General features: G+C 69.7%; 104 protein-coding genes and 14 pseudogenes (1 of these 118 only partly in view). 54 read left to right on the plus strand and 64 right to left on the minus strand.

All coding sequences use genetic code 11. The features are described from left to right. The coding region (locus AV521_RS31830; RefSeq protein ID WP_179023529.1) for a universal stress protein at positions 1 to 165 on the plus strand (165 nt) is incomplete at its 5' end. A gap of 74 nt (positions 166 to 239) precedes the next feature. Here AV521_RS31830 and AV521_RS31835 read toward each other — a convergent pair. The 4 genes and pseudogenes from AV521_RS31835 to AV521_RS31850 form a co-directional block, all read right to left on the minus strand. Beyond that, on the minus strand, positions 240 to 686 hold the full coding sequence (locus AV521_RS31835; RefSeq protein WP_076093273.1) for an OsmC family protein: 447 nt from the start codon (positions 684 to 686) through the stop codon (positions 240 to 242). After that, positions 686 to 1,867 (minus strand): site-2 protease family protein, encoded by a 1,182-nt coding sequence (locus tag AV521_RS31840; RefSeq protein WP_076093275.1) that lies wholly within the window; start codon positions 1,865 to 1,867, stop codon positions 686 to 688. The genes AV521_RS31835 and AV521_RS31840 overlap by 1 nt, the downstream gene beginning before the upstream one ends. 247 nt (positions 1,868 to 2,114) lie before the next feature. Beyond that, positions 2,115 to 2,606: a pyridoxamine 5'-phosphate oxidase family protein gene (locus AV521_RS31845; protein ID WP_076093276.1), complete on the minus strand. Its 492-nt coding sequence runs from the start codon at positions 2,604 to 2,606 to the stop codon at positions 2,115 to 2,117. Between the two features lie 56 nt (positions 2,607 to 2,662). Next, positions 2,663 to 3,184, minus strand: a pseudogene (locus AV521_RS31850) (PEP/pyruvate-binding domain-containing protein); the annotation flags it as partial. A 382-nt stretch (positions 3,185 to 3,566) separates the two neighbouring features. Here AV521_RS31850 and AV521_RS31855 point away from each other — a divergent pair. Together AV521_RS31855 and AV521_RS31860 are read left to right on the plus strand one after the other, a co-directional pair. Continuing rightward, positions 3,567 to 4,277, plus strand: a complete 711-nt coding sequence (locus tag AV521_RS31855) for a CBS domain-containing protein (RefSeq protein WP_076093521.1) — start codon at positions 3,567 to 3,569, stop codon at positions 4,275 to 4,277. Between the two features lie 36 nt (positions 4,278 to 4,313). Then, entirely contained in the window at positions 4,314 to 4,904 is a 591-nt protein-coding gene (locus tag AV521_RS31860) for a hypothetical protein (protein WP_076093523.1), read from the plus strand. A gap of 743 nt (positions 4,905 to 5,647) precedes the next feature. Here the strand turns inward: AV521_RS31860 and AV521_RS31865 are convergent. From AV521_RS31865 to AV521_RS31895, 7 genes are all read right to left on the minus strand, one after another. Further along, positions 5,648 to 6,982 (minus strand): Dyp-type peroxidase, encoded by a 1,335-nt coding sequence (locus AV521_RS31865; protein WP_076093278.1) that lies wholly within the window; start codon positions 6,980 to 6,982, stop codon positions 5,648 to 5,650. Between the two features lie 28 nt (positions 6,983 to 7,010). Beyond that, the gene (locus tag AV521_RS31870) at positions 7,011 to 7,949 is read right to left on the minus strand and encodes a hypothetical protein (RefSeq protein WP_256725748.1); all 939 of its coding nucleotides are present in this window, start codon (positions 7,947 to 7,949) and stop codon (positions 7,011 to 7,013) included. A 103-nt stretch (positions 7,950 to 8,052) separates the two neighbouring features. Further along, positions 8,053 to 8,682 (minus strand): hypothetical protein, encoded by a 630-nt coding sequence (locus AV521_RS31875; protein ID WP_256725749.1) that lies wholly within the window; start codon positions 8,680 to 8,682, stop codon positions 8,053 to 8,055. A 28-nt stretch (positions 8,683 to 8,710) separates the two neighbouring features. Next, complete coding sequence (locus AV521_RS31880; protein WP_076093283.1) at positions 8,711 to 9,229, minus strand: hypothetical protein; 519 nt, start codon at positions 9,227 to 9,229, stop codon at positions 8,711 to 8,713. Between the two features lie 240 nt (positions 9,230 to 9,469). Beyond that, positions 9,470 to 10,153 carry a CBS domain-containing protein gene (locus tag AV521_RS31885; protein WP_371917085.1) on the minus strand — a complete coding sequence of 228 codons (684 nt, stop codon included), beginning with the start codon at positions 10,151 to 10,153 and terminating at the stop codon, positions 9,470 to 9,472. Further along, positions 10,150 to 10,608, minus strand: coding sequence for a Crp/Fnr family transcriptional regulator (locus AV521_RS31890; protein WP_076093525.1), 459 nt, complete (start codon positions 10,606 to 10,608; stop codon positions 10,150 to 10,152). Before AV521_RS31890 ends, AV521_RS31885 begins: the two co-directional genes overlap by 4 nt. A 238-nt stretch (positions 10,609 to 10,846) precedes the next feature. Beyond that, on the minus strand, positions 10,847 to 11,116 hold the full coding sequence (locus tag AV521_RS31895) for a hypothetical protein (protein WP_076093285.1): 270 nt from the start codon (positions 11,114 to 11,116) through the stop codon (positions 10,847 to 10,849). Between the two features lie 150 nt (positions 11,117 to 11,266). Here AV521_RS31895 and AV521_RS31900 point away from each other — a divergent pair, with 150 nt between their 5' ends. After that, positions 11,267 to 11,761 (plus strand): HPP family protein, encoded by a 495-nt coding sequence (locus AV521_RS31900; protein ID WP_143658685.1) that lies wholly within the window; start codon positions 11,267 to 11,269, stop codon positions 11,759 to 11,761. A gap of 140 nt (positions 11,762 to 11,901) precedes the next feature. Continuing rightward, a complete protein-coding gene (locus AV521_RS31905; RefSeq protein WP_076093289.1) occupies positions 11,902 to 12,099 on the plus strand; it encodes a hypothetical protein in 198 nt (65 codons plus the stop codon). A gap of 42 nt (positions 12,100 to 12,141) precedes the next feature. Here AV521_RS31905 and AV521_RS31910 read toward each other — a convergent pair whose 3' ends face one another. Then, complete coding sequence (locus AV521_RS31910) at positions 12,142 to 12,681, minus strand: GNAT family N-acetyltransferase (protein ID WP_076093291.1); 540 nt, start codon at positions 12,679 to 12,681, stop codon at positions 12,142 to 12,144. 189 nt (positions 12,682 to 12,870) lie between these two features. Beyond that, the gene (locus AV521_RS31915; protein ID WP_076093293.1) at positions 12,871 to 13,431 is read right to left on the minus strand and encodes a GNAT family N-acetyltransferase; all 561 of its coding nucleotides are present in this window, start codon (positions 13,429 to 13,431) and stop codon (positions 12,871 to 12,873) included. A gap of 137 nt (positions 13,432 to 13,568) precedes the next feature. On the opposite strand from AV521_RS31915, the pseudogene AV521_RS46870 reads away from it, so the two are divergent. After that, positions 13,569 to 14,065 (plus strand): annotated as a pseudogene (locus AV521_RS46870) (transposase); the annotation flags it as partial. Between the two features lie 299 nt (positions 14,066 to 14,364). Here the strand turns inward: AV521_RS46870 and AV521_RS31925 are convergent. From AV521_RS31925 to cynR, 14 genes and pseudogenes are all read right to left on the minus strand, one after another. Then, positions 14,365 to 14,865 carry a hypothetical protein gene (locus tag AV521_RS31925; RefSeq protein ID WP_218639384.1) on the minus strand — a complete coding sequence of 167 codons (501 nt, stop codon included), beginning with the start codon at positions 14,863 to 14,865 and terminating at the stop codon, positions 14,365 to 14,367. Positions 14,866 to 15,002: 137 nt separating this feature from the next. Next, positions 15,003 to 15,272 carry an SHOCT domain-containing protein gene (locus tag AV521_RS31930; RefSeq protein WP_218639385.1) on the minus strand — a complete coding sequence of 90 codons (270 nt, stop codon included), beginning with the start codon at positions 15,270 to 15,272 and terminating at the stop codon, positions 15,003 to 15,005. A 220-nt stretch (positions 15,273 to 15,492) separates the two neighbouring features. Further along, a pseudogene (locus AV521_RS51310) lies at positions 15,493 to 16,009 on the minus strand (heavy metal translocating P-type ATPase); the annotation flags it as partial. Between the two features lie 425 nt (positions 16,010 to 16,434). Then, positions 16,435 to 16,674, minus strand: a complete 240-nt coding sequence (locus AV521_RS31940; protein WP_076093301.1) for a hypothetical protein — start codon at positions 16,672 to 16,674, stop codon at positions 16,435 to 16,437. Positions 16,675 to 16,895: 221 nt separating this feature from the next. After that, positions 16,896 to 17,627, minus strand: a complete 732-nt coding sequence (locus AV521_RS31945; protein ID WP_076093303.1) for an MgtC/SapB family protein — start codon at positions 17,625 to 17,627, stop codon at positions 16,896 to 16,898. 56 nt (positions 17,628 to 17,683) lie between these two features. Beyond that, a complete protein-coding gene (locus AV521_RS31950) occupies positions 17,684 to 18,052 on the minus strand; it encodes a VOC family protein (protein ID WP_076093305.1) in 369 nt (122 codons plus the stop codon). Positions 18,053 to 18,163: 111 nt separating this feature from the next. Beyond that, entirely contained in the window at positions 18,164 to 19,795 is a 1,632-nt protein-coding gene (locus tag AV521_RS31955) for an NRAMP family divalent metal transporter (RefSeq protein WP_076093307.1), read from the minus strand. Between the two features lie 532 nt (positions 19,796 to 20,327). Beyond that, complete coding sequence (locus tag AV521_RS31960; protein WP_256725750.1) at positions 20,328 to 21,761, minus strand: LCP family protein; 1,434 nt, start codon at positions 21,759 to 21,761, stop codon at positions 20,328 to 20,330. Between the two features lie 55 nt (positions 21,762 to 21,816). Next, positions 21,817 to 22,362 carry a hypothetical protein gene (locus AV521_RS31965; protein WP_076093311.1) on the minus strand — a complete coding sequence of 182 codons (546 nt, stop codon included), beginning with the start codon at positions 22,360 to 22,362 and terminating at the stop codon, positions 21,817 to 21,819. Between the two features lie 246 nt (positions 22,363 to 22,608). Beyond that, positions 22,609 to 23,007 (minus strand): VOC family protein, encoded by a 399-nt coding sequence (locus tag AV521_RS31970; protein WP_076093313.1) that lies wholly within the window; start codon positions 23,005 to 23,007, stop codon positions 22,609 to 22,611. 29 nt (positions 23,008 to 23,036) lie between these two features. Further along, positions 23,037 to 23,300, minus strand: coding sequence for a hypothetical protein (locus tag AV521_RS31975; RefSeq protein WP_076093316.1), 264 nt, complete (start codon positions 23,298 to 23,300; stop codon positions 23,037 to 23,039). Positions 23,301 to 23,411: 111 nt separating this feature from the next. Then, positions 23,412 to 23,681 carry a hypothetical protein gene (locus AV521_RS31980; protein WP_076093318.1) on the minus strand — a complete coding sequence of 90 codons (270 nt, stop codon included), beginning with the start codon at positions 23,679 to 23,681 and terminating at the stop codon, positions 23,412 to 23,414. A 1,086-nt stretch (positions 23,682 to 24,767) separates the two neighbouring features. Beyond that, a complete protein-coding gene (locus AV521_RS31985; RefSeq protein ID WP_076093319.1) occupies positions 24,768 to 24,977 on the minus strand; it encodes a cold-shock protein in 210 nt (69 codons plus the stop codon). A gap of 399 nt (positions 24,978 to 25,376) precedes the next feature. Then, positions 25,377 to 26,285: a transcriptional regulator CynR gene (gene cynR, locus AV521_RS31990; protein ID WP_076093321.1), complete on the minus strand. Its 909-nt coding sequence runs from the start codon at positions 26,283 to 26,285 to the stop codon at positions 25,377 to 25,379. A 126-nt stretch (positions 26,286 to 26,411) separates the two neighbouring features. On the opposite strand from cynR, the gene AV521_RS31995 reads away from it, so the two are divergent. From AV521_RS31995 to acs, 4 genes are all read left to right on the plus strand, one after another. Further along, positions 26,412 to 27,017: a carbonic anhydrase gene (locus AV521_RS31995; RefSeq protein WP_076093323.1), complete on the plus strand. Its 606-nt coding sequence runs from the start codon at positions 26,412 to 26,414 to the stop codon at positions 27,015 to 27,017. 139 nt (positions 27,018 to 27,156) lie between these two features. After that, complete coding sequence (cynS, locus tag AV521_RS32000) at positions 27,157 to 27,627, plus strand: cyanase (RefSeq protein ID WP_076093325.1); 471 nt, start codon at positions 27,157 to 27,159, stop codon at positions 27,625 to 27,627. A 265-nt stretch (positions 27,628 to 27,892) separates the two neighbouring features. After that, positions 27,893 to 28,186 carry a hypothetical protein gene (locus AV521_RS32005; protein ID WP_143658686.1) on the plus strand — a complete coding sequence of 98 codons (294 nt, stop codon included), beginning with the start codon at positions 27,893 to 27,895 and terminating at the stop codon, positions 28,184 to 28,186. Between the two features lie 36 nt (positions 28,187 to 28,222). Next, on the plus strand, positions 28,223 to 30,313 hold the full coding sequence (gene acs, locus AV521_RS32010; RefSeq protein ID WP_076093329.1) for an acetate--CoA ligase: 2,091 nt from the start codon (positions 28,223 to 28,225) through the stop codon (positions 30,311 to 30,313). A gap of 13 nt (positions 30,314 to 30,326) precedes the next feature. Here acs and AV521_RS52340 read toward each other — a convergent pair whose 3' ends face one another. Then, on the minus strand, positions 30,327 to 30,467 hold the full coding sequence (locus tag AV521_RS52340; RefSeq protein ID WP_305965201.1) for a hypothetical protein: 141 nt from the start codon (positions 30,465 to 30,467) through the stop codon (positions 30,327 to 30,329). A gap of 398 nt (positions 30,468 to 30,865) precedes the next feature. Here AV521_RS52340 and AV521_RS32020 point away from each other — a divergent pair, with 398 nt between their 5' ends. Together AV521_RS32020 and AV521_RS32025 are read left to right on the plus strand one after the other, a co-directional pair. Beyond that, positions 30,866 to 32,080 (plus strand): cytochrome P450, encoded by a 1,215-nt coding sequence (locus tag AV521_RS32020; protein ID WP_076093333.1) that lies wholly within the window; start codon positions 30,866 to 30,868, stop codon positions 32,078 to 32,080. 631 nt (positions 32,081 to 32,711) lie between these two features. Next, positions 32,712 to 33,236: a transglycosylase SLT domain-containing protein gene (locus tag AV521_RS32025; protein ID WP_076093335.1), complete on the plus strand. Its 525-nt coding sequence runs from the start codon at positions 32,712 to 32,714 to the stop codon at positions 33,234 to 33,236. Between the two features lie 178 nt (positions 33,237 to 33,414). On the opposite strand, the gene AV521_RS32030 is transcribed toward AV521_RS32025, so the two are convergent. Then, positions 33,415 to 34,509: a DUF1152 domain-containing protein gene (locus tag AV521_RS32030; protein ID WP_076093337.1), complete on the minus strand. Its 1,095-nt coding sequence runs from the start codon at positions 34,507 to 34,509 to the stop codon at positions 33,415 to 33,417. Continuing rightward, on the minus strand, positions 34,506 to 35,939 hold the full coding sequence (locus tag AV521_RS32035) for a coproporphyrinogen-III oxidase family protein (RefSeq protein ID WP_076093338.1): 1,434 nt from the start codon (positions 35,937 to 35,939) through the stop codon (positions 34,506 to 34,508). Before AV521_RS32035 ends, AV521_RS32030 begins: the two co-directional genes overlap by 4 nt. Positions 35,940 to 36,231: 292 nt before the next feature. Between AV521_RS32035 and AV521_RS32040 the strand changes: the two genes are divergently transcribed. From AV521_RS32040 to AV521_RS32055, 4 genes are read left to right on the plus strand one after another with little or no spacing between them, the layout of a single operon-like run. Next, positions 36,232 to 37,464, plus strand: coding sequence for an ATP-grasp domain-containing protein (locus tag AV521_RS32040; RefSeq protein WP_076093340.1), 1,233 nt, complete (start codon positions 36,232 to 36,234; stop codon positions 37,462 to 37,464). 1 nt (position 37,465) lies between these two features. Further along, positions 37,466 to 38,716 carry an acetyl-CoA carboxylase biotin carboxylase subunit family protein gene (locus tag AV521_RS32045; protein WP_076093342.1) on the plus strand — a complete coding sequence of 417 codons (1,251 nt, stop codon included), beginning with the start codon at positions 37,466 to 37,468 and terminating at the stop codon, positions 38,714 to 38,716. After that, a complete protein-coding gene (locus AV521_RS32050; protein WP_256725751.1) occupies positions 38,713 to 40,032 on the plus strand; it encodes an MFS transporter in 1,320 nt (439 codons plus the stop codon). The genes AV521_RS32045 and AV521_RS32050 overlap by 4 nt, the downstream gene beginning before the upstream one ends. Then, positions 40,029 to 41,060 carry a GNAT family N-acetyltransferase gene (locus AV521_RS32055; RefSeq protein WP_076093344.1) on the plus strand — a complete coding sequence of 344 codons (1,032 nt, stop codon included), beginning with the start codon at positions 40,029 to 40,031 and terminating at the stop codon, positions 41,058 to 41,060. The genes AV521_RS32050 and AV521_RS32055 overlap by 4 nt, the downstream gene beginning before the upstream one ends. Before the next feature lie 399 nt (positions 41,061 to 41,459). Here AV521_RS32055 and AV521_RS32060 read toward each other — a convergent pair whose 3' ends face one another. Further along, positions 41,460 to 42,887 (minus strand): alkaline phosphatase family protein, encoded by a 1,428-nt coding sequence (locus AV521_RS32060; protein ID WP_076093346.1) that lies wholly within the window; start codon positions 42,885 to 42,887, stop codon positions 41,460 to 41,462. A 376-nt stretch (positions 42,888 to 43,263) separates the two neighbouring features. Further along, positions 43,264 to 44,832, minus strand: a complete 1,569-nt coding sequence (locus AV521_RS32065; RefSeq protein WP_076093348.1) for a metallophosphoesterase family protein — start codon at positions 44,830 to 44,832, stop codon at positions 43,264 to 43,266. A gap of 509 nt (positions 44,833 to 45,341) precedes the next feature. Between AV521_RS32065 and AV521_RS32070 the strand changes: the two genes are divergently transcribed. Together AV521_RS32070 and AV521_RS32075 are read left to right on the plus strand one after the other, a co-directional pair. Continuing rightward, entirely contained in the window at positions 45,342 to 46,421 is a 1,080-nt protein-coding gene (locus tag AV521_RS32070) for a S1 family peptidase (RefSeq protein WP_076093350.1), read from the plus strand. A 264-nt stretch (positions 46,422 to 46,685) separates the two neighbouring features. Next, positions 46,686 to 47,180 carry a GNAT family N-acetyltransferase gene (locus AV521_RS32075; RefSeq protein WP_076093534.1) on the plus strand — a complete coding sequence of 165 codons (495 nt, stop codon included), beginning with the start codon at positions 46,686 to 46,688 and terminating at the stop codon, positions 47,178 to 47,180. Between the two features lie 22 nt (positions 47,181 to 47,202). On the opposite strand, the pseudogene AV521_RS46880 reads toward AV521_RS32075, so the two are convergent. Together AV521_RS46880 and AV521_RS32100 are read right to left on the minus strand one after the other, a co-directional pair. Further along, a pseudogene (locus AV521_RS46880) lies at positions 47,203 to 47,692 on the minus strand (isocitrate/isopropylmalate family dehydrogenase); the annotation flags it as partial. A 563-nt stretch (positions 47,693 to 48,255) separates the two neighbouring features. Then, positions 48,256 to 49,224 carry an NADPH:quinone oxidoreductase family protein gene (locus AV521_RS32100; RefSeq protein ID WP_076093351.1) on the minus strand — a complete coding sequence of 323 codons (969 nt, stop codon included), beginning with the start codon at positions 49,222 to 49,224 and terminating at the stop codon, positions 48,256 to 48,258. A gap of 30 nt (positions 49,225 to 49,254) precedes the next feature. On the opposite strand from AV521_RS32100, the gene AV521_RS32105 reads away from it, so the two are divergent. Then, positions 49,255 to 49,575: a sulfurtransferase TusA family protein gene (locus AV521_RS32105; RefSeq protein WP_256725752.1), complete on the plus strand. Its 321-nt coding sequence runs from the start codon at positions 49,255 to 49,257 to the stop codon at positions 49,573 to 49,575. Between the two features lie 16 nt (positions 49,576 to 49,591). On the opposite strand, the gene AV521_RS32110 is transcribed toward AV521_RS32105, so the two are convergent. Then, positions 49,592 to 49,897 (minus strand): helix-turn-helix domain-containing protein, encoded by a 306-nt coding sequence (locus AV521_RS32110; protein ID WP_179023531.1) that lies wholly within the window; start codon positions 49,895 to 49,897, stop codon positions 49,592 to 49,594. A gap of 240 nt (positions 49,898 to 50,137) precedes the next feature. On the opposite strand from AV521_RS32110, the gene AV521_RS32115 reads away from it, so the two are divergent. The 4 genes and pseudogenes from AV521_RS32115 to AV521_RS50140 form a co-directional block, all read left to right on the plus strand. Further along, positions 50,138 to 50,659 (plus strand): carboxymuconolactone decarboxylase family protein, encoded by a 522-nt coding sequence (locus AV521_RS32115; RefSeq protein ID WP_256725753.1) that lies wholly within the window; start codon positions 50,138 to 50,140, stop codon positions 50,657 to 50,659. A 433-nt stretch (positions 50,660 to 51,092) separates the two neighbouring features. Next, on the plus strand, positions 51,093 to 51,596 hold the full coding sequence (locus AV521_RS51320) for a PhzF family phenazine biosynthesis protein (RefSeq protein ID WP_076093356.1): 504 nt from the start codon (positions 51,093 to 51,095) through the stop codon (positions 51,594 to 51,596). Positions 51,597 to 51,654: 58 nt separating this feature from the next. After that, positions 51,655 to 52,653 carry a nitronate monooxygenase family protein gene (locus AV521_RS32125; protein WP_076093358.1) on the plus strand — a complete coding sequence of 333 codons (999 nt, stop codon included), beginning with the start codon at positions 51,655 to 51,657 and terminating at the stop codon, positions 52,651 to 52,653. Beyond that, positions 52,646 to 52,921 (plus strand): annotated as a pseudogene (locus AV521_RS50140) (transposase); the annotation flags it as partial. The gene AV521_RS32125 and the pseudogene AV521_RS50140, both read left to right, overlap by 8 nt. Before the next feature lie 64 nt (positions 52,922 to 52,985). On the opposite strand, the gene AV521_RS32135 reads toward AV521_RS50140, so the two are convergent. Next, positions 52,986 to 53,543: a pyridoxamine 5'-phosphate oxidase family protein gene (locus AV521_RS32135; protein ID WP_076093360.1), complete on the minus strand. Its 558-nt coding sequence runs from the start codon at positions 53,541 to 53,543 to the stop codon at positions 52,986 to 52,988. A gap of 613 nt (positions 53,544 to 54,156) precedes the next feature. Then, the gene (locus AV521_RS32145) at positions 54,157 to 54,651 is read right to left on the minus strand and encodes a PaaI family thioesterase (protein ID WP_076093363.1); all 495 of its coding nucleotides are present in this window, start codon (positions 54,649 to 54,651) and stop codon (positions 54,157 to 54,159) included. A 91-nt stretch (positions 54,652 to 54,742) separates the two neighbouring features. Here AV521_RS32145 and AV521_RS32150 point away from each other — a divergent pair, with 91 nt between their 5' ends. From AV521_RS32150 to AV521_RS52860, 3 genes are all read left to right on the plus strand, one after another. After that, on the plus strand, positions 54,743 to 55,210 hold the full coding sequence (locus AV521_RS32150) for a helix-turn-helix domain-containing protein (protein ID WP_076093365.1): 468 nt from the start codon (positions 54,743 to 54,745) through the stop codon (positions 55,208 to 55,210). Positions 55,211 to 55,365: 155 nt separating this feature from the next. After that, positions 55,366 to 55,824, plus strand: coding sequence for a cytochrome P450 (locus tag AV521_RS32155; RefSeq protein WP_076093367.1), 459 nt, complete (start codon positions 55,366 to 55,368; stop codon positions 55,822 to 55,824). Positions 55,825 to 56,110: 286 nt separating this feature from the next. Then, the gene (locus AV521_RS52860; RefSeq protein WP_076093369.1) at positions 56,111 to 56,422 is read left to right on the plus strand and encodes a trans-aconitate 2-methyltransferase; all 312 of its coding nucleotides are present in this window, start codon (positions 56,111 to 56,113) and stop codon (positions 56,420 to 56,422) included. A 5-nt stretch (positions 56,423 to 56,427) separates the two neighbouring features. Here the strand turns inward: AV521_RS52860 and AV521_RS51325 are convergent. After that, a pseudogene (locus tag AV521_RS51325) lies at positions 56,428 to 56,808 on the minus strand (FAD-dependent oxidoreductase); the annotation flags it as partial. 42 nt (positions 56,809 to 56,850) lie between these two features. Here AV521_RS51325 and AV521_RS32170 point away from each other — a divergent pair. The 5 genes and pseudogenes from AV521_RS32170 to AV521_RS48785 all read left to right on the plus strand — a co-directional run bounded on the left by AV521_RS32170 (position 56,851) and on the right by AV521_RS48785 (position 61,642). Next, positions 56,851 to 57,351 carry a TetR/AcrR family transcriptional regulator gene (locus AV521_RS32170; RefSeq protein ID WP_179023533.1) on the plus strand — a complete coding sequence of 167 codons (501 nt, stop codon included), beginning with the start codon at positions 56,851 to 56,853 and terminating at the stop codon, positions 57,349 to 57,351. Positions 57,352 to 57,548: 197 nt separating this feature from the next. Next, positions 57,549 to 58,982: a protein kinase gene (locus AV521_RS32175; protein WP_179023535.1), complete on the plus strand. Its 1,434-nt coding sequence runs from the start codon at positions 57,549 to 57,551 to the stop codon at positions 58,980 to 58,982. An 844-nt stretch (positions 58,983 to 59,826) separates the two neighbouring features. After that, positions 59,827 to 61,116, plus strand: a complete 1,290-nt coding sequence (locus AV521_RS32180) for a phosphatase PAP2 family protein (protein WP_076093376.1) — start codon at positions 59,827 to 59,829, stop codon at positions 61,114 to 61,116. Between the two features lie 26 nt (positions 61,117 to 61,142). After that, positions 61,143 to 61,205 (plus strand): annotated as a pseudogene (locus AV521_RS51330) (hypothetical protein); the annotation flags it as partial. 65 nt (positions 61,206 to 61,270) lie between these two features. Beyond that, positions 61,271 to 61,642 carry a DUF6461 domain-containing protein gene (locus AV521_RS48785; protein WP_143658688.1) on the plus strand — a complete coding sequence of 124 codons (372 nt, stop codon included), beginning with the start codon at positions 61,271 to 61,273 and terminating at the stop codon, positions 61,640 to 61,642. On the opposite strand, the gene AV521_RS32190 is transcribed toward AV521_RS48785, so the two are convergent. After that, a complete protein-coding gene (locus AV521_RS32190; protein ID WP_076093380.1) occupies positions 61,617 to 62,225 on the minus strand; it encodes a TetR/AcrR family transcriptional regulator in 609 nt (202 codons plus the stop codon). The two genes, AV521_RS48785 and AV521_RS32190, sit on opposite strands and share 26 nt — an antisense overlap. Before the next feature lie 46 nt (positions 62,226 to 62,271). Between AV521_RS32190 and AV521_RS32195 the strand changes: the two genes are divergently transcribed. After that, positions 62,272 to 62,736 (plus strand): SRPBCC family protein, encoded by a 465-nt coding sequence (locus tag AV521_RS32195; protein WP_076093382.1) that lies wholly within the window; start codon positions 62,272 to 62,274, stop codon positions 62,734 to 62,736. 695 nt (positions 62,737 to 63,431) lie between these two features. Here the strand turns inward: AV521_RS32195 and AV521_RS32205 are convergent. Next, positions 63,432 to 64,877, minus strand: a complete 1,446-nt coding sequence (locus tag AV521_RS32205) for a DHA2 family efflux MFS transporter permease subunit (protein ID WP_076093386.1) — start codon at positions 64,875 to 64,877, stop codon at positions 63,432 to 63,434. A 24-nt stretch (positions 64,878 to 64,901) separates the two neighbouring features. Between AV521_RS32205 and AV521_RS32210 the strand changes: the two genes are divergently transcribed. Beyond that, entirely contained in the window at positions 64,902 to 65,378 is a 477-nt protein-coding gene (locus AV521_RS32210; RefSeq protein ID WP_079249503.1) for a MerR family transcriptional regulator, read from the plus strand. On the opposite strand, the gene AV521_RS48790 is transcribed toward AV521_RS32210, so the two are convergent. Beyond that, the gene (locus AV521_RS48790; RefSeq protein ID WP_143658689.1) at positions 65,365 to 65,553 is read right to left on the minus strand and encodes a hypothetical protein; all 189 of its coding nucleotides are present in this window, start codon (positions 65,551 to 65,553) and stop codon (positions 65,365 to 65,367) included. The two genes, AV521_RS32210 and AV521_RS48790, sit on opposite strands and share 14 nt — an antisense overlap. Before the next feature lie 314 nt (positions 65,554 to 65,867). Here AV521_RS48790 and AV521_RS32215 point away from each other — a divergent pair, with 314 nt between their 5' ends. Then, complete coding sequence (locus AV521_RS32215; protein WP_256725755.1) at positions 65,868 to 66,485, plus strand: triacylglycerol lipase; 618 nt, start codon at positions 65,868 to 65,870, stop codon at positions 66,483 to 66,485. A gap of 187 nt (positions 66,486 to 66,672) precedes the next feature. Here the strand turns inward: AV521_RS32215 and AV521_RS32220 are convergent, their stop codons facing one another. From AV521_RS32220 to AV521_RS32240, 5 genes are read right to left on the minus strand one after another with little or no spacing between them, the layout of a single operon-like run. Further along, positions 66,673 to 69,177 (minus strand): acyl-CoA reductase, encoded by a 2,505-nt coding sequence (locus tag AV521_RS32220; RefSeq protein WP_256725756.1) that lies wholly within the window; start codon positions 69,175 to 69,177, stop codon positions 66,673 to 66,675. Next, on the minus strand, positions 69,174 to 70,340 hold the full coding sequence (locus tag AV521_RS32225; RefSeq protein ID WP_076093388.1) for an acyl-protein synthase: 1,167 nt from the start codon (positions 70,338 to 70,340) through the stop codon (positions 69,174 to 69,176). Before AV521_RS32225 ends, AV521_RS32220 begins: the two co-directional genes overlap by 4 nt. Beyond that, positions 70,337 to 71,470: a GNAT family N-acetyltransferase gene (locus AV521_RS32230; RefSeq protein WP_076093390.1), complete on the minus strand. Its 1,134-nt coding sequence runs from the start codon at positions 71,468 to 71,470 to the stop codon at positions 70,337 to 70,339. Before AV521_RS32230 ends, AV521_RS32225 begins: the two co-directional genes overlap by 4 nt. Continuing rightward, a complete protein-coding gene (locus AV521_RS32235) occupies positions 71,467 to 72,738 on the minus strand; it encodes an MFS transporter (protein ID WP_256725757.1) in 1,272 nt (423 codons plus the stop codon). The genes AV521_RS32230 and AV521_RS32235 overlap by 4 nt, the downstream gene beginning before the upstream one ends. Next, positions 72,735 to 73,997 carry a phenylacetate--CoA ligase family protein gene (locus AV521_RS32240; protein WP_076093542.1) on the minus strand — a complete coding sequence of 421 codons (1,263 nt, stop codon included), beginning with the start codon at positions 73,995 to 73,997 and terminating at the stop codon, positions 72,735 to 72,737. The genes AV521_RS32235 and AV521_RS32240 overlap by 4 nt, the downstream gene beginning before the upstream one ends. 567 nt (positions 73,998 to 74,564) lie before the next feature. Here AV521_RS32240 and AV521_RS32245 point away from each other — a divergent pair. The 5 genes and pseudogenes from AV521_RS32245 (at position 74,565) to AV521_RS32265 (ending at position 78,936) form a co-directional block, all read left to right on the plus strand. Next, a complete protein-coding gene (locus tag AV521_RS32245) occupies positions 74,565 to 76,202 on the plus strand; it encodes a sigma-70 family RNA polymerase sigma factor (protein ID WP_076093391.1) in 1,638 nt (545 codons plus the stop codon). A 375-nt stretch (positions 76,203 to 76,577) separates the two neighbouring features. Continuing rightward, positions 76,578 to 76,757, plus strand: a complete 180-nt coding sequence (locus tag AV521_RS32250; RefSeq protein WP_076093393.1) for a hypothetical protein — start codon at positions 76,578 to 76,580, stop codon at positions 76,755 to 76,757. 217 nt (positions 76,758 to 76,974) lie between these two features. Then, entirely contained in the window at positions 76,975 to 77,328 is a 354-nt protein-coding gene (locus AV521_RS32255) for an antibiotic biosynthesis monooxygenase (RefSeq protein ID WP_076093395.1), read from the plus strand. Between the two features lie 86 nt (positions 77,329 to 77,414). After that, positions 77,415 to 78,324: pseudogene (locus tag AV521_RS32260) on the plus strand (transposase); the annotation flags it as partial. A 315-nt stretch (positions 78,325 to 78,639) separates the two neighbouring features. Then, positions 78,640 to 78,936, plus strand: coding sequence for an alpha/beta fold hydrolase (locus tag AV521_RS32265; RefSeq protein WP_076093397.1), 297 nt, complete (start codon positions 78,640 to 78,642; stop codon positions 78,934 to 78,936). A gap of 104 nt (positions 78,937 to 79,040) precedes the next feature. On the opposite strand, the gene AV521_RS32270 is transcribed toward AV521_RS32265, so the two are convergent. Beyond that, complete coding sequence (locus AV521_RS32270; RefSeq protein WP_076093398.1) at positions 79,041 to 79,496, minus strand: DUF6294 family protein; 456 nt, start codon at positions 79,494 to 79,496, stop codon at positions 79,041 to 79,043. Next, the gene (locus AV521_RS32275) at positions 79,496 to 79,780 is read right to left on the minus strand and encodes a hypothetical protein (RefSeq protein WP_143658690.1); all 285 of its coding nucleotides are present in this window, start codon (positions 79,778 to 79,780) and stop codon (positions 79,496 to 79,498) included. The genes AV521_RS32270 and AV521_RS32275 overlap by 1 nt, the downstream gene beginning before the upstream one ends. 487 nt (positions 79,781 to 80,267) lie before the next feature. On the opposite strand from AV521_RS32275, the gene AV521_RS32280 reads away from it, so the two are divergent. Then, entirely contained in the window at positions 80,268 to 82,376 is a 2,109-nt protein-coding gene (locus tag AV521_RS32280) for a glycoside hydrolase family 31 protein (RefSeq protein ID WP_076093402.1), read from the plus strand. 138 nt (positions 82,377 to 82,514) lie between these two features. Next, positions 82,515 to 85,625: an alpha-N-acetylglucosaminidase gene (locus AV521_RS32285; RefSeq protein WP_076093403.1), complete on the plus strand. Its 3,111-nt coding sequence runs from the start codon at positions 82,515 to 82,517 to the stop codon at positions 85,623 to 85,625. Here AV521_RS32285 and AV521_RS32290 read toward each other — a convergent pair. After that, positions 85,609 to 85,866, minus strand: coding sequence for a hypothetical protein (locus tag AV521_RS32290; RefSeq protein ID WP_076093405.1), 258 nt, complete (start codon positions 85,864 to 85,866; stop codon positions 85,609 to 85,611). The two genes, AV521_RS32285 and AV521_RS32290, sit on opposite strands and share 17 nt — an antisense overlap. A 605-nt stretch (positions 85,867 to 86,471) precedes the next feature. Here AV521_RS32290 and AV521_RS32295 point away from each other — a divergent pair. After that, a complete protein-coding gene (locus AV521_RS32295; RefSeq protein ID WP_076093407.1) occupies positions 86,472 to 87,326 on the plus strand; it encodes an alpha/beta fold hydrolase in 855 nt (284 codons plus the stop codon). A gap of 125 nt (positions 87,327 to 87,451) precedes the next feature. On the opposite strand, the gene AV521_RS32300 is transcribed toward AV521_RS32295, so the two are convergent. The 5 genes and pseudogenes from AV521_RS32300 to AV521_RS52350 form a co-directional block, all read right to left on the minus strand. After that, positions 87,452 to 88,354 carry an NADP-dependent oxidoreductase gene (locus AV521_RS32300; RefSeq protein WP_076093544.1) on the minus strand — a complete coding sequence of 301 codons (903 nt, stop codon included), beginning with the start codon at positions 88,352 to 88,354 and terminating at the stop codon, positions 87,452 to 87,454. A 140-nt stretch (positions 88,355 to 88,494) separates the two neighbouring features. Beyond that, positions 88,495 to 89,730, minus strand: a complete 1,236-nt coding sequence (locus tag AV521_RS32305; RefSeq protein WP_076093409.1) for a glycosyltransferase — start codon at positions 89,728 to 89,730, stop codon at positions 88,495 to 88,497. A 223-nt stretch (positions 89,731 to 89,953) separates the two neighbouring features. Beyond that, a complete protein-coding gene (gene lpdA / locus AV521_RS32310; RefSeq protein ID WP_076093411.1) occupies positions 89,954 to 91,357 on the minus strand; it encodes a dihydrolipoyl dehydrogenase in 1,404 nt (467 codons plus the stop codon). Between the two features lie 271 nt (positions 91,358 to 91,628). Then, positions 91,629 to 91,739 (minus strand): annotated as a pseudogene (locus AV521_RS52345) (short-chain dehydrogenase); the annotation flags it as partial. A 2-nt stretch (positions 91,740 to 91,741) separates the two neighbouring features. Further along, a complete protein-coding gene (locus AV521_RS52350; protein WP_305965202.1) occupies positions 91,742 to 92,020 on the minus strand; it encodes an SDR family NAD(P)-dependent oxidoreductase in 279 nt (92 codons plus the stop codon). A gap of 302 nt (positions 92,021 to 92,322) precedes the next feature. On the opposite strand from AV521_RS52350, the pseudogene AV521_RS48030 reads away from it, so the two are divergent. Next, a pseudogene (locus AV521_RS48030) lies at positions 92,323 to 92,448 on the plus strand (IS5/IS1182 family transposase); the annotation flags it as partial. Between the two features lie 365 nt (positions 92,449 to 92,813). Here AV521_RS48030 and AV521_RS32320 read toward each other — a convergent pair. Further along, positions 92,814 to 93,662, minus strand: coding sequence for a LysR family transcriptional regulator (locus AV521_RS32320; RefSeq protein WP_076093412.1), 849 nt, complete (start codon positions 93,660 to 93,662; stop codon positions 92,814 to 92,816). A gap of 104 nt (positions 93,663 to 93,766) precedes the next feature. Between AV521_RS32320 and AV521_RS32325 the strand changes: the two genes are divergently transcribed. Then, positions 93,767 to 94,492, plus strand: a complete 726-nt coding sequence (locus AV521_RS32325; protein ID WP_076093414.1) for an SDR family oxidoreductase — start codon at positions 93,767 to 93,769, stop codon at positions 94,490 to 94,492. Positions 94,493 to 95,607: 1,115 nt separating this feature from the next. Further along, positions 95,608 to 96,579 carry a GNAT family N-acetyltransferase gene (locus AV521_RS32330; RefSeq protein WP_076093416.1) on the plus strand — a complete coding sequence of 324 codons (972 nt, stop codon included), beginning with the start codon at positions 95,608 to 95,610 and terminating at the stop codon, positions 96,577 to 96,579. Positions 96,580 to 97,926: 1,347 nt separating this feature from the next. On the opposite strand, the pseudogene AV521_RS52865 reads toward AV521_RS32330, so the two are convergent. Next, positions 97,927 to 98,053, minus strand: a pseudogene (locus tag AV521_RS52865) (IS5/IS1182 family transposase); the annotation flags it as partial. Positions 98,054 to 98,328: 275 nt separating this feature from the next. Between AV521_RS52865 and AV521_RS48800 the strand changes: the two are divergent. Next, the gene (locus AV521_RS48800) at positions 98,329 to 98,568 is read left to right on the plus strand and encodes a hypothetical protein (protein WP_143658692.1); all 240 of its coding nucleotides are present in this window, start codon (positions 98,329 to 98,331) and stop codon (positions 98,566 to 98,568) included. Positions 98,569 to 99,058: 490 nt separating this feature from the next. Here AV521_RS48800 and AV521_RS32340 read toward each other — a convergent pair whose 3' ends face one another. Next, positions 99,059 to 99,571, minus strand: coding sequence for a hypothetical protein (locus tag AV521_RS32340; RefSeq protein WP_143658693.1), 513 nt, complete (start codon positions 99,569 to 99,571; stop codon positions 99,059 to 99,061). A gap of 74 nt (positions 99,572 to 99,645) precedes the next feature. On the opposite strand from AV521_RS32340, the pseudogene AV521_RS51340 reads away from it, so the two are divergent. The 5 genes and pseudogenes from AV521_RS51340 to AV521_RS46910 all read left to right on the plus strand — a co-directional run. Continuing rightward, a pseudogene (locus AV521_RS51340) lies at positions 99,646 to 100,066 on the plus strand (transposase); the annotation flags it as partial. Between the two features lie 312 nt (positions 100,067 to 100,378). Beyond that, positions 100,379 to 101,119, plus strand: coding sequence for a class I SAM-dependent methyltransferase (locus tag AV521_RS32350; protein WP_076093424.1), 741 nt, complete (start codon positions 100,379 to 100,381; stop codon positions 101,117 to 101,119). A 1,048-nt stretch (positions 101,120 to 102,167) separates the two neighbouring features. Next, complete coding sequence (locus tag AV521_RS32355) at positions 102,168 to 103,184, plus strand: alpha/beta fold hydrolase (RefSeq protein WP_076093426.1); 1,017 nt, start codon at positions 102,168 to 102,170, stop codon at positions 103,182 to 103,184. A gap of 53 nt (positions 103,185 to 103,237) precedes the next feature. Continuing rightward, positions 103,238 to 103,510 (plus strand): annotated as a pseudogene (locus tag AV521_RS52870) (helix-turn-helix domain-containing protein); the annotation flags it as partial. A gap of 603 nt (positions 103,511 to 104,113) precedes the next feature. Further along, positions 104,114 to 104,848, plus strand: a pseudogene (locus AV521_RS46910) (YceI family protein). Positions 104,849 to 104,922: 74 nt separating this feature from the next. Here the strand turns inward: AV521_RS46910 and AV521_RS32370 are convergent. From AV521_RS32370 to AV521_RS32380, 4 genes are all read right to left on the minus strand, one after another. Then, positions 104,923 to 107,253 (minus strand): MFS transporter, encoded by a 2,331-nt coding sequence (locus tag AV521_RS32370; RefSeq protein WP_076093428.1) that lies wholly within the window; start codon positions 107,251 to 107,253, stop codon positions 104,923 to 104,925. Between the two features lie 41 nt (positions 107,254 to 107,294). Beyond that, positions 107,295 to 107,726, minus strand: a complete 432-nt coding sequence (locus tag AV521_RS32375; RefSeq protein ID WP_076093430.1) for a hypothetical protein — start codon at positions 107,724 to 107,726, stop codon at positions 107,295 to 107,297. A gap of 272 nt (positions 107,727 to 107,998) precedes the next feature. Then, complete coding sequence (locus AV521_RS51345) at positions 107,999 to 108,130, minus strand: hypothetical protein (protein ID WP_256725766.1); 132 nt, start codon at positions 108,128 to 108,130, stop codon at positions 107,999 to 108,001. Positions 108,131 to 108,496: 366 nt separating this feature from the next. Then, positions 108,497 to 108,895 carry a metalloregulator ArsR/SmtB family transcription factor gene (locus AV521_RS32380; RefSeq protein WP_076093431.1) on the minus strand — a complete coding sequence of 133 codons (399 nt, stop codon included), beginning with the start codon at positions 108,893 to 108,895 and terminating at the stop codon, positions 108,497 to 108,499. 152 nt (positions 108,896 to 109,047) lie between these two features. Between AV521_RS32380 and AV521_RS32385 the strand changes: the two genes are divergently transcribed. Both AV521_RS32385 and AV521_RS32390 read left to right on the plus strand, forming a co-directional pair. Further along, complete coding sequence (locus AV521_RS32385) at positions 109,048 to 111,024, plus strand: heavy metal translocating P-type ATPase (RefSeq protein ID WP_076093433.1); 1,977 nt, start codon at positions 109,048 to 109,050, stop codon at positions 111,022 to 111,024. Continuing rightward, positions 111,021 to 111,422, plus strand: a complete 402-nt coding sequence (locus AV521_RS32390) for a hypothetical protein (RefSeq protein WP_076093547.1) — start codon at positions 111,021 to 111,023, stop codon at positions 111,420 to 111,422. Before AV521_RS32385 ends, AV521_RS32390 begins: the two co-directional genes overlap by 4 nt. Positions 111,423 to 111,563: 141 nt before the next feature. Here the strand turns inward: AV521_RS32390 and AV521_RS32395 are convergent, their stop codons facing one another. The 3 genes from AV521_RS32395 to AV521_RS32405 are packed head-to-tail and all read right to left on the minus strand — an operon-like array spanning position 111,564 to position 112,982. Continuing rightward, positions 111,564 to 112,106, minus strand: a complete 543-nt coding sequence (locus tag AV521_RS32395; protein WP_076093435.1) for a GNAT family N-acetyltransferase — start codon at positions 112,104 to 112,106, stop codon at positions 111,564 to 111,566. A 43-nt stretch (positions 112,107 to 112,149) separates the two neighbouring features. Continuing rightward, entirely contained in the window at positions 112,150 to 112,593 is a 444-nt protein-coding gene (locus tag AV521_RS32400) for an RNHCP domain-containing protein (RefSeq protein ID WP_076093549.1), read from the minus strand. A 23-nt stretch (positions 112,594 to 112,616) separates the two neighbouring features. Further along, positions 112,617 to 112,982, minus strand: a complete 366-nt coding sequence (locus tag AV521_RS32405) for an RNHCP domain-containing protein (protein ID WP_076093437.1) — start codon at positions 112,980 to 112,982, stop codon at positions 112,617 to 112,619. Positions 112,983 to 113,332: 350 nt separating this feature from the next. On the opposite strand from AV521_RS32405, the gene AV521_RS32410 reads away from it, so the two are divergent. Further along, positions 113,333 to 113,409, plus strand: partial view of an AbrB family transcriptional regulator gene (locus tag AV521_RS32410; RefSeq protein WP_076093439.1) — the start only. It continues 310 nt past the right edge of the window; the window shows 77 of its 387 coding nt (coding positions 1-77); it begins with the start codon at positions 113,333 to 113,335; its stop codon lies beyond the right edge, outside the window.

Genomic DNA, 113,409 nt, shown 5'->3' on the forward strand with positions numbered 1-113,409 from the left:
GGCCGTGCCCGCGACGTCCTGATCGCCGCGTCCTACGAGGCCGACCTGCTCGTCGTCGGCGCCCGGCGTCGGCACGGTCACTTCGGGCTCCAGCTCGGCCGTGTCGCCCACGGCGTACTGCATCACGCGGCGTGCCCGGTGGCCGTCGTACCCGAGCATTCCTGATGACCCGCATGACCTGAGCGGACCATGATCCAGCGCGGTGCCGAACGGTGCCCGTGCTCGACCCGGAGAGACAGTCAGCCGAACTCGACCACGACCTGCGGTGTGTGCCGCAGTGTGTTGTGGACCGTGCAGTGGTCGATCACGGCACGCAGCGCCTCGCGGCGCGCCTCGCTCAGCTCCGGCGGCGCCGTGACGTGCAGGCGCACGGAGCCCACGCGGGCCGGCCGGTCGTCGGCCATCGTGAACTCGGCTGTCACGCCGAGGCGTTCGGCGTCGAGCTGGTGCCGTTCCAGGAAGCGCGCCGCGTAGTGGGCGACGCATGTGGCGAGGGAGACGACGAACAGTTCGACGGGTGTGGGGCCGAGGTCGTCGCCACCCGCTTCGAGCGGCTGATCGGTGACGAGGGTGTGGCCGCGCATCGTCACCCGGAAGGCTTGGCGCCCGAAGTAGTTCACCTCCACACGACCAGGCGGCAGCGGCAGGGGAGCGGGCGGGACGGCGGGCAGGGTCGTGTTGGTCATCACGTCTCCTTCGAAAGCTCCGGACGGTGCTCGGGCGGCCCGTCGGGACCGGGACGCGTGGCGGTGGTGGGCCAGGCCAGGGCGCGGGTGATGTCGGCGACGGTGAGGATGCCGACGAGTCGGCCGCGGTCGAGGACCAGGGCGCGACGTGTGGGGCTTTCCTCCAGACGAGGAAGCAGGTCGAGCACGGGCTCCTCAGGAGTGGCTGTGACGACCTCGCCGAGTGGGCGCATCACCTCGTGGACCGTCGTGTGCGCACGGGCCTGCGCTGGTGTCGCGTCCACGCGCCGCACGGTGAGCAGGCCGACGACCGAACCGTCTGCCGCCAGGACCGGGAACGCCGAGTGCCGGTACGGGCCGAAGGGCCCTTCGGCCAGGAAGTCGGTGAGCGTCGCCGTCGCCTGGACGGTGACCGGGTCCGGTGTCATGACGGGACCTACGGGGACGCCGTCCAGCAGGCCCCGGATCTGCGCCTGCCGGGCCTCGGCGGTGGCCGCCGTGATGAGGAACCAGCCGATCAGTGCGGGCCACAGGCCGGCGAGGTCACCGGCGAACAGCACGTCCGCGAACCCGGACAGCACCATGAACCAGCCCAGCACCCGGCCCGCCGCCGTCGCGCCCCGAGTGGCCCGCAGCCGGTCACCGGTGCGGTGCCACAGATACGCCCGTAGCAGCCGGCCACCGTCCAGCGGGGCGGCGGGCAGCGCGTTGAACACGGCGAGCAGGACGTTGATCGCGGCCAGCCAGGTGACCGCCTCGACCACCAGCCCCGACGTGTGCAGCGCGTTCAGTCCCACAGCGATGCCGCCCAGCGCGGCACCGGCCAGCAGACTCGTCAGCGGACCCACACCGGCGATCCGGAATTCGGCGGCCGGAGACGGAGCTTCATCCCGCAGCCGGGCGGCACCGCCCAGCATCCACAGCGTGATGCCCTCCACCTGGACGCCGTTGCGCCGCGCGACCACGGCGTGCGCCAGTTCGTGAGCGAGCAGCGAGACGAGAAACACGACAGCGGTCAGTACGGCGAGCGCCCAGTACGCGAAGGCGGAGTGACCCGGGTGGGCGGCGGGGAACCGGCCGTGCGCCAGCGCGACAGTGACAAGGCTGATGATCACCAGCACGCTCCAGTGCAGGCCGATCCGGACACCGGCGATCCGGCCGAGGGACAGTGTCTCGTCCATGAACCTCGCCTCACCTTCCGGCTTTCGCTGAGCGGTCTCGCATGACACGGAGCAGGTCCGCGGCACCTTCAGCGTGCGGCGGTAACCGTCCGGGCTGGAGGGGCCGGTCGGCTCTCGTCGGGGACAGGTCGGCCCCGGCACGGCCCGACACGGCTGAGTAGGCCGGGCGGGACCCTTCTCACCCGGATCGTTGTCGAGCCGGCGAGAGCGACTGAGCCGGTGTGGGGCGAGGTGAGCCCGCACCGCCTCAGCCGCGCCCCCGTCCCGTCTGCTGGTCGTGCTCCCGTGCCTCACCCGCCTGCGTGAGCATGTGGATGAGCATCACACCCGTGACCAGTTCGGGATGGATACGGACCGCTTGGTCCAGTCCCTGCTGCGGTGCCCAGGGGCGCAGCAGGGACCGCACCCGGGCCAGTTCGTGGGGATCGGTGACGAGGCGGGCGTACCCCGTGACCACCACGCTCCAGCCGAGGTGCGTGTCGGGGTCGATGGCGTCGGCCTCATAGGCGACCACCACGCCGGTGCCGTCGCCCTCCTGCGCCGGGGAAGCCAGGGCCGCGCCCTCGCGGGTGCGGATGACGATGTCACCGCCGTCCATCACATGGGCGACCGGGCGGACGGTGGGCAGCGCCTGCAGGGTGAAGACGATCCTGCCCAGTGACACGCTGCTCAGCAGCCGCAGGGCCTCGGCCCGGTCGAGCTCGATGCGGTGGGGTGTCGGCTTGCTGTCACGCATCATGGCTGGCTTCTTCATGGGTGTCTGGCTGCTGTCCCCGCCGACCTCGGTCGGCCGAAGTCGGACACGTCCAGGTGCAGGTCGTCCGGTGCCTCGCGGGCCTCTTTGAACAGGGTCGTAGCTTCGTCGAACAGGGCCAGGTCGACGCCCATCACCGTGCTGCCGTACATCTGGACCAGTCGGCGGTAGGAGTCCCAGGCGAACCGGTCGCTGCCGGAGACCTTGGCGAGGCCGAGCACGCAGGCGTCGTTCAGCCCGATGTCCAGGACCGTCTCCATCATGCCGGGCATGGAGAACCGCGCTCCGGAGCGTACGGAGATCAGCAGCGGGTCGTCGGACTGGCCGAGCAGCCGCCCGGCGGCTCTCTCCAGCGCCGACAGATGCCGGGACACCTGCGCGGACATGCCCTCCGGCTCCTCACCGGTGGCCAGGAAGGCGCGGCACGCCTCGGTGGTGACGGTGAACCCGGGCGGCACCGGCAGGCCCAGCCGGGTCATCTCGGCCAGATTCGCGCCCTTGCCACCGAGCAGGTCGGCCAGGTCCTGGTCCCCGTCCTGGACGTCGTACACATAACGGACCATGGCGGCACTCCTCGACAGTGCGGTCTCCGTACGACTCCAGCGTCGGCCGGGACCGGACAGCGGGGGAGGTGCCCACGGTCCCCCGTACTGGGCCGATCGGCCCGTGCCGGGGCGGTCGCGGCGGCTCGACGGTCGGCGCAGTGGGTTGTGCAACACGGCCGATCGGGCGGATCAGCTCGGCGGGTTCCTGGGAAGGCAGGAGTCCGCAGAGCGGCGGCACGGTGCTGGACTGACACGCCCCGCCGTCCCGAAGCCGGCGTTTCCCCAAGGAGCTCGGGCCGACGGGGGTATCGGCTCGGGCCCATTCGGCCCATGACTCGGGCAGTCCGAGGCCGCAGCCTGAAGGTGTCCGATGACGGCGGTCGAGCCCTTGGAGGGCGCCATGAACGGCACTCCGACGGTTGTGAACGACGTAATGGCCCACCGGGTCGTCGCCCTGCGCACCGGTGCGGTCTTCAAGGACATCGTGCAGGCCATGCAGGAATGGCGGGTCAGCGCACTGCCCGTGCTGGACGACGCCGGAGTGGTGGTAGGCGTGGTGTCCGAGGCCGATCTGCTGGCCAAGGAGGAGTTCGGCGACGGAGACATCGGGCGCTACGGGCAGTCGGCATACCTCGCGGACGTGCGCAAGGCGGACGCGGTGACCGCGGGCGAGCTCATGACCGCCCCGGCCGTCACCGTGCGGCCTGACGCCACTCTCGCTCACGCCGCGCGCATCATGGCCCGCAGCCGGGTCAAACGGCTGCCGGTCGTCGGCCACGACGGCACCCTGAAGGGCATCGTCAGCCGCTCCGACCTGCTGAAGGTCTTCCTGCGGGACGACGAGGACATCGCGGATGAGGTGCGGCGCGAGATCGTCGTACGGCTCTTCGGCACGCACGCGGACGCGATCCGGGTCGACGTGCAGGACGGAGTCGTCTCGCTCGCCGGGCGGGTCCGCGAGACCGTCCTGATCACGCTGGCGGCCCGGCTCGCCCGGGCGGTGCCGGGCGTCGTCGACGTGAAATGCGCACTGACCGGCCCGCCGCGCCACCCGGACCTCGACCCCGACCTCCCGGACGTCCCGGACACCGGCCGGGCCCGCACGGCCTGAGGCAGATCCGCCGGCGCAGGACAGGCGGTGGCGACGATGGCTCCGACACCTTCCACGACGGTCACCCCGGTGAGGCTGTGGCACTGGCGGCCCAACCCGCTGCGGCGGCACAGCGACGTCGTCGAGGGCTGGATCGTGCTTGCCATCTGGACACTCGCGGTTCTCGCCGGAGTTGTCGCGGGTGTGCTGGCGGCGCAGGCCGTCGACCGGCCGACCCGGGTGCACGCGGTGTCCGCCGTACTCACCGACGACGCGGCGCGGACCCCGGTCGGCACGGGTGGATACGACGACGGTCGGGTGTGGGCCGCCGTCCGCTGGACGGACGCGGACGGCTCGGTCCACAAGGGCCAGGCGAAGTTCTTCCCGGGCGCTCCGGTGGGCACCCGGATCACGGTCTGGACGGACGCCAACGACCGGGTGGTCTCCGCCCCCCTCACCGGTGGTGCGGCGACGCTGCAGGCGGTCATGGCGGGCGTCCTCGTCGCCCCGTCGGTCGGCGCCACGGTCTGGGGCGGGGGACGGGTGGTCCGCGCCCGGCTCATCCGGCGGCGCATGGCCGAGTGGGACGAGGAGTGGCAGCAGATCGGACCGCAGTGGGGCGGACCTGAGTGGAGGAAGCTCCGGTGATCCACGGCTGGTTGCCGGGCGGGCCTGCGGCGGAGCCGGCAAAGGCACGTCGAGCCTGGACCACACCAGGAGGCCGACGTCGGCCCGGCCCGGTGCGCCGCGATCTTCCATACCGGCGGGCATGGCGTCGCACGCATCCGTTCCTACGGCCGTTGGAGCACTTCGCCGGCCGCTGAGCAGCGTGGCGATGGTCAGGGCTGCTGCCAGGCCGCTGAGCAGGATGGCGGGCCGGCCGTCGAAGGCGATGCCGATCGTGGCGGGTGCGGCACCGGTGTTGCCTACCGAGGCGATGCCCCGCATGGTGGTTCGCCGCACGGCCGGGCCTGTGGCCATGGCCAGGAGCGTTCCTACGATGAAGGCGGCGGCCGAGAGCAGGAACCCGGTGAGGCGGGCAAGGCGAACCGGGGAGCGCGACGACGTCCCACCAGTTGCCGAGCAGCATGCCCGTCAGCACGATCAGGAACGTCACGTTGGAGACGGACGCTGCCGTGGCGTGCCGTGACTGTGCGGTGGGCGTGGCGTAGGGGCGGTGTAGCAGCAGGCCGATGGCACATCGGGGCGGTGAGGAGGCCGCCCGCGCGGAAGCGAAGACGATGCAGCCGACGGAGCGGCACGTCGGTGATGACGTCCCACAAGTGCCGATACGGTGGAACCCAGGCCTTCGGCGAACATGGTGGCCGCGATGAGGATGACGGTGACCGCGTTGAGCACCAGGTGCAGCGTCTCCATCGGCTTCTCCACTGTCAGTCGTGGAGTTCGCCGAGCCAGCGCAGGGCGGTCAGGCTCGGCAGGAAGCAGTACTCGCCTCCTCGGGTGACGACGAACCGGGGCAGCGGGGCGAGGCGGCGGCGCAGCGGCCGCTGGGGAATGGTGAAACCGGCGGACCCGTCGTGGGAGCCGGTGACGGGGTCTTTGGCGTCGTTCGCGCCGAAGAAGACGCCGTCGTTCATCCATTGCGACTGGACGAACTCGAACTGCCGCCCGATGTGTGCGCCGACGAACGCGAACATGAGGCCGCGGTCGGCTCCGTCGTCCTCCAGTACCCCCTCGGGCAGCGGCGGACCGTAGACGGCGCCGCGCCGGATCATGCGGTGCAGCCGTACTTCCCCTGCTACCGCGGCATCACGAGGGTTGGCCCGGCGGATGTGACAGCCGCCGGGCGTCTTGAAGCCCATCGGATCGTCGCCTTCGTACAGGAAGGTGTTACGGCGGTGAGCGTCGGCGCCGAGAGCGGGATCGTCGTGCTCGGGAGCCAGCGCCAGGGGAGCGCCGCTGCGCCAGCGCCCCATGATCTTCGCGGCGATCAGTTCCTCGTCCTGGGGCCCGGTGGAGTTGTCCTTCAGATACCGTCGGAACTCGGCGACGTTCTGATGGAGCTTGCGGAAGACCGCGTAACTGCCATTGCGTCCGAGCACGGTCGGCTGTGGACTCTGGACGCCGCCGAGTTCGTCCCGGTAGCCGATGACGAACTCGCCTGCTTTCAGAGGTACTTCCAACTGGTTGGATCCCGGTATGCCGCTGCCTTCGACGGCCGGATGGCTGACCCCGTCGCGATAGCCGAAATGCTCGGTCTCGGTGGGCAGCGCGTAGCAGTCCTGGCGCCATGTCGCCGTCACGCCGGACTGCCCGTCGTACGCCGGGCGGGCACGGTCGACGGCCGCCTCCAGGCGCGCGGGGTCGGGCGCGACCGCTGCGAACACCACGTGCACGTCGGGGCTGCCCAATGGCCTTTCCCAACGCTCCGGACTGCTCTCGCCGACATCGCCCAGCGTTCTGGCCCGGGCGGCCATCCCCTGCCTGAACTCCCAGGCGAGCGTGTCCAGTGAGGCGTGTGGCACCCCCAGCGCCTTCAGGCCGGGACAGGTGATGGCCACGCTCACCCACGTGTCGCCCAAAGGGCTGACCGGATCCGCCGCGGAGGTCACCGCCGTACTCGCCCGCCGCATCAACTCCCGTCCCGCATCCCGGTCGTCGATGCGGAAGACGAGATAGGTCGCCGCATAGGGCGTCGGTCGTGGGCTGAGGACCCCGCGCTGGATATCGTCGAGTTCCAGTCTGTCGTCCGCGTGCACGCTCACGGTTGACCTCCTCGCGGCTCTCAACGCCCTACTTGGAGACGAGGTTGCGCCAGAAGTTCCGCAGGCTTTCGTCCCCGCCGAACAAGGAGCTGAAGATCGTCGAGTCCGCCAGGAGCAGGTCGGCCGCGCGGTCACCGCCGGAAGGCATCGACAGGAACATGTTGAACTCGGTGTTGCCGGCCTCGGTGAACGGGTGCGGCCTCGACATGTCGATCGGCTGCCTGGCCAGCACGTGTACGGCGCCCGGTGCGTCGGTCGTCACATCGTAGTGCGGCAGGTGCATGTGGAAGTTGAAGTTCGTCACGCCGTCCAGCCAGCCCTTCGGGTCCAGGTCCCGGACCGTGGACAGCGGGACGATCTGATTGCCCTCGCGCGTTGCCGGGCGCAGCCCGTACCGGTTCATCACCGGTACGCCGAGGCCCCGCATCAAGTCCCTTACGTAGGTGGCGAATCGCTGTTGGCGGGGGACCAGGGGATCTCCGTGGTGGCGGTATTCCATCTCCCGTACCGTCGGGTCGTCCGATGCACCCACGTCGTGGTGCGGGCCCAGGACGATACGGGCGTCCTCCCGGGCGAGGAACGCACGCAGGGCCTCGATCTCTCCGGGTCGGGCCTCCTGCTCGGTGACCGCGTGGTCCAGGCCGAACACGAACAGGACGTCGGTGTCGTCGAGCACCCGCTCGTCGAGCGGGGTGAAGAAACCTGCCTGGTCGATGCGCTGATACACCGGGACGGGGTGACCCGTGACCTCCTCGACGAAGTCCTGGAACGGCACCCAGGCCCAGAAGAACAGCTCCAGCGACCCTGCGATGCCCTGCTGGAACCGATAGGGATCGGACCACTGCGGGTCCTCATAGGCCGGCCACGCCACCCGCCTGACCTCGGTCATCGTGGAGAAGCGGTTGTCCAGCTCGGCCGTATCGCGACCGGCCTCGGCCGGATAGCTCCACGAGACGTAGATGCTCACGCGCCGCCCGCCAGGGGTGTACCTCCGCGGAATGTGCCTCTGGTTGTACGTGCGCGCGGTCCTGACTTCACTCATTGCAACCGTCTCATCGCCTCTGACCGTCTCACTGCATCTGGTCGAGCATCTCCGACAGGGAGTTCTTGATCCGCAAGGCCTTCTTGATCTCGTCCGCCGTCACATACGGATACTCTCCGTACTCGATGAAGCTCGGACAGTGGTGTTCCCGTACGAAGCGCACGAACGCGTCGGGGTTCGTGCGCCAGTCGTCGGGAAATCCTTCGAGGTTCTCGAAGGCGGTGCTCACACCCGCCTTGCTGAAAAGGGCGACGGCGTCCTCGGTGTACTTGTCGAAGTCGGTGTCGAAGATCCCCTGATACATGAAGCGCGTGTCGTCGTCGAAGAGAACCCAGCGCAGATAGTGCAGCTTCAAAGGCGCGAGAAGGTACGGATCCTGCTCCAGCGCCTTGGCCAGGGTGTAACCGTACTCGCGCATCGTATCGGCCCTGCCCGGTTTGACCTTCGCGACGATGGTGAACCCGTAGCAGGCGGGAGTCCTCGGAAAGACGGGGCCGTACTTCCCCTGTTCCAGTTGGTCGGTTTCCTTTGGGATGACGACTGCCTGCGGTTTGATCTCCATGTCCGCTCCTTCCGCATTCCAGAGGCGGGACCGGGCCATTTCCAGCGTGGCACCCGACGACTGGGTGCGCCTGCTGAGCGGGCGGGGGTTGATCAACGGTTCCGACCGCGACGATGTCAGTGCGTCAGTGCGTCAGCGCGACCTTGAGGACCACGACGAGCAGGCCGAGCACCAGGTTGACCGCCGCGGCGGTCACCACCATGCGGCCTGTGGCCCCCGCGCGCCTGGTAGCGACCGTGGACCAGCCGACATGACCGGCCAGCGCCACGCCCAGGGCAAGCCACGCCGCCCCTCTCGGACCGATGCCCAGCAAGGGTGTGACGGCTACGGCCACGGCCGGTGGAACGGCCGCCTTGATGATCGGCCACTCGGCCGCACACACCCGCCGGATCTCCTCGCCGTTCACCGGAACGTACATGATCCGCTCCCCGAACAGCCGGGCCAAGACATGCGCGGCCCAGAACACCACCGCTGTGCCGAGCAGCAGGAGAACGAGGTGCAGCCGCGGAAACGAACCGAGCGAGGCCCCGAGCACCACCGAGGCGGCGAGCAGCGAGCCATACACGGCCCCCGCGTAATCCCGTCGTTCCGCGACGTCCCCGTCCGCCGGGGGCGGGCCCTGTATGGGAGGCTGACCTTCCATGTTTCCAGTGTGGCCACGCCTGTTGCCCACCGCACGGCCACAGGCCTTGGCCAGCCTACGGGGGGCGGGGGCAGGCTCCGGGTGATTCCCGCACTAGGCTGACCGAAGCGGCTCGGTGATCACACTCGTTGCCGACGGCCGCACGTGCCGTGCCGTGCCGTGCCGTGTCGGGGACCGACGACAACGCCGCAGATGGGCGCGTCGGCCCCCGCGTCTGCGGCAGGATCCATCGGACAGGCCCTAGCCCTCACCGGCCGCAGTGAGTCGGCAGTCCACGCCCACCACGCCCTCGACGCCACGCACCAGGCGGGCGGCGAGCGATATCCGGGAGGCGTCCTGGACCCGGCCGGTGAGCGTCGCGACGCCGTCGACGACCGTGATGTGCACGGGCTCGACCGGAGCCGGGAACAGTACGTCGATGACGTCGCGCCGGATCTCGTCGGCGAGGTCGTTGTCCGGGCGCAGGAACACCTTCAGCAGGTCGCCCCTGCTGACCACGCCTTCGAGCAGGCCTTCGGTGTTCACCACGGGCAGCCGCTTGATGTGCCGCAGCGCCATGATGCGCGCGGCCTCGGCGAGTGTGGCGTCGGCGTGCACGGTGACGGCCGGGGCGCTCATCAGCTCCTCGGCGGACACAGCCCCGGCCTTGGACAGGTCGGACAGCCTGCGCCGCTGGGTCAACCGGTCCGGATCGCTGTCCCGGAACTCCTCCTTGGGCAGCAGGTCGGCCTCGGACACGAGCCCGACCACCCGGCCGTCGCCCTCCAGCACGGGAAGTGCGCTGACCTGCCACTGTTCCATGCGCTCGACCATGTCCTTGAACTGGGTCCTGCGGCCCACGGCGACGACGGCACGCGTCATCACGTCGCCCACCCGGTGCGGGCTGTCCTGCAGGGTCTCCTCCTCACGAGATCGTGTGGTCATACCAGGCCCCCGCTGCCGTAGGGGGCGTACAGGTCGAGCAGGCGGATCCGGGAGGCGTGCAGTCGCTGGGCGACCACGCGCCCGACCCAGACCGCTACGGCCCGGCCGAACTCGGCGTCCTCGGCGCACAAGGACCGCACGGCTTCGGCGTCGAACTCCCAGGCCCGCACGGGGCTCGTCGCCTCGCCGCCCAGGTGCCAGCTGTACGGCGCGAAGTGCCAGGACCAGCCGATGAGTTCGCCATGACCGAGGGTCTCGATGACGGCGGCCCGGCGGCCGGGCACGTGCAGGTCGAGGGCGACGGTACCGGTGCGCACGATCCAGAAGCGGTCGGCGTGTCGGCCCTCGTCGAACAGGCGGGTCCCGGCCTCGAAGGAGACCTCGCGGGCGAGGTGCATCAGCCGTTCGCGGTGCATGGGCTCAAGCGCCATGCTCATGGTGGTGGCGGAGGTCATCGCACCGGCTCCCTTCATGACGTGTGCTTCCAGCCTTACCGCGCCCGGCGCCCGGTACCACGGGCCGCCAGGGCCCGACCGGGGGCCCTTCGGCCCATGTCACGGAGTCCGCCGCGCCTCACGCTGGAGGTACGCGGTAGGAGAGACGCATGACCGAGCGGGAAGGGCGCCCTCGCTTCTCGCGGGTCCAGGAGTCCGTCGGCCCTCAGCCGCTCCGGCAACCCCGCGATCACCGTCTTTACGGCGACGGTGCCGGGCCGCAGCAGGGCCGCATGCTGATGACGTCGGCGACCCGGGCCCGGGCCCCGACGGCATTCAAGTAGGTCTCGTCCTCGGTGAGTTCCACGGCGCGGCGGACCTCGGGACCGTCGAAGTGACGGGTGACGCGCAGGCTCAGGTCGTGGAAGACCTTGAGCATGTCATGGTTCAGGTCGGTTGCTTCAGGACGCTGTCTCTTCAGCGTCCAGGCGGGTGACCTGCGCAGACAGCGGCTCACCGGGTACGACACCGGGCCGAGTGGCCCCGTACTCCGGGGCGGATGTGGGGCGAGTGGTATGTGCCGGGGCCATGCGGCCCCATGACAGAGGGCACGGGCGGGACGAGCGTGAAAGAGTACGCGACGCCGCGCTGACGCCGCCATGCAGCAAGGAGGGCAGCCGTGAACGAGCAACCAGTGGTGCGGAGCCTGATGGATGCCGCCCCGTACGCGATCAGCGAGGACGAGAGCGTGGTCATGGCCTGGGAGGTCATGGAGAGGTCCGAGCAGCGTCAGCTCCCCGTGGTCCGCGGGGACGGCTGCTGTTCCGGACTCCTGGACCGTGCCGAACTCGCCGTGGTCTGCGCGGCAGCCGCTACAGCACTGTCCCGTCGCAAGGTGCGCGACCTCGTGCACGCCCGCCGGACCGTCACGGTTCACCCCGAGGACTCGGCCCTGCGCGCGGCAGCCGTGATGACGCAGGAGGACCTGGACGCCGTGCCGGTCACGGATCCGCACGGACGGCTGGTCGGTGTGCTCACGGCCCGTGACTACGTCGCCTCCGCCGCAGGTCTGCCGAGCGGGGCCAAGCCTGTCGCCCAGGGCCCCGCACGCGCGACCTTGCCGGGACTGCCGCCGCGCCGTGCGGCGCGGGACCGCGGAATCGTCATTCCGTAGTAGGCGGCCCATGAGGGCCGCTCGGCCCCGTGGGCGGGACGGATCGCGCATCTCGGAGTCGCGATCGTCCCGCAGTACCAACGTGGTGTCGTGTTCCGCTTCGGGGAACTGCCTAATGTACGGGACCGGATATCCGGTTCATGATCCCGCCGGTGGACCGGATGTGGAAGGCCACCCTGCGCACGGTCACGCTGTCGATCCCGTCCCTTCAGGTCATCACCTGGGACAACGTCTCCATCGGCGTGACCGAGGTTGCCGACTGTCGCCAGAACGCAGCACAGGGGCTGCCCGGCGGGGCTGCGGGACAGTTCCGGCAGGCGCTCGACGTGGGCGCCTGACGAGGCTCCAGTTGCTCAGGAACCAAAGACTTGTCACGTCGATCACGGTCTTGGTTCGCCGCCGGACCGCTCCGCGCGGAGCATGGAGAAGATCACCTGATCGTGCCACTGGCCACCGCGCCACTGCGCGGAGCGCAGAACGCCCTCCCTGACGAAGCCTGCCTTCTCCAACGCGCGCTGCTCGGCGATGTTGGCGCAGTCGGTCCAGGCTTGGAGCCGTTCCGCCCTGGTGTGGTCGAAGAGGTACTCGGCCAGCAGTCGCTGGGCCTGGGTGCCTATGCCGCGGCCGTGCGCGGCGGGCACCAGGCCGATCGCCAGGGTCCAGCAGGTGGAGGTGGCGGGCCGCCCCCAGGTGCTGGCGAACCACTCGACCCGGCCCACCGTCCGGCCCGCCTCCGCGACGGAGAGCACGCCGCCGTCGGGGCTGAGCAGGCCGGTCTCCGCGAACTGCCGGCGCAGGCCGGCCGGTGAACCGAAGCCGAACCACTGGTACTTGCCGACCCCCTCCGGCCCGTTGAACTCGCGTTCGAACAGATCGAGATCGTCGGCGGTCACCGGGCGCAGCGTGATCTCATCGGACATGGAACGACTCCTGATCCTCTCGACCACACGGTTCGACCTCGTATGGCCGGCGTGGGCAATGGCGTCCGACTCTTCCACACATCAAGCCGCGCTCCGGCAGGACGCCCGACGGCGCGCACCCGGAAAGACCCGCCGGGCAGGCCCTGGTGCGCCCTGGTGCATGGCCCGAGCAAGACGCCTCGGCGGCGGTCAGTCCGATGGCGGCGGACTGTCGTGCAGGATCCGCTGGAACAGCCGGTGATCCCGCCACTCCCCGTCGATGTGCAGATAGCGTGGAGCCATGCCGATCGGCTCGAAACCGTTCTTCTCCAGCACACGTTGCGAAGGCACGTTGTCGAGGAGCGTGGTGGCCTCGATGCGGTGCAGGCCGATGACGTTGCGGGCCGCGTGGCAGACGCTGGCCACAGCCGCGCCGGCCAGCCCCCGGCCCTGCCGGTCGGCGGCCACCCAGTAGCCCAGAGATGGGCTGCGGAAAGGCCCGAAGACCAGTCCGGAGAGCGTGATCGTGCCGACAATCGAGCCGTGGTACTCGAACACCCAGGGCACGACACGGCGTTCCGTGAATTCCCTCAAACGCTCGGCGATGCGCTCGGCCTGCCCCGCGACGGTGAAGGAGCTGTCCGGTCGGCGAGGTTCCCAAGGGGCGAGATACTCCCGGTTCGCCACATACGCAGCGTGCAGTGCCTCCGCGTCGTCCACGGAGACAAGCCGCAACACGGCGCCGTCCGGAAGTACTTCAGGAGGAATGATCGCAACAGGGCACTCTAGTACTGCGGCAGTACTCGCGGTGGCTGCTGGCCAGATCGGTCGTTGGTGTGGCCGGGGGAGGGGACCTTGCTGGTGTCAGGGCGTGAGCCGGAGAACTGACCATACTTCACGAGCGGTTCATGCACCGGTTCAACAGGTCGGAGCCGTGTGAGTCGGCGCTGAATCTGGTCGAGTGGGACGCCGACGAGGTTCTCGATGGCGTGCGTGACTACATCGTCGAGCATCTCGTGGACCCGGACGCCGTCCTGATCGTGGACGACACTGGCTTCGTGAAGAAGGGGCCGCGGTTGGCCGGCGTGCAGCGGCAGTACTCCGGTACGGCTGGCCGGACCGAGGACTGCCAGATCGGCGCCTTCCTGGCATGTGTGGCTTCGGCCGAGGCGATGGTCCGCCGTGCCATCGCAGGCCGGATCCCGTTTCGCTGGGTGACCGCGGATGTCGCGCACGGCTTCAGCAAGGGCCGGCGTCCGAGCTGGTGCAGGCCGATGTCTTCCACGTCATGGCCTCCACGCCATGGCCGACACCCGGCACGACACCCACCCCCCGCGGGGCGATCGACCACCCTGTCCACGGCCTGTTCACCGGCTTTGCACGTCAGAAGTGGAAGCGTCGATCCTGAGGCGCCGGGGGTCGTGGTCCCGGCTCGCACCGCCATACGACCTTCGCCGACATCAGACGCCAACGCCAAGCCCGCACCAGCCACTAGAACGTCGCGGGCACAGTCCATGAAGCTGCCCAGCACTCAGCACAAGCACGGGTGCAGTCCTGGGCCTTGTGCGCGAAGCGGGGCGCCGGGCACCACCCCGGCTGCTCACAACGCTTCGATGCCGACAGCTTCCGAGTTCCTAGGCCCTCCAGGCGCCAACGCGTACGTTACGGCGTGAACTAGGCGACGGCCGCTCAACGGTCTGCCGCTCATGGGCGCTCCTGCATCTTGATGAAGCGGCCGTGCCAGGAGTGGTACCAGATGTCCCCGGTGGTCGCGTTGACCGAAAGCATGCCGACGATGTGGTCGTCGTGCAGAGTGTGCAGGGTGTAGTAGCCGGGGAACTGCTCGGGTTCTGCGGCGCGCAGACCGGTGCGGTGGTCACGGAGCCACTGGTCTGCGATCCGTACCGCCTGCCCGGATCCGACCTTCACGGCACCGGGCCAGGCGCCGGCGGGCATCATGCCGTAGGCGGTGTTCCACATCATGGCTGGACCGATCTCCAATCGGACCGTGCCGCTGCCCGGGTCGACGAGTACCTCGGTGGCGTCCTTGCCATGGGAGTCGAGGAGTTGGGCATAGTAACCGTTGCTGAACTGCATGACCTCTCCGACCCGCAGGCTCCAACGGTCGGCGAAGCGGGCGGCGGCGCGGCCGGCATCGGCCAGGCTGTGCACCGGTCCTTCGCGAGAGACCACGTCCGCCGTCATCGCCGCACGGCGGGGCGACGCGGGCCCGAGTCTCCCGTGCCCCGGACCGGCGCCTGCCACCCACATCAAGGAGGCGAGGAGCGCTGCCACAGCGGCGATCAGCACGGCCGTCGGCATCCGGCGCCCGCGCAGCCCTGTCACTGTGGCCTCGGCCGGTGGGCGGCGAGGCGTTCGCGGGCCTCTGCGTATGTGTCCGTGTCGATTTCTCCCGAGGCATAGCGACGGTCGAGGATCTCCTCCGGGGTCTCCTGGCGCTCACGGCCTTCCCAGCCCTGGCCGGGACCGGGGGTGCCGCCGGACGAGCCGTGCGTCAGGCGGATCACGGCCCATACGGCGAGGCCGATCAATGCGATCCACAGCAGAGGCATGAAGGCCATCCAGGCCCAGCCGCCTCCATCCCAGTACATCACCGCGACCACCTCCACCTGCGAGGTCTCGAACAGCGCCTTCTTCGTTCATGGTGGGCCTCGGCCGGGCTAGGACACCAAGGGCTCATCGGTCCCGTTTCTGGGCCACTCGGTACCTCTTGCCGTTGGGCGGTCGGAGCCACTCCCGGGGTACGGACGCTGACGAACGTCACGGCGCTCTCATGACCTCGCTCAATGGAGCGGGACCTCGCCTGCGTGGGCCTCTCCTCCGAGCGACTCGACGATCTGGGGTGGCTGTACGACCGGAGAGGCGCTCCATATCGGTGTGGGCGCGGCTCATGGTGGCCGCCGCCTCGGGACCGCCGAGCGTCGGTGCGAGGGCGGGGTAGAGCTTGTGTTCCTCGGCCTACTCGTGCGGCAGGAGCCGTCAGCAGCCGGTGTGTCTCCTCCACGGCTGTCAGGGCTGGGGCGCCGGAACTGTCGGAGAGGCGGTCGGCTGCGTCGCGTACGGAGTCGAGTACGTCCTGGAGGCCGTCGTGTTCTACGGCGAAGGTGAGCGCGGGTCGCGCGGCCCGGTCGACGCGCAGGGCGTTGAAGATGACGGCGGCGTCGATGCCCTCCTGGAGCAGTCCCGCGCTGGCCGCGCCCATGCCGGCCAGGACATGAGCATGCCGCCGAGGGCGCTCTGTACGGCGATGTGCCGGGCGCGTTGGGCGATGGGGACGGCGTCGGTGAGGCAGTCGACGCGGGTCGGTGGTCAGGACGATGTCGGCGGAGCGCGGTGCGTGGTCCAGCAGCGCACGTAGATCGTGGGAGGCCCGCCGCTGAGCGGCTGCTTCCACGGTGTGGCCGGTGGCGGGCATCAGTGCGCTCAGCGCACCGGCCAGGGTGCCGCTGAGCGCGAGTACGGCGATCACATCTACGCCCGCGTGCCCGTGGCGCAGCGCGGTGAGCATCCACCCGATGGCGGGAACGACGGCCGACAAGGTGCCCAGCCTCCAGAAGAGGTCGGCGAGATCGCCGGTACCTGCGAGCCGTGCGGACGCTACCGCCGAAGTCAGGCGCCTCAGCCGTGTGGTGAGGGCGCGGTAGTTCATGGCGTACCTCCGTCCTCGGTCTTCCAAGGTGGGGCAGCCCCATCGGTACCAGACCAACTGCGCGGCCACCCCCGCCGAGCCGTCTGTATGGCCCTGAAGCAGGGTCATACGTCCTCTCTGACCGACACCCGGGCGCGCGATGGCTGGACGGGATCGAGCCACCGGTCCCGGCGCCGGACAGGCGGCTGGTGGGCGGTGGGGCAGGGGCCGTGGGGGAGGGGGCGGTCGACGTCGTCGGCGAAGGCGCGCGGGGCGGAGGTGGCGAGGCGGGCGGCGCCGTCGGGGTGGCGGCGGCAGGCGCCGAGGGCGGGCAGCAGAACGGTACGACGGCGGAGGCGGGACATCAGACCGGGGTCGGCATGTCCGGCGGCCCACCCACGAAGTCCTCGGCCGGTGGCGGGGGCCGCACTCGCGGGCACTGAGGCGCCCAGGGCGGCGAGCAGGCGGCCAGGGCGGCGAGCATCTGTGCCGTGTCGTTTGCCGTCCTGGCCTCGCACCGGGCCGATGTCCCAGGGCCGCGAGGCCCGTTTCCGGACCCGCGGCTGGAGTGCGCCGCCCTGGTGTGTCAGGCCAGCGCCCGGGGCCGTTCCCCGTCGGACTCCTCGTCGTCCGTGTGCCAGTGCAGGTCCCGCACACCTGGCTCCAGGGACAGACGGGCGATGACTTGTTCCAGTGCGGCGGCGACATCGCCGTTGATCACGACGGTGGTGTGCAGGCTGGTGGTGTCCCCTTCGCGGCGGGCGCGCAGTCCGGCGGGGGCGAGCGCGGAAGCGGCCAGGGTCTGCAGCAGCAGCGCCCGCAGGTGGGTCTCGGCCTTGCGCTCGCACACCACGTGCACGGTGGCACGGATGCTGACGTCGGGATCCGTGCCGGCGGCCGGTGCCCGGTCCAGCAGCCGCCCGGCCGGCCGCAGCAGCAGATGGACAGCAAGCACCACGACCGTGCCGAGTACGGCCAGGGCCAGGCGCCCGGACGCGGCCAGTACCCCGACGGCGGCCGAACACCACAGGGTGGCGGCGGTGTTCAGGCCCCGCACCCCGGCGCCGTCGCGCAGGATCACCCCACCGCCGAGAAACCCGATCCCGGACACCACGTACGAGGCGACCCGGGTGGGGCTGCCCGCATCACCGACGGTCTCGCTGTACAGGACGAACAGAGTGGCGCCGGTGGCGACGAGGGCGTTGGTGCGCAGGCCCGCCATCCGGGCGCGCCACTGCCGTTCGACGCCGATCAGCGCGCCGCAGGCCACCCCGGTGGCGAGCCGGGTCACGAAGTCGACGGTGGTCAGGGCGTGCATGAGGCACCTCTTTCATCTCCCGGTCACAGTGTGACGGGCGGTGGGGCAGCTCCTGGTCAGGCGAGCGGTTCGAGGAATTCGAGCCGGTTGCCGACCGGGTCGGTGCTGTAGAAACGGCGGTGGCCGGGCAGGTTGTCGTCCCAGACCACCGGAGCGCCATGGGCCGCCAGCCGTTCGGCGAAGGAGCCGATGTCCTTCACCCGCAGCCCCGGATGGGCCTTCTTCGCGGGACGGAAGGGTTCCTCGACGCCCAGGTGGAGCTGGACGCTGCCGTCAGCGCTCGCGAACCAGACGCCGCCCCGCTTGGCCAGCACGGGCGGCTTGGGCACCTCTACGAGACCCAGGGCATCTACGTAGAAGGCCCTCAGGCGGTCCTCGCTGGCGGGCGGTGCGGCGAGCTGGACGTGGTCGAGAGCGACGAGCATGGCGGATGCCTCCGGGGAGAAACGGGTCAGTGAGGGTTCGGGCCGTCCTGAGGAGCTGGGCAGGCACCCCAGGACGTTCGTCCCAGGACATTCGGTTCGGACGAGCGGTGTTCAGTGACCGAGCGCCACCTCGACGATCTTGATGACCACCAGGACCATCGCGATGAGCAGGTAGGTGCGCAGCGCGCCCATGCCGATCTTGCGGGCGGTGGAGATGGCCGGCCTGGTCAGGGTCTGCAGCGGCGGCATCCGCCACTCGTCCCTGCCGGTCCGGTCGATCGGGTCCTCCTTGGTTCCCGTGCGGCGGCGGGTGAAGGCGTAACCGGCGGCCAGCACCCCGACGATGCCACAGGCGGCCATGATGTCGAGGATCGCCCCGGACGAGATGTCCGGGAACAGCACCGAGGCGGTCAGGATGATCGACAGCGCCACCAGCACGCCGACCACGGCCGAGGTGAACGCGTTGGTCTTCGGACCGTTCACCCACGGGCCGAGCACGGTCTTGTCGTTGCACAGCAGCAGGAGGAACACCGAGGCCGACGGCAGCAGGACCCCGGCGAGGGTCTGCACGCCCTCGGTCAGCAGGCCCAGCGGTGAACCGGGGATCAGCACGATCGCCGCGGCCGCCGCGACCAGACCGGCGTAGACGGCGTAGAAGCCCTTCGCGCCCCCGACTCCGCGGTGCAGGGAGTGCCTGAGCCCGAGCACGTCGCCGATGGCGTAGGCGGTGGACAGGGAGACGGCGAACGCGCCGATGATCGAGGCGTCCAGCAGCGCGATCGCGAACAGCACGCCCGCCAGCTTCCCGGCCCTGTGCTCCAGGCCGGTCGCGACGCCGGCGGCGTCGGTGAACTGCCCGGAACCGTGCGTGCCGGCGAACGCGGCAGCGGTGAAGCCCATCATCGCCGCGGCCCCGATGACGACCACCGCGATGCCGATCCACAGGTCGGCCTTCTCGTACTTCATGAAGCGCGGGGTGATCCGCTTGTCGATCACGTACGACTGCTGGAAGAACAACTGCCAGGGTGCGACCGTGGTGCCGACGATGCCGATGATCAGCAGCATGACGGTGGACAACTGGCCGGTGCCGCCAGGCATGTTCGGGACGACGAAGTCCCGTGCCATCCGGCCGGTGGCAGGGTGGATCATGAAGTAGATCGGCACCAGCAGCAGCGAGGCCGCGCACAGCGCCATCGCCACCCGCTCGAACCGCTGGAACGATCCCGTGAACGCCGACGCGACGATGATCGCCGCCGCCAGGACCACGGCGGCCACCTTCGGAAGCCCCAGGTACCCTGCCGCCAGCGTGATGCCGATGAACTCCGTCACCAGGGTCAGCGCGTTGAGCAGGAACAGGTCGATCACGCTGAACGCGCCCCAGAACTTTCCGAACCGCTCCAGAATGAGGCGGGCGTGGCCCACACCGGTGACCGCGCCGAGGCGCAGCACCATCTCCTGGTTGACGTACAGCACCGGCACGAGGAGCAGCAGGGTCCACAGGAGGTGGGTGCCGTAGTTCTGGCCGGCCTGGCCGTAGGTGGCGAACGCGCCCGCGTCGTTGTCGCCGACCATCACGATCAGGCCTGGGCCCACTATGGCCAGCAGCGTCTTGAGCTTGGCCGAAAGGCCCGTGCGGGGTGCGGTGTCGTCGAGCCTGATGGTGCCTAGCGCGCCGCGGATGTCGCCGACGTGTGCGTCGTCCAGGACCGCGGAGTGCGGAGTCGTCTCGGACATGATGGTCATGACATACCTCCCGAATCCCCCCAGAAGGGGGAGGTAGGGGGCACGCGAAAGCCATCCCCCCTGCGCGAGCGCGCAGGACAGCGGCCCGCCACGGCTCAGGGCCGTGCGGGGCGCAGGGCGCGGACTCGATCCGCGCAGGGAAGGTGGTTACCGTGTGCCGGAAGAACGCGAGGACAAGCGGGATTGGGGCCGACTGTGGCCCGGACTACTGCTACTGCAGTCCATGTCTCTCGCCTCCTTCCGGCCGGGGACGCGACCTGTGCGCGTCGGCATCGACTCGGCAAGGAGCGACCCGGCCCGAACGGCCGGCTCACCCCAACTCGTCAGAGCTTTGGCGCTCCACGGGGTGATCCCTTGAGAGTGAAGCCACTTGACGAGGTGCCCTTTTCAAACCTTCCGAAGTGTATCCCGATACTTGCGCATGAATGCAAGTGTTTGGCGAACTCTTGACAGAGAGCCCAGCGTCGTGAAACGCATCGGTATCACAGACGGCCACGCCCCTCTTGATTCACGCCGGTCACGATTCCCGCGCTCAGTCGACGCAGGGCACCCCGCCCGCCTTCACGGCCGGGCCCGAGTCGGCGGCCGGGGCTCCGCTGGACGGCGAAGCCGTCGCGGACGGCGCCGGGGCGTCGGGGTGCGTGTAGTCCGCGCCCAGGGTGACGACGACGTGGCCGGCGGGCACGGCCGGACCGGGCGCGGCGGTGCCGGCGTGGAGCCGCCCGGCGATCTGCTGGGCCGCCTGCTGTGCCCCGGCGCCGTAGCGGACGGTGGTCGCGGACTGCGTGGCGGTGTTGCCGGTCGCGCCGGCCGCGTATCCGAGTTTGACCAGGGACGACAGCGCGTCGGAAGCGGCACCCCGAGCGCCGTTGCCGTTGATGACATCCACGGTGGCGGAGGAAACCGCGGTGGTGCCGGCCGAGGGGGAGGCGGAACCGGCCGCACCGAAGGCCTGCCGCACGATCGACTTGATCTTCTCCGGGTCGACGAGGTTGACGTCCTCGCGGTTGCGGATTCCGAAGCCCTCGATGGGCAGGGTGTGGAACACGACGTTGCCGCCGGTGAGGTCGGGGGCCTGCTGTGCGAAGTCGAGCACGTTCCAGCTGCTGTCGAGGACGACGTCCTTCTTCACCACGTCGAACAGACCCTGCAACTTGGACGGACTGCCCCATACACCCGCGGTCTTGAGCTGATGGGTGACCGTGGAGATGAACGCCTGCTGCCGGCGCGTACGGTCCAGGTCCCCGGCGTCCAGTCCGTGCCGCTGGCGTACGAAGGCCAGTGCCTGACGGGCATTCAGCTGCTGTACGCCGGCCGCGAAGTCGGCGCCCGAATAGCGGTCCTTGACCGGGTGCTTGAGGCAGACCGTGATGGGCTGCAGCACCTTGGCGATGTCGTAGAAGCCGAGGAGATTGACCTCGGCGAAGTGGTCGATGGGTACGCCGGTGAACTGCTGCACCGTCGCCAGCGTCGCCTCACGGCCGGCCTCACGGCTCCTGGCCTCCAGGTCCGCGCCCTTGACGCCCTGTGCCGCGTACTTGTCGTGGGCGGTGGTGTACGCGTTGGCGTACGCCTCCTTGATCTTGTAGTGGCCCTGCACCGAGCCGTCCCCGTTCAAGGTCTGCGCGTAGTCGTCGCGCGGAATGGAGAACGCCTGTACCTTGCCGCCGCCGGCCGGGATGTGCATGAGGATCAGGGTGTTGGTGTTGTAGTAGCCGATGTCGCTCGACCCGGCGTGCAGTTCGGTCTGTACGAACTGCCGCGGCAGGTCGTTGCCGTTCATGTCCTTGCGCGAGTCCAGGCCTATGAGCAGCAGGTTGACCGAGTTGTCCAGGTGCCGGGGCGCCTTGCCGCGCACCGCGTCGAGCGCGTCGGAGGTGGTGAGGCCATGGGTCAGGGACCGGTACGCGTACCAGGTCGCACCGCAGCCGAGCAGCAGGGCGCCCGACACCCCCCACGTCGCCACGCGCAGGGCGAGCAGCCAAGGAGTCTTTCGCGGTCGCGGACGGTGTCGCATCGTCTCAGGCACGGCCGCCCCTCCGCGTCATTTCGAACCGGAGCCCGGCTGCCGCCAGGGCCACGACGGCCACCGCACACTCCGCGGCGGCCATGGCCGGGAACACCGCCACGGCCCACCGCACCAGTCGTGTGACCAGAGGGCCGTGGGACATCAGCATCGCCCCCGCCGTGACGACGGCCACGGCCAGGACCGGCAGCGGCGCCACCAGTCCCAGCCTGCGGCAACGAACCGCCGCCACGGCCGCGAGCAAGGCTCCTGCCGTCGCACCGACCACCACACCCCAGCCGGGCTCCTGGACGACGAGGGCATCCACCCCGGCCCCGAGCGCCAACGGCCCGAACAGCATGACGACGAGGGCGCCGGCCCCGGGCCGACGCGCGGCCCGCCCGCCGCCCCCGTCCCGCTGCGAGCGTCGTACGCGGGGAGCGTCGGCGGACGGCATCCGCTCTTCGGCCCGGTCCTGCGGGACCACCCGCCCGTGCGTGACAGAGCCGTGCCGCGCCTGCGCGCCGATGGCGCCAGTGCTGCGTTCCTGCTGATGGGGCATACGCTCGCTCTCGCTCGTCTGGACGCAAGGCGACGTGGTCACATCCGAACGGCGTCGCCCCGACTGCTACCAGTGAGACGAAGAAACGACCCCGATAGTTGCACGATCGCGCAATCGAGCAAGTGCTGAAGCCTCGCCGTCCTGGTGATTCCAGCGAGGGAAGGGGCGACTGCGCGCGGAGTTGCACGAGGCCACGCCCGTAGCCTCTGCCAGATCTTCCCTCCCCTGACCCGCACGCCGCCGCCGTCACGTGCGAGTGCTGCTGAGCGGCCGTTCCCCAACAGTGGGCTGGAGGAATTCGAGGCGGTTGCCGACGGGATCCTGGCTGTGGAAACGGCGGTGGCCGGGGAGGGCATCGTCCCAGATCACCAGGGCGCCGAAGGCTTCGAGGCGCGCGGCGAGCGAGTCGATGGCCTCGACGCGCAGGCCGGGGTGGGCCTTTGCGGAGGCCCGGTACGGGGTCTCTATGTCCAGGTGGATCCGGACACGGCCGTCGTCGTCGCCGAACCAGCAGCCCCCGCGGGTGGCGAGGCGGGCCGGCCTGGGGACTTCGACGAGGCCGAGGGCGTCGACGTAGTAGGCGCGCAGCAACTCCTCGCTGCCCGGCGGGGCGGACAGCTGGACGTGGTCGACTGCGGTGATCATGCCGGACCTCCGTTCATGGATAGGTGACGTCAGTGGCGGGTGTGCCAGGTCGCTTCGAGGTACCGCCCGCCGTCCGGGCCGTAGGCCACACGCCAGTGGGCGTGCGGCCGTCGCCGGGCGGCGCCGGCCACCGACCGGCTGGCCGGGGCCTTCAGCGCGTGGAGCACGGGCTGCTCCAGAGGGCTGTCGGCGATACGGCGGACGAAGCCGCTGAGGAGGGCATGCACGAACTGCCGGGCGCTGTGCGAGCGGGTGCCGGTGTGACGCAGAGGGTGGTGAGCGAAGACGGACATGAGCGGTTGCCTCCGGTGGAGTGTGCTCAGGGCGCGATGTCGGCCCTCCGGGAACGCGGGGGAGGACCGGGCGGGTCGGCCAGGTCAATGGACGGTGTGCGGGTCCGCGGGTCAGGGATGTGCCGCGGCATCCGCGATGCACCGTGCGGCAGCCGGCGGAAGGCCGGTGAACTCGGCCAGCCAGTCGGGGCGGTGGCCCTGCCGGGCGAGGATGTGGGCCAGATGAACGCGCGGCTCATACGTCCCGCATCCGGTCCCGGCGCAGGCGAGGAGATCGAGCAGGTACGTGCGCTCGACGCCGTCGTCCAGGGTCAGTCGGATGCTGGGGCAGACCCTTCCGGGCGCGCAGGGTGCGGGGGTCAGGTTTCCGGGGAGGCGCATGGCGGTCTCCTCCTTCGCAGGGGGGCGGGCGCCGACCCGTACGGCGGCAGAGCGGACATGCCGCAGCGGGATCAGCGCGACGCTGAGGCGAGAGCGGGGAGGGCATGGGGCAAGACGCCATGCCCCAGGACGGTTCGGACCCGTCGGCGACATTCATGCGGTACGGGGTACGACGGAGGCAGTGCGACAGCCGACGCGCCGCCTGACAGCGCGCGCTCTTGACTGGCGTGGCCCCGCATGTCGTGGGCGCCCTGAGCGCTCACGGACAGGAGACGATCTCCCTGACGCCCTCGACAACCGCCCGCCAGGCGGTGATACGGCTCCGGTCAGGCGCGCGGGAGCGCGTCCGGACACGGGGCCGGACTATGGCCGGGACTGCAACTGCTGTCCATGTCCGCCCCCTTCCGATCCGAGCACGGGGCGAGGCCCGTGCTGTGCACTGGTCGGCCGCCCGGGATTCGTCACGGCCCGGCACTCCGCCACAGGCCGCCTCCAGGCTGGCGAGCTCATACTTGCACATCGACGCAACAAGGGCAACGCCGTCCTCGGCCGTCCAGGGCCGCTGCGTCGGGCCATGCGTGTACGACGCCCCAGGTGCCGAGCGCCGGGAGGACGGCGGGCACAAAGGAGTTGAGCGACTCCAGCGTTCTCTGTCAGCACTCGGATACGGCGAGCCGCAGGGCCCTGAGACCCCGATGGGCGGCGGTTGGACAACGCCGTACTGGGTGCAGCCGAGGCCCACACTCTCCACGCCGAAACGGCTGACACGACCCGCGCCGGGGAGCAAGTCGGACCCGTGCCGGACCTGTTCGTGCCCTCCGCACCCGGACAGTGCACGGTTGACCGTGCCGCGGTTCCGCGCACGGCGGCTGTGTCATGCGCGGGACCTCGCGGCGCGCGGAGCCGGGCGGCGGCCGGACGCCTCTGGCGTATGGCGGCGGCGGATCACCGTGCTGCGGTCGCTCGCACACTGCACGGTCCTCAGCCCGGCCGCCTCACTGGGCCCATGGGAAGGTTGAGGTGCAGCGGGTCCAGCGGGAGACCGGGCAGGCGTCCGCCCGGTCTCTCCGCGGATGGAAGTGTGGCCTACTGATCGAGGACCACCACATTCTCGGCCTGTGGCCCCTTCGCCCCCTGCGTCACGTCGTATTCGACTCTGTCGTTGTCCATGAGGGACTTGAACCCGGACGACTGGATCGCGGAGAAGTGCACGAAGACGTCCGGCCCGCCATCGTCCTGCGAGATGAATCCAAACCCCTTGTCCGCGTTGAACCACTTCACGGTTCCCGTAGCCATCACACGTCCCTCACGCTTGGTGTCCACTGCTCGACCTATGTTCCCCGGCAGGGCCTGCGACGAACCTGGTGATCACCTGAGATGAGGAGCTACTGCTCCGACCAGGGCGCCGGCACGTCGCCGGGCCGCTTGGGCCGCCATCGAAGCCGCCGGTGTTCTTGACGATCACTGTGTCGCCGTCCGGCTGTGATCCGTCACGGTCATTTGATGGGTGGCCGCGTCGATCGTCGCAACGTGGCCGGTGGGGACCGCCCGGTGAGGTCCGGCGCCCAGAGCCGGGACGCCCGCCAGGGTACCGGCCGGCACGAGCCGGGTGACGTCGCGAAGGTCTGGGCGTGGGACTGTCTTGCGGGCTTCCGCCGGCTGGAGTGCTCAGCCGGCCGGCCAAAGGCTTCATGGTCAACGCGGTGGGGCGTATCCGCGGGTGCGGACGAGGTCGTGGATGAGCTGGGTGAAGGCCCGGCCGGCGGCACTGCGGTAGGCGCCTTCGCGCTGCAGGAGGGTGACGGTGCGGGTGGGCAGGGGCGGGTCGAGGGGGACGGGGGTGAGGTGGGGGTGGTCGTGGGTGATGGCGTCGGGCAGGACTGTGGCCAGCGCGGTGCGCCGGACGATTTCGGTGAGGGCTTGGATGGAGTTGGCTTCGACCGCGATACGAGGGGTGACCCGGTGCTCCGTGAGGTAGGCGTCGATGTGGCCGCGGGTCGCGAAGTCACCGCTGAGCAGGGCGAGTTGCGCTTCTTTCAGGGCTCGGACGCCCAGGGGTTCAGGTGGCGGCTGGTTGTGCCGCGTGGCGGTGACCAGGCTGAGGGTTTCGGTGAACAGCGGTGTGGCGGCGATGCCGGGCAGGTGGGGACCGGTGAAGGCGATGCCGAGGTCGAGGTCGTCGGCGAGCAGGGCCGCTTCGATCCGGTCCTGGGTCGTCTCCGTCACGGTCAGATCGATGCCGGCGTGGCGGGTGTGGAGTTCGGCGGCGAGCGGGCCGACGAGGTAGGCGGTGAAGGTGGGGGTGATGCCCAGGCGCAGGTGGCCGCGGGAGAGGTCGTGCACGTCGTGGATGGCGCGTTCGGCGGCGGCCAGGTCGCGCAGTGCACGCCGGGCATGGTCGGTGTAGGCGGCGCCGGCGTCGGTGAGCCGTACCGTGCGGCCGGTGCGATCCAGCAGCTGCACGCCGAGGGTGCGTTCGAGCTGTTTGATCTGTTGGGACAGCGTGGGCTGGGAGATGTGCAGCTCTTCGGCGGCACGAGTGAAGTTGCCGTTCTCGGCCACGGCGAGCAGGTAGCGCAGGTGACGCAGTTCCAGAGTGGCCATGACCGAAACTATAGATGAGAGCAATAGCGGTCATGGTAACAACCTCTTGGACACTATATGTGCAGGTCATGCAAGGTGGATCTCGCCAGCCCACAGGGGCCGGCAGCCACCGAAGGGAGTGACCCCATGCCCGACCTCGCCGACGGCGTCGCGCGTTTCCAGCAGGACGTCTTCCCGGCCAAGGCGGATCTCTTCGCCCGCCTGGCCGCGCATCACACGCCGCACACCCTGTTCATCGGCTGCTCGGACGCCCGTGTCGTACCGGAGCTGATCACCCAGGGCGAGCCGGGCGAACTGTTCGTCATCCGCACCGCCGGCAACCTGGTCCCCGCCTACACCCCCGGCGCCAACGGGGTCACGGCGAGCATCGAGTACGCCGTCGCTGTGCTCGGTGTGAGCGACATCGTCGTCTGCGGGCACTCCGCCTGCGGCGCGATGACGGCCCTGGCCGAGGGCCACGACCTCAGCGGCGCACCCGTCGTCGCCGACTGGCTCCGGCACGCGGACGCCGCCCTGGCTCGCACTGCCGGCGTGGCGGCAGGCCCACAGAAGACGGCGACCCTGGTGCGTCAGAACGTGTATGCGCAACTGGCGAACCTGGCCACCCACCCCTCTGTCGCCCGGGCGCTCGCGGAGGACGGGGTGACCCTGCACGGCTGGGTCTTCGACATCGCCGGCGGGCGCATCGAACGACTCGACGTCGCCGGCTCGGGTGCCGCCTTCGTGTCCTGACCAGGGCCCGGTCCGCACCCTGTCCGCGAGCCGCTGACACGGTTCCGCACGCAGCGTGGCGCCCGGGACCACCACCCCCAAGAACCCGTCGTTCCGCTTCTTCCGCACGGAATGGCACCCCGGAAAAGGAGCCCCTTTCATGGTGCACGCCCAGTTCGCCCCCACCGCCCGCCAGGCCCTGGCCGCTCAGGCCGTGGAGGCCAAGACCCGCAAGAACCTCTCCTGGCAGCAGATCGCCGACGCCTCCGGGCTGTCGGCCGCCTTCACCACCGCCGCCGTCCTCGGCCAGCACGCCCTGCCCGAGACGTCCGCGAAGGCCGTCGCCGAACTGCTGGGTCTGGACGAGGACGCGGCGCTCCTGCTGCAGACGATCCCCACCCGCGGTTCGATCCCCGGCGGCATCCCCACCGACCCGACCGTCTACCGCTTCTACGAGATGCTCCAGGTCTACGGCACCACTCTGAAGGCGCTGGTCCACGAGCAGTTCGGGGACGGCATCATCTCCGCGATCAACTTCAAGCTGGACGTGAAGAAGGTCGCCGACCCCGAGGGCGGCGAGCGCGCCGTCATCATCCTGGACGGCAAGTACCTGCCGACCAAGCCCTTCTGACCCGCGCGGCCTCATGTGTGACACCGGGGGACGGGCCGCAAACGGCCCGTCCCCGACTCCACGGGAAGATCAACCAGTCCCGGCCAGGGGTGCGGCGGGCGCCGGGACCGATCAGCGGACGGCCGGCGAGGCAGGCACGGGGCGGAGCCGGATCTCGCTCAGGACCTGATGGTCATGGAGCCTTGACAGGGACGTGCGCCGAGCGTGTGGTGGGAGAGGGCACGGTGCTCGTGGCACGGCTGCGAGGACCAGGGTGGCGACGGTGGTGACGCGGCAGTACGTGGCCGGGGAGCTGTCCCAGCTGATCGCCGAGCTGGGGACAGCGGCCCAGGCAGAGGAGACGGACGTCGCCCGCGAGTTGCGGGGGCTGCGCCGGCAGGCGGAGACGCGGCCGCTCGACTCCCTGGGAGCGGTTGCCGCCCGGGCGCTGGCGGCGGGGGACGAGCTGTGCTGGCTGTCCCTGTCCCGGGGGGACGCCGCCGGTTTCCAGTGGCAGGCTGGCATTGTCGGCCGACTGTACGAGTTCGGTGTCTGTGCCGGGCTGGTGTACGAGGAGTGACCCCGCCGAAGCCCGGATCATCGGGAGGTTGGGCAGATGAGTACCGAGTCCCAGATCGCCGTCCACTGGCGCGAGGAAGCGTACTACCAGCCCCCGGCAGCCTTCGTCGGCCAGGCGAACGCCGCCGACCCGGCCCTGCTCGAACAGTTCCGTGAGGAGAACTTCCCGGACTGCTTCCGCGCCTACGCGGACCTGCTGACCTGGGACACGTACTGGCATACGACGCTGGACACCAGCGAGCCGCCGTTCTGGAAGTGGTTCGCCGGCGGGCGGCTGAACGCCTGCTTCAACTGCGTCGACCGTCACCTGGCCGCGAACCGCGACAAGGCGGCTTTCATCTGGGTCCCCGAACCGGAGGACGAGCCCACCCGCGCCATCACCTACCAGGAGCTGTACGCGCAGGTAAACGAGGTGGCCGCGCTGCTGCACGACTTGGGTGTGCGGGCCGGTGACCGGGTCACCCTGCACCTGCCGATGGTGCCCGAGCTGCCGGTGTGCATGCTGGCCTGCGCCCGCCTCGGCATCGTGCACTCGCAGGTGTTCGGCGGGTTCTCCGGCACGGCGTGCGGCGACCGGATCGCCGACTCGGGCAGCAGGATCCTGATCACCATGGACGGCTACCACCGGGCCGGGAAGATCTCCGACCACAAGGCGAAGGCTGACGAGGCCGTGGAGGCGGCGGCCAAGCTGGGCCAGAGGGTCGACAAGGTGCTGGTGTGGCGCCGCTACCCCGACCGCTACCTGTCCGACAGCGCCATGGCCGAGGGCCGCGACATCTTCGTCGACGACCTGCTGCCCCGCTACCGCGGGCAGCGCGTCGAGCCGCTGTCGATGCCCGCCGAAGCACCGCTGTTCCTGATGTACTCAAGCGGTACCACCGGACGCCCCAAGGGCTGCCAGCACTCCACCGGGGGCTATCTGGCGTACGTGGCCGGCACGTCGAAGTACTACCAGGACATCCACCCCACCGACACGTACTGGTGTGCCGCGGACATCGGCTGGATCACCGGCCACTCGTACATCGTTTACGGGCCGCTCGCGCTCGGTGCGACCAGCGTGCTGTATGAGGGCGTCCCCACCTACCCGGACGCGGGACGCTGCTGGCGCATCGCCGAGCGGCTCGGGGTGAACATCTTCCACACCGCCCCCACCACCATCCGCATGCTGCGCAAGCTGGGCCCGGACGAACCGGCCGGGTACGCCTACCGCTTCAAGCACATGACCACGGTCGGCGAGCCGATCGAACCGGAGGTGTGGCGCTGGTACCACGACGTAGTCGGCAAGGGCGAGGCCGTCGTGGTCGACACCTGGTGGATGACGGAGACCGGTGGTTTCCTGGGCGCCACCCTGCCCGCCCTGCAGCCGATGAAGCCCGGCAGCTGCGGCCCCGGTGTGCTCGGCATCTACCCGGTCATCTACGACGACGAGGGCAACACCGTCGAGGCGGGCAGCGGCCGGGCCGGAAACGTCTGCATCCGCAACCCCTGGCCGGGGGTCCTGCAGACCATCTGGGGCCAGCCCGACCGCTTCGTGCAGCTGTACTACGGCCGCTATTGCCGCGACGAGAAGAGCACCGACTGGCACGACTGGCCGTTCCTGTGCGGCGACGGAGCCGTCCAGGCAGCCGACGGCTACCTGCGCATCCTCGGCCGTATCGACGACGTGATCAACGTGGCGGGGCACCGGCTGGGCACCAAGGAACTGGAGTCCGCCGCCCTGACCGTGCCCGAGGTCGCCGAGGCGGCTGCGGTCCCGGTCGTCGACGATCTGCGGGGGCGGGTGGTGGAAATGTACGTCGCCCTCAACCCCGGCCAGGAGCCCAGCGAGGAGATCGAGAACAAGGTCACCCACGCCATCGACCAGCAGATCGGCAAGATCGCCCGGCCCCACGCGGTGTGGATCGTTCCCGACATGCCCAAGACCCGCTCCGGCAAGATCATGCGCCGGGTCATCGCGGCCGTCTCCAACTTCGCCGACGTCGGCGACGTCACCACCCTGGCCAACCCTGAGATCGTCGAGGACATCCGCCACCACGTGCAGAGCAACAAGATGGCGAGCGGGGACGTCCCGCGCGACCTCAGCGAGCAGGAGGCCGCCGAGATCCGCGCTTACGGCGACGCGGGCTGAGAGCGGGGCGCGGTTACGCGGGACTGTTCCAGTCGTACGGTCCGCCGCCGCGCCGGTCGATCAGTTCCGGGTCGTCGATCGCCGCGTGGGCGGACGGCGGTCCCGCACGGTGCAGGAAGTCGAGCACGTCGAACAGGCCGCAGACCGTGCCCATGTGATCGCATCGCCGTGAATCGTCACCCGCTGTCCCGCCGCCCCGCGATGGCGGGAGCACGGCCACAAACGGGCTCCGGCCCATGGCACCAGCGTGTGCCGGAACCGGCCGGTACGCAGCCGGCGCCCCAGCGGCGTGCGGCAGGGGCGTCCGCTTGCTCGGCGAACAGGTTGCCAACGGCGCCGCGTGACCGGGCAGGCACTCCGGCGGACCGGGATTGCGGACCTTCCCTCACGGCCCCTGCCGTCAGCCTGGGCGAAGGCGAAGGAGTCACTCGAGGCCCACCGCTGATCACACACCGCGAGCCGGCGGCGATTTCGGTATCGGACAAGCTGGGTATATGCCCCCTGGATGTCAGCGGAGGGACGAGTGCGGTCGATGCTGCCCCGGGAGGCGTGATGAGCCAGCAGCCGGTCCTTCTTCCTTACGGCGATCCGGCCTTCGTGGCGGATCCCTTCCCGCTCTACCGACGGCTGCGCGAGGACGGCCCGGTCCGGCGCGCGGTCATCGCCGGCGGCCTGGACGCCTGGTTGGTCACACGCTACGAGGACGGGCTCGCCGCCCTGTCCGACCCGAGGCTGAGCAGCGATGTGCGGGATGCCTCGGATTCCCGCCTCATCGAGCAGCTGCCCGAGTTCGAGCGTGAATCGATGATCAGCAACATGCTGCGCTCCGACCCGCCCGACCACACCCGGCTGCGCCGCCTGGTCTCGAAGGCGTTCACCGCACACCGGGTCGCCGAGCTGCGGCCCCGTATCCAGGAGATCACCGACCGGCTGCTCGACGCCGTCGTGCCGGCCGGCCGGGCCGATCTCGTGGCGGACTTCGCGTTGCCGCTGCCGGTCACCGTCATCAGCGAGCTGCTCGGTGTGCCGGTGGACGACCGGCACGACTTCCAGCGGTGGACCGACGCCGTGCTCATGCGCGGGGAGAGGACGCCCGACCCGGCCGTCGTCAACGAGGCGTGGCAACGTATGCACGCGTACGTGACGAAGCACCTCGAAACCAAGCGCGCCCGGCCGGGGAACGATCTCCTCAGCGCGCTGATCAGCGCCCACGACGACGCGCAGCGGCTGAACGACGACGAACTGATCGCCATGACCTTCCTGCTGCTGGTCGCCGGGTACGTCACCACGGTCAACCTGATCGGCGGCGGCATCGCCGCGCTGCTCGCCCATCCCGACCAGCTGACCCTGCTACGGGATCATCCGGAACTGCTGCCCGACGCGATCGAGGAGTTCCTCCGCTACGACGGCCCGGTCAGCCCGGGCATCGCCCGCTTCGCACGTGAAGACATCGAGATCTCCGGCGTGACCGTCCCGCGCGGGGCCACCGTGCTGGTCGCGTCCGCGATAGCCGACCGGGATCCGGCACGGTTCTCCGACCCCGACAGGCTGGACATCACCCGGCGTGACAACGGCCACCTGGCCTTCGGGCACGGCATCCACTACTGCCTGGGCGCGCCACTGGCCCGGCTGGAGGGCCAGATCGCCATCGGGACGGCGCTTCGCCGCCTTCCCGACCTGGCTCTTGCCGTCCCGCCGGCCGAGCTGCGCTGGCGGCCCGGCGGTCTCCGCGGCCCGGTGCGGCTTCCGGTCACGTTCACCCCCTGAGCGCCCCGGCAGGGTGGAGCCGGTCGTTCCGTCGGGCCCGGCGGAGCGCATCGCCGCGATGCCGGGTCAGCTGACCAACTCGGCGCTGTGCGCAGCGAAATACTCGGCGATCGGGGTGGCCGGTCGAGTCCCTGATCGACAAGCCGCCACGGGGTGTTCGGCATCGGTGACGTGCTCGCACCGTACGCGGAGTCCGGTGGCCACGGCCCGAGGGGCCACGCCGACCAAGGTCAGCATCTCGACCTGGAGGCGGAGTTGCCGGCCGCCTCCGACTTCCCACTAACGTGTCCGAAGGGGCTTCCAGGGGCCCTGGGGGAGTGACGCGACCCATAGGACCCGAATCACATCCGAAGCGGGATAGTAGGGATAGAACGCCCTGAACAGCGAAGAAAACCGTCATAGAGGTTCATTTCAGGCATTCATCCGAAGTGGGATAGTACGTCACATCATTGCGCCCCGCCGGGACCGCCGCTAAACATTGCTGTCGTTGCTGGGAGCCCGGTGACGGACCGAGCGGATTCGGATTGCCGCAAGGTCTTTCCACTCCCACTCGCAGCGCGGGGCTCCGCCCCACGCCGCCGCCGGCAGCAGCCGGCAATGACGACGTCCCCCAACGGAGAGTCCCTTTCGCATGACCACTCGCACCCGCACCCGCATCGCTCGACTCCGCACCCTCGGCCTCACCGGCATCGCCACCACCGGTGCCGCGGCCGCCGCAATCACCCTGATGCCTACGAACGCACAGGCCGCCGAAGCGACGCAGATGCACGCCACCTCCGCGGTCAAGGCCGCCGGCAGCGACAGCCGCACCACCTCCGGGCGGCAGACCGGCCACGGCAACAACCTCGACGGCTGGATCAAGCAGTCTCTGCAGATCATGAAGTCCAAGGGAATTCCCGGCAGCTACGAGGGCCTCAAGCGCAACATCATGCGCGAGTCCGGCGGTAACCCCAACGCCCAGAACAACTGGGACGTCAACGCCAAGCAGGGCACCCCGTCCAAGGGTCTCCTTCAGGTCATCGACCCCACCTTCAACGCCTACCACGTCGCCGGCACCGCTCGGAGCGTCACCGACCCGGTGGCCAACATCACCGCGGCCGCCAACTACGCCGCCCACCGCTACGGCTCCATCGACAACGTCAACTCCGCCTACTGACCCGGGCTCCAGGCGACTGCCGAACGCGCGCAAGTGGTGCGCGATGTCTGACGGCCACCACAACTCACGCAGGCGGATGCCGAGTTCGAGCAGGCAGAGCCGGTGCCGGGGCACATACGGCAACCACTGGTGGGGCGACCCCCGTTGCCAGGAGCCGCCCCGGGCGTGCTCGGGTCGGTCAGTGTGCCAGTGACAGGAGTGGGAAGGCCTCCAGGCCGGGACGGTGCTTGGTCAGCAGGTAGTGGATCTGTTCGGTCAGGCGCCAGTCGTAGCCCAGGGACTCGACGGCGCAGCGGACGCTCACGTACCGGGCGCCGGGGTGGTCGGCGCGCTGGACGTGGAGCCAGGTGTCCAGTTCGCTCAGGAACGTCTCGTCGTCGATGAGGTCGCGCGCGGTGTGCCGCCGGATCGCGCGTCGGCGCTCACGTTCGACCTCGTTGAATCCGTACAGCTGCAGGCTGACGTCCTCCGCGTCGGCCAGGGTGTCGGGGCGAGCCGCCAGCAGGCCTTGAGCGAGGCGGTTGTGGTCCAGGGCCCGTGCGAGTGGCAGGTCCCAGACGCGGCCGCTGTGGCCGGTGAGCGGGATCGGGCCCGCGCCTTCCCTCGTGAGGCAGGGGCCGCGCAGCCCGGCAACGGCTGCGGCGAGAAGGGTGCTGGCTTCGGACGGGTGCCAGCGGAAGACGTTCGCCGCCCACTCGGGGACGGTGGGGCCGAGATCGTTGCCGTCGCCGGCGACGCGGGTCAGCAGGGTCGCTTCAGGTATCTCGCCGTCGAGGCCGGGGCCTGCCATATGGACGGTGGTGGGGATGCCGGCCAGGTGACAGGACGCCAGGACGAGCGCGTCGGGCAGGGGACTGACGAGCGTGGGTTCGTCGCCGTGGGCGAGGATGTCGCCGCCCATGTCCACGACGCCGATGTGGTCGACGCCGAGTGCGCGGGCGGTCCGCCCGATCTGATCGGCGAGGCCTTCGACACCGGTGTAGGGGTCGAGGAGCCCGAGCCTCGTCGGCAGGTCGCCGGCCAGCCGCGGCAGGGTCGATCCGCGCGGCCCGACCGGCTTCGATCCGGCGGTGACGACCGGCACCGGAAGGGTGTCGAGGTCGAGGCAGGCGAAGTCGTGCGGGGCGAGGGGGCCGGGAAGCGGATCCACGGCGAGGCGTTCCCAGGCATAGGTGAGGACCACGGCATCGGCGCCGGAGCCCAGGCTCGCGTGAGTGAGGGCCGTGCCGATCGGGTCACCTCCGCCGCCCGCCGCGATGAACAGCTCGGTCACGAAGCCGCTCGCGTGGTGCGGATCCCCGAGATGCCGACCGATGTACCCATGTGTTTGCGGGCTCGGTTGTTCTGCTCGTGCAGGCGCTCGTAGTAGTCACGGTCGAGCTGCACCACGCTGTCGGAGAAGAACATCCAGGACAGGATGTCGCGGTATTTGAAGCCCTCGGGGGTGAGCTGGACGCGGCGGCCCAGGCGGCGCAGGAGCCCGGTCTCCTCGGCGGCATCAAGGATCGGCTCGAACAGGTGGGCCTTGTCCTGGTAGCCGAAGCGGTCCAGTTCGGCGAGGTCCAGGTCGAAGGTGTCCAGGACGAGGCGCTTGCGGATGATCTCCTCGTCGTCGAGGACGAAGCCGGTGACCGGCTGCAGCGCGTGGGCCTCGGCCTTGGCGATGTAGTCGGCGACTTCGGACATGGACGGTTTGACGGAGCCCACCATGTAGTCGAGGACGCCGGTGTAGGAACGGGCTCCGACCCCGAGCCCGAGCAGCGGCACGCCGTGGAAGGTGAGGACCTTCTGTTTGTAGCCGCCGCGGCCGAGCTTCTTGTAACGGACGGAGCCTTCCTGGACGTAGCCGTGGTCAGTGAAGACCTGACGGGCGTAGTCGTAGCGCTCGTACAGGTTCGGGGACTGCGCGTACTGGTAGGCACCGGTCTTGGAGAACCAGGCGTCCGGGCGCACGGTGAGGAAGTACGTGCTGATCGTGGCCGGGTCGAGCCGTGCGAGTTCGTCGACGGAATGCCGCCAGGTGTCGTCGGTCTGACCGGCGAAGCCCATGATGAGGTCGGTCGACAGGTCCGGCAGGCCCTTGTCGTGCACGATCTCGATGGCTTTGCGGATGACCTGTTCGCCCGCCTGGCCGCGTCCGGCTTCGCGGATCTCCTTCGGTACCAGGGACTGGATCCCGATGTTGGCCCGGGTCAGGCCGAGTTGCAGCAGACCTTCGAGGGTGGCGGGCTCGTTGACGATCGAGTCCGGCGTGGCCTCGATCGCCACTTCCTCCACGGTGGAGCGCCAGTTGGGATACACCTGGTCCAGCGTGCTGAACAACTGCTCGAAGTGGCGCAGGGACAGCAGGCTCGGGGTGCCGCCGCCGATGTAGACGGTGCGCAGCCGGCGGGCGCGGATGATGTCGGCGTGGTCGCGCAGCTGGGTGCACAGCGCGTTCATGTACGCCGTGTAGACGTCCGTGTCCTCGCTGATGACGGTGTACAGATTGCAGAAGCCGCATTTGTAACGACAGAACGGCACGTGCAGATACAGGTTGAGCTCGGGGACCTGATGCAGGGTCAGGTCCTTTTTCCAGGCATCCTCGGCGGTCCAGGAACCGTCGAGCGGCCGGTAGGTGGAGCGTGACGGGTAGGAGTAGTTGTACGGCGGGATGACGCCCTGCCGGATGTGGTCGGTGAGCTGTGCGGCGTAGCCGGTCACGCGAAAGTGCCCCTCTCGTACATGTTTGACGGGTGGGTCGTCCGAGAGTCAATCCGCGATCGGTGGCCGGGACCCAGGTCCGGTATCCACGAACCCCGGCCCGCTGGGAGCGTGCACTCCTGTGCGATGACCTGAACTCCACCGGAAAGGTCGCTTCCGCAAAGCCGAACCCCTAGGATCCGTGCCCCGGCGGGCGGCTGGAGCTTGCTACAACCGTTGTCGCGAAATCGCCGTCCTGCTCTGGTTGTTACGTTCATGGCCCCGGCCCTGCCGGTGCGGTCTACTGCGCGGCGTGAAGAAGATCCTGCTGATCGAAGCGCTCGCAAACTCGGGCCCCTATGTGCTGGATGCCGCCCGGGCACTCGGCGCGCGCGTCTTCGTCGCCACCCACGAGGACGTCTACGAGAGCTACCCCGGTGCTCTGCGCGACAAGATCCACGGCGCGGTGTTCACCGATCTCACCGACCCGGACCGGGCGCTGGCGGACCTGGCCGCGTTCGCCGAGGCGACGGGGATCGACGCGGTGGCCGGCTGTTGGGAGTTCTTCACCCCGCTCGTCGCCCACCTGGCCGAGCGTCTGGGGCTGCCCGGCAACGACCCCCGGCTTGCCCAGGCGTGCCGCAACAAGGCGGAGATGGCCCAGGCCTTCTACGCGGGCCAGGTGCCCGCGCCGAGAACGATCAGCGTGCGCACGGCCGGAGAGGCGGCACATGCACTCGGCCGTAGCGGCATCGGATTCCCGGTCGTTGTCAAACCCGCCGAGCAGGGCGGCTCCTGGGGCGTCAGCGTGGTCGAGAGCCCCGAACAGCTCGACGCCGCCGTACAGCACGCCCAGTCCTGGCCGATCGCCGCCCCGCACGGCCTGCCCATGGACCAGCGTGTCATCGTCCAGGAGTATGTCGCCGGACCTGAGTTCAGCCTCGACACGGTGGTCTGGCGCGACGAGTTCTTCCACCTGCCCGCGGTGGAGAAGCACACCACCGCCGGTGCCTACCGGGCCGAGACCGGTCACACCTGCCCCGCCGCTCTGCCGGCCGCCGAGCTGAGCGCCTTGCGGTCCGTCACCGAAGGGGCGCTCCGGGCGCTCGGCATCCGCAACGGCGTCGCCCACACCGAACTCAAGATCTCACCCGACGCCGGCCCCGTCGTCATCGAGGTCGGCGCCCGCCTGCCGGGAGACCACCTCGTGGACGTCGTACGCCGGGCCTCGGGCATCGACGAGGCCCGCGCCTACCTCCAGGCGGTGCTCGACGAGAAGCCCGATGTACCCGCGCCCCGGCAGGGAGCATGCGCGATCCGCTTCCTCACCCCGCCGCGCGCCGGCACCTTCCACGGAGTGACCATCGACGGCCGCCACGACGGCTTGGTCGACGGGGACATCACCACGCCGACCGGCGCCGTCGTCGGCAGCGCCCACGACAACTCGGCCCGCATCGGCCACCTGGTCTTCACCGCGCCCACGACCGCACAGGTCAACGCCGACGCCGCCCACGCACTCGCCCACACCCGCATAGAAGTGAGCTGACATGCAGCGCATCGCCTTCCTCCGGTCCGTCGACATCCAGCGCGCCGACCCGTACATCCACCGCATCGCCCCCGCCCTGGAGCGGCTGGGCGCAAAGGCCCGCCTCTTCCACACCCACGGCGACTGCGGCCCGGACCTGTTCCCGGGCACGAGCGAGCGGCTCGACCCCGCCGCGACACCGGACGAGTTCGTCGAGCGGGTGCGTGCCTGGGGCGCCGACGCCGCCGTGGCGATCTCCCTGCCGGACGAGAACGCGCTGCGGGACGCCGTCGTCAAGACCAAGCTCGAAGCCCTCGGCATCCGCACCGTCATGACACCCCTCGCCGCGACACGCGTCCTGTGCGACAAGTGGGAAACCAAGCGAGCCCTGGACGCGCACGGCCTCACCACCCCGCCCGCCGTCCTGGTCGACAGTGACCTCCTCAACGACCGGGCGCTGCCCGTCCCGGCCTACCCGGACGCCGTCCGCCTCGCCGCCCAGGACCTCGGCTACCCCCTCATGGCCAAGCCACTGTGGGACTCCACCAGCATGGGCATCGAGTTCATCCCCGACCAGGCCGCCCTCGACCGCCACCTGGCTATCCCGCCGGCGGCGCACGCGGTCCTGGAGAAGTGCGTCAGCGGACGGCTCTGCTCGGTCGACATCGTCGGCGCCGACAGCCACTACACCGTCATGCCGCTCATCTGGACCGGCACCGCGGGCGGCCCTCCCACCTTCACCTTCGAAGACCTCCGCTACGTCGACCCCGCCCGGGGCGCCGACTTCCGGCCCACCGCGCAACGCCTCGTGGACCTGTGTACGGCGCTCGGTGTCGAGGGGTCCGTGAACGTCGACATGATCTACGCCGACGGCGTGTACCACGTCCTGGAGATCAACCCCCGGATCGGCGGCGCCACCACCCTGTCCATCGCCGCCGGCGGACTCAACACCTTCGCCGCCCTTCTCGACATCCTCACGGGCACCTGGCCGACCCGGAGCAGCGCTCCGGCCGAGCGATTCGCGATCGAGTGCCTCACCGCGAACCCCACCCCCGCCCTCCTCGCCGAACTCCGCGCCCGCATCGACCTGGTGACCTGGCACGACCTGATCATCGACGGCCACAACCACGGCGGCATCCTCACCTTCACCGTGAACCCGGGCGACGAGCAGCAGGCGGTGAAGGAACTCACTGAGCTGTACGAGCAGACGGGCTTCATCGCGGCCCCCAGGCTCGACAAGATCCGCCGTCTGCTGACCCCCGCGGGCCGGTGAGCATCCCCGCCCGCAGGCGATCGGTACGCCGCGGCGCCCCGCCCGGCCGCGGCCGTCGCCGTGGGCTGCGCGCCCGGGCCGGGCTGCCCGCGCTCACCGGAGCGGGCCGCTTCGTCGCCGCTCACGCGGTCGACAGCCTCGGCACCGGCCTCGTGTTCGCCTTCACGATCGTCTACCTCGCCCACGCCACCCACCTCTCCCTCGCGGAGATCGGCGCGGCGCTCACCCTGGGGAACCTCCTCGCGCTGCCCGCCCCCGCACTCGGCGGACTCCTCCTGGACCGCTTCGGCCCCAAAGCGGTCGTAGCGCTCGCCAGCCTCGTTTCCGCCGCGGGGTTCGCGGCGTTCCTCGTCGTCCGCTCCGCGTGGCAGATCAGCCTCGCCTACCTCGTCGTACAGGCCGGCATCAACCTGTACTGGACGGCCGCCCGCAACCTGGTGCCCCTCGCCTGTGTGCCCGGCGAGGAGCGCCTCTGGTTCGGGTTCATCTCCTCGCTGCGCAACCTCGGCATCGGTGCCGGCGCGGCCGTCTCCGCCGTCGCGCTGGCCCTGTTCGGCCCGGACAGCCTGTACGTCCTCATCGCCGCGAACGCGGGCACGTTCCTGTGCGCGGCGCTCCTGTTCCTCACCTGGAAGCCCGCCAGAAGCCCGGCCGCGCCGCACGCCTCCGGCTCCTCGGAGGACAGGGGCGGTCCGGCCCCGAGGGGCAGCCGGCAGGCGGTCCTCCGGGACGGCCGCTACCTCCTTCTCGTCGCGGCCAACCTGGCCTTCGTCCTCGCGCAGATGGTCCCGCCGGTCCTGCTCGCCGTGTACGTCACGGGCACCCTGCACGCGGGCGCGTGGATCCCCGGAACCCTCCTGGTCATCAACACGGCCGCCGTCGCCGTCCTCACTCCGGCCATCACCCGCCGCTCGGCACGCCACCGCCCGCACCGTGCGATCGCCGGCGGATTCCTCGTGGGCGCCGGTTCCTTCGCCCTCTTCGCCGCGCCCCTCGCCTGGCAGGGCGCCCCCGGCTGGGCCGTGGCCGCCGTGCTGGTGGCGGCGATGCTCCTGTTCACCCTGTCCGAGATCCTCAGCTCTCCCGCGCTCAACGAACTCTCGGTCGTTCTGGCCCCCGCCGCCGCCAACGGCCGCCACCAGGCCGCCTTCCAGCTGTCCTGGTCCATCGGTGGCGCCGCCGCTCCCGTCGTGCTCACCACGCTCCTGAGCCGGCAACCCGTCCTGCCGTGGCTGCTTCTCGCCTCCCTCAGCGTGCTCGCCGTCCCCGCAGCCCACGCCCTTGCCCCACCCGACCGGGAGGAAGCCCTGCCGTGATCCTCACCCTTGTCCGGGACCTCATGGACGTCCCCGCCACCGAGTGGGACGCCCTCACCGGCCACGCGGGCCTCTACCTCTCCCACCAGTGGCTCGCCGCCCACCAGCACGACCCCACCGCACAGGTCCACTACGCCCTGGTCCACGCCGACGGCCGACTCATCGCCGCCGCACCGCTGCACGTGGTCGACAGCGAACCGAACGCCCTCTACCGCGTACACGACCTCATCCCCGACCGCACACCGGCAAGGACCCTGCTCGCGGGAGCCCGCCGCGGCTACTTCAACTCCCCTCTCCTGCACCCTCGCCTCACCCCCGACCGGCGACGCGAAGCTCTGAACGAACTCGTGAAGTCCGCCAGTTCGCTCGCTGCCGTCCACGAGGCACAGCCATGGTGGCTGTACGTCACCGACACCGCAGCCGCCGAACTCGCCGACGCATGTGGCACCAAACCCATGCAACTGGGCGAGGACGCCCGCATTCCGCTGCCCGGCAGCACGTTCGACGACTATCTCGCCGGCCTGCCCTCCAAGCGGCGCGTCGCCATCCGCCGCGAGCGCCGAGCCTTCGCCGAAGCCGGATACGAGCTGCGCACCCAACGACTCTCCGAGTGCGCCGACCCAGCCGGCGCGCTGCTCGCCCAGCTCCAGGAACGCCACGGCCACCCGGCCGACCCCGCCTTCATGGCCCGGCTGCTGCGCGACCAGGCCGAGGGCATGGCCGACAGCGGAGTCGTCCTCGCCGCGTACGCCGAAGGCCGTATGGTCGCCTTCAGCCTCTTCTACCGCCAGGCGGATACCGTCTGGCTCCGGGCCACCGGTTACGACTACGCCCGACTGCGGGGCGCGCACGAGTACTTCAACCTCGTCTACTACCTCCCCATCGAGGACGCCTACGCCCACGGCGCCGCCGCCCTGCACCTCGGCATGGAGTCCCTCCGAGCCAAGACCCTCCGGGGAGCGGTCACTTCACCGCTCTGGGCGATCGAAGGGGCTGGGAGCACGGTTGGCCGCCCGGGGCGCCCCTGAAGGGGCGATGCTGGGATTGTGTACGCTACGGCGCCGGCACGACGGTAGGGCACGACGTCGTGACCGCCACCGCGCGCTGCGAGCTGTTCGGCGGCGATCCAGGTACAGCCCGCCGTGCCGCGCACCAGCACCGACTCGGAGGAGGACGACCGCCTCGACCGGGCGACGGCTTGTTCGACGTAGCCCCCCGCCCACTCCGGTGAACGCCCACACACACCGACCGGCCCATGACGCGTCGCCCCCGTCGCCGATCGCTGGCTTTTCATGGCCAACAGGGGCCTGCACGCGGCGGCCATCTGAGCCACGGAGAGCACATCGACTCGCTGGACCTGCCGGAGGCACGCGCGTCCCCGGGCCCCCGGCGAGGGCCCAGGGACAAGGGGCTTGGGCCCCCGGGTGTCACACGTGCGGGCGGCGGCCGCTTTCCTGCTGCGGGAAGGTCTGGTCCGCGCCGGGCAGCGTCGGCTTCGGCAGAGTCGCCACCTCCTCCTTCGCCTTCTCCAACTGCTCCGCGGTGTCGTCAGGAAGCTGGGGCGAGCTTGGGCGGGCGTCGCGGAAACGGAAGGCGGTCGTGAGGTCGCCGAAGGTGGCGCGCCGCCAGTCACTGATGTTCGGCTCGGCAACCCCGGTGAACCGCTCCAGGAACTGCAGGGCCGAGGTGTGGTCGAAGGCCTCCGAGGCGACCCAACCACCCACGGTCCAGGGCGAGATGATGATGGCCGGGACACGGAAGCCGCCACCGATCGGCAGACCCTGGATGTACTCGCCCGCTGTGCCCGCGGGCGGGGTGGGCGGGGCCACATGGTCGAACAGGCCGTCGTTCTCGTCGTAGTTGAGGATGAAGGCGGTTTTCTGCCACACCGTGGGGTTGGACGCGATCGCCTCGATCTTCGAGGCGACGAAGTCGGCACCGGCCGCCGGGAGATAGTCGGGGTGCTCCGACTGGAAACCCGTCGGAATGATCCAGCTCACTGCCGGCAGACGGTCGTTGCGGGCGTCGTCCTCGAAGGTGCCCTCCGGCTGCGGGCGTACTCCCCGCTCGTACAGCTCGGAGCCGGGCCGCGCGTTCTGGAAGGTGGCGAACTGCTCCAGCAGGTTGCAGCCGTAGTCGTCGTCCTGCTGGTACACCTTCCAGCTGACGCCCGCCGCCTGGAGCCGTTCGGCGTACGTCGTCCAGCGGTACGGCGTGGGCGCGACGTTGCTGATGATCGGCCCGCCGTGGGTGCCGGCGGGGTCGATCGTGCCGGTCATCCACATCAGACGATTGGGCCACGTCGGTCCGAACACCGAGCAGTAGTAGTTGTCGCAGATGGTGAAGGCCTCGGCGAGCGCGAACTGGAACGGGATGTCCTCGCGCGTGTAGTAGCCCATCACGTAAGGGCCGTTGACGCCGTCGGCCCTGCGGTGGGCGGGCAGCCACTGGTCCATCCTGCCGCCGTTCCAGGCCTGGTGCTGCACGGACCAGGCGTGGCTGGTGGACGGGATGGCCTGTGCGCTCGACTTGTGGGTGTCGAGGTGGAAGGGCAGCAGATAGCCCTTCGGGTTCTTGGTGTCGGGCTGGTAGAAGACCGAACGCCCGTTGCCGAGCCTGAGGGCGTCCGGGTCGCTGAAGCCCCGGACGCCCGACAGGGTGCCGAAGTAGTGGTCGAACGACCGGTTCTCCTGCATCAGCATGACCACGTGCTCGATGTCGCTCAGCGATCCGCGTGGGGGCGGCCCGGCGGCTACGGCCTTCTGGATGCTCGGCGGGAGGAGGGAGAGAGCCGCGGTGGCGCCGAGCGCACCCGCGGCCGTACCCAGCAGTCTACGGCGTGTCAACTCAGCCATGATGGCCCTTTCTTGAGCGAGACAAGCGCTCCGGAGTGACGGCCGGCCCGGTGGAAAGGTGGGCCACCAGCAATCGTTCGCGTGTCTCGACGGGGCGCATCAGGCAAGCACCGTGAACATGTGACCAACGCGCGGGAAGGGCTTGGCCAAGCTGTGATATTCAACGCCTGTGCGTCGCACCGATGTTGCCGTGCGTTGAGAAACGGTGGCTGCTACATGGATTCGACCGACGACTGTACGAGGCGCAACCGTGCGGCTGCTCGCACGCGAGCGGGATCTTCACGCAGGGAGCGACGCCGCTGAGAGGCGCCGGGACCCTCGTCCTGTTCCGGCCGACCGTCCCGGCGCCGTACCCCCGTACTGAGGCGGGCTGCCGTCAGTGGCCGCCGCGTGGGCGGGTGAGGGTGAAGCGGTCGACGGGAACGAGGTCGCCGTAGGGCCCGGTGACGGTGTAGTAGGTGACGTGGATCGAGGTCGTGCCGCCGGGACGGCCGGGGTCGACCTCGAACGCGGCGAAGCCGTAGGAGTGCTCGGCGTCGCGTACCGCCGACCACGGGGCGTCCTCCAGGACGTAGACGGGCGGGCGTTTGCCGGTCGCCGGGTCCGCCGGGCCCACCTTGGTGATCACCCGGCACTGCGGGGTGGGGAAGAGGAGCTGGTTGGAGGGGGCCGAGGTGCCGCCCCCGCCGATCACCATGTGCACGGTGCCCTTGGTGGTGTCGACGGTGTGCGTGTCGGTGGCGGCCGGGATCGGCGTGCGGGTGTCGTTGGACTGCTGGCCCCGGATGGGGTGCGACCGTTCGTAGTGGTGCTCGTGGCCGCAGACGACCAGGTCGACGCCGTAGCGGTCGAACAGCGGCACCCACTCCTCGCGGATGCCGAGGTCGGCGCCGTTGAACTTGTCGGCGGTCGAGATCACCACCTGGTGCATGCACACGACGACCCAGTCGATGTCGGGGTTCGCGCGGGAGGCGGCGAGTTCGGTCTCCAGCCAGCGCTTCTGGGCGCCGCCGGAGTAGCCGTGGACGTAGGAGTTGCCGCCGTCCTGGAAGGCGACGTCGTCGTTGTTGAGGCTGATCACGCGTACCGAACCCGCGGTGAACGCGTACCACAGGCCGTGCAGTTCGGTGTCGGCCCCTGCGTCGGGCAGGCTGAAGTAGGTCTGGTACGCGCCGTAGCCGATGGGGCCGTTGCCGAGTTCGTTCTCATGGTTGCCGGCGGCCGGCATCCAGGGGCGGTGTCGGGCCGAACGGGAGTTGTTCTCGAACCAGTCGGACCAGGTGCGCACCCGGTCCGTGGACAGGTTGGCGTAGCAGAGGTCCCCGTTGACCAGGTGGAACAGCGGGGCGATCCGCTCGACGCCGGCGGTGGTGTCGCCGGCGGCGGGGGAGCCGAGGTTGTCGTTGACGTAGATGCCGCTGTCGTTCTTCTTGCCGAGGGTCGGTGTGCCCTGGTCGCCGAAGCTGGTGAAGGTGAACGCCGACCGGCCGCGCGGGGCGGTGCGTACAGTGCCGAACTCGGCCTGCCCGCCCTCGTGCACGGCGGCGTAGACGTAGTCGGTGTCCGGCCTGAGGCCACGCGCCAGGGCATGGTGCACCTGTACCTCGGTGCCCGATTTGGCGTCGCGGTACGTCGTGGTCTGTGCGGTGACGGTACGGCCGAGACCGCCGGCCGGGGTGCCGAGCAGCACACGCGGCCGGGACACGGACGCGGTGGTGTGCCAGGAGACCACGACCTCACGGGAGGCGTCGGCTCCGAACTGCAGATGCAGCCCCGCGACCCGCGGTGCCCCCAGTGCACCCGGCTTCTGCCACAGCACCGGGCTCGCCGCGGCGGGCGTCGCACCGGCCAGCCCCACCGCACCGGCCAGCCCTGCCCCCGACGCACCCGCCAGCAGAGCTCGTCTGCTGGGACCTGAACGGACAACAGAGTCAGGAGTGTTCATGACCGCCGATTCTTGTCGGGAGCCGGTGAACGGCACGGTGAGATCCGGGTGAACGAAACGTCAAGCACGGCATCGGCGGTGACGCTCAGCGCGGAAGTAGAACTCGAAGACATCCGAGGCGAGTTGAGCGTGTGGCCGCATCAGGTCATCGGCGAGCCAAGAGTGGTCCAAATAAGGGACGGCTTTTCCGGATTCCGGACGGAATGGTTGCGTACCGGCCAGCCAAGAGTGAACCGAGCGTGGACGGCGGACCCGATGGCGCGCACCGTGTGTGACGGTCGGCGCCGGCACGCGGGTCCCGCGTGCTGAGAAGACTGCGACCTGGTGCCGCCCGTCGTACCGCGCACTCGGCCGGATTGCTTCCTTGCTCTGGCGGGCGAGCGTCGCCATACTCGTCGCGCTTGGCATGGTCACGTCGTATCTTTGGCCGGCGCCCCCATGCCTCTCATCCCTTCGTTCCTCCGGCCCGGCTCGTCGAGTGAGCGGGCAACCCCCACAGGAGGCCTCCTATGGCGCAACGCCGCACAGCTCTCACCACCCGCGCGCTCACCGGAGCGAGCGTCGCGGTCCTCACCGCAGGCGCCGCACTGCTCCCCGGTGCGGGCTCCGCCACGGCCGCCACCGGTTCCGCAGCGACCCCGGCCGCGGCCCGCGCCACGGCCGCCGCGTCCCTCGTCGCCCGCCTGGGTGACCGTGCCGCCGGTTCCTACTACGACGCCGCGGCCCGCCAGTTCATCGTCAACATCACCGACCCGTCCGCGGCCGCCCAGGTCCGCAACACCGGTGCTGTCCCCAGAACCGTGCGCTACTCCACCACCCAACTCCGCGGCGCACTCGGCACCTTGACCCAGCGGGCCCGGATCGCGGGTACCGCCTGGGCGATCGATCCCCGCCAGGACAAGGTGGTCGTGACCGTCGACCCGACGGTCACCGGAGCCAAGCGCACCCAACTGAACACCGTGGTCCACTCCCTCGGCGACAAGGTCGTCGTGCGTCGGGCCGCGTCCGCGTTCAAGCCGCTCATCGCGGGCGGTGACGCCATCTGGGGCAGCGGTGTGCGCTGCTCCCTCGGGTTCAACGTGACGGTGAACGGCGCGCCGTACTTCCTGACCGCCGGGCACTGCGGCAACGCCTCCTCGACGTGGTCCGACTCGCAGGGCGGCGGCGAGGTCGGCCAGACCGTCGACTCCCAGTTCCCCGGCACCGACTACGCCCTGGTCCAGTACGACGACGCGAACAGCGACCACACCAGCGCAGTCGACCTCTACGACGGCGGCAGCCAGCAGATCACCCACGCCGCCGACGCCTACGTGGGTGAATCGGTCCAGCGCAGCGGCAGCACCTCCGGTGTCCACGGCGGGTCGGTCACCGGCCTCGACGCGACCGTGAACTATCAGGAGGGCTCGGTCTCCGGGCTCATCGACACCAGCGTGTGCGCCGAACCCGGCGACAGCGGCGGCGCGCTCTTCGACGGCGACGCGGCCATCGGTCTGACCTCGGGCGGCAGCGGCGACTGCACCTCGGGTGGCGAGACCTTCTTCCAGCCGGTGCCTGCGGCGCTGAGCGCGGAGGGCGCGACTCTTCCGTAACCGGCACGCTCGTACTGCCCTGGCCAACCAGGAATGCCTCAACCAGCCCTCACAGGGGGCGGGTTGAGGCATTCTCCCTGAGCGGGATCGACAGGTCGGCGCTGAGCACGGGCGCGCGCTGGTGGGTCGGCTTGTCGGTCGCGCTGAAGCCGATGTCGTAGATCGGGAGTCGAACCGATGGGCGAGCATGGGGACAGGGAAACCGCAGAGGCCGGGGAAGGGCGGGCAGCGAGACCTGCGTCCGTCGCCGCTGCGGCTCAGGCGATCCACACCGGGCGGCTGGACTTGGTGCCGCTTCGCGTCGAGCATGCCGAGGAGATGGCCGTGGTGCTGTCCGATCCGGCCCTGCACGCCTTCATCGGCGGCCCTCCGGAAACCCCGCAAGCCCTGCGCTCCCGCTACCAGCGCCTCACCGCAGGCTCTCCCGATCCGGCTGTCTCCCGGCTGAACTGGGTGATCAGGCTTCGTGACGAAACCTGCCTGGTGGGCACAGTCCAGGCGACGATCAGCTTCTCCCCGCACGACCCAGTCGCCGAGATCGCTTGGGTGGTGGGGACCCCGTGGCAGGGAAGGGGTATCGCCGGCGAAGCGGCCCGAGGGCTCGTCGAGTGGCTCGGCCGTCAGCGGGTGCGGACCGTCATGGCCCACATCCACCCGGGCCATCGGTCCTCCGCTGCCGTCGCCACCGCAGCCGGGCTCACACCCACCGACGAATGGCACGAAAGCGAGATCCGCTGGAGCCGGAATCTCAGGCGATGACTTCGCCGAAGCAGCCAGCTGGCGCCGTGGGATGGCCCAGGTGGTCGAACATCAGGGCCGCGGACCAGATCATGCCCAGCGGATTGGCGATGCCCTTGCCCACTCCCGTCCGGGGTTGAGGCCGGCGGCCGACGCGATGCCCATGGCGCCCGCGACAGCCGCGGCCAGGTCACTGAGGATGTCACTGAAGAGATCGGAGGCGACGACCACGTCGAAGTCGGCTGGTTCGAGGACGAGCTGTCCCAGAAGGGCATGGTGTGCACGATGCCGTTCGACTTCGTCGCCGAGGTGAGCCGGCCACCGCGGCGAGCGGCAAGCTCGAAGGCGTGGTCCAGAACGCGCGTGACGCCGTCACGGGTGGATACGGCTTCCTGTATGGCGAGTTCGTCGGGGAAGCCCCTGTTCGTACGACCACCGACCTGGCTGTACTCACCCTCGACGTTCTCGCGGACCACGACGAAGTCCACTTCTCCGGCCCGCGCGCCGAGCACCGGGCTCTCTACGCCTTCGAAAGCAGCTCCTCATCAAAGCCGGGTGGTCGTCCGCCACGTGAGCCTTTGCGCAGGCGGGCGGCTTGACTGTCGGTGTTCTCCGGGATGGTGTGCCGGATCCCTCGCCCTCGCGGGTATGCGCGACACGGCCTGTGCTGTAAGCCTTGTCTGCGGCAAGGCTGTTGGGCTTCTTCCGGGGCCTCCCCGGCCCGATCCGCGGGACGCAGATCTTGTCCACCACAGCCTTGAACTGGGTGCGGTCCGTCCGCTGACCTGGGGTGACGGACAGCGGGCGGCAGCGGCCGTTCGCACTCAGGTGGAGCTTGGTGGTGAACCCGCCGCGCGAGCGGCCCAGGCCCTCACCTCCCGCACCACCTCCACCAGGCGCCCGTACAGGCTCTGCCACGGCATCTCGCCCTGATGTTCGTGTGGCTCGCCCCCTTTGATGCGGGATCGGCGGCGGATCGTTGTGGGCGCCCACCAGCAGCCGGACGCAGGGGCCGAAGCGGGCACTTACGGGTGGTAGCGCGCCGGGCCGCCCGCCGCGGCCGTACCGTCGTGAAGGCAGGGGACGGCGTGCAGGTTCAGGTTCGGGGGAGCAGGACGAGCTTTCCTTTCGTGCGGCGGGCGAGCAGGTCCTCGTGCGCCTGGCGGGCCTGCCCGAGTGGGTACGCCGCCCCGACCAGGGGTTGCAGGCGCCGCCTGGCCGTGAGGTCGAGTAGTTCCTCCAGCGGTGCGCCCCCGGCCCCGTCCCGGACGAGCAGCGGGGTGAGCCAGAAGCCCGCGACGGTAAGGCTGTCCACTGCCAAGCGGCTCGGCGCGACGGCGGAGGCCGGCTGCCGGGCAGAGGCCCCATAGGTGACAAGACGACCCAAGTACCCCAAGGTGTCCAGGGCGGCGTCGAGAACCGGGCCGCCGATGGCATCCAGCACGATGTCGACCGGTCGCCCGCAGTTGGCGGCAAGGACCCGCTCCCGATAGTCCCGCAACTCGCCGTCGATCGCCACGTCCGCTCCCAACTCCAGAGCGAAGGCGCGCTTTTCCTCGGAGGACGCGGTGGCAATGACCCGTCCGGCCCCGAACTCCCGGGCGAGCTGGACGGCGAGGCTTCCGGTGCCGCCCGCAGCGGCATGCACCACTACGCTCTCGCCGGGCCTGATTCGGGCGACCGAGCGCAGCAGGTGCCAGGCCGTCAGCCCCTGGACGAGGACCGCCAGCGCCTCGCCCGCGCTCACGCCCTCCGGGACAGCGACCAGGTCACGCTCGGCCACCACGGCCCGCTCGGCATAACCGCCCTGCAAAACGTGGCCGAGCACCCGGCGCCCGTCCGCCGTCCGGCCCACGACCTCCATGCCCGGGATCCGCGGCAGCGGACCCTTGGGCGCACAGGGGCCGTCGGGCTGCTCGCCCGCGATCTGCTTGATATCGCCGAAGTTGACGCCCGCGGCCGCCACCTCGACCACCGTCTCACCCGGCCCCGCCACCGGGTCGGGCACCTGGACCTCCGCCAACACCTCAGGCCCGCCGAACCGTTCGAACCGCATGGCACGCATGCGTCTCCTCCCCACTGAAAGGATCTTTCCATGGCCACCACGCCGATGCCGGACCCGGACATCACCTTCGACGGCACCGGGCTGCTCTGCGTCACGCTCGTGCTGCGGCTCCGCAAGCGAATCGGCGGCGACGCACCGCGCACCGTCGTACACGTCATCGCCACCGGTCCAGCCGCCCCGCTCGACCTGCCTGCATCGTGCCACCCGGTCGGCCACGCGTACCTGGGCGTGGTGGACCGAGCCGACCGGCCCGCCCATGCCTCCGGCTCGCCGCCAACTCTCTGGGCACCCGATCCGATGCGCCGTGGCGCCTTGTCGACTGACCGCTTCCCCCTCGCGACTGCCGCCTGACGGATCAGGCCGACGACTACGGCTCTACGGCTGGCTGATCGCACGGCAGACGGTCGAGCTCGGCCGCCCAGCGGTCGGACCAGCGCACCAGTCCCCGGAGTTCGTCATAGGCATCACGGCCCAACCCGGTCAGCCGGTAGGCGCCGGCCGTGTCGCGTTCGACGAGCAAGGTCTCCCGCAGCTCGCCGAGGCGCTGCTGCAGCACGCTGGATGACATGCCGTCGCAGCGCTGCTGCAGTGGCCGGAAACCGAGCGGCCCGTCGCGTAGTTCCCACAGGATGCGCAGGATCCACCGCCGACCGAACAGGTCGAGTGCGGCCATGAGCGGACGGCCGGTGGTGGAGCCACGAACGGGGCGTCGGGGGCGAGGTGTTGGGGTCATCCGGGATGCCGTCCTGCTGAGTGCCGTTGGGGGTAGTGCTTCGGAATCAGAAACACTACTCTCCCTCGTGACGCTTCGAAATGCGAAGCGCCGCCAGAGGAGGAACCCGCCGCCATGGCCACCCGGATACCACCACTGTCGGCCCCCTATCCCGGAAAGGCCGCGGCAATACTGCGGCGCATGATGCCGAACGGGGAGGAGCCGATCGCACTCTTCCGCACCTGCGCCCGCAACCTCCCACTCGCAGAGGCGCTGCACGGCTGGGGCTCCTACCAGCTCAGCCGCCGCTTAAGCCTCGGCCTGCGAGACCGGGAGCTCGTCATCGACCGCACCTGCGCCCGGTGCGGCTGCGAGTACGAATGGGGCGTCCACGTCGCCCGCTTCGCCGATCGCGCCGGACTGACCACCCAACAGATCGCCTCCCTCACCCATGGATCCAGCGCCGACCTCTGCTGGACCGGCGAGCGCGACCGACTGCTCCTCGATACCGCCGACGCCCTGCACGACGGCCACGACATCGACGACGCACTGTGGGCCCGGCTCAGCGCCCAGTTCAGCTCCGAACAGATCCTCGACCTGCTGATGCTGTGCGGCTGGTACCACGCCATCAGCTTCACCGCCCGCGCCACCAGGCTCCCACCGGAGCCGGGCGCACCGCGGTTCGATGCCTTCCACACAACCGACTCGGAGGTTGGCCGCTGATGAGAGAGCGCGGCCTGCCCCCAGCCATCCCCGCGCGTGCCTGCGCGACGGCAGAGGCGGCAGCCCCTTCGCTTCCTCACCTCCGAGGGAGAACTGCCCGCGTGCGGCCACGGAACGATCGCCGCTCTGGCCTTCCTGGCCAACCGAGCCGAGGGCCGGGAGAGGTTCCCATCAGAGCCGGCACACGGCGGCGCTCGTCGTCATTCAACGGCGCCTCATCCATCACCGCTGTGATACCGGGCCACCCTCCATACATCGGAGCGTGTCCGCCCCGGCTGGGCCATACGCGAGAAGACACACCTCAAGGCCGCCTTCGCCTCCCGGCCCCATCGACCTGCGCGCCCCCACCGGGGCCGAGTGCCACCTCATCCTGCCCGCACTCGGCGACACCTCGAACACACTCGCTGCGGGTACCCGCGTCGCCTCCGTGGACATGGGGCGACCGCGGATACTCGTTCCCGTCAGTTCCCGGTCCCCTCTCGCCACCCGCGCCCCCGACCTCGAACGGCTCCGCGCCGCCTGTGACCGCCTCGGCATGCTCGGCTGCTACGTCCACACCACGCCGACCTCCACAGGCCGCATCGCAGCCCGCATGTTCGCCCCATCGATCCGCGTCGCGGAGGACATTGCCAACGCCAACAGCACCGCCTGCCTGGCCGCACACTTCGCCGGGCGGGGCATCACCAGCATCGCCGTCGACATGGGCGACTCCCTCGGCAACCCCGCCACGATCGCCGCCACCACACAGCACGCCCCGTCCGCCACCACCGTCCATCTGGGCGGCGCTGCCGAGGGCACGTACGGTTTCCGCCTTCCACAGCCCCGTAACGGCTGGCGGGCGGCTGGCCGCACCGACCCCGTAGAGCCCATCTGCGAACCGGCCATGAAGCGGAATCCAGACCCCGATCCCTTCCCTCCCTGGTCAGTGTCCCGGTGAGTGGCCCGAAGGCGCTCGTGTCGTCGGGAGCGCCCGAACAGGAAAGAGTGAACGCACAATGAACACAAGCACGTTGACCACACCGCTGTGCCGCCTGCTGGGCATCCGCGTGCCCGTCATCCAGGCACCCATCGGTTCAGCGGCCACGCCCGAACTGGCCGCCGCGACCTCCCGCGCGGGCGGACTGGGCACACTGGCGCTCACCTGGACCGAGCCCCAGCAGGCCGTGGAACAGATCCGCCGGGTCCGCGAGCTGGCAGACGGCCGCCCCTTCGCCGTGAACCTGGTGCTGGACTTCCCCATCGACGACGTGATGACCGCCTGCCTGAACGAGGAGGTGCCGATCGTCTCGACCTTCTGGGGCGACCCGGGCGACCTCCCCGCACGTCTCCATGCCGCGGGCGTGCTGCACCTGCACACCGTCGGCTCCGTCGAGGCGGCCGAACGCGCGGCCGATTCCGGCGTGGACGCCATCGTGGCGCAAGGCTGGGAGGCAGGCGGCCACGTGCGGGGCGAGGTCTCCACCCTCGCCCTGGTGCCGGCGGTGGTCGACGCGGTCGCGCCGGTGCCGGTCATCGCCGCCGGCGGCATCGCGGACGGACGCGGCCTCGCCGCCGTCCTCGCCCTCGGCGCGCAGGCAGGCTGGCTCGGCACCCGCTTCCTGACCGCACGGGAGGCCGCGACGCACGAGGTGTACCGTGCCGCCGTGCTGCGCGCGGCACCGCAGGACGCGGTCCACACCCGCTGCTTCGACGGCGGCTGGCCCGACGCACCCCACCGGTCGCTACGCAACTCCACCCTTACGGCCTGGGAAGCAGCGGGCAGCCCCGCCGCCCCCAACCGGCCCGGCGAAGGCGTGATCGTGGCCACGGACAGCCAGGGACGCACCCACCAACGGTACGCAGACATGGTTCCGATCCCCGGGATGACCGGCGATGTCGAGGAACTGGCGCTCTACGCCGGCCAGTCGGCCGGCCTGGTCCGCGACGTCCTCACCGCAGAACGGATCGTGGCATCCATCTGCGATCAAGCCCAGCGGATCACGTCCGGTGCCTAGGACTTGTCCGGGGCGGGGTGATCTGACGGATGCCGAGTGGGAACGGCTGCGGCCGTTCCTGCCGGTCAGCAACCGGCGGTGCGGGCGATGGCGGGATCACCGGCAGGTGATCGACGGGATTCTGCACCGGGTGCGGACCGGTGTGCGGTGGCGTGACCTGCCCGAGCGGTTCGGCCCGTGGAAGACGGTCTACGAACGCCATCGCCTGTGGTCCGCCGACGGCGCCTGGGAACGACTGGTCCAACAGGTCCAGGCCGCAGCCGATGCCCGCACCGATCTGCCCCCGACCCCCGCATCAAAGGGGGCGAATTGGCGGAAGGTCCATACCCGGCTCAGAAACTCCACCGCGTATGGGTGAAAACCCCGCCGCCCCGACCGAATCCGTACGCCGTGTCCGGGACCACTGCGAACACCACCGCGTCCCCCTTTCGGATCGCGTCCCCGATCCCGTGGAAGGTGCCCTCGGGCGACGTGATGTGCGCGCCGTACTTCGCCTCGTACGCCGCGATGACCTCCTCCAGCACCGTCGGATCGGCAGCCGGCTCGGCCCGACCCTCGACCACGAGGTCGAGCCCTTCGCTGAGCGAGTTCCTGCCGGTGGTCAGCGCGCAGTGCCGGTGATGAGCGAGGTTCCTCGCCTTCTGTTCCCCTGGGCCGGTGGAGAAGTACAACACCCCGTTGTGCAAGGCGGCGATCACGGGTGTCACATGCAGTCGGCCGTCGGGCCGCACCGTGGACACCCAGAAGATCTCGGCGGCCGCCAGCTGCCGCTGGGCCTCGGCCCACTCCGTGGCGGTGACGCCCGGGGCACCCGGGCGGGGATTCAGCGCGGAGCTGTAGCGGGCATCCAGCTCGGACGTGGGCTGCTTGGCGGATCCTGTTGTCGCCATACCGGCCCTCCTTCCTCTCGCCCATGAAGACAGGCCGGCCGGGCCGAAGTCATCGCCGTGCGGACCATTCATCGTAGGAATGCTTGCGCGGCTACCGCCAGCCGGGCCTTCGGAACACCCGGCCGCCGAGAGGACGCTGTCCAGCAGTCCGGATCGGGCCGTCCGACGGCCCGGAACACCGCGACGGGGTCCAGGTGGTCCCGCCAGTGGGTCACCCGCCGGGCCTTGACGTTGATCATCGAGACGAAGGGGTTGTCGTAAGCATGTCCAGCGCCGACCGCTTGTCCGTGCACGGCATAGTCCGATGCGACGTGGGGCCGCGCTTCGGTTTGCGGCCCCGCTTGGGTGATTCGATCGAGGAATCAGACCAGGGCGTGCAGCGAGTTCTCCACGCAGATCGTGGCCGATCTGACCTCGATGGAGCGGACGCCGGGACGATCGGGTGAACCGGCAGCGCCGAGGAACTGCTCGACCGGTCGGCCCTGCCGCTGGATCCAAGATCGAAGGACTCCGTCGGACGGCCAGACAGCGCACATGCGAAGCGCAGCGGGCCCAGATGGCGGACCAGACCGGCGAACGCGCGGCCTGAACGGCAGCTCGCGGCTGCCGTTGCCTAGCGTGCAGACACGGGGAAGAGCATGCAGCTGCTCGTGGCATGGGCGAGCAGCCGGTCCTCGGAATCGAGTAGCTCTGCTTGCGCGAGGGCGGTGCGGCGGCCGTGGTTGAGGACGGTGCCCACGGCACGGACCTTGCCGGTGTCGACGGTGATCGGGCGGAGGAATTTCACACCCAGGTCGAGGGAGGTGTAACCCGTGCCTGCCGGAAGTACGGACTGCACGGCACAGCCCGCGGCCGAGTCGAGGAGGGTGGCGTAGACGCCGCCATGGACACTGCCGATGGGGTTGTAGTGCTCCTCGCCCGGTTCCAGAGCGAAGACCGCGCGGCCGAACTCAACCTGTTCCAGGGTGAATCCGAGGGTCGCCGCGACGGGCGCGGCGGGCAGACGTCCGCCGAGCACGCTCCGCAGGAAGTCGAGACCGCTCTCCTGGCCGACGGCAGCCGCAGAGATGCTCGGATCTTGCCACTCGAACGTGCGTGACCTCGTCATTTGGCCTCTTCCTCCGCTACTGACTTCGCTTTCTGAAGTTAGCCCTGCAGGGTTCTGGCTGTCAATGCCGAAGTCAGCCTACGATGACTGCATGACCTGGCTGGAGACCAGTACCGAGAACTGCACGGTGCAGCGCACCCTCGACCTGATCGGCGAGAAGTGGTCGATGTTGGTGTTGCGCGACGCCATGAACGGCGTGCGCCGTTTCGACGACTTCCGTCGGCATGTGGGACTGTCCGAGGCAGTGCTGGCGGACCGGCTGCGCAAGTTGGTCGCAGCCGACATCCTGGAGACCGTCCCGTACCGCGAGCCGGGCCACCGCAGCCGCCACGAGTACCGGCTCACCCGCAAGGGATGGGATCTGTGGCCCGTGATGATCGCCCTCAAGCAGTGGGGCGACCGCTACACCGCGGACCCGGAGGGGCCACCCTTGGAGGTACGTCACCGTGACTGTGGTGAGCAGGTGGAAGCCGTCGTCGTCTGCACCGCCGATCACGAGCCACTCACTCCACGACAGGCATACACGCGCCCTGGTGCCGCGGCGCATGCTGTGACCTGACGGTATCTGTGGTCCGGGCGTGGCGCCGTTCCTGGCTGTAGATGACCTGATGCAGTATCAGGTCCCGGGCGGAGACCGTACACGGCCCAGGCCCGTGTGGGCCGGGAGTCACTGCCACCGAAACGGTCACGGTAGGCGCGGACAAGGCCATCACCATGCTGGTCGCCGGCAGCGAGACGACCGCCACCTCGATCTCCTGGCTCTGCCACGAGCTGAGGCGGCGGCTCGCGGTGCAGAGCCGCTTCCGCGGCGAGGTCCGCTCCGCGCTGGGCGGACGCCCGTGCGCCTACGAGGACATCCCCTGGCTGGAGTACGTACGGCGTGTCATCCACGAAAGCACCCGCTTGCCCACGCTGACCCGGCTGCTGATGCGCCGCAGCCTGCAAGAGGTGCAGCTCGGCGGCATCAGCATCATCCCCTTCAGGTTCAGTGCAGGACGGCGGAAGCACATCGGCGACACCCTGGCGCCGTCGGGGATGACCGTCATCGTTGCCACTGTCGTCTCCCGCCGGCACGTCATCGCCGTCCGTCCCGACGAGGCCCGTGAGGCCGCCTCCTTCGCCGCGATCCCGCCCAGCCACACCTGCCCCTCGGATTCGGACCCGCGAACCTAAGTCCGGCCTACCCTGATGTCGCCGCACAGACGGCCGCCGGTACCGCAGCGCCGTGTGTCCGTCTGCCCGCCCACCGCATCCCAGTGAGAGGCGAACGTGTCCGACTACCTCTTCGACAACGTTGCCGCCGAGACGGAAGGCCGTTTCTCCGTCCTGGAGGAGCGCTACGACCCCGTATCCACACGCCAGTTGACGCTCACCGGAGTCACCTCGGGCTGGAGGTGCCTGGAGGTGCCTGGAGGTCGGCGGTGGCGGCGGCTCGCTCGGTGACTGGCTCGGCGCGCAGGTGGGCCCGGACGGCGAAGTCACGGTCACCGATCTGGAGCCACGATGGGCGGCCTCGCGGTCACGTCCGGCTCATGTACGCCTGCTGCGGCACGACATCGTCCGTGACCCGCTGCCCGGCCGCGACTACGACCTCGTACACGCGCGGCTGGTCCTGCTGCACCTGCCCGAGCGGCTGAGTGTGCTACGGCGGCTGGTGTCGGCTCTGCGACCGGGCGGATGGCTGGTCCTGGAGGAGTTCGACTGCGGTTGGACGCCCGTACTGGCCGCCTTCTCCTGCGCACCGTCGACCTCGCTGCCGTCGGCGAGGTAGCCGGTGGAGCTGTCGGGGTCGGTGACGACCGTCCGTGCTTTGGCCTTCCCGGCCAGTGCGGCGATCGGATTGTTGTTGATGCCGTGGATCCATGAGGCGCCAAGGTCGAGCGGCATGTCGGCCCACTTCTCGCTGGTCCAGATGCGGCCGCCGATCCGATCGCGCGCTTCGAGGACCACCACGTCCTCCCCCTGGTCGGCCAGGTAGCGGGCTGCGGCAAGACCGCTGATCCCGGCACCGACGACGATCACCCCTTCACTGCCGGACGAGGCCGACCTGTTCGCATCGGTCGGGCCGGCCTTGCAGGCGGACAAGGAGGTGAGAGCGGTGAGGCCGGGCAGGCCCAGGCACGCGCCCTGCAGGAAACGCCGGCGGTGCATCGTCATGTCTGCCAACCGATCTGCGATCTGACGCGGGCTCTTGCGGGCATGCCGATGAACGCTCCATCGCGTTCGATGGTCTGCCCGCAGGCGAAGGAACTGCGCAGGCTCCAGTCACACCCCCGATCCGGCCGGGGACAAGCGCTGGACTCGGCCATCCTGGTCCTCGCCAAGGACCGGGCGGCGTCCATGCCGGTCATCGCCACATGCGCGGGCATCAGCCGGGGGAGCCTGGTCCGTCTGTTCCCCACCCGCAAGCTCCTGGTGCAGGCCATGGCCGAGAAGATCCTGGACGACTGCGACCGGGTCCTGACCACCCAGGCCGAGGCCGATACCGTGCCCACGGAGCAGGTACCGGCCGCGCTGATCGCCGAGTACACGCCGTTCGCCCAACTGTGGAACCTGGTCTACATCGAGCCCGAGGTCTCGGGTCTGCCCGAGGCCGGCACGCGGGCCAAGGCGATCTTCATCCGGGCCCTCAAGCTCATGGAACGCGGCCAGAACTCGGGGCTGTTGTGTAAGGACATGCCGGGTACCTGGCTGGCCTAGACGTTCTGCGGCTCGGCCGAGACCGCGTGGGAGCTGGCCTCGAAGGCCACACGGGTGCCCGTCAGGCCCCGGACTGGCGCCCGTCCCCGCCTGCTCTGCGACCCGCCGATCCGCAGTGGTGGCGATCGGCCCGTCGAGGTCGCACCGTAAGCTGCGCCGGGGTTCTGATGCACGGGAGGCGTGAAGTGGGGCGGGACATGATCCTTGGTGGCCGGTACGAGCTGGTCGAGAAGCTCGGGCAGGGCGGCATGGGAACGGTCCATCGAGGGGTGGACCGGCAGTTGCGCCGCACCGTCGCGGTGAAGCTGCTCACCTCGGCGTTGGCCCACGATCCGCAGTCGCGAGCCCGTTTCCGGCGCGAGGCACACGCGGCCGCCGCCCTGAACCACCCCGCCGTGGCCACCATCCACGACGTCGGTGAAGAGCCGGATCCGGACGGCCCACGGCCCTACCTGGTCATGGAGTATGTGCAAGGCGCCACGCTCGCCGAGGTCCTGCGCGACGGCCCACTGCCTGTCGCCGACGCCGTGAACGCGGCATGTGCGGTGCTGGACGCGTTGCGGCACAGCCACGAGCGCGGCATCGTGCACAGGGACATCAAGCCCTCGAACATCATGCTCACCGGACCCGACACCGTGAAGGTCCTCGACTTCGGCATCGCCAAGGCGTTCACCGAGACCGCCACCCGCATCACCGGCAGCGGTGCGGCCATAGGCACCCCCGCTTACCTTTCCCCCGAACAGATCAGCGGGGCGGAGATCGACCACAGGGCCGATCTGTACGCGATGGGCTGTCTGCTGCACGAACTGCTGACCGGGCAGCCCCCGTTCCGTGGCGAATCGCCCTTCGCCGTCATGCATCAGCACCTGTTCACCGCACCCGAGCCGGTCTCCCGGCTGAGACCGCAGATATCACCGGCGGTGGAGGCCGTGATCCAGCGTGCCCTCAGCAAGGACCCGAAGGAACGGTTCGCCGATGCCGGGGAGATGCGCGCAGCCCTTGCCGACGCCCTGACACAGAGCTTCATGCCGACGGTCGAGGCCACCACGCCCCGGCCTCCTGCGACGCGGCCCGGCGGCCGAACAACTCTCCGGGACAAGTTCCGTAGCTCACTGCGCCCTTCCACCGACAGCGCTCTGGCCCTGCTCGGATGCCTCCTGTCGCTGCTGTCCGCACATGGCCAACTGGTGGACACCGCTCACTTCGGCTGGGTCGCCATCGCGGCCGGGGCATTGGGCATGGTGGCATTGCCGTGGTCGACACGCCTGTCGTGCGCGGTGGGATGGGGGCCGGTGGCCGAGGCCGTGGCGGTCAACTCCGAACTGCGGCGAGCCGACATCGGCTGGGAGAACTCGTACGTCGCCATCGCCGCCCTGCTGGCACTGGCCGCCGCCTGCTGTCTCATCAGCGTGGTACGCAGCAAGGACCGCGGCATCGGCTCGCTGGTCGCCTTCTGGTTCACTGCCACCGCGTCGATCTGGTACTTCCTCGACGACCTGCACAAGCTCTTCGTCTTCTACCTGCTCCTGTCGGTGGTGGCCATCGCTGCCGCGTCGTGGGAGACCGTCGAACTCGTGCGGCGCCGGGCCGGGGAGAGGCGGGCAGCACCGGAAGGCCGGCCGTCAATGTGACGCCGTCTGGGTGGCTGGCTTACGAACACTTTGACCCGAAACCGAGAATTCAGGGCATGACGGGACCGGTGGACGGCGTCAAGGGCAGTACGCGGGCCGGGGCGATCTTGACCCTATTCGCGGAGGTTTCCGGCCTTATGTGCGCTAAATCCGTTCTACCGTGGTGCATCGACCCCGTGACACCGGTCTGCGCTGGGGCGAGGCGTCCGCGCTGAAGGTGGGGCGCGTCGGCCGGGCCACATCGTCGAGGCATACGCCGAAGACAACGGCAAGCCCTATCTCGACGCCCCCAAAAACCACGAGCGCCGGTCCGTACCGATTCCTCGGTTCCTGCCGATGAGCTGAAGGCGCGTCGGCAGCGGTGCGGCCGGGGGCTGGTATACGCGCATGGTCGTATACGTCCCCAGGCCTCGTCGGCTCCCGGAGCCGCTGCCCCCCCGCACAGGATCGAGAGCCGTGCCGCCGGGGCAATACAACTCGTTCATGTGGAACGCATCCCTCTGGGAGCGCCTCTTTACAGCCGGAACAGTGCATCGCGGGGGGTTGAGGAAGGAGGCCATAGCGGGTCCGGCCGTGGACGCTGAGACATCGGTCCAGGACCGACGGACCTTCGCGTCAACCGCGACCAGCGAAATCAACCCGCGCCGTTCCGTTAGCATGATCCAACCCGCGGCGAGCGCCCTGATCGCCCGTCCTGCACCGGAAAACGAAGCTGTCCGACACGTAGAACGCCTTTTTGAGACATCTAGAAAATCGGCCAAACAAATTGATACCTATAGCATCACGGTTTATTTCGGGAATAAAGTGCAGAATTGACTTCGCCGTGTGGCGTCGACCACGGGTGATGCTGTGGGTGACGGCGGGTGTGGTAGCCCTCGGGTTCCTCATCGCGCTGGAGATCACTGCGCGTCGGTACGGCCTGCCAGGGCCGCTCACCAATCAGGCGCGCGAGGTGGTATTCCCTCCCAAGTCGGGTTTCTTGTTGTACGCCGGTATGGCGTTGCTGATGGTGGTGCTCACCTGGCGACAACGGTTCATCGCAGCCGGCGTCGCGATCGGTATCGATGTCGTCTTCTTGCTGGTTCGGTGGGCGGCCGACATCAAGGTGACCGAAGGCCACCCCTTCGGCAACGGCGCGTTGTGGGTGGTTCTGGGATATGCGGTCATCGCTGTCACGCGCCGCAAGGGCCGGGAACGTGTCCTGCTGCTGAAGGGCGTCGGGATGGCCCTGCTGCTGGTGGCCGGCCGCAAGACCGGAGATACCTGGCTGCTCATCACGTCGAAGACCCGTCCGGCGGTGCTCGACCAGTACGTGGCAACCGTCGATCAGGCGTTGGGCAACCCGTCGTGGCTGGCAGGGCGCGTTGTCAGGGCCACCGGTCCGATCGGCTCCCATATTCTCGACTACATCTACATTCAGCTTGCGGTGGCCGCGGTCGTCGTCGCGATGTACCAGCTGCGGAACGTGGCGGTCGAACGGCGTTTCCCGCGCCACCATCTGGTGCGCACCTTTCTGGTGATCGGCCTGATCGGGCCTGCCATCTATATGGTCTTCCCGGTGGTCGGACCGGTCTTCACCTACAGCGCCGAGGGCGGGCACTGGGCTGCGGCGAACCTGTGGCCGGACACGCCGCCGCCGATCAATATCCCGCACGAGATGCCGTTCGACGAGATCACCCCACGCAACTGCATGCCCAGCCTCCACACAGCATGGGCAACCACGATCTTTATTCATTCCCGCAAGGGTCCACGTATTCTGCGATGTGCAGGCGCTTTCTGGCTGATAGCCACTCTCGGCGCAACGCTGGGATTCGGCTACCACTACGGCGCCGATCTCATCGCAGGCGCGGTGTTCGCCCTCACGGTCGAGGCAGCCATGCGTTCGCTCGCACGTGGCTGGGATCGCTCAGGAACCCGATTGGTCGTCCACGGCACAACGGTCTTCGCCGCACTCCTGGTGTCGTACCGATATCTGCCGATGCAGATGGCCGAACATCCGTGGGTGTTCGGACCACTTCTCATCCTGGCGATGACCTCGGTGATCCACGGCTACATAAGGACCACCAGACGATGGGAACCGAGGATCGCACCAGTGCGGCAACCACAACCTGAATCGCAACCCGAACCGGTTTGAGTCACGGTGTGCGCCGGTGTTCCGCCATGCGTTGGGGGAGCGGGTACGCCCTGACTCTGGTGCGGGGCGTCGTCCACGGGGAGGTGCTGCTGGTGATGGGTGCGGAGCCGAAGGGCACGCACACGGGAGTGGACGCGCTGCGGGTGGGTCCACCGTGCCGGGTGCGGGCGGCGACAGGACGCTTGTCCTGCACGTCGACGGCGGTGTGGAGATGCGGCCGCGCTTCCTGGAGGCCCTGTCGACGGGCGAGCCGTGGTGCATTTCAGCAATACTGGCAAGCCTATTGAAAGGCAGAGGCAACACCCCCGAGGACTTGAACACCGTGATGTGTGAGGTCGGCTTCGCCCTCGCTCTGCCCGAGCGGCTGACCGGTGTGCGGGTGACGGAGAAACCGCTGCGCGATGCGGAATATCGGCTCGGGCACGTGCCGGAGGACCCGGCCGAAGAGTGGACCGGCATCGACGTCGACATCACCGGCGCACCGCCGGAAGCCAACTGCTTCAGTCCGAGCCGTAGTACAGCCTAAGGAACTCCTCCATCGCGGAGTCGACGCCGGCGCGATCGCCGGTGGCCAGCAGATCGAGCAGCAGACCGCGCACGGTGGCGAGCCCTAGCCTGGCGCGGTTGCGGGCCGTAGCAGGGTGCGCCCCGGCGGCCACCTCGGCGGTCACGAGGGGGTCCAGCCAGTCCGTCACGAGCCCTTCGAGGATCGGGGCGGCTTCGGGGCGTCCGCGCAGCGCATGCCCGCAGATCTCGAAGAAGAGGCGCTCCTGACCTGCCAGTCGAGGGTCGGTCAGGTTCTGCCACAGCAGCCGGGCGACATCGGCGGGCGAGAGGCCGGGCTCCAGGCGGAGCCGGGACAGCAGATCGCGCTGGCGCCGTTCAGACGTCCGGACGATCTCGACGAGCAGCTGTTCCTTGGAGCCGAAGTAGTGGATCAGCATGCGGTGACTGACACCGATCGCGGCGCCCAGGCGGCGCAGGCTCAGGTCCGCGATGCCGTGCGCTGCTACGTGATCGACGGCCGCGTCCACCAGTTGGGCGCGACGGTCCCCAGCCGTGCTGTGCGCGGCATCGCCCTTGCGTTGCGGGTTGTCCGTATTCACCACATCACGAGTGTACCAATTGGTACAACTCGCATGTACCGTGTGGTACATGAAGTCTGTCACCGTGTCGATCGACGTACCGCAGACGCCCGAGCAGGTCTACGACTTCCTCGATGTCATGGCTCACCACGAGCGCTTCACCAACCACTACCTGACCGACTGGCGGTACGATGGCCCCGCCCGCGGCATCGGATCGTGCGCCACGGTCACCGCCGCGCTGGGCGGTGTGAAGACCGACGTCGCCATCGAGGTCGTTGAGGCCGAGGCGTCGCGGTGCATCGTGGAACGCAATGTCAGCGCGGCAGGCCGGCGCCTGGCCCACGGCATCTACACCATCGAACCGCTGCCAACCGGCGGTAGCCGCGTCTCGTTCACCTACACCTGGACGCGCGCCCCTCTCGCCGAACGCCTGCTGGCACCGGCCGTCCGTGCCACGATGCAGCGAGCCAATCGCATAGTCATGCGGCGCCTGGCTTCAGAGCTGGCTCATCACGTATCCGCGGCCGGCGCCTGACGAAGGTACGCCTCGATTCTGGAGTCCGTGTCTTCGGTCACGGTCGGAGCTCGATCAGACGCCGCCCCGGTGCTTCCGATGTGCCGCTCGCCATGGGCGCTGAGGAACTCGCGTTCGTCGGTGCACCCTTCGAGCTGCACGCCAACGGCACCAAGCTGGATTGCACCGGTCACGCAGGTCCGTTGGCACTGGCGGCCGATAGCGTCAGTGAGCATGGACAGCGTTGAACTGGCAGAGGCCGTCCAGGACTTCGGTCGCTTGGTGACGCCCTGGTGGAGGAGACTGGCGAGCGCGTGGGTGTCACCGCGGACGGCGAATCGGTGAGCGTGCAACAGCCCCCAGTTGGCGAGGAGGAAGAGGAGCAAGAGTGACGGCGGGTTTCGATCGGGGGTCCCGGAGGCGGCGAAACGTCTCGGGCGGGACCGCAAACGACATGAGTTGTCCGATGACCGCGGGCACGCGCCACAGCACGGCGCGGTGAATCCGCCGTGTCGCCCACCCGCACGTGTACGTGCCCGCCGCCACCAGCGACACCGGTGCAATAGCGACCGGACCCGCCGCCACGCCCCCAGCCGCAGTACCTGCCACGCGACCGCCGCTGCAGCCCCGGCCCGGACCTGGTGCCCAGCGGCGCGGCTCATCCGGCCGGCACGCGACGTCACATCTCTAGGACACCGCGCGCAAGTCCATGCTCATCACTGAGGCCCGACCATCGTGCCCGCGCGTTGGGCCGTGCTGCGTGCCCAAGGGCTGGAACTGACCGCCCCGAGGATCACGATGCCCGCGCCGAGCATGAGGATCATCCACCACACGCCATGCGCCGCTTCGGTGAAGGCCATCCCGTCATGGGCGATCTCCGGGCCGGTGATCGTCCCGGAGATCGCGACGCCCAGCGTCATGCCGGCCTGGCGGCCGGTGGAGGCCAGGGAGCCGGCCAGTCCGGCCATCGAACGGGGCATCCCGGAGATCGCCGAGTTCGTGATCGGCGGGTTGATGGCACCGAGGAAGACGCCGAACAGCAGGTAGATCGATAGCGCGGCCGGGAGGGGAGTGTCCGGCCCGAGGTATAGCGACACGCCGCCGCCCAGGGCCAGGGCGGTCCCGGCTGTCGCCAGCGGCAACAGAGGGCCGCACGCGCCGACCATGCGCCCCGTGAGCGGAGATATCGCCAGGACCGGCAGCCCGACCGGGAGCAGGCACAGCCCCGCCGTCACGGGCGGCAGGCCGCGCACGTCCTGCAGATACTGGGTGGTCACGAACAAGAACGCGCCGAAGCCGCACAGGCCGAACAGCGCCATCACGATCGCCGAACTGAACGGCACGCTGCGCAAGAGACGCAGTTCCAGGAGTGGGTCGGCGCGGCGCGGTTCGTAGCCGAGGATGCCCGCCACGCCGAGCGCGGCGACAGCGAGCAGCCCGATGATGACCGGCGAGGTCCAGCCGAGCGACCTGGACTCGATGATCGCGTACACGACACTGCCCAGGACCAGGACCATCAGGGCCTGCCCGACAGGGTCGAACCGGCGTGCCCGGGCCGCGCGGGACTCGGGCACGAACAGCGCCGCGCACACGATCGCCACGGCCACGATCGGGACGTTGATCCAGAAGACCGACCGCCAGCCGAAGGCGTCGACCAACCCTCCGCCGAGGATCGGGCCAAGGGCCAGCGCCAGCCCGGACATCGAGGCGAAGACCCCGATGGCCCGCGCCCGTTCGGCGGCACCGGTGAACGTGTTCGCGACGATCGCCATGGCCACTGGGTTGAGCATGGTCCCGCCGACCGCTTGCAGCACGCGCGCCGCGATCAGCCAGCCGATGCCCGGCGCCAGTCCGCACAGCAGTGACCCGAGGCCGAAGGCCGCGAGACCGGCCTGGAAGACACGGCGCCGGCCGATCCGGTCGGCGGTGGAACCGGCCAGCACGAGGAACCCGGCCAGCACCAGGGTGTAGGCGTCGACCGTCCACTGCAGGCCGGACTCCGAGGCATGCAGGTCGCGGCCCATGGTGGGGAGCGCGACGTTGACGATAGAAATGTCCATGACGACCACGACGATGCTGATGCAACAGACCGCGAGCACCAGGGACTTGCGGCGCGGGCTCAGTCCGGCGGCCGCGGGCGGGGAGAGCACTGATGAACTCATGGCCACGACGCTAGAATTTAGAGCGTGCTCGAAATCAAATCGCAGCCAGAATCCGACGCCGTCGAGCCGAAGGCGGACCACGGCGCCGTGCCCGCGGCAGGTCTGACCATCGCCGAGGCGGCCCGCCGGACCGGGGTGAGCGTGCACACGCTTCGGTACTACGAGCGCGCAGGCCTGGTCATCAGCCCGGTCGACCGCACGAGCGGCGGCCGCCGCCGGTACCGGGAACTCGACCTCAAGTGGATCACCATCTGCACCAAGCTGCGCGCCACCGGTATGCCCATCAGAGGTATCCGCGAGTACGCCGAACTGGTCGCCGCGGGATCGGGCAACGAGGCGGAACGGCTCGCCCTCCTGGAAGCCCACCGGGCCGAGATCTTGACCAGACTCGCGGAGATCCAGGAGAACCTGAAAATGATCGACCGCAAGATTGAGGTCTACCGAGGAAGCCTGGCCGCGGGCGAGGCCGATCAACTCTGGGCACCGGTCAGTCCCCGTTGAGCAGCGCGCAGGACGGCAGGTCGCGGACCTCGATCGGGGCGGCAAGCGCGTCACCCCTGGCTGTGCAGCAGCCGTCTCCGTGCGCGAGCGCGGTGAGCCGCTGATCGATGTCCGTAGGAGGCCACTCCAGCGTGAAGGCGTGCTGGAGTGAGGGTCTCGGCTGAGCGGAGGGCACGTAGCAGTGCCGTGCGTCGGCGTCACGTCAACGCAGGTGGCGGTCCCGGGTCTGAACCTGCGCGGGGTGGTCGCGATGGTTTGAGTTGTCTGGCGTGAAATACCACAGCGGTCCGTAGACGCAGAGACACCTGACGTGAAGTCAAGTCTCTTGAAACAGGGATGTTCTTTTTCGCCGTTGGCCCTCATCATGTGGCCACCGCCACAGCTGACGAGACGCCAGGAGGCGCTGTGCTACGCCTGCATGCCCGAGCGCGAGTTCTCTCCTGTGTCATCGCTGTGCTGCTTTGCTCGGCGACACCCGTATCGGCGGCCGTGCAGGACGAGGGCACGGACAGTGAGGTCACACCAGTCATCCTCGTGCACGGCTACAACGCGGACCCCGGAGTGTGGGGTTCATTCCGGGCTGCGCTGCTCTCGTCCGGGTACAGGGACAAGGACGTGTTCGCCTGGGGCTACGACACCAGCCAGTCCGTGAACGAAACGCTCTCCGGCCGCTTCGGCGCGTACGTCGCTCAGGTCCGGGCGCAGACGGGCGCCTGGAAAGTCGACATCGTGGCCCACTCCTTCGGCAGTCTCGTCACCCGTTGGTACATCAAGTACGGGGGCGGCACCGCGACCGTGGACCACTGGGCGTCGCTGGGCGGCCCCAACCACGGGACCAGCACTGCCTGGGCCTGCGCGCTGTGGTCGCAGGCGTGCAGGGACATGACGCCCGGGTCGTACGTGCAGACCCAGCTGGCCGAGGGCGACGAGACGCCCGGCGAGGTCCGCTACGGAACCTGGTGGTCGAACTGCGACGAGGTCATCAACCCGGACAGCAGCGTGCTCCTGAACGGGGCCGACAACCACGCGGCGGGCTGCCTGGCCCACAACGCCCTGCTCACCGATGAGACCGTCTCGCAGCAGGTCCGGGCCTTCCTACGCGGCTGAGGCCCGACGACGCTCTGAAAAGGCATCGCGACGCGGGCCAAAAGGGGGGGAAGACCTCGGCGCAGACGTCGGCGGCCAGGTGGAGTTCGCTGCCCGGCCTGCCGCGTGAGCGGCCGAGGCCCCTGATCGGCATCGGAAGCGAGAGCAACTCCACCCGCCCGCACCTTCGATGGCGAGGTTCTGCCTCTCAGCGCAGGTCGACGACCGTGCGAAGCTTCCCGCTGATGGGAGTGCGCTCGAAGGTCTCCCTCCGTACGCTCTGCACGGCAAGCGAAAGCAGGCCCTCATCCACCGCTGAGGCCACCTCCGGAACCTCGGTGGTGACCTCCGTGCGTACGAGGTCGGGGTCGGGGGCGTACTGCTCGTCGAGCCGGACCGTCAGCCGTTCCCGGTCGGTGCCGGGTGCCACCGACAGCTGCACCTCGCCGTGATACGCGAGCCGCTCCTCCAACGCCCGGACAATGCGCCGGTAGTTGACGAAGTACGTGCCCACGCGCACCACATCGCCGTAGCGCCCGAGCAGTTCCAGGCGTGGCACGGTGCTGCCGCAGGCACAGGTGCCCCCCACCGCACGTCCCAGATCACCGATCTCGTAGCGCTCCAGGCGCTGACCGGCCCGGGCCCGGGAGGTGAACACCAGCCGTCCCGGTTCACCCGGAGCCACCGGCCGGTCCTCCTGCGGATCCAGGATCTCCAGTGTGTGCAGGTCGGTCAGCACATGGTGGACCGAGCCGTCGGAGGACGCGCACTGGTAGCCCAGAGGGCCGAGGTCGGTGCTGCCGTAGGCCGCGGAACGGATCACCCTCACCCCGAAGTCCTCGGTGAGCACCCGGCGTTGTTCGGCGGTGAAGTGCTCGCCGCCGTAGAAGACCTGGCGGATGCCGCCGTAGGCGCGCAGCCGGTCGGACTCGGCGTGCAGCAGCTGCCACAGGTAGGACGGCATACCGAAGAGGGTGTCGGCCCGGTGGGCGATCAGTGCCTCGGCGACCATGGCGTGGTCGGGGCCCGCGGCGATCGGGAACTGCGTGGCGTTCAGCCGTTCCAGGATGGAGAAGAAGCTGATGAAGCTTCCGTACATGCCGCCGCTGTAGAAGAGGTTGGCCGCCCGGTCCCGTGCCGGGTCGAAGCCGGCCGCGAGCAGGCCGTCCGCCGCGGCGCGCATCTGGTTGTCGTAGTCGTCGCAGGTGAACACCGACAGCGCGGGTGCGCCCGTGGAGCCTCCGCTGCGGAAGTACAGGTGTGCGTGGCGCGGGTCCAAGGTGGCGAGCGCGCGCTGCACGCCCTCCTTGCCAAGGAGCGGCGCGTCCGGCGCCGGGGGCAGCACCGGCGGCGCCACCAGGTCGTCCAGACAGGGCACCGTACGGAAGTCGGCGTCCGTGGCGCGCACGCTCACCCTGCGGCTGTAGCGCTGCAACGCGTAGACGCCGTCGTGCGGTTCGCCCTCATAGCTGTCCAGCATGGAGCCGACCGGGGTGACGCGGGTGACGCCCGCTGCGAACATTGCGCGGGAGAGCTCGGCCACCTCCGCACGGTCGCCGCCGATCGCAGCAGTCTGCAGATAGCGGCGCATGGGCCGCAGGGTCGCGGTGATCGCGTGCCGGGGAAGCGGCTTGACCCAGACGCTGCGGTGCAGCGGGGAGGCGTCGAGCGCGGCACGCGTGTCGGCCAGGACCCGCCAGGAGCCGTCCTCGGCGGCGAACACACGGGTGAGGCCCAGGTGTTGTTCGAGCTGGGCAAGCTGCTGCACCGTAGTGATCTCCGCCTGCTCGGCGGGATCCGGCGCAGGCGCCTGATGCCGGTCGGACACCTTCGCCAGCCGTTCGGCGAACCGGCCGGCGAACGCGAAGAGTTCCTCGGTGTCTTCGGCGTCGAGATACACCACCTGCGGGCTGGAACACGCCTGCTGTTCGTAGCGGCAGACGTCTTCGGCGAGCGCGTCGAGCACCCCGTCCTCGGACGAGGCCCGCCGGGTCAGGTAGGCGAAGGAGATCCGGTGGCCCCACTCGACCAAGCGGCAACCGGGCTGGGCCAGTTCGCCCGCCGCGCGCACCGCGTCCTCGCCGCCCCACACCGCGATCGCGTCCGCCGGCCCGCAGACCGCTTCCAGCCACTCACCGCGCGCGGAGGAGAAACGCAGGGCGACGACGCGCTCGGCGATCAGCCCGGAAGGGTCGGCCGCACCGAGCGCGGCGAGCAGGTCGAGGGCGAGGGAGGAGTCGGAGCTGCTGGTCTTCAGCACGTTGAGGTTGCCGGCCAGCAGCCCCTCCACGACGCTCAGCGGTGCCACGGCCGCGGCGTTGCCCGGCGCGATGTGCACCAGCAGGCCGACAGGGGCCCACGCCTCGTACACCGTCTCGCGGGCGTCCGGCCGGGTCAGCCGTTCCGGACGCAGTCCGCCCAGCTCCCGCCGCAGTTTGCGCTCCAGCGCCTCCCGGGTGAGTGCGCTGGCCAGCTCGGCCAGCACGGCCGGGGCCTCGTCCGCGGGCAGTTGCCCGGCCAGCCGGCCGTACAGGGCGGAGGCGGGATCGACCAGGTCACGGCTGACCGCGGCACAGGCGCCGAGCACCACGTCGGTGGGCAGGGGACGGCTCAGGACCTGCCCGGCCAGCTTGGGCAGAGCGGCGAGCCGCCGGCCCGCCTCGGCGTCGTCGACGAACTCGCCCTGCCAGAGGTGGAGTACGGGGGTGATCACGACATTCCCTTCATCAGTTCGGCGGCGGCGACCGCGCAGCTGCGGTTGCGGCTCACTCCGGCCCGGCCGTGCACGGTGAACCAGTCGGTGGACAGCGGACAGGGACACTCCTCGCCGGGGTGCAGCGACGCGAGGTCGCCCATCACCACGCTCTGCGCGGGCACCGAGGTGATGTAGGGGCTGACCAGGTGCAGGAAGCCACGATCGCCGTACGGCAGTGGGCGCAGCGTCCCGGTGTCACGGACGGCCGCCCGCGACCACACCGGCACGTGCAGCCGGTGCTGGGCACACTCGATGTACGGCACGCAGTGCTCGACGGAGCCGAACGTGTCGCGGACACGCTCCGCGGGAATCCCGAGGCGGTCGGTGACCTCCGCGTAGAAGGCGTCCTTGCCGATCTGCCGGTCGGCGTGACCCTTCCAGCCGCCGCCGAGCACCACCAGCGATCCCTCGGGCAGCCGCAGCGGCGGCAGCCCCATCGCCCGCATCCGCTCCAGGGTGAAGTACAGGAACGCGGGGAAGCCCAGGATGCGGACCGGCACGTCGTCCTCTGCGTAGCGCTGCAACGCCGCGATACAGCCGTTCACGTCGAACTCGTGGCCGCTGCCGGTGTGCCGCAGGGCGTGCGTGGTGTGCCGGGCCGGGGCGAAGTCGCACAGATAGTTGTCGGTGAACGACGTGCCCAGTTTCAGCGCCGGAGCAGGCTCGTAGCTGTAGAGCAGGTAGTTGACCGGCTGCTCGGGGGTGATCCAGCCGTAGTGGTCGAAGATCCGGGCCACCATGCGCTGCGCCGAGCGGATGGTCCATTCGTCGAAGAACATCTGTGACTTCTGGCCCGTGGTGCCCGAGGACGTCAGATGCAGGAACACCTCGTCGCGCGGGATCGAGAGCACCTCATGACGCTTGAAGAAGGCGGCGGGCACCAGCGGGGTGCGCACGCCGACGCCGATCGTGGGAGCGGGTGCTTCGGCCGGGTCCTCGAACAGGGCGGCGAAGAACGGGGAGCGGCGGGCGTGCCAGGCGTTGGCCTCCGCCATCGCGGAGGCGAACAGAGCGTCGACGTCGGGGCCGTCGGCGTACGGCGCCGCCAGGTCGCACAGGCGCTGCACCTGACCGAGCGCCGCCGGGTCGGGGACCTCGACGGGAGCGAGATGGGGTTTCATCGGGACACCTCGTGAAGGGGCAGGTAGGTGGTGGTCCAGGCACTCAGGTAGGCACCGAGGTACGGCTGGAGCAGCGGGCTGACAGTGGTCGTGCGGAAGTCGATCTGACGGCTGGTGCGCGAGAGCACGACGTAGTCGTGGAGCCGGTCGTCGATGCGGCGCATCGCGGGATAGATCGCGCTCGGTACGAATCCCGAGGCGAGGAACACCTCCAGCGCCTCGGTGTCGGCCAGCGGCAGCAGCGCTTCGACATAGTCGGCGCCGGCCCGTGTGACCGACGCGATCATCGCCTCCAGCGTCCCCGCCACCGCGGAAGGACGCGGATGGACCGCGACCAGTGCGCAACTGCCCGCCACGGCATCGAGGTCGGCGTACGCCTCGAAACGGCCGTCGGCAGCCACCAGGACCGCGTTGGGTGTGTGCAGCGGGAAGAAACGGTCGTCCGGCGCGGGGAACAGCTCCAGGAAGCGCCGCCGCACGAAGGCCGGGGCCGCGATCAGCTCGATCGGTTCTGTGTCCGTGGCGGCCGCCGCACCGCGGCAGGGGGCAGGTCGAGTGTGGGTGTAGCCGATGCCGACGCCGTGGGAAGCGGCGGACAACAGTGCCGACAGCCGCTCGGGCACGCTCGCCACGGGTTCGCGGCGCTCCAGCACACCGTCGGCGTAGCGGGCGAACAGGGCGAGTGTCTCGCAGCCTTCGACCTCTACGGCGTTCGGGAGCAGGCCGAGCGGCCGGAATCCGTTGCGTACGACGACCTGCTGCGGACCTTCGGTGACCAGGCGGACGGTGGCATACACCGAGTCCAGCAGGCCCGTGGCGAAGGCTTCGTCGCAGACCGCCCCGGTCAGCCGGGAGGCCAGACCGCCGCCGCGATGGCCCGGGTGCACCGCGAGGCCGACCAGTTTGCCGATTCGGCTGCCCGGTTCGGTCAGGACGACCGCGGAACCGACCAGGTCGCCCGCGTGGGCGCGGGCGGTGAGCCAGTGCGCGGTGCCGTCGCTGATCAGCCGACGCATGACCACCGGGTCGCTGCCGAGAGGCACCGGGTACCCGTGCCCGTACACCTCGAAGTACAACTGCCGCAGCTCGGCGATGTCCTGGACGGACGCGGGGGAGAGGACGGCGTTCATGAGGCCTCTCCCGCGGGTACCGGCACCGGCGCGTCCGGCGTGTGCTGCTCGGTGGCGTGCGCGCGGCTGCCGAGCCGCCACAGCGCCAGCGCGACCGGCACGAGCCCCGCGCCCTGCGCCAGGCACAGCGTTGTGGCCGTCAGATGGTCGCCCAGCGCGCCGAACACCAGCGAGGCCACGGGGAACGTGGCGCCCAGCACGGCCTGCATGACCGCGAAAAAGGCGGGTTTGTCGTCGGCGGGCACCATCCGCTGGCACAGCGCCACGAACCGCACACCGATCACACCGAGGCACCAGCCGATGACGGCCATCGAGACGACAGCCACCGCGTGACCGGCGAACAGACCTGGCAGACCGAAGGCCGCGGCCATCACCATCAGGCACACGCTGCAGACGGTGACCGGACGACCGGGCAGACGCCCGCCGGTGAACGAGCCGAGCAGGGTGCCCGCACCCAGGGCCGCCTCCAGTGAGGCGACGGTCGAGCCGGTCGCGTGCAGTACCTCCTGGGTGTACAGCGGCATCACGACGTAGACCGCGGTGGTGAAGACGTTGGCGGCGGCGAAGCAGACCAGTACACGACGGATGAACGGCAGACCGGCCAGAACCCGGCGCAGCGTGCGCCGCTCGGGGGCCGGGCCGTCTCCGGCCCCACCGTGCGGGAAGCGCGTGGAGCCGATCAGCAGACCGGCGAGCAGGTACGCGGCGCCGCAGGTGGCGGTGACGCCGGTCAGTGCGCCCGCGTCGACCACAAGGGGGCCTAGCAATCCCCCGCAGAGTCCGGCGACGGACTGGGTGGACAGTTCGAACCCGGTGGCGGACTCGATGTCGGCGTCCTCGACGAGTTCCGGCACCGAGGTGGTCAGACAGGGATCGAACACCGCCTGACAGCCGGCCAGCACCAGCCCCACCGCGTAGGCGGCGGCCATGGGCAGGGCTCCGGCGAAGGACAGGGCGGCGGCCGTCATGGCCACCGCACCCGCCGCGGTCGCCGCGCTCGCCAGCACCGTGCGGTGGGCGTGCCGTGCGACGATGCGGGCGATCACCGGGGCGAGTGCCACCGCGGGCACGGTGCTCACCATGAGGAACAGGCCCGAGTCGAGCCCGCGGTGCTCGCCGCCCGCGAACCCGACGAGCCACCAGACCGCGCCGACCTGGAACATGCGGCTCGCTGCCTGCGTGAGGAGCTGACCGGCCCAGACCCGGCCGAACGACGGATTGCGCAGGACGAGCGGCAGACGCCGGGCGCGCGCAGACGCCGCGCTCACGTGTGCGGCCGTTCGTCGACGACCCGGATGAGCTTGCCCGAGCGGGAGTTGACCGCGAGATCCTGGTGGCGCACCCATTCGACGCCGATCGGGTTCACGTGCCCGGAGATGGTCGCGCTCGCGTAGAAGGGCCGCTCGGCGAGGACCGCCGCGACGACGGTCTCCTCCAACGCGGCAGGCGGCTTCCCGGGATCGGCCACCGCGAGCCGCAGCACCAGGCCGTCCCGGCCGTCCCGGCGCCGCACCACGAGCTGCACACCGGTCACTTCGCCGCGGCTGTCAGCGGCTGTGACGACGTCATGGACGTCCTCGGTGTAGAGGGAGACAGGGCCGACCCGCACGCCTTCCTCGGCGCGCCCGAGGATACGGAAGACACCCGCGTCCCGGTCCACCCACTCGGCCCGGTCGCCCGCCGGATAGCGGAGCACGGGCATGAGCCGCCTACGGAGATCGGTGACGACCAGCCGCCCCGGCATGCCGTTGCCGTCGACGGGTTCGTCGGTCTCGTCACGGAGGATCTCGACCATGGTCTGCGGTGTGAACGCGCGGTGCACGCGCGGATCCCCGCCGGGCACGGCCTCGCCGAGGAGCCCCGCGTCGACGCTCGCATAGCCCAGGGAGCGTGGCTCGGCATTCGGGAACGCCTGCCGGAGCAGCGGGAGTTGGTCTCCGAAGAGGCATTCCCCGCCGAAGAAGAGCAGCTCCACGTCCGGCAGGCTCCGGTTCGCGCCGGCCAGGCGTTCGGCCAGCGAGCACAGTGTGGTCGGGGTGCCCGCGACGACCTGGACCCGGAACTCCTCCAGGGTCGCAGCGGTGGATTCCCAGGGCGTCGCGCCGCCGATGGGCAGGCGGACGTTGGCCACGGGGGAGCGGTGCAAGGAGTCGAGGACGAAGCTGAAGCTCGCATACAGGTCGCCCGCGTAGAAGAGATCCGCCACCCGGTGACCGGGCTGCAGCCCGGCGCGGACGAGCCCTGCGCCGAACGCGGCGGTGAATTCACGCCATTCGGTGCGGGTGTAGTAGGAGAACTTCGGCGAGCCCGTGGTTCCGCCGCTGCGGAATACGACCGCTTCGTTCAAGGGGGCGGTCAGCAGCCGGTTGTCGCGGGGCGCGTTGGCCCGCCAGAAATCGGCCTGGGGCACCACCGGGAGATCCGTGAGACGAGTCACGTGAGTGTCGAGGTGGGCGTAAAGCTCGCGGTAGAAAGGTGAGTTGTGCCGGGCGAAACGTATGAGTTCCGCAATTGGTTGAACGGGCATCAATTCCTGCTCGAAGGCGTGGGCCGCCGGCACGGGAAAGCCGGCAGAGTGCGACGGGAAGGGCTCACTGACGTGGACTTCGTTCGCTGAATGTGTGAAAGGGCGGACGCTCGTGGCGAGCGGGTGCCCGGAGACGAGTTTATCTCACCATTCGGAACGGTCTTGCGCCAACCGGCCATCCGCGGATGGCTGATTGAGACGTCGCGGACGGTTTATGCGGACCCGCGGTTCCAGGGGCGCCGGAGATGGTGATCACATCCAATGTGTCACCTATAACCGCTCTTTGAGGATGGCTCAAGGAAGCCTTATGGAAGGCCGGTTCCTGTCGATCCGTGCCATGGCTTGAATGTGCCTCCATCCGCTCCATCGGTCTGATCCAAAAGAACGGGAAAAACCAGGGACCCGTCGTCGTGCTCGGCCGCTGGGGGCGACGGCGTCGTGCGTCACCCGAGCAGTGGTCCCCGGGCCGACCGGATTCACTGTCGAAGAAGTGTTATCCGGGGTGCGTCGAGAGGTCTCCCAGGTGTCGGACACAATCGTGCGGACTCGAGGACAGGAAGCATGGGTATGAGCACGCAGGACGCGATGGAGACGGCAGCACTGGTCACGGCCGCCCGAGAGGGCGACACGCAGGCACAGGACGCCTTGGTCAACGCGTACCTCACCCTGGTCTACAACATCGTGGGCCGGGCGCTGAACGGCTCGGTGGATGTCGACGACGTGGTGCAGGAGACCATGCTGCGGGCCCTGGACGGGCTGGGCGGACTGCGCACTCCCGAGCGTTTCCGCTCCTGGCTGGTGGCCATCGCCATGAACCAGGTCCGCGAACACCGGCAGAATCGTCTCTCCGCCCCGGGCGGGGTGGAGGAGGCCGAGGACCTGGCCGATCCGGGTGCCGACTTCGTCGATCTGACCGTCGTCCAGCTCCAGCTCACGGGGCAGCGCCTGGAGACGGCACGGGCGACACGCTGGCTGGAGCCCGACGACCAGGAACTGCTGTCCCTGTGGTGGCTGGAGTGCGCCGGCGAGCTCACGCGGACCGAGGTCGCCGCGGCTCTGGAGCTCTCGCCCCAGCACGCAGCGGTCCGGGTCCAGCGGATGAAGGCACAGCTGGAGGCAGCCCGCGTGGTGGTACGAGCGCTCGACGCACGCCCGCGATGCGAGGAACTCCGGATCGTGCTGGCCTCCTGGGACGGCAGGCCCTCGGCTCTGTGGCGCAAGCGAATAGCCCGGCACGCGCGCGGCTGCACGCGCTGCAATGGGCTGTGGAGCGGACTGATGCCCGCAGAGGGGCTGCTTGCCGGTCTGGCCCTGATCGCGGCGTCACCCGCACTGCTTGCCGCGGTTTCTTCTGGTCCGGGAAAGCTTGCCCTGGCTGGGGCTACGGCACGGCTCGACATCCCGGGGGGTGGCGCAGGATCGGGATCGGGCGTGGGCACCGGACGGCGAGACGTACGGGACCGGACCGGCTCACGCAGTCAGTCCCGTCGGCGTCGGCGTATGCGCCGACGGGCCGTCGGTGGCGCCGTCGTCGCGGCCTGCGTGGCAGGAGGCGGTCTGTGGTACGCCGGTATCGACTCCGGCGCCGACCCCGCGAACGCCGAGCGAAGTGCAGCTGCCCCCGTCCGGGACCTCTCCACGGCCGAAGCCGAGAACGGATCGCCGTCGCCCTCGCTTTCTCCGTCCCCGTCCGTGACGAAACCGAAGAAGGCCGGCGCCGCGAAGTCAGCAAGCCCTTCCCAGAGGAGCACACCCACAGTCCCGAAATCCGCCCGCCGGACTCCTTCCACAGCCAGCACACCGCAGACGCAGCCGGATCCGACCGGGGTTGCCGACCAGGTCGTCGCGCTGGTGAACAAGGAGCGGTCAGCCGCCGGCTGCAGCTCGCTCACCGAGAACCCGCAACTGCAAAAGGCGGCCCAGGGTCACTCCGACGACATGGCCGCACGCCACTTCTTCGACCACACCAACCCGGACGGCGCGGATCCCGGGCAGCGCATCACCGCCGCCGGCTACCAGTGGTCCACATATGGCGAGAACATCGCCCAGGGCCAGCAGACCGCCGCAGCCGTCATGCAGTCCTGGATGAACAGCCCGGGCCACCGGGCGAACATCCTCAACTGCTCCTTCAGGGACATCGGTGTCGGTGTGCACAAGGGGGAGGGCGGTCCCTGGTGGACGCAGGACTTCGGCGCGAAGATGTGACGCACCTTCGATGCGGCCTCGGTACGGCCGGAATCGCTGGGCCGGTGCCGGTGCCGGTGGCGGTGGCGGTGGCGTGGGCGGTGGCGGTGGCGTGGGCCGGTCGTGGGGCCGGCCGGCCCGGCCTCCCGCGTCAGTCGAGGAACTCGATGCGGGCGGCAAGCGCGGCACCTGGAGAGGCACGTCAAGGCCGCGGCGTCCCCCAGGACGGATGCCGCGGTCTGCCGGGGAGCACAGCGTCGTGCTGAACGGCCGTCAGCCGTGCGAGGCCCGGCTCCGGTTCCTCAGCACGCTCGGCCGCCCGGTCGGCGAGCACGACGGTGGCGAGCGCTCCCGGTGCACCGGTCGGACCGAACCGCTCCGGGAGGGCGGGAGCGCATGACAGAACCCGACCCCTCGGACGTCGCGCTCGAACTCGAACGACTCCACGGCGTAGTCGAAACCGGATTCGCCCACAACCACCGACGCCTCGACGTCCTCGTCCACCAAAGCGATCAGACTGACAAACGCCCCGACGACTACGAACAGCGTTCCACCGTGCTGGAGCGAGCCCCCTGACCTCTGCCCAGCATCGCCGTACTGGTTGCAGCCGCTGGACTCGCCCTCTCCCTGTGGTACGCCGTCGCGGCTCGACAGCCCCTTTCGGCTCGCGTACCACCGTCAGGTTGCCGTAGAACGGCAGCTCGGAGACTCTTGGTCAAGAGCTGGACCCCTAATGCATCCCGTTTGGGCAAGGCTCTGGATCGTTGGCCGTGTCCTGCCTCAAAGTGGCGACATGAGCGATCACTCCGAAGCGCCTGTCGCGCCCGTTGAAGCCTTTGAACCCCCCTACTACGTCGCTGTCTTCACTTCGCTGCATGCCGAGGACCAGAGCGGCTACGGCGAGACCGCCGCACGCATGGAGGAGCTGGTGAAGGACGTCCCCGGGTTCCTGGGGATGGACCTCGCGCAGACTCCCGGTGGGTTGTCCATCACGGTCGGGTACTTCCGCGACGCCGACGCCCTCACGGAGTGGCGGAGCAACGCCGAGCACCGCGCGGCGCAGAAGCGCGGGCGAGCTGAGTGGTACCAGAGCTACACGCTGCATGTCGCGAAGGTGGAGCGGAGTCATGGGTTCAAGCGCACGTAAGAGCCCGCATCGGCTCGATGCCGACGACGGGCTCAGTCTCGTCGCTGCCCACCGCGGCGCAGGCTTATGTGGGAATCAAGCACTCTCGCAGGCCGCGGGCGGTGCATGATCCGGGCAAGGTTCTGCTGGATGTGGCGCTCGGGTCGCGCTGGGCGGGAAAAGTCTGGCGGACGTTGGCATGCTGCGGGCCGAGCCGTCGTCGGGGTTCGGGCCGGTGGCCTCCGATCCGACGGTGCCCCGGCTGGTCGACACGGTGGTAGCGGGCGGGAAGCGTGCGCCGCTGACCGCGCTGCGGCAGGCTCGCGCTCAAGTCCATGAAGATGTATGGACGTTGGCCGGTGACGCTGCAACGGAGGAGGCCGGGCGGGTGGCCGTGGACCGGGACGGAGTGCTCGTGATTGCGCATTCCGTGAAGCAGGATGCGGCCGCGACTTGGGACAAGACCTTCGGTCACCATCCGCTGATGGGGTTCGTCGACCACGGCCGGGGCGGATCCGGGGAGCCGGTTGCCGCCCTGCTCAGGCCAGGAACGCGGGCAGCGATACCGCCGCAGACCATGTCGACGCCTTCCGGCTCGCTCTGAAGCAGCTGCCGAAGGAGTACCGACGGGGACGGCAGCCGCTCATCCTTACCGACTGTCGCCGATGCCATCCACCAGGCCGTGATCAAGTTTCCGGCATCAGCGTGGACGCCGGCTGTCGAGCCGGACGGCGAGATCCGCGACGGGGCCTGGGCCGCCGAACGCGACAGTGACTGCCTGACCGGCTGGCCCAAGGGAACGCGGCTGACCGTCCGCGAGGAACGTCCGCACCCCGGCGCCCAGTTGCGCTTCGCCGACGCTGATGGCATGCGCCTCACGGCGTTCGCCACCAACACCAAGGACGTCTCCATCACCGCGCTTGAACTGCGGCACTGCCAGCGCGCGAGGACCGCGTCCGCGCTGCCCGCGACACCGGCCTGCGCGACCTCCCCTGCACGACATCGCACAGAACTAGGGCCTGTCCGGCGAACAGGTTGCAGGACATAGGCGGCACCTTATAGGCGCAGGTGAGCGGGGGCTGGTGCGTCCAGTTGCAAGGCGGAGGAGGGCGGCGACGCGACGGGGTCCCCCGCGGTGGGGGGAGAAGCCGAGCGTGGGGAGTCGGCAACCGAGCGTCAGTGAAGCACAACTGAGCGCCGGGGGGCGGGCGTTGGAATTTTCGGGACATGTGCCCTCGGCGACCGGAGCCCGGCAGGTGGTCGAGCCCGAGGCGATCGTCGACGCGGTCGAGGGCACATGCCTGCTCACCACCGCCTGAGGTCCAGCGGCTCGTGCCTTGTCGGCACGCCTCGAAACCGCCCAGCGGATGTGACGCATGCCACCGCAACCTCGACCGCAACTGGGAGCTGACCGCCGCGTGGCAGGACGCCCCGATCACCGCTCCGGCGCTGTACATCAGCGGTGAGAACGACGCCGTGCGCACCTTCTACGCGATGGACGACGCCGCGCGGGCGATCGTGCCGAACCTGCGCGGGGTCGTCGACGTGCCGGAGTGCGGCCACTGGACCCAGCAGGAGCAGCCCGAGGTCGTCACGGAAGCCCTGCTGGAGTTCCTGCGCGGCCTGTGAAATCCCGCTGGAACAGCCGGAGTTGGATTGAGCAGGTGCCAGTGGTGGTCTTCACGTACCGGACGCGAAGGCCACCACCGTGTGCGGTTCGTTCAGCCGGAGGCTCACTGGGTCACCCTGACCGTGGCGGCGTAGACGCTCGGCTCGTAGGTGCCATTGGCTGTCCAGTCGTGCCTCTTGCTCGCCCACATGGTCGGGCTGTCGTAGGTGGACGTGGTGAACAGGCTCTGACCTGCGGAGTTCTTCAGCTCGAAGCGTGCGTGCCAGACGTCACCGCTGAGGGTGAAGTCCGTCCAGGTCCGCGCGCTGAACGTGAGACGGCCATCCGCGTACAGCCGCAGGTAGCCGCCGGTCTGATGGCAGTCACCGACCTTCAGGTCCCCCCAGCTGAACCACTTGTACGTATCGTCCGCGAGCCCGGTCCGGGACCCGGTCGAGATACCCGAGCCAACGGCGTTGCCGCCGGTGGCGGCCGACGCCGGCGTGGGGAAGACCACCACCGCGGCGATGATGGCGACCATCGTGGCCGTGAGCCGGGCGACGCGTCGAAGAGCGGTCATCACCGGGCTCCCCTCGTGGCCTGGGCGGTCGAGCCGAGGCGGACGCCGAATGCCTGGACGCCGGTGGGCGCGTCCCAGGTGGCGCCGACCCCGACCAGCGCCCATCCTCCGCCGCACGAGGAGTCCCCGTACAGAAATGCCGTGTCGGTGGTGTCGTTGGAGAACCTGACGGCGCCCGGAAGCGGTAGGCAGGTGTCGCTCTGCGGTTCGTCGACACGGACGACTTGTCCTGCCGCTGTGACGTACGTGTAGCTTCCGCCGGCCGCTCGAGCGTCGGCTGGCACTGCCGCCAGCAACGCGAGAGCGAAGCCGGCTGCCAGGGCGGGCATCCGCACACGGCGAAGTACCAAGGACATTCTCACGATTCCCCTCTCTTTTCCCCTGTCAGCGCTCCGATTGTCGTGAACGCCGATCAGACCCCGGTAGAGCGCGCGAGGCGCTGACCTGGAGCGCGGCGGCCATGAACCGGGGTACCTCCGTCGGATGCACGCCCACGGGTGGGGCCGGGGTGGCGAGAGAGCGGCAATCGATCAGGTACGGCGAAGGGAGGCGCCCCCGGCCCCGCCTGTGGTGGCAGCCCTGCACTGCACAGCAAACCCGCACGCCACGTCCCTGAAGCGGAAGCCGTCATTGACAAGTGACGTTTCCTGCTCAATTATCTGCCGAATCAAGCATGTTCTTGCATGATCTGGTACGGACCCTGTATCGCAGCTCTCAGGCACCCTTCGTCGAAGGAGATGCGCCGTGCTCGGACGACTCCGCAGACTCAGAATGCTCCTCGCCGTCTCCGCCCTGTCTCTCGCTCTCCCCGGGGCCCTGCCCGCCCAGGCCCAGGCATCCGGAGAGAAGCCGGTGGCCGCCTCGCCGAGGGTGAGCCGTACCGCCGGCGGACTCGCGCTCACGGTCCCACCGAGCGGCAACGCCCCCGGTTACGTTGTCGATGTGACGACCGCTCAACTGGAACTGTCCACCCGACGCTCCGGCACATCCGTGCTGGCCACCGCGGCCGACGACACCGGCGCGCTGCGCTTCCGCCTCGGCGGCAGCTGGCAGCACGCCACCCGGGTCACCGGCTGGACCTGGCGCAGCGGCACTCTGACCCTCACCGCGGACACGACCGCCGAAGGCGCCACCGTGGAGGCCCGTCTCACACCGTCCGCCGACCGTTACTCACTCGACTGGAACGTCAAAGGCGCGGTCCCGGACCGGCTGGGTCTCGCCTACGACCTGAAGTCCGCCGGCCACTGGTACGGCCATGGCGAGGCCGAGACCCCGCAGGGCGGACCCGGCACCGACCAGCCGTGGCCGCTCGACAGCGGTGAGGTCGTGCACCCCTCCTTCAGCCCGTCCTCGTACGACATGATCGACCCGTTCTGGTACACCTCCAGCGCGGTCGGACTGCGAGTGGACACCGGGCACGTCATGGACGTGTCGATCAACGGCGGCAAGGACGGGCTCGGGCGCTACGACATCGAATCCGCCGATCCCTACAAGGCGACCGTCTTCGTGGAGTCCACCCCGCTGGAGGTCTACCGCGACTACGTCGGCATCGTCGGCAAGCCCGCCAAGAGCGACGCGACGTACGAGCAGTACGCCAAGCCGGTGTGGAACTCCTGGGCGCAGTTCTACACCCACGTCGACCAGGCCCGGCTCCTGGACTACGCACAGGACCTGCACGACAACGGCCTCAGCGGCCACACCCTCCAGCTCGACGACAAGTGGGAGTCCGACTACGGGAACATGACCTTCGACGCGAAGGCCTACCCGGACCCCAGGGCCATGTCCGACAAGATCCACCAGCTCGGCTTCGCCTTCGGCCTCTGGGTCACCCTCTGGATCAACCTGGACTCCGACCAGTACCGGTACGCCGCCGACCACGGCTATCTGCTCAAGGACGCGGGCGACACGACGAAGCCGTGCACGGTCACCTGGTGGAACGGCACCGCGGGCATCGTCGACCTCGCCAACCCCGAAGCCAAGGCCTGGTACATCGGACGGCTCGAGAAGCTGATGACGACCTACGACATCGACGGTCTGAAGTTCGACACCCGCTTCTTCGACGACAAGTGTGCCCCGCACGAGGGCTACCAGCCCACCGACTACCAGCGGCTCGGCGCCGAACTCGCCGACCGTTTCGACCTCCAGGGCGTCGGCATCCGTGTCCACTGGGACACCACCGCCCACCGAGCCGGATTCGTCACTCGGCAGGTGGACAAGGGCACCGGCTGGAACTCCTTGCGGGCCTCCGTCACCCAGAACCTCGCGATCTCCACGATCGGCTACCCCTTCGTCACCACCGACATGATCGGCGGCTCCAGCAGTGAGCCCCCGCCGAGCAAACAGGTCCTGGTGCGCTGGGCCCAGTCCGCCGCGCTGCAGCCACTGATGTACTCCTCCACCTCACCCGTGGACACGATCGACGTGACGACCGGCAAGAAGGTCATCTACGACCGGCAGACCATCGACCTCTACCGCAAGGCGATCGCCCTGCACGAACGGCTCGCTCCCTACATCTGGGACCAGGTCCGGCAGACCCTGAAGACCGGCGACCCGATCATGCGTCCCCTGTTCTTCGACTTCCCGCGGGACACGGCGGCCTACACGATCACCGACGAGTGGATGCTCGGCCCGGCCGTCCTCGCCGCGCCGCAGCTCACCGACGGCCCGACCCGCACCGTCCATCTCCCGCCCGGTATCTGGTACGACGTCAACCACGGCACGGTGATCCACGGACCCAGCACCCTCTCCGCCTGTCCCGCCCCGCTCGGCGTCACCCCCGCGTTCGTGAACCTCACAGCACAGGGCGCAGCCAAGGCCCTGCGGGCGTTGCGGGGCGCAGACGCCCCCGTGTCGCTCGCCCTGAAGACTCCCTCCCGGTGACGGGGCGGAGCGGGGCCCGTGCCGTCCCGCCCGCTTCGCGCTCAGCCCCGCTCCGCGTCCGCCCCACGATCGAGAGGCCCCAACGTGTCCGCCAGCCGAAGGTCGCCCGGCCCCGCGCACGTCGGCGACGACGACCAAATGCCCAGTGCCGCAGGGAAGTTCAAGGACAGCGACAGCCGCGGCGCCGTCGGCATCACCCGCCGAGGTGTCCTCGCGGGCGCCCTCGCCGTCGGCGGTGTCGCTCTGCCGGCCCGCCCACGAGAGGCGTACGCGGCCGACGCCCCGGCACCCGCCGCGGCCGCGCTGCGGCGGCTGCTGCCCGAGCACCACGAGCAGTTCACGCTGCTGCCGCTCGCCGTGGACGGCACGGACCGTTTCCGCGTCACCGGTAGCACCGGCCGGATCACCGTCGAGGGCACCAGCCCCGCCGTCCTTCTCACCGGCGTCCACACCTACCTACGGCGCACCGTCCACGCCTCGGTCTCCTGGACCGGCGACCAGCCCGCTCTGCCCGGCCTGCTTCCCGCTCCCGCCGAAGAGCTCACCGGCAGGGCGAACGTACCCCACCGATTCGTCCTCAACGACACCGACGAGGGCTACACCGGCCCCTACCGCGACTGGGACACATGGCAACGCGAGCTGGACATCCTCGCCGCGCACGGAATCAACCGCGTCCTGGTCTACGTGGGCGCGGACGCCGTCTATTACGACACGTTCCGGCAGTTCCCCTACACCGACGCCGAGATGCGGTCGTGGATCCCGGCCCCGGCCCACCAGCCGTGGTGGCTGCTGCAGAACATGTCGGGCTTCGGCGGCCCGGTCTCGCGGCAGCTCATCGAGCGGCGGGCGGAGCTGGCGCGGCGGATCGTGGACCGGGTGAGGGAACTGGGCATGACGCCGGTTCTGCCCGGCTATTTCGGCACGGTCCCCGACGACTTCGCCGCCCGGTACGGAGGGGACGCGAGGGTGGTGCCACAAGGGACCTGGGTCGGGTTCGATCGGCCCGGCTGGCTCGACCCGCGCACCACGGCCTTCGGGGACGTGGCAGCCGCCTTCTACCGCGCCCAGTCGGCCCGCCTCGGCGACAGCACGATGTACAAGATGGACCTGCTGCACGAGGGCGGCACCCCCGGCGACGTACCGGTCGGTGAAGCCGCCAGGGCTGTCGAGGCGGCACTGCGGCGGGCACACCCGGGCGCGCTCTGGGCCATCCTCGGCTGGGAGACCAACCCGCCCCGGGCTCTGCTGGACGCCGTGGACAAGTCCCGCATGCTGATCGTCGACGGGCTCTCCGACCGCTACCCGACGGTCACCGACCGAGAGAGCGACTGGGGCGGCACTCCTTACGCCTACGGCAGCATCTGGAACTTCGGCGGGCACACCGCGATCGGTGCCAACGCCCCCGACTGGGTGGAGTGGTACCCCAAGTGGCGTGACAAGAAAGGGAGTTCCCTGGCCGGGATCGCGGCGATGCCTGAAGCCTCCGACAACAACGCGCCCGCCCTCGCCCTGCTCACCGACCTGGCATGGACGCCCGGCACCATCGACCTGGACGACTGGTTCGCCGCCCACGCCGTCTCCCGCTACGGCGGCGCGGACCGGCACGCTGCCGCCGCCTGGCACACGATCCGCGCCACCGCCTACGGCATGAGGCGCACGGACTCCTGGAGCGAGGCCCCCGACGGCCTCTTCGGCGCCCGCCCGAGCCTGACCGCGACCAAGGCCGCCGCCTGGAGCCCGGAGACCGAACGCTACGACACCACGGCCTTCGACCCGTCACTGACCGAACTCCTCGATATCCGCGAGGAGTTGAGGCAGAGCCCCGCATACCAGTACGACGTCGTGGACGTCGCCCGCCAGGTCCTGTCCAACCGCAGCCGTCTCCTGCTCCCACAGATCAAGGCGGCCCACGACACGGGCGAGCAGGACCTGTTCTGCACGCTGACCCGGACCTGGCTGTCCTGGATGGACCTGCTGGACGAACTGCTGTCGACATCCCGCCCGCACCTGCTGGGCCGCTGGCTGGCTGAGGCGCGGGCCTGGGGCGCGGATCGCACCGAACAGGACCGCCTGGAGTACGACGCCCGGTCGCTCCTCACCACCTGGGGCGGCCGGGAGAGCAGTGAAGTGGGCCTGCACGACTACGCCAACCGTGAGTGGGCGGGCCTGGTCGGCGGTCTGTACCGCACGCGTTGGCAGACGTATTTCGACGCCCTGTCGTCCGGAAAGGACCCGGACACGATCGACTGGTTCGCCCTCGACGACACCTGGGCACACGCCCACGAGGCGCATCCGACCGAGCCCCAGGGGACGCCGTACGCCCTGGCCGGCCGGGTGCGGGAAGTCCTCGCGGGCACCCCGTACCAGTCCACACTGACGGCGGTGGCCCACCCGGGCGCGGTGGCGCGAAACCGCCCGGCCATCGTGACGCTCGCCCTCACACACCGCAACGGATTCGCGCCTGCGTGCGAGGTGACGCTCTTCCTGAAGCTCCCCGCCGGCCTGACAGCGCGCCCCCTCGACCCGGTGGAAGCGGCGACGCTGGCCCCCGGCGAAACACTCACCGCCCGGTTCGAGATCCGTCTCTCCGGAGCCCCGGACGCCCTGGTCGGCCAGCTGGTCGCGGTGGCGACCCAGCGGGGCGGCGGCAGGGCCGTCGCTCCGGTACGGCTGCTGGCGGCCACCGGAGTCTGCGCGCCGTATCGCACGGTCACGTCCAACGACGCGGAGTTCGGCATGCTCGGCGACGAGATCGCCGTCGAGGGCGCCGGCGCGGACCTGTGGGGCGGCACGAACGACTTCGGGGCCCTCTACCGGGCCGGCGCGTACGGCGCGGGATCCGTGGCCACGGTGCGGGTCACCTCGCAGGACGCGACCGGCCCCTGGGCACGGGCGGGGCTGATGATCGGCAACGACCTGACCGCCGTCGGCTGCGGAGGGTACGTCAACCTCGCGGTGACCCCGTCCAACGGCTGCGTCCTGAGCTGGGACGCGGACGGCAACGGCGGCTTCGACTCGATCGCGACGGACGCTTCCGCGACGGCCCCCGTCCACCTGCGGCTACGCCGCGCCGGCACGGCCTTCGTGGGGGAGTGCAGCACGGACGGCACGACATGGACCGCGGTGGGCACGGCGACGCCGGCGAAGACGGCCGTGACCCAGGACGCGGGAGTGTTCATGACCGCGGCGAGCGGCGCGACGAGAGGGAGAGGCATCGCGACGTTCACGAACTTCACGGTGGAGCCCTGACGCAGCGTCCGGTGCGCAGTCGGTCCTGGTCGATCTGCACGAACCTGCTGTTGAACTTCCTGGTCGTCGCCTTGCAGTCGCGGGGCTTGTGGGAACCGCCGGGACAACCGATGAGTTTCAGGCGGTTGCCGTCGCCGACCGCCGTGGCCAGCACCTGGTTCTTCGCGTTGCGCTGCAGCCGTACGAGGGCGAAGTCCAGATAGTCCTGCGACCTGCCGGCCTTGACGTAACGGCCGTCCATGTAGGCGCGGTTGTTCTCGGCCCGGAAGACGCAACATCGCCCAGGCGAGGGCCGTCGGGGTTGTCCATCGGTCTGGCGCTTTGAAGGCGCTCCGGAGTCCAGTACGCGTCGAGTTGCCTTGCCTCCTCGAACTCCCGGCCGGACAGAGGCGCCGGTGGCCGGGGCGTGGGATCGACGCCCGGCCGACGGTAGTACTCCTCGTCCGACACATGGGCGCCGGCGCACGGAGACGGTGTCTCCGAGACCTGCGGGGACGCCGTCGCGGAAGGGACGGGCGACCGCGATGCCTCGGAATCGTCCAACGGTGGGGGAGCCGGGCTGGGATCAGACGAGGGTATCGATATGGGACTCCGCGCTCGATCCGTTCCGCACTGGCTGGCTCGACGAGTGGCGAGACCCCACAGAGCGGAAGGTCAAGGTCACCTCGGGCGCTTTCGAGGACCCCATGCAACTGGCGGCGGTGGGATGGCGGTTGCGGCGACGCCGTGCCGAAAAGACTGCCACGAAAGGTGTCTGACAGTCGACCGGCTCCGGGCCGTACGGCTTCGACGGGGAGCTGTAATTCGGTGTGCGAGTTGCTGTGTGCCCCCTACAGTGAAGCCCATATGACACTCCTACACGCTCATGACTATGGGGGCGATGGCCCGCAACTGGTTCTCCTGCACGGTTACGGACGGTCGCTCACCGACTGGGACGCCTCGGCCCCCTCGCTCGCCGCCGGGCACCGTGTTCTCGCCGTCGACCTTCCCGGCCACGGCAGCTCTCCCGGTATCTCCCGCTGGACCATCCCGACCGTGGTGCGGCACATCGCGGACACCCTCGACGCGCATGGCGTGCCTGAGGCCGTTGTGGTGGGCCATTCCCTCGGCGGACTGGTCGCGGTCGAGTACGCCCGGGCGAACCCGGATCGAGCCCGTGCCGCCGTGAATCTCGACGGCTTCTGGTGGGGCCGCGAGTACCCCGGTGCTGAACGGGTGAGTGAGATGCTGCTGGCGTCGGCCGGGACCGTCGCGCCGCCCGAGTACATCGAGAACCAGGTCACAAACGCCGCCCGATTCGGTATTCCCGCCGACCGCGCGGAGGCCGCTGCCCGCGCGGCCGTACGTCCGTTGCCCGACGGCACGTGGCAGACACGGCCGGAACGGGCGGAGGCGCTGGGGATCCTCGACGAGCTCCACAGACTGGGCGCGCTGGGTGTCACCTCGTGGCTGGACGAGGTCGACTGCCCGCTGCTGGTGGTACAGGCCGGCCGAAGGCTACCGCCTGCTCCTGGCATGGAGTGGTTCGACGATTTCAGCGTCCGCTTCGCACGAGAGGTCTCCGACCAGCTGACCGTGCTCTCCCATACTCGGCCGACGATCAGCGTGAACCGGATTGAGGCCACGCACCCCATGATCATGGAGACTCCGGAAGCGGTGGCGACGCTGGTCGCCGGGTTCGTCCGAGGACTGCCCGACTGAAGAATCCGGCACAGCTCGTGAACCTCATTCTCGCCCGTTTTCCGGAAGGGCTGGGCGGGATGCCGCTTACGAGCGGGGTCAGCGCCTGGCTCTCGTGGACGTCACGCACGGTCATCGCGGCCGCGTCAGCCGACCACCAGCACCAGCTTCCCACGGGCGTGACCGTGCTCGCTGACACGGTGCGCCTCCGCGATCTCGGCGAGCGGGAAGGTCTGCGCGACAGGCAGCGAGAAGCGCCCGGCCTCGATCAGCTCGCCGATCTCGGCGAGTGCATGGACCGCACGACCGGCGTCCCCACGGCTGAACGCCACCCCGTACTCCTGCGCGCCGGCGAAGTCGGCGACCGTCACGACGTGCTCCGTGCCACCCGCGAGCTCGATGAGTTCGGGCAGCACACCGCTCCCGGCGACGTCGAGCGCCTCGTCGACGCCGTCGGGCGCAAGCGCGCGAACCCGCCCGACGAGGCCCGCGCCGTAGGCGACAGGCTCGGCCCCCAGGGAGCGAAGGTATTCGTGGTTGGCCGGACTGGCGGTGCCGATCACGTGCGTGCCGCGCACCACGGCGAGCTGAACCGCGGCGGCGCCGACACTTCCGGAAGCGCCGTTGATGAGCAGCGTGCTGCCGCTCCTGACGCCGAGCTGGTCAAGCGCGCGTGTGGCCGTCTCGACGGCGGCCGGCAGCGCGGCGGCGCCGGGGAAGTCAAGCGACGGCGGGATCGGCGCATAGTGGTCCAGCACCGCCAGCTCGGCCTGGGCCGCGCCCTCGGCGGAGAAGCCGAACACGCGATCTCCGACGGCCACGTTCGCAACGCCCTCGCCGAGCTCGTCGACGACGCCCGCGGCCTCGTGGCCCAGGGTCTGCGGGAGCCCCCGATCCATCAGGCCCTCGCGCTTCTTCCAGTCGCTCGGGTTGACACCGGCCGCGCGCACCGCGATCCGAACCTGGCCGGGCCCCGGACGCGGATCGGGGAGCTCTACGATCTCAAGGACCTCCGGGCCCCCGAACTGGTTGAAACGGGCCGCCTTCACCATTCGCTCCGATCTCGACTCACGGCATCGCGCTTGCTGCGCGTGCGACAGTGCACGTTCTTCGCTGCGAAAACCCTACGCAACACCTCACTTGGCCGTGCTGTCGCCTGCCGGTTCCTGACTCAACGATTCCGGGTGGCTCACGCCGACCCGGGCGGCCTTCCCCGGCCGGCTACGTCGAGCAACAGCTTCGCGGCCACTGTCGCGCCGTCGGTGCGGATCGTGCCGGCCACGCCACTCGCCCGTGCTCGGGTCTCGGGGGTCAGAGCCGTGCTGAGCGCGGCTGACAGGGAGTTGAAGGTCGGGGCCGGACCGTCGTGTGCCACGCCGATGCCCAGCTCGGACACCCGGGCGGCCCAGCGCGGCTGGTCCACGATCTGGGGCACCACCACCTGAGGCGCGCCCGCCCGGGCGGCCGTCGTCGTGGTGCCCGCGCCGCCGTGGTGCACGACGGCGGCCACCCGGGTGAACAGCGCCTGATGGTTCACCTCGCCGACTACGAAGCAGTCGCCCCGGTCGTCGATCAGAGCCAGGTCGGCCCAGCCACGGGCGAGTACGACGCGGCGGCCCTGCGCGCGGATCGCCTCGATGGCCACCCGGGCGAGGCCCTTCGAGGTGTGCATGGCCATGCTGCCGAAGCCCACGTACACCGGCGGTTCACCGGTGTCCAGGAACGCCTCAAGGTCTCCCGGGAGTGGACGTTCGTCCGGCAGGATCCACGACCCGGTCTGTACGAGGTCGAGATTCGTCATCTCCTTCCACGGGGCCAGGACCGGGTCTGCCGCCAGCCACGGCTGGTCGGTGACGACGTAGTCACGGACGTTGTCCACCGGCGGCAGGCCGATCGCCGCCCGGTGCCGGTTGAGTGCCTCCCCGTACAACGCGTTCACGCGCTGGGCGTCCTGCTCCCACAGCACCTTGAGGTCGGTCTCCTCCCGCGGGGACGGCGTGCCGGGCCGCGCCCCTGGAGGGAACTGCTGCGAGGGCAGTCCGAACGGATGGAAGCAGGCGTACACGTAGGGGATGCCCAGGTTGTCGGCCACCGAGCGCGCGCCCGCCGGCATCAGGCCGGACGCAAGGAGCACGTCGCATCCCTCGGCCGCAGCGGTGAGCGTGTCGAACCGTGCGGCGACCAACTCGGGCCCGAGCCGGAACGCGTCCTGCGCCGTCGGCGGCCTCTCGCCGGTCACCACCGAGCGCACCGCCGGGCCGAGCGGCACCAGCTCCATGCCGACACCGGCGAGCAGCGTCGCGAACTCCTCGTCCGGCGGCGCGCACACCCGTACCTCCGCGCCGAGTTCCCGCAATCGCACCGCGAGTGCCACCAGCGGTTCGACGTCCCCCCGCGACCCCCAGGTCGACAACACCACACGCATGTCGAAAATCCCCCATCTCTGCAGGCCCTGGCCTCGGCTGACCATCCTGAAGCACGCCCCGTGTCTTGCCGCAAGCCCCCCGGTGCGCTATAGGTTGAGAGTGGCAAGGAGGAGCACCTCCTTGCCTTTGTCTTTTGCCGTCCGCTGTTGCCGGACGGCCTTCTCGCGAAGCTGCGTCCCGCCGCGCACGGCAGTACGTTGTCGCACGCAGCGGTGCTCTGCGTCAGAGATTGATCATGTGTCCCGCGAGTCCGTGCAGGGCGTCCTGCACCGCTTCGCTCAGCGTCGGATGGGCGTGGACGTTCCTGATGAGTTCGTTCACCGTCAGGTCCCACTTCTGCGCCAGGGTCAACTCCGGGAGCAGCTCGGTGACATCGGGGCCGATCAAGTGGGCGCCGAGCAGTTCACCGTAACGGCCGTCGCCGACCAGCTTCACGAATCCGGCGGTGTCGCCGAAGCCGTGTGCCTTGGCGTTGGCCGTGAAGGGGAACTTCGCCACACGGACGTCGAAGCCCTGGGCGCGTGCCTCGGTTTCGGTCCAGCCGAAGCTGGCGATCTGGGGCTGGCAGAACGTGGCGCGAGGGATCATGCGGTAGTCGAGCTCCATGGTCTCCGCGCCGGCGATGCTCTCGGCGGCCACGACGCCCATCGCCTCGGCGGTGTGAGCCAGCATCAGCTTCGCTGTGACGTCGCCGATCGCGTAGATGTGCGGCTGGCTGGTGCGGCAGTGCCCGTCGACATCGATGGCTCCCCGGTCGGTGAGTCGTACGCCGGTGCTGGACAGACCGTAGCCACGGGCACGTGGCTGGAAGCCGGTGGCCTGCAGCACCTGCTCCGCCTCCAGGACCTGCTGCCGGCCGCCCTGTTCGACCAGCACGCGGACCTGGTCCTCAGCCTCCTCGATGGACTCCACGCGTGCGGACGTCAGCACGCGGATCCCCTGGCGCTTGAAGCGCTTGGCGAGCTCGGCAGAGACCTCCTCGTCCTCCAGGGGCACGATGCGGTCGAGGAATTCGACGAGCGTGACCTCCACGCCGTAGGAGCGGAGCAGGGTGGCGAACTCGACGCCGATGGCGCCGGCGCCGGCGATGATCAGGCTGGCCGGGAGGCTGTCGGCGAGGATCTGCTCCTCGTAGGTGACCACGCGCTTGCCCAGCGTCGTACCGGGCAGCAACTTCACGGTCGCACCGGTCGCGATGATGCAGGAACGGAAGGAGACGGTCGCCTCGTCGTCGCTCATCCGCACCTGGAGCGTGTGCGGATCGAGGAAGATGCCCTGGCCCTCGAACTGGGTGATCTTGTTCTTGCGCATGAGATACGTGACGCCCTTCGAGCGCCCCTCGGCAACCACCCGGCTCCGCTCGTACGCGGCCCGGTAGTCCAGGGTGACGTCCCCGCTGATCTTCACCCCGAACTTCTCCGCGTCGTGCAGGAACAACTGCGCGACTTCGGCGTTGCGCAGCAGCGCCTTTGCCGGGATACAGCCGATGTTCAGGCAGACACCGCCCCAGAACCGGCCCTCCACGATGGCCGTGCGCAGCCCGAGCTGTGCGCAGCGGATGGCGGCCACATATCCGCCGGGGCCGGCTCCGAGAACCACGACATCGAAGTCACTGTCCGTGCTCATCCATCCACCTCACGGTTGTTCTCGGACGCAGCCGGTCCCCGCGATCCTGCGCGCCCACCTTCAGGCGATCGGGTAGAGCAGCTCCAGTGGGCCCGACAGCGCCGCGCGCACCCGGCGGGAGGTCTCGTCGACGAGCACCTCCGGCTCGTCGTGGCTGATCGCGTCCATCGTCTTCGCGGCAACTTCGAACAGATTCCACCTTAGGAGCGTCGACCGTCACGGTCGCATCGGTGTCGACATAGCCCACATGCACACCCACGACCAGCGTGCCCTGGTCCCGCAGTGCCACGCGCAATGCATTGGTCAGCGACCACTGGGCGGCCTTCGACGCCGCGTAACCCGGGAAGCGGTTGTTGGCGCGCCATGAAGCCACCGACAACATGTTCACCAGGGCTCCGCCGCCGTTCGCGGCAAGGAGGGGGCAAAGGCCCGGGACACGGCCCAGGTGCCCAGATAGTTCACCCCGAGCTCTTTCCGGGCACCGCCCAGGGACCCCTCCAGCAGCGGTGGTCCGGCCTGGATCCCGGCATTGTTGATCACGACGGTCGCGTCGGACGCCGTCGTCGCTGCGGCCGCGATCTGATCGGGGTCGGTGACGTCGAGGCGTACGGCTTCCGCCCCGGGCTCGTCGAAGTCCTCGGGGCAGCGGACACCCGCGTACACCTTGGCCGCGCCCCGGGCCAGCAGAGCGCGAGTGAACGCAGCCCGATTCCCCGGTTCGCACCGGTCACGAACGCGACCGATCCCTCGATCTCCATGCTCCGACACCTCATTCCAGAGCTTTCGCCCCATGCACGACCTGGACGCCGACGTCACCTGGAGGCTGCTGCAGCACGCCAGAACCAGTTTCATGGTTTCGCGGGCACCACGCCCCCCGCATCACGTGCGGCTCGTGGCACGGCTGAGTCGTGCACTACGTGACGGCCCGCTGATCACGCATTCGGCGACTGTGCGCAGCGTCAGCCGAGCGGACCATCAACGCCTTCAAGAACTTCCGGGCCATAACCACGACGTCCGACAAACGCGCATACGTATTCCACGGCACCGTCACCACCACCGTCGCCTCGATCCGACGATGGTTCTGCCCGTGACACGCTCGGACATCCGGTGAGAGCTCGAAACACGATCTTGCGGTGCTGGGATTCGGCTGCACGCGGCCGACGCTCTGGACTGCACCCGGGCGCGCGTGGACGCTTCTCACGTCCGCGTGTAAAAGTTGGGCGAGGCCGCTGGCCGCTCACCGGTCGATCGCGGAACGACTGGGGTAGACACCATCTGATCTGCGACGCGAAGGCATCCCGTTCAAGGTCATCACGAGCGCGGCCAACGTCAACGACGTCACCCAGACGCAGCCCCTGGTCGACGTCATCCCGCAAGGGCACCCCGAACTCAAGGGCCTGGGCGCGCTTCGCTACGTCGTTGAGCAGCCCTTCTCCGCGCTGCGTCTTACGAGCTTTCAGAGACGCGTCGCGGTCCGGACGAGGTCGGCGACGGCCCGGGACCGGCTATGCGGTGGCCACGCGATGACCGTCGTGACCGTCGGCGCGTCCAAAACCGGTACGGCGGCGAGATCGTCACGCAGCTGGGCTCGGCACGACTCCGGCGCGATCCAGCAAGTGCGGCCGAGCGCGATCAGCTGGAGCAACTGCGCATGATCCCGAGCCTGCGGACCGGGCCCGTCCGGGTACGTACCGTCGCGGCCGGGCCAGCGTGGCATCGGCAGGCCGGGGAGCTCGGTGACTTCGGCCATCTGCACGTGGGTCCGGCTGGTGAGGGGGTGTCCGGCCGGCAGAATCACGACCTGTCTCTCTGTGCAGAGTTCCTCGGTGTCGAAGCCGGCCGTGCTGTCGAACGGCCGGTGCAGCAGAGCCGCGTCGCACCGGCCGTCGCGCAGCATCCGTTCCTGCTCGCCGATTCCGCACAGGAGCACATCGACGATGACCGCGTTCGGTTCGGCGGCGTAGGCGTCGAGCAGTTTCGCCAGCAGTTCGCTGGACGCGCCGGCTTTCGAGGCAAGGACTACCTCGGCCTGGCCGGTCGCGGCGAGGGCAGCGCGGCGGGTGCGACGCTCGGCGGCCTCGACCGCATCCAGTGCCGCCCGCGCCTCCCGCAGGAGCACCGACCCGGCCTCGGTCAGGGTGACCGAGCGGCTGGTGCGTTCCAGCAGCGCCACTCCGATGCGCCGTTCGAGTTGGCGGATCGTCCGCGACAGCGGGGGCTGCGCGATCCCGAGCCGCTGTGCGGCCCGCCCGAAGTGCAGCTCCTCGGCGACGGCGACGAAGTACCGCAGCTCACGCGTCTCCACGCCGCCATGATACTGGCCCCAACCGGGATCGATACCCGTACGGTATCGCTGCCCACCCAATCGGTGTTGGCCGGCTCTCGCGGGGTCCGGACAGGATTGGCCGTATGAGCGAACAGACGATTGCGCTGGTGACCGGCGCGAACAAGGGAATCGGGTACGAAATCGCGGCCGGGCTCGGCGCCCTCGGGTGGAGGGTCGGTGTCGGCGCCCGCAACGAGGAGCGGTGCGAGGCCGCTGTGGCGAAGCTGCGGACGGTCGGCGTCGACGCGTTCGGCGTGCCGCTCGACGTGACCGACGACGCGAGCGTGGCGGCCGCCGCCGAGCTGATGGAGGACCGCGCCGGACGCCTCGACGTGCTCGTCAACAACGCCGGGATAACCGGCGGCGTGCCGCAGATGCCCACCATGGTCGACCCCGCTACGGTGCGGGCGGCCGTGGAGACCAATGTCATCGGCGTCATCCGCGTGACCAACGCGATGCTGCCGTTGCTGCGCCGCTCGGCGTCGCCGCGGATCGTGAACATGTCGAGCAGCGTCGGCTCCCTCACCCGGCAGACCACGCCCGGCGCCGAAACGGGCCCGATTGCCGTTGCTTACGCGCCGTCGAAGACGTTCCTCAACGCCGTGACCGTCCAGTACGCCAAGGAGCTGCGCGACACGAACATCCTGATCAACGCTGCCTGCCCCGGCTTCTGCGCGACCGACCTCAACGGTTTTCGTGGCGTGCGCACCCCCGAACAGGGCGCGGCGACCGCGATCCGGCTCGCGACCCTGCCCGACGACGGCCCGACCGGCGCGTTCTTCGAAGACGCGGGGGAGGTGCCGTGGTGACCCGAATGTGAGTACATGACATCGACGCACCATCGACGGCAGGCGGTTCCCCTACCCCTCTTCGTGTCCGGCGCGTCCGGCTCGATCGGCTCCGCCGCAGTCCCCGAGCTTCTCGCGGCGGGCCACGAGGTTGTCCGTCCCTGAGCCCGCTCGGACGCGTCGGCCGGTCCCATGGAGGCCGTCGGCGCCGAGGTCCACCGCGGCTCGCTCGACGACCTCCGTGTCCTGGGCCCGCCGCCGCGTCCGACGGCGTCATCCATCTCGCTTTCAAGCACGAGGAGTCGTTCTCCGGCGACTCCACGGCCGCGATGGACGCGGGCCGCTGCGCGATCGAGACGTTCGAAGAGATCCCGGCGGATTCCGACGGGCCGCTGGCCATCGCCTCCGGCCTGGTGGCTCCCGCCAGGCTCGCTTGCGACGGAGGAGGACGTGCCCAACGCCGCCCTACCCGGCGGCGGTCGTACCCTCTCGGCGCAGGCGGCGCTCGCTCTCGCGGACCGGGGTGCGCTCCTCCTGCGTACGTCTCCCGTCAATGGTGCACGGTGATGGCGAGCACGGATTCGTCGTGAGCCTGGTCGGCGCGGCCCGCAAACACGGCGTCTGCGGCTGCATCGGTGACGGTACCAACCACTGGCCCGCCGTGGATGCTGCACGGCGTCGCGGAGGAGGGCGTGCCGACCCGGGCCGTCTCCGATGAGATCGGACGGGGTCCCGGCCTCCCCGGCCGTGTCCTTCACCCCGGACGCGGCCGAGGAGCACTTCGGGGGCTCGCCGTCCTCTTCCACCTGGGCGTGCAGGGGTCCAGCACCCGCACAAAGGACTGCTCGGGTGGCAGCCGACACACCAGGGCCTCGTCGAGGACCTGGACGAGGGCCACTACGACATGTGGTTCTCCGTCGTTCCACACCACGCGAACGGCGAAATCGTCCCGCTGGCCACGCCCCGCCAGCACACCTCGACAAGACGGTGTAACGAGCTCTGCCCGAGCGAACGAGCCGCTCGGAGCTCGCCTGCCAAAACGCATTGCTTCGGGCGTTGCGCTGCCGGCTGCTGTGATCCTCGACCCCTGGAAAATGGTTCGATGGCTTCGCGGAGCCCTGGCACAGTGGCGCACCATGGATGACTCCCAGCTCGTGACTGCAGCGGACGTGCAGCTCATGCAGGGCCTGGCGCAGCGGGTTACCGCTGTCCGTCCCGACCTGGTGAACAGCGACGCGTCGTACGGAGAGCTGGCCTGGATCTGGGGCAAAGGGCACGCATGCGACGGCGAGAGCTGGCTGCGGCGGCTGTGGTTCTCCGATCACCTTCTGGTCGCGTGGGGCTGGGCCTTTCTTCCACACCAGGTGCGACGGAGTGATGGGTCGGTGAAGGACGTCACCAACGCCTATCTGGGCTATCAGGTCCATCCCGACCACAACGAGCTGGTGGACGAGGTGATCGACTGGTACGACGGTGTGGCGGCCGGCATCGAGCGCACCGTGATGCCCAGCGCTGCCGATGAGTTCGCCCTGGAGCGATGGGCGGCGCACGGCTATGAGACCGATCCGGCCTCGCTCGGCGACACCGGCTCCTGGACTCAACTCAATGAGCGGGACCTCAATGACCTGGAACCGCCACTGCTGCCGGACGGATTCCGATTCCGCACCGCCGACGAGGCCGGGCCGCTGGCCGCGGTCCAGGCCCATGTGGACGCCTGGGCTCCGTCAACATATACAGCCGAGGGCTACGAGGGCGTCCGCCGGACACCGCCGTACCGCGGCGACCTGCACGTCCTGGTGGAGGCACCGGACGGAACGATGGCCGCATCGACGATCATGTGGCTCGACGAGGCGAACAGGACCGCCCAATTCGAGCCGGTCGGAACGCATCCCGACTACCGCCGAATCGGGTTGGGCAGGGCGATGCTGCTGCACGGGATGCACCTGGCGCGGTCGGCCGGGGCCCATCACATGACGGTCGTCTGTCTCGGCGCACCAGGGCATCCCAAGGCCCGCGGGCTGTACTACAGCGTCGGGTTCCGGGAGTTCACACGAGACGCTCCGCTCATCAAGACCGGGGCCCAGGGCGTTTCCGCCGAGTCACCTTGAGCAAAACGCGATCGCGCAGCGCACCGCCCTCCAGCATGCGGCCGACGATCGACTCTCAGGTGGTTTACGCACACGGACGAGCACGGCATGCCGCGTCAGTGAGCTGGTCATCGACACCACCGAACGCGTCCTGGCCGATCCGAACGTCGTAGACCCAGGCGGTGTCCATACCAGGGAGCGCAGCGCGAGACCCTGATGTGATGCACCTGGGCCGACCTGCCGACCTGTCGATCCAGTGCCAATTCACCGGGTCGTAGGCCCTGTGGGCGTCTTGCGACAGTGGCTCGGTCAGCGAGGGCGTGGGGCGATTGTCGCGACCCACGGGCGCGCCCTGGAAGTGGACGTGGGGGTACAAGTCGGCGTCGGTTTGCCGTTTCGTGCGCGCATAGAGGCTCGTCAGGGCCCCAATGTGGCCTTGGAGCAGGGAGCGAGGATGCTGCCGGGTTCGGAGAGGGCGATGATGTTCGCCGGCCCGAGGGGGTGACGTTGATCGACGCGGCGTAGGGGTTCCCGGCTCTCGCCCTTTCCTCCTCCCAGCCCCAGGGCATCGGCCAGGAGGCCAGAACCCGACTCAGGTCAGGTGAGATGAGGTGGGCGCCTCCCGGCCGTGAGCTGACAGCCACTGTCCCGTCCGCAAGGAATGCCAGCGTCGGGTGGTCTTGCCCCGGGACCTGTGACGGGGTGCCGTCTGGCCGCGGTGGTCCGAACAGGGCGGTGGCGGTGGGTATTCCGTCCGGGTGTGGGGGTGATCAGCTGGTAGCCGAAGTTCTGCTCGGCAGGGTCCGTCGAGACCATGGCGTGCGAGCGGTAGCGCCGTTCCGCGGACAGCGCGTATGTGTCTCAGGTCGGCGTCGTCACGGTCATGATCCGAATCTTCCTATTCACCACTGACAGCGGTATCAACACCCACAGCAAGGAGCTGTCCCGGCCCCGGCGTCGGCCTGCTCCGTGCGGGCATGACGCACAGCACGCGGAGCACTCACCCGGGTGCGGCGGACGTGGCCAAGGCGCTTCTCACCGGTGACGGTGCCGAGTGGGACCGTTCGTTCACGATCCTCACGCATGAGCCGGAGGCGGGCTGGTCGAACGCCGTGAGGCGCTGCCGCCCGTCCATAAGGCGACCGTGGCGCGCCTAGGCCGACCCGCGCTGCCGGGCGGCGCGGCCCACGCGCCGCGTGAGTCATTTCAGCTCTGCCTCTGGGCGCGGGCCGTGCTCAGCTCGTAGGCACGGTCGGGCAGCGTGGGCGAGATCCACAAAGGCCGCCCTGCCGGGTCGGCCACGACCTGCGCGTTCACTCCGTGCGGACGGAGATACCCAAGCCAGCCGCGATGTGTGCGGATGTGCGCGAGCGTGTCGTACCGACGCAGGTGCAGCCGGCCGACCAGCACGCCGGGGCGGCGGGAGATGGCAGCGGCGGTCATGCTCACGGGTGAAAATGAGTGTGGTGACCCACTCGACCAGAGAATGAGGCAGGTCGAGTTCGGCAGGACAGGAAACTGTTGCGCCGGTGGGGTGAAACGTCGAACACCTCCCTCAACGGCACGGGAGCCTTGTCCGTTGCGGACACCAACGCCGTCACCCCATCAGCGGCCACGCTGAAAATGTTCACTGAGCGATGTGCTGCGTATCGCGGTCAGCCGAGGTCGGCGCATCCCCGGAAACGCGTTCTGATCCGTCTCTGGGGGGCGGCTCACCCGCTCGGATGCGCTCGGCGCGACACCGGTCGCGAGGGTGTGCATGGTGATTTCATGATCACTACACCTCACCCCAAGAAGACCGTTTCTCGGATTCCGCGAGTATTCGCGGTGTGTGCCGCCGTGGGCATCGCTTGTGCGGCGGGGGTGGCGACTGCCACGTCCGCCGTGGCCGCGACGCCCGCCACGCACGTCGTCACAAAGGCCGCCCCGGCCTACGGCGGCGGCCACGGCGGCGGGGACGAAAACAAGTGCGGCAACGGCCTCCTCGACCTCCTCAACTTCTGCAACTGACGGACAGCGGCCGGTAGTTCCTTCCCGGCCGACCGCACAACCGCACGTGGAGTAAGTCCGCCCACCCACCCCTCAGGGCGGTCAGGAGCAGGGGCAGGATCCCTCTACCTGACCGCCCTGCCGACCACAACCGAAGGCCTGCGCCCACTGCTCCGGCCGGGGCGGCAACCTTTCCGTGCGGGGCGGCGACGGCAATGACAGTCCATTTCTGGACCTTCGAATCGGGCCGCCGTCTGCCCTACACGCGGCAGCTGGACCGTAAAGGCCTGGCCGCCGCCCCCGGTCGGCAGAGCCCGAGTGAACGCGAGCCCGATTCACCGGTTTGCGCCGGTCACGAGCGAGACCGGTGCTTCGATCTCCGCGGCGCGCCAGGACCGGATTCATGGTTTCGCACGTACCGCGAGCCCTGCATCACGCGTGGCCGTGGTGCGGCTGAGCGGTGTACCACGTAATGGCCGACTGATCACCCATTCGGCGGCCGTGCGCAGCGTCAGGCCCAGCAGCGGGGCGCGCTTCTTGCTTCACGGGTCGTCATACGCCCCTGTGATCTTCTCCCGAACGCGTTCGGCTTCTTGCGGCGTATCAGCGGCGAAATACTTCCGCCAGGCATTCCAGTGCGGGATATGTTCCAGAAGTCCTCGACCTCGGCTACGGCGGCGACCAGCTTGTCACCCAGCTCGCGTCTCTGCGCGACGCTGGCTCGCCATCGAGTGCGGGGCGGGGACGGCTCGCCTTGAATGCCTTGACTGCGGAGGCCGGGCCAGCCTCGGCATCCTCTGTTTCGAAAGAGGGACATGGCGATGTCGGACATCGCCTCGTCCGCCGCGGACACCCCGCCGACGGACCAGACGCGCAGGAGACCCTTGTACGCGCCGTAGGCGTGAGTGGGCCCCTTGGCGGCCTCGCGGGCGAAGGCTGTCGTCTCGTCGAGCAGGGCGTCATCGGGGATGACCTGGTTCACCACGTCGGCGTCGGCCACCACATGGCCGAATACGCACAGCACGTGATGGCACAGATCCACCACTACGCATCACGCGGGATGAGCGCAGCTGGCATGCACCTCTTCGAAAGCCTGCGTTGGGTGCCGTCGGAGCCGTTGGACATCGTCGGGCTGGCGATGGACGAAGAACGCAGTGGGAGATCTTCGAGGATGTGGCGCCGGAGCTCCCGGCATGGGCGCAGAGCAGCGGACCGTGGCGGTGCGACGACCGCGCCGTGCTCGCAGCGATCATCTTCGGCGCCGCGTCGGGCTGTACATTGCGGCAGACGCCGCCGGTCTTCGGTGCCTCCCGGCAGACTGTCCATCGACGCTTTATGGACTGTCGAAGGCTCGGGCGTGGGCGAAGCCGTACCGAATGGTGCTGGATCGGCTCGGCTCGAACGGCGAGTTGGACTGGACGCGGTGCGCCACCGTTTCGGTCAGTGTCCGGGCAGTCAGAGGGGGGTCACCGGACCGAATCCGACCGATCGTGGCAAGCGCGGGTCGAAGATCCACGTCAGGTCACCGGAATCGACGGCCACTCACGCTTCCTCGTGATCGCCGAGATCGTGGTCCGCCGAGACCGCGCCCGGCAGATGCGCTGTTCGAGCGGGCCTGCGGGGAGAACAGCATCGTTCAGCGGCTTACCGAGCGGGACGTCTGCGACGTCGGGCCGACGATCGCATCAGTCATCCGAAATGAACACGAAACAGCCGCTGCGTATTTGTGGCTTCCGCCAGTACAAAGCCCCGCCGCCAAAGGGGGAGACTTCCCGCCAGAGGCGTTCGGCCTGTCCCGGTGGCCGATGCCAATGAGAGGGGGAACAGTACGATGAGCGGTCAGCTTTACGACGAGATCGGCGAGGCATTCGAGGGTTTCAAGACCCTCCCTCTTGCGCGCTATGCGGAGGTCCCCGGATTCCTCGCCCTCGTCGGCGACGTGAACGGCAAGTCGATCCTCGACCTGGCCTCCGGAACAGGCTTCTACAGCCGGGAGTTCAAGCGCCGCGGCGCATCCCATGTCCTCGGCGTCGACATCTCCGACGCGATGGTCTGTGCGGCCCAGGCCCTGGAGGACCGCGACCCGCTGGGCGTGCACTACGAGGTCGGCGACGTCGCCGAGCTGCGCACTTTCGAGCAGCGGTTCGACATCGCGGTCGCGGTTCAGCTGTTCAATTACGCCGAGGACATCGCCACCATCGAGCGGATGTGCCGCAACATCCACCGCAGCCTCGTGGACGGGGCCGAGTTCTTCGTCTTCGCGCAGAGCCCGGACTTCCGTTTTGACGGGCCGTCCTTGGCCAAGTACGGCTTCCTCTGCGAATCGACCGGCGAGGAATCCGAGATCGGGCCGCGAGTGAGGATCACCGCACTCCTCGACCCGCAGATCTCGTTCGTCGCGAACCCGCCCTGCCAGGAGGTCTACGAGAAGTGTCTGGGGGCGGCCGGATTCAGTGAGATCACCTGGGTTCCCCTGGATGTCTCCGCCGCTGGCGTGCGCGAGTACGGCAAGGACTTCTGGGACGACTACGCCGCCAACCCCCCGCTGACGATGCTGCGCTGCCGCGCGTGACCCCGAGCAGCCTGTCCCCGGTTCGGCCGGGGATGGGCCGCCATCCGGCTCAAGGCCGCAGGCCCCATTGCCCTGTGGATGGCCCTCTGCCCTGCGCATGCCCGGAGGCTCCCCGTAGTTGCGTGAGTCCGGCTCATGGGCCGTGGGCAGATTCGTGAGTGGGGTGCGATGCCGATTCTCGCGGACGCCGACCTCGTGCCGCCGGGCCCAGCCGGAGCCGGCGGGGCTACCCGAACCCAGTCCCGGCAGTAGTTGCTGGGTGACGCTGTTGTGGAGCACGTGCAGAAGGCGGCCAGAGCGGCATCTGCCTTCCGTGTTTGCGGTATGTGAGTCCGATGTCGCCGATGAACCATCCCTTTGCCAGGACGTCCAGGCGAACGTGTGAGGCGGGATGCCCTATTGAGCGTCCTCTTGCACGTCCGTTCCACTGCCGCCCTGAGGGCGTGTGGGGGGCGCCACGGCTCATACCGACTTCTCCACGGCCTCGGCGAGGTTGCGCCACGGATGCCAGCCGTCTGCGATCTGCTGGGCATGCCGGGCTCCCGAACGAGCGCCCTTGGCGCAGGCACCGGCCCGGTCACGGCAGATGATCTCCGCCCAGGGGCGGCGGCGCAGCCATGCGGCCAGCGGCTCGGCGTCCCGCCGACAGGGACGTCGAGCGGCTGGCGGACCTCAAGGTCGTCGCCTAGGAAGGCTGCTTGGCGCCCCTGCTCTTCAACGCGGCACCCAGACGAGCGCAGGGGCGGCCGACCAGGCACAGCGCGATCGATGCGAGCACGCTCGTACCAGCGGGCTTAACGGGTATGCGGGCTGGCCAGCCCGGGACCTGCGCTGCGAACGTCACTGCGGAGCAACGGGTGTTGAGGCATGGGAACCGGCGCACCGCGCGCTCGATCACGACGGACGCACAGCCCAACGGCACGTCCGCCAGTCGAAGGACGTCGAGCCCGCGGGCACCTCACCAGCCTGGCGCTACTCCGCCGGGTGTAAGTGATGAGCCGCCCGCCGTACGACGCCAACTCCCCGTGCGTTTGCCAACATCGAGGCCATGAGACACCGCACGCTGCACGTCAACGGCATCAACGTCCATATCGCCGAAGCAGGGGAGGGGCCGTTGGTCATCCTGCTGCACGGCTTTCCCGAACTGTGGTACTCGTGGCGGCATCAGTTGGGCGCCCTCGCCGCGGCCGGCTTCCACGTCGTCGCCCCTGACCTTCGCGGCTATGGCCAGACCACAGTCCTGCCCGACGTCGAGGCGTACCGCATGCAGGCGATGGTGGACGACATGGTGGGCATGCTGGATGCGCTGGACGAGCCGACCGCTGCGCTGGTCGGTCATGACTGGGGTGCCCAGATCGGCTGGGCGTGCGCCCAGCTGGCCTCCGAGCGGTTCCCTGCTCTGGCCTCGCTGAGCGTGCCCTACCACCGGCGGCCCCCCGCCCCCATGACCCAGGCTCTGCGCCGCTGGGCAGGCGACAAGTTCAACTGGCTGCTGTACTTCCAGGCTCCCGGCGCCGCCGAAACCGAGCTGCAGGCCGACGTCGAGCGCTCGATGCGCCTCATCTTCTCGGCGCTGTCCGGGGACGCTCCCGAGGGTCTGGCGGTCAGGCTGCTGACCGGCCTGCCCGCCGACTCCAGGCTGCTCGACCCGATCCCCGAGTCCGCGAACCTCCCGTCTTGGCTGGCCGAATCCGACCTGTCCTACTACGTGGAGGAATTCCGCCGTACCGGCTTCACCGGCGCGCTCAACCGATACCGTAACGTCGACCGTGACTGGGAAGAACTGCCTGCCTTGGGTGCGACCGCGGTCCGCCAACCGGTGTTGTTCGTCACCGGCGAGTTGGACACCGCCACACGCTTCATGGACACAGATGCCATGCGTCAGTACGTGCCGGACCTTCGCGGTCCGGTCGTACTGCCCGGCTGCGGCCACTGGATCCAACAGGAGCGTCCCCGCGAGGTCAATGCGCTCCTGGTCGACTTTTTGTCCTCCGCCACTGTCCAGTCGGCCATCGGGTCTCCTGAAGCCTCCGCCGCCCCCCATGACCTGCGACGACCTGAGTAGAACACCGCCTGCGGCATCGATGTAGGGGAGGCGCCGCATGAGGTGTGAGTGGAATGGCTGAGGTCGAAGCGTCGCGCCGCAGTCGGATCACGCCCGAGCGCGCGGCCGAGCTGCACGAGACCGTGCACGACCTGCTGCGTGAAGTCGGATATGACGCGCTGACCATGGACACCATGGCACTGCGCACCCGGTTCAGCAAGGCGGCGCTCTACCGTCAGTGGGGCGGCAAGGCCGAGCTGGTCGTCACGGCGATGCGGCAAACCAAGCCAGGCAGTATCACCGCGGTGGACACGGGATCGCCGCCGGGCGACATACACGCCCTGCTGTCCCAACAGGAGGAATCCAGCATCCAACAGACCTTAGCGCTGAGCGAGGTCCCCTCGGACAACCCCGCACTGGGCTATGTGGTGCACGACTGACACGGCACGCTCGTCATCCGCACTCTGATCGACGATCAGCTGCCGACACGGGCGTTCTTCGCCCCGTATCTCGACGTCGTGGTGGTCCTGCCCGTTTTCGGCGTCTGATTCCTGCCCCCTTCCCCAGTCCCCATCCGCGCCCCGACTCCCAGCCGTATCTGACACGGCCGCTGCGTCGTCGGGCCGATCCGCTCCCGCCCTCAACCACTCCACGACCGACCGGGAGTACGTCCCGTGCCCACCTTGCTTCCAGGAACGGTCGATTCGCCTTCCAGCGAGGCCACTTCATCGCCCTGTTCTGAGCCGCACTGCTGTCCGTCGCCGACGTCGCGGCATTCGACGCGCGGCGTGAGAGCGGACGGCTTCGACCTGGAGCTGAGCCGTGGCGAGGGTGCCACCAGGTCGACGAAGGCGCCGGTTCGTACGGCCGCGCAGACGTGCGAACCGGCACACCAGGGACCCGGCCGGGGCCCGCCAATTCGCGTCCGTGGACTTCGAGAGGTAACGACCATGACCACCACCGGAACAGGCGGCAGCCTGCGGGCCCGGATCCGTACCAGGCACGGCTGGGCCGTCCCGCACGCCGTGCTCACCGTCACCGACATGGCGGGGCAGCAGATGCTGCGCCAGGAGGCGTCGCAGGACGGCCTGGTGACGACCGACACCCTGGCGCCCGGGACGTACACAGTGATCGTCACTGCCGTCGGCCATGGCCCGGTCGCCTCCACCGCCATCGTGACCGCCTCCGGCGGCGCTGACCTCGGCACACTGGTGCTGACCCGCGCCGGGGGCGTGGAACTTCCGCCGCCCGGGCCGTGGACGATCGACCCGGCGCAGTCCTCCGTGAGCGCCGTCGCCCAGCATCTCGGACTGACCAGTGTGCATGGCGTTTCAAGGAGTTCGGCGGCCGGATCGAGGTCGCACACGACCCGCTGTCGTCGAGCGTGGAGGCGGTCGTCGAGGCCGCCTCGATCGACACGGGCAATGGGATGCGCGACGGCCACCTGCGTTCCGCGGACTTTCTCGACGTGGATGTCCACCCCAAGATCACCTATCGCAGTACGGGCCTCACTCCGGCGGGCGAGGCCCGCTGGACTGTGCAAGGCGAACTCGCCCTGCACCGGCCCGGACCCGTGGAGCGGCGTGCGGGCCTCGTTCCGCGCCACCACCGAACTGCGGCGCGAGGACTTCGCCATGAGCTTCATCCAGGCCGTCCAGGGCGGGCAGCTGCCAGCCCTGGGGTGACGGCGAAGGCATCACGAAAGGCGTCCGCGCCCGGGATGTGCCGGGCGCGGACGCCTTTCGTGTGCCGGTCGGGGCTACGCCTCCTTGTGGCCCAGCTGTATGTCGACTCCGCCCTGGCTGCCGTCCAGTGTGACCTGGGTGGCCACCGGCGGGTAGCCGGCGGCGATCACGGTGTACTGCTCACTGGAGAGGTCGGTGAAGGAGTAGCTCCCGTCGACGCTCGTGGTGCGCGTTCCGACGACGTTGCCGGCGGAATCGATCAGGGTCACTCGGGCGTCCTCCAACGCCCGTCCGTCCTGGGTGTGCACCGCTCCCCGCAGGATCGCCGCGGCGGAAAGCCGGATGTCGCAGCGGGTGGCCGCGGCGGAGACGGTGGCCGGCACGGCGGCCGGGCGGTGGCCGGGCGCGCTGATGCCGAGTGTGTAGTCGCCGGGCAGCAGGTCCCCGATCAGGTAACCGCCGTCCATTCCGGTGGTGGCGGAAGCCGTCACGTCACCGTGCTGGTCGGTGGCCACCACCAGGGCGCCGGGCAGGGCCTCCCCGTCCCCGCCGCGCACCGTGCCGGCCAGGCCGCCCGGGTTGGGCAGGAGCACGAGGTCGTGGGAGACGGGTGTGTCGTTCAGGGTCAGTGTGACGACCTGCGGCTGGTACCCGGGCGCCGAGCCGATGAGGACCAGGGTGCCGCGCTCGGGAGTGTCCACCGCGTACGAGCCGTCCGCACGGGAGGCGGCGCGGGCCAGCTGATGCCCCGCCGTGTCCAGCAGGGTGATCGCGGTGCGTGGTACGGGTGCGCCCACGCCGTCCCGCACCTGTCCGCGGACCATGGCCGAACCGCCCGCACCGACGGCCGGAAGTGCCGCCGTGGGGGCGGCCCGCCCGGTGGCCTCGGCGTCAGGCGTGGCCGTGGCCCGGACCTGCGCCTCGGAATCCGCTGCGGGCAGGCTCGCGCTCTTCCTGGCGCGGAACAGCAGCACGGTGACGATCACGGCGAACGCGAAGAAGCCGGCCGACCACCAGTAGGCGACGGTGTAGCTGTGCAGCGCCGCATTCGCCTTGACCAGTGGGTCGGTCAGGTGGTGCTTCGCGTAGTCGGTGGCGGCGCTGGCGGCCAGGGTGTTCAACAGCGCGGTGCTGATCGAACCGCCCACTTGCTGTGTGGTGTTGAGGGCTGCCGAGGCCACGCCCTGGTCGCTCGCCTGCACGCCCAGGGTGGCGTAGCTCATCGCTGCGGGCATCGACATTCCGAGCCCCGCGCCGAGCAGCAGCAGTGGCGGCAGCACATGCGCCGCGTAGCTGCTGTCCAGGCCGAGCCGGGTCAGCCAGACCATGCCGCCCGTGGCCAGCAGCATGCCGATGGGTACGACGATCTTGGGCCCGATCTTCGGCACCAGCCAGTTGGTGGACAGCTGCGCCAGCACCATCAGCGCGCCGACCGTCGGAAGGAAGGCGACGCCGTTCTTCACCGGCGAGTAGCCCAGCGTCGACTGCAGGTAGTAGGTGAGGAAGAGAAAGACGCCGAACATCCCCGCGGACGAGATGAGCACGGTCGACAGGGCGGCGGCGCGGTCGCGGTCGGCCAGGACGCGCAGGGGCAGTACGGGGTGCTTCGCACGGGTCTGCCAGAGGAAGAACGCCACCAGCAGGACGCCACCCGCGGCGAGGAAGCCCCAGGTCATCCAGTTGCCCCAGTCGTGCGTCTCCGCATTGGCGAAGCCGTAGACGATGCCGAACAGGCCGCCGGAGACCAGGACGGCACCGAGGATGTCCAGCTTCGGCTGCTCGGCTGCGACGGAACGGCCGATGAAGACGATCGCACCGATCAGCGCGGGAACCGCGATGGCGTCGTTGACATACAGCGTCCAGCGCCAGTCCAGGTACTCGGTGAGCAGGCCGCCGAGGACAAGGCCCACGGCGGCGCCGGAGCCGGCGATGGCGCCGAATATGCCGAACGCCCTGGCGCGTTCCTTGGGTTCGGTGAACGTCGTGGTCAGCAGGGAGAGTGCCGCCGGGGCGAGCAGGGCGCCGAACAGTCCCTGCACCGCGCGTGCGACGACCAGCATGGCGAAGCCGTTGGCTGCGCCGCCGATCGCGGAGGCGGCGGCGAAGCCGACGACGCCGATGATGAAGGTCGTTTTTCGGCCGAAGAGGTCGGCGAGTCGGCCGCCGAGCAGGAGCAGACTGCCGAAGGCCAGGGAGTAGGCGGTGACGATCCACTGCCGCCCGTTGTTGTCGAAGCCCAAGTCCTGCTGGGCGGACGGCAGCGCGATGTTCACGATCGTGGCGTCGAGCACGACCATGAGCTGGGCGAGGCCGATCACGGCCAGCGCCCACCATCGGTGCTTCGGTGGGGCATGGGTCTGGCCGGACGGCCCGGCCTGGACGGTGGCGACCGGGATGGCTTCCACGATGGGGCTCCCTCATGGGGCTCGGATTGCTCAGTTGTGCGTCAGCACCGGCAGGACGACGGTGTCCGCGGAGCGCGCCGTCGTCGGACGCGGCACGACAAGGGGATGGCCGCGTCTTTGGCCCGTGTGGCCGCGGCGCAGGGCGCGTTCCGGCATCCGCGCCGGATCTCCGTTCCTCGTCCGGCCGACGTCTCGTAGCGGTCCCCGCCCTGGCTCTGGCGGGGACCGACCTTGTGGGCCGGTGCTGTCGCGAACTCGTACGGACCGCCGCACGGCGAGCCGCCGTTCTCCAGGCGGATGGAGTTGCGGCGGCCCTGGAACCGCGTCCAGACGGCGACGGCGACGCTGACGGCGGTGAGTCTCGTGTCGCCCATGCGTGGCAGGTCGGCAGCTGCCGCGAAGCGCTCCCAGTCCAGAGTCGGGCTGGTGCGCCACGCGCCGCTCAGCTCGGCCTCCGAGTCGGTCGTCGTCATGGTGTCCGCCCGCCATCGGTCCGAAACGGTTTCGTACAGAAAAGATAGGCAATCCTGCAGCGAAACTCAATCGTTTCGATCGTTACCCCTGTCGGCTGTGGGGCAGGTCACAAACCGGGTTGTCCCGCCACCTCTGCGAAGCGGAGCCCGCCGGCGGCGAAGATATCGCCGTAACCGGTCATGTCCTCGGGCGTGAGCGTGGTGTTCAGGCCTACGTCGCGCCGTGCTCGTCGAGCTGACGGCGGGAGGGGCGCAGCGTGTCGTCTGCCCCCTCATCGCCGGGGAACCTTGCGGGCGATGTTGAGCCGGTCGCCGTTCTCGCTCGCAGCGTCGAACAGGGTGACCTGGTGGCCGCGTTCGGCGGCGGTCATGGCGCAGGCCGGGCGGGCCGGACCGACGTCCACGGCCGGGACTCATCTGCGCGGCCGGGTCAGGGGAAGTGCGCGGGTAACTCCTTGATGGTTCTGCGGTGTTGATGTGGTTGGTGGTCACGAACAGGGCCACCCCCAACCGTCAGGTGCGGGGGAGCTTCCATGGCTGATCGCCTGTGAGGGGCTCAAGTGCCGAGTTCTGGTCGTGCCGCTTGGCCCTTTAGCCCGTGCGGGATCAGTCCCTGGCCGTCATGTTCATGGGGTGCCGTCGGGTGGCCGCGACTGGCACAACGATGCCCGTACCGGTCGGCCCGCCCGGTCGGGGTTCTGGATGTCGCGGCCGGGCATCCGGGGGGACCGGTTCCGGCGTCCGCTTAAGGCAACGCCTGTCAGGGCTGCTCAGAGCGCCCCGGTCGCCGCGTCCGCCGTGGCTGGGGCGGTGGGCTTGTCGCGCATGCCCAGGCGTAGGTGCTCGACGTGGTAGAGGGCCTGTTCCAGGAGTTCGGCGACGTGGTTGTCGTACAGGGCATAGATGACGGAGCGGCCCTGGCGTTCGGTCGTGACCAGGCCGAGGTTGCGCAGTAGGCGCAGTTGGTGGGAGCAGGCGGACTGTTCCATGCCGACGGCGTCGGCCAGTTCGGTGGCGGCGCACGGGCCTTCCTGGAGCCGGGTCAGGATGTGCAGCCGGGAGGGGGTGGCCAGGGCCTGGAGCGTGCTGGCGACGTGGGCGGCGCCCACGGTTTCCAGACGCTCGCGCGCGGTGCTGGTGGTGGTCTTGGCGTCAGCTCGGTGGCCCATGGCATTCATCCTACGGAGTCGGTTTCATGAACGCATGAATGAGTCTTCATGTAGTCCTGTACGGTGTAGGGAGCGGTGCCCCGGTGTGTCCGGCTGTCCGCGACCTCGTCATGCCGTTTTGCCGTCGTCCGTCGTGAAGGACCTCCGTTCCGATGACCTCCTCCACTCTCACCCCGCCCGCACCTGCTCAGGCCGCGCGTGAGGGCACCGCGCTGCGGCGTCGTACCCGTGTCCTCGCGCTGCCCGAGGCCCGTTGGGCGGCTGCCGCTCTGGTCCTGTACCTGCTGGCGCTGCCCTTGCAGCTGACGGGTGCCCCGTCCTGGGCGTGGGGGCCGCTGTACGTGCTGACCTATGCGGCCGGAGGCTGGGAGCCGGGTTGGGCCGGTCTTCGGGCGCTGAAGGAGAAGACGCTCGACGTCGACCTGTTGATGGTGGTCGCGGCGCTCGGGGCGGCGGCGATCGGCCAGGTGATGGACGGCGCGCTGCTGATCGTCATCTTCGCCACCTCCGGCGCGCTGGAGGCCCTCGCCACCGCCCGCACCGCCGAATCGGTGCGCGGTCTGCTCGACCTGGCACCGGCCATGGCCACCCGGCTCACGGCGTCCGGCGAAGAGGAGGCCGTCGCGGTGGAGTCTCTGGCCGTGGGCGACACCGTCCTCGTGCGGCCAGGCGAGCGCGTCGGTGCTGACGGGAGGGTCCTGGACGGCGCGAGTGATGTCGACCAGGCGACCATCACCGGTGAGCCGCTGCCCGTGGCCAAGGTGAGGGGCGACGAGGTCTTCGCCGGCACCCTGAACGGCACCGGTGCCCTGCGGGTGCGCGTCGAGCGGGACGCCTCCGACTCGGTGATCGCCCGGATCGTGCGCATGGTGGAGGAGGCGTCCGAGACCAAGGCGCCGACCCAGCTGTTCATCGAGAAGGTCGAACAGCGCTACTCGCTCGGCATGGTGGCCGCGACCCTCGCTGTCTTCTTGGTGCCTCTCGCCTTCGGCGCGGCCCTGACCGGCTCGCTGCTGCGAGCGATGACGTTCATGATCGTGGCCTCGCCGTGCGCGGTCGTCCTGGCGACCATGCCGCCGCTGCTGTCCGCCATCGCCAATGCCGGACGGCACGGTGTGCTGGTGAAGTCCGCAGTGGTCATGGAGCGCCTCGGCGAGGTCGAGGCGGTCGCGCTGGACAAGACCGGCACGCTGACCGAGGGCACCCCGCGCGTCACGGACGTCCGCCCGCTCGCCGGAGCCGGGCTGGACGAGAACCGGCTGCTGAGGCTCGCCGCGGCGGCGGAGCACCCGAGCGAGCATCCGCTGGCGCGGGCGGTGGTCGACGCGGCGCGTGAACGGGGCCTGGACCTGCCGGTGGTGGAGGACTTCGGCTCCACGCCCGGCGTCGGGATCACCGCGACCGTCGACGGACGCAAGGTCGCCGTCGGGGCGCCGGCGCGGCTGCTGGACGGGGCCGAGGACCCGCGATCCGCACGGGCCACGGTGGTCGCCGGTGAGCTGGAGGACGGCGGCCGGACCGCCGTCCTGGTCACCGTCGACGGCACCCCGGCCGGGCTGCTGGGCCTCGCCGACCGGCTGCGTGCCGACGCCGCAGCGACCGTGTCCACCCTGACCGCCCTCACCGGTGCCGCGCCTGTGCTGGTGACCGGCGACAATTCCCGTGCTGCCGCCCGTCTGGCCGCCGAGGTCGGTATCGACGACGTACGGGCCGGGCTGCTGCCCCAGCACAAGGTGGCCGCCGTGCGGGAGTTGGAGCGGTCGGGCCGCAAGGTGATGGTCGTCGGTGACGGTGTCAACGACGCACCGGCTCTGGCCGCTGCGCATGCCGGTGTCGCCATGGGCCGGGCGGGCTCCGATCTCGCGCTGGAGACGGCCGACGCGGTGATCGTCCGCGACGAACTCCGCACCGTTCCGGCCGTGATCGGGCTGTCCCGGCGTGCCCGCACGCTCGTCGTGCAGAACCTGGTCGTCGCGGGTGTCTTCATCGCGGGGCTGGTCGCCTGGGACCTGATCGGCACCCTGCCGCTGCCGCTGGGCGTGGCCGGCCACGAGGGCTCCACCGTCATCGTCGGTCTCAACGGGCTTCGACTGCTGCGCGAGGCGGCGTGGCGGCGGGCAGCCGAGTGAGCCGACGCAAGCCCCCGGTCCCGGTGCGGGACGAGCCCCGGTGCACGGTCACCGTGTGCCGGGGCTGCTGCTGCGGCACCCCCAAGATCCTCGGAGTCGACAGCACCGCCCAACTCGCCACATTCAAGGCAGAGTTGGCCGCAGTCGCCCGGGTCCGAGCGGTGAACTGCCTCGACACCTGCGAGCAGGCGAACGTCATTGTGGTCCAGCCGTCCTCTGCCGGCCGGGCCGCGGGCGGCCGACCGGTATGGCTCGGGCTGGTCAACGACCCCGACGCGACGGCCGACATCGTCCGCTGGGTCCGCTCCGGAGGCCCTGGGCTCGCCGACCCGCCCGCCACCCTGGACCTGTACGAGTTCGCTCCGTCGCGGCGAGTCCGCCGAGGCGCCGAGCGCTGAGCGGCCGAGGCCGCTTCGCCTGGCCGGTGGCCGTACGCGCAGGTCGGGGGCGGGGCACCGAAGACCGAGTGCCCCGCGCTGATTCCGGTCGGCGTTCGTGCGGTGGCGCTGAGGCCATCGACTACCTGGTCACGTCCTGCGCTACGTTCTGGTCCTCTCCGGTTGCTCCGGCTGGTAGGCGCGGACCGCGTCGGTCATCGGCTTGCCGAAGCTCATGTCGCCCGTCGGGATGGGGCTGCCGTCGAGGGAGAGGACCATCTTGGCCTCGTCAGGGCCGGCGCTCAGGGTGCAGGTCACTCCGTGGGCGGCGGCGGGCTCGAAGCCGAAGCGCGGGTAGTACGTCGGGTGGCCGAGGACGGTCACCGTGCGTTCGCCCGTGTTCCGCGCCGTGTCGAGTGCGGCGCGGATGAGGGCGGAGCCGACTCCGAGGCCCTGGTGTTCGGGAGCCACCGACACCGGGGCGAGTGCGAGGGACGGGGCGGTTCCGATGCTCGCGCGGGTGAGGAGGGCGTGGGCGATGACCCTGCCGTGGTCGTCCTCGGCGACGAGGGAGAGCTCCGGGATCCAGCACACGTCCGTGCGCAGGGCGTCGACGAGTTCGGCGTCCTCGGGGGAGCCGAATGCCCGGGTGATGACCTCCCGTACGTGTGGGGCGTCGTTCGGGGCCTCGGTCCTGATCTTCATGGTGATGGGGGGGGGCCTCTCAAGTTGGTCTGGTGGCGTCGTGTCAGAGGGAGAGCAGTGCGCGGTGGGCGATGTCCGTGCCCGTGCCGTGGAGCGGTCTGAGGGCCAGGCGCACCAGAGCGAGCGGGTTGTCGTCTCCCGCGATGCGGTTGGCGCTGAGTTCGCCGCAGGCCAGGCACTGGTGGATCAGCATCCACTCGCCATCGGCGCGCGCGGACATGCTCATGGCCTCCATACGGCCCCGGCAGGTGGAGGCGCGGTCCCCCGGGATGCGGTGGTCGACGTGCAGGCTGGCCAGGCAGTTCGGGCAGTGGTTGCGGTGTGCGGTGCCCGGGGTGTCGAGGGACACGTCGAGGCGGCAGCCGACGCACTTGAAGTCGCCTGCGCGGTGGCCGCCTTGTGTGTGGAGCACGTCCTTGTGCCGCTGTGAGCGGCGCCGCCGGGTCGAGGACTGACTGCTGCGGGGGGTGTTGTTGTGCCGTGGCACGGTCGTCTCCTCCTTCCGGCCCGTCACAGGGCGCCGAACGCTTCGAGCGGGAACGGCGGTTGGGCGAGCGGGCGGACGGCGATGCGCATGAGGATGAGCTGGTTGTCGTCCGCGCAGATCGGGTTGGAGGTGAGTTCGTCGCAGCGTACGCAGCGGTGGATGAGCATCCAGTCGCCGGTGCGCAGTACGGCGATGGCGATCGGCGACATCTGCCCGTGGCAGTCGTTCGGGCCGCCCTCGACATGGTCGGTGACGTGCCGGGAGTGGAGGCACGACGGGCAGTGGTTGCGCCGAGTGCCGTCGGCGGTGGCGGCGGTCACGGTGAGGCCGCACCGTACGCAGGCGAAGGTGTCGATCTTGAGGGTGTGGAACGGGTTGTGGGTGGACACCCGGGTGCTCCTTGCTGAGAGACGAGATGGCAGCAAGAGCAGGCCGAGCGGCCTCGCCGATCAGGAGCCACACGCATCTGCCACGGCCTTACGGAAGGCGTGGGGCGTGGGCTGCCAAGGCACCGGATGCTCACGTCCGGTCGCCGCGCGGAATCGGCGGCGGAGAGACCGGAGTGTTACGCGGTGCGGTGAGGCGCGCTCGGCGCGGGCCGGGTCATAGACACACCCTTTCGAAGGCACGAAGCCCCAGTGGCCGGGTGGTATGACCCGGTATGCGATCAGAAGTACGGGAGTCAGGGTAACGACTCGCGCGAAGCCCTGGCCAATGAATATTGGGGAGAAGCACCGGCATGCGGGCGGTCGGTGGCTCGGTGGGCGGTTTTCTGCCTGTTGGGTCTGTTCAGGTCCATGCGCATTGGTGTGGCTT

It is taken from the genome of Streptomyces sp. IMTB 2501, assembly GCF_001953885.1.
GTDB lineage: Bacteria > Actinomycetota > Actinomycetes > Streptomycetales > Streptomycetaceae > Streptomyces.

Bases quoted from the DNA above. Each gene is read 5' to 3' on its own strand.
- AV521_RS31885 (WP_371917085.1), bottom strand. From the start codon at position 10,153: ATGACCACACGATCTCGTGAGGAGGAGACCCTGCAGGACAGCCCGCAC.
- AV521_RS32255 (WP_076093395.1), top strand. From the start codon at position 76,975: ATGAGCGATCACTCCGAAGCGCCTGTCGCGCCCGTTGAAGCCTTTGAA.
- AV521_RS31975 (WP_076093316.1), bottom strand. From the start codon at position 23,300: ATGTCCGTCTTCGCTCACCACCCTCTGCGTCACACCGGCACCCGCTCG.
- AV521_RS32145 (WP_076093363.1), bottom strand. From the start codon at position 54,651: ATGACGAGGTCACGCACGTTCGAGTGGCAAGATCCGAGCATCTCTGCG.
- AV521_RS32115 (WP_256725753.1), top strand. From the start codon at position 50,138: ATGATGCCGAACGGGGAGGAGCCGATCGCACTCTTCCGCACCTGCGCC.
- AV521_RS31925 (WP_218639384.1), bottom strand. From the start codon at position 14,865: ATGACGGCGGACGTGGTCTCTCGCGAAGGACCGGTGCACAGCCTGGCC.
- lpdA (WP_076093411.1), bottom strand. From the start codon at position 91,357: ATGAGCACGGACAGTGACTTCGATGTCGTGGTTCTCGGAGCCGGCCCC.
- AV521_RS32295 (WP_076093407.1), top strand. From the start codon at position 86,472: ATGACACTCCTACACGCTCATGACTATGGGGGCGATGGCCCGCAACTG.
- AV521_RS32375 (WP_076093430.1), bottom strand. From the start codon at position 107,726: ATGACGACGACCGACTCGGAGGCCGAGCTGAGCGGCGCGTGGCGCACC.
- AV521_RS32290 (WP_076093405.1), bottom strand. From the start codon at position 85,866: ATGGACGGCCGTTACGTCAAGGCCGGCAGGTCGCAGGACTATCTGGAC.
- AV521_RS31985 (WP_076093319.1), bottom strand. From the start codon at position 24,977: ATGGCTACGGGAACCGTGAAGTGGTTCAACGCGGACAAGGGGTTTGGA.
- AV521_RS31880 (WP_076093283.1), bottom strand. From the start codon at position 9,229: ATGGAAGGTCAGCCTCCCATACAGGGCCCGCCCCCGGCGGACGGGGAC.
- AV521_RS31930 (WP_218639385.1), bottom strand. From the start codon at position 15,272: ATGTACTGGGATGGAGGCGGCTGGGCCTGGATGGCCTTCATGCCTCTG.
- AV521_RS31910 (WP_076093291.1), bottom strand. From the start codon at position 12,681: ATGTCCGATGAGATCACGCTGCGCCCGGTGACCGCCGACGATCTCGAT.
- AV521_RS32175 (WP_179023535.1), top strand. From the start codon at position 57,549: ATGATCCTTGGTGGCCGGTACGAGCTGGTCGAGAAGCTCGGGCAGGGC.
- AV521_RS31940 (WP_076093301.1), bottom strand. From the start codon at position 16,674: ATGTCCCGCCTCCGCCGTCGTACCGTTCTGCTGCCCGCCCTCGGCGCC.
- AV521_RS32150 (WP_076093365.1), top strand. From the start codon at position 54,743: ATGACCTGGCTGGAGACCAGTACCGAGAACTGCACGGTGCAGCGCACC.
- AV521_RS32125 (WP_076093358.1), top strand. From the start codon at position 51,655: ATGAACACAAGCACGTTGACCACACCGCTGTGCCGCCTGCTGGGCATC.
- AV521_RS32395 (WP_076093435.1), bottom strand. From the start codon at position 112,106: ATGAAGATCAGGACCGAGGCCCCGAACGACGCCCCACACGTACGGGAG.
- AV521_RS32100 (WP_076093351.1), bottom strand. From the start codon at position 49,224: ATGCGTGCCATGCGGTTCGAACGGTTCGGCGGGCCTGAGGTGTTGGCG.
- AV521_RS32350 (WP_076093424.1), top strand. From the start codon at position 100,379: ATGAGCGGTCAGCTTTACGACGAGATCGGCGAGGCATTCGAGGGTTTC.
- AV521_RS31965 (WP_076093311.1), bottom strand. From the start codon at position 22,362: ATGCCCCATCAGCAGGAACGCAGCACTGGCGCCATCGGCGCGCAGGCG.
- AV521_RS31890 (WP_076093525.1), bottom strand. From the start codon at position 10,608: ATGACCTCCGCCACCACCATGAGCATGGCGCTTGAGCCCATGCACCGC.
- AV521_RS31845 (WP_076093276.1), bottom strand. From the start codon at position 2,606: ATGATGCGTGACAGCAAGCCGACACCCCACCGCATCGAGCTCGACCGG.
- AV521_RS32305 (WP_076093409.1), bottom strand. From the start codon at position 89,730: ATGCGTGTGGTGTTGTCGACCTGGGGGTCGCGGGGGGACGTCGAACCG.
- AV521_RS32170 (WP_179023533.1), top strand. From the start codon at position 56,851: ATGCCGATGAACGCTCCATCGCGTTCGATGGTCTGCCCGCAGGCGAAG.
- AV521_RS32380 (WP_076093431.1), bottom strand. From the start codon at position 108,895: ATGGGCCACCGAGCTGACGCCAAGACCACCACCAGCACCGCGCGCGAG.
- AV521_RS32270 (WP_076093398.1), bottom strand. From the start codon at position 79,496: ATGACCGCTCTTCGACGCGTCGCCCGGCTCACGGCCACGATGGTCGCC.
- AV521_RS31955 (WP_076093307.1), bottom strand. From the start codon at position 19,795: ATGACCATCATGTCCGAGACGACTCCGCACTCCGCGGTCCTGGACGAC.
- AV521_RS32180 (WP_076093376.1), top strand. From the start codon at position 59,827: ATGCTGTGGGTGACGGCGGGTGTGGTAGCCCTCGGGTTCCTCATCGCG.
- AV521_RS32240 (WP_076093542.1), bottom strand. From the start codon at position 73,997: ATGCCCGTTCAACCAATTGCGGAACTCATACGTTTCGCCCGGCACAAC.
- AV521_RS32355 (WP_076093426.1), top strand. From the start codon at position 102,168: ATGAGACACCGCACGCTGCACGTCAACGGCATCAACGTCCATATCGCC.
- AV521_RS51320 (WP_076093356.1), top strand. From the start codon at position 51,093: ATGGGGCGACCGCGGATACTCGTTCCCGTCAGTTCCCGGTCCCCTCTC.
- AV521_RS31995 (WP_076093323.1), top strand. From the start codon at position 26,412: ATGCCCGACCTCGCCGACGGCGTCGCGCGTTTCCAGCAGGACGTCTTC.
- AV521_RS31860 (WP_076093523.1), top strand. From the start codon at position 4,314: ATGGCTCCGACACCTTCCACGACGGTCACCCCGGTGAGGCTGTGGCAC.
- AV521_RS31840 (WP_076093275.1), bottom strand. From the start codon at position 1,867: ATGGACGAGACACTGTCCCTCGGCCGGATCGCCGGTGTCCGGATCGGC.
- AV521_RS31855 (WP_076093521.1), top strand. From the start codon at position 3,567: ATGAACGGCACTCCGACGGTTGTGAACGACGTAATGGCCCACCGGGTC.
- AV521_RS48800 (WP_143658692.1), top strand. From the start codon at position 98,329: ATGATCACTACACCTCACCCCAAGAAGACCGTTTCTCGGATTCCGCGA.
- AV521_RS32205 (WP_076093386.1), bottom strand. From the start codon at position 64,877: ATGAGTTCATCAGTGCTCTCCCCGCCCGCGGCCGCCGGACTGAGCCCG.
- AV521_RS31835 (WP_076093273.1), bottom strand. From the start codon at position 686: ATGACCAACACGACCCTGCCCGCCGTCCCGCCCGCTCCCCTGCCGCTG.
- acs (WP_076093329.1), top strand. From the start codon at position 28,223: ATGAGTACCGAGTCCCAGATCGCCGTCCACTGGCGCGAGGAAGCGTAC.
- AV521_RS32195 (WP_076093382.1), top strand. From the start codon at position 62,272: ATGAAGTCTGTCACCGTGTCGATCGACGTACCGCAGACGCCCGAGCAG.
- AV521_RS32155 (WP_076093367.1), top strand. From the start codon at position 55,366: ATGCTGGTCGCCGGCAGCGAGACGACCGCCACCTCGATCTCCTGGCTC.
- AV521_RS32065 (WP_076093348.1), bottom strand. From the start codon at position 44,832: ATGAACACTCCTGACTCTGTTGTCCGTTCAGGTCCCAGCAGACGAGCT.
- AV521_RS31970 (WP_076093313.1), bottom strand. From the start codon at position 23,007: ATGATCACCGCAGTCGACCACGTCCAGCTGTCCGCCCCGCCGGGCAGC.
- AV521_RS32105 (WP_256725752.1), top strand. From the start codon at position 49,255: ATGGCCACCACGCCGATGCCGGACCCGGACATCACCTTCGACGGCACC.
- AV521_RS32325 (WP_076093414.1), top strand. From the start codon at position 93,767: ATGAGCGAACAGACGATTGCGCTGGTGACCGGCGCGAACAAGGGAATC.
- AV521_RS32285 (WP_076093403.1), top strand. From the start codon at position 82,515: ATGCCCAGTGCCGCAGGGAAGTTCAAGGACAGCGACAGCCGCGGCGCC.
- AV521_RS32385 (WP_076093433.1), top strand. From the start codon at position 109,048: ATGACCTCCTCCACTCTCACCCCGCCCGCACCTGCTCAGGCCGCGCGT.
- AV521_RS32250 (WP_076093393.1), top strand. From the start codon at position 76,578: ATGACAGAACCCGACCCCTCGGACGTCGCGCTCGAACTCGAACGACTC.
- AV521_RS31950 (WP_076093305.1), bottom strand. From the start codon at position 18,052: ATGCTCGTCGCTCTCGACCACGTCCAGCTCGCCGCACCGCCCGCCAGC.
- AV521_RS32020 (WP_076093333.1), top strand. From the start codon at position 30,866: ATGAGCCAGCAGCCGGTCCTTCTTCCTTACGGCGATCCGGCCTTCGTG.
- AV521_RS31905 (WP_076093289.1), top strand. From the start codon at position 11,902: ATGATCCCGCCGGTGGACCGGATGTGGAAGGCCACCCTGCGCACGGTC.
- AV521_RS32230 (WP_076093390.1), bottom strand. From the start codon at position 71,470: ATGAACGCCGTCCTCTCCCCCGCGTCCGTCCAGGACATCGCCGAGCTG.
- cynS (WP_076093325.1), top strand. From the start codon at position 27,157: ATGGTGCACGCCCAGTTCGCCCCCACCGCCCGCCAGGCCCTGGCCGCT.
- cynR (WP_076093321.1), bottom strand. From the start codon at position 26,285: ATGGCCACTCTGGAACTGCGTCACCTGCGCTACCTGCTCGCCGTGGCC.
- AV521_RS32330 (WP_076093416.1), top strand. From the start codon at position 95,608: ATGGATGACTCCCAGCTCGTGACTGCAGCGGACGTGCAGCTCATGCAG.
- AV521_RS32135 (WP_076093360.1), bottom strand. From the start codon at position 53,543: ATGGCGACAACAGGATCCGCCAAGCAGCCCACGTCCGAGCTGGATGCC.
- AV521_RS32070 (WP_076093350.1), top strand. From the start codon at position 45,342: ATGGCGCAACGCCGCACAGCTCTCACCACCCGCGCGCTCACCGGAGCG.
- AV521_RS32110 (WP_179023531.1), bottom strand. From the start codon at position 49,897: ATGGCCGCACTCGACCTGTTCGGTCGGCGGTGGATCCTGCGCATCCTG.
- AV521_RS32245 (WP_076093391.1), top strand. From the start codon at position 74,565: ATGAGCACGCAGGACGCGATGGAGACGGCAGCACTGGTCACGGCCGCC.
- AV521_RS32225 (WP_076093388.1), bottom strand. From the start codon at position 70,340: ATGAAACCCCATCTCGCTCCCGTCGAGGTCCCCGACCCGGCGGCGCTC.
- AV521_RS32025 (WP_076093335.1), top strand. From the start codon at position 32,712: ATGACCACTCGCACCCGCACCCGCATCGCTCGACTCCGCACCCTCGGC.
- AV521_RS52340 (WP_305965201.1), bottom strand. From the start codon at position 30,467: ATGGGCACGGTCTGCGGCCTGTTCGACGTGCTCGACTTCCTGCACCGT.
- AV521_RS32045 (WP_076093342.1), top strand. From the start codon at position 37,466: ATGCAGCGCATCGCCTTCCTCCGGTCCGTCGACATCCAGCGCGCCGAC.
- AV521_RS31980 (WP_076093318.1), bottom strand. From the start codon at position 23,681: ATGCGCCTCCCCGGAAACCTGACCCCCGCACCCTGCGCGCCCGGAAGG.
- AV521_RS32060 (WP_076093346.1), bottom strand. From the start codon at position 42,887: ATGGCTGAGTTGACACGCCGTAGACTGCTGGGTACGGCCGCGGGTGCG.
- AV521_RS32280 (WP_076093402.1), top strand. From the start codon at position 80,268: ATGCTCCTCGCCGTCTCCGCCCTGTCTCTCGCTCTCCCCGGGGCCCTG.
- AV521_RS31945 (WP_076093303.1), bottom strand. From the start codon at position 17,627: ATGCACGCCCTGACCACCGTCGACTTCGTGACCCGGCTCGCCACCGGG.